Origin of the sequence: Mesorhizobium australafricanum (assembly GCF_033977265.1) — a bacterium.
Classification (GTDB): Bacteria; Pseudomonadota; Alphaproteobacteria; order Rhizobiales; family Rhizobiaceae; genus Mesorhizobium; species Mesorhizobium australafricanum.
On sequence record NZ_JAVIIT010000009.1, the window covers coordinates 167,322 to 252,500 of the forward strand.

The window sequence follows — 85,179 nt, forward strand, 5'->3', positions numbered from 1 at the left end:
CTGTTTGCGGCGACCGACATCTCCGCCTATGGCGGCTGGCGCAGCTTTGTTGCCAAGGCGCACGATACGCGACGACAACTGGAAAGCATGCCTCCAGCGGAATGATGGCGCTGTCGGATCCCGACTGCGGCCGGCAGAGCTCAAGCCCTGGCCCGGCTGGAAGATTCCGCAGGTCCGCCTCAGGCCAGCTCGAACCGCTCCACGGCGCGCATGATGCCGCGCAGCTCGGCAAGACCCTTGAGCCGCCCGATCAGCGAATAGCCGGGGTTGATCTTTGTCTTGCCGATATCGTCTGCGAGCAGATGACCATGGTCCGGCCGCATCGGGATGCGCCAGTCGCTCCGGCCCTCCTTCCGCCGCCGCGCCTCTTCCTTCATCAGCGCCAGGATGACCTCGGCCATGTCGGTCGAACCTTCCAGATGCTCCGCCTCGTAGAAGGAACCGTCCTTTTCACGCGTCACGTTGCGCAGATGCGCGAAATGAATCCGGGGCGCGAACTCCTCGATCATCGCGACCAGGTCGTTGTCGGCGCGCACGCCGTAGGAGCCGGTGCAGAAGGTCAGTCCGTTCGACGGGCTGTCGACCGTCCCCAGGATGAAACGGGCGTCATCGGCAGTGGAAACCACGCGCGGCAGGCCGTAGAGTGAGAAGGGCGGATCGTCGGGATGGATGCACATGCGCGCGCCGACTTCTTCCGCCGCGGGGATGATCTCCTTCAGGAACCAGGCGAGGTTGGCGCGCAGCTCAGCCGGGCCGATCGCCGCGTAATCGGCGAGCGCATCGCGCATCGTCTCGCGATTGTAGGTGCGCTCGGTGGCCGGCAGTCCGGCGATCAGGTTGCGTTCGATCTTGTCGATGTCCTCGGCGCTCAAAATCTTGAGCCGTGCTTCCGCTTCCTGGAGTCGCGCCGGGCTGTAGCTCGCCTCGGCATTCGGCCGCTTCAGCACGAAGACGTCATAGGCGGCGAAATCGAGGGCATCGAAGCGCAACGCATAGCCCGTGGTCGGCAGCCGGTACATCAGATCGGTGCGCGTCCAGTCGACCACGGGCATGAAATTGTAACAGATCGTCGAGATGCCGGCCTCGGCCAGCGCCCGGATCGTGTCCCTGTACCAGCCGGCGTAATGCTCCCGTTCAGGCGTTCCGGTCTTGATCGAGTTGTGGACGGGAATGCTTTCCACCACCGACCAAGTCAGGCCCGCCGCCTCGATGATGCGCTTGCGCTCGAGGATGGCCTCGAGCGGCCAGGCGCTGCCGTCATAGATGTTGTGCAGCGCCGTGACGATGCCTGCAGCACCCGCCTGTTTAATGTGATCGAGCGTGACCGGGTCGTTCGGACCGTACCAGCGCCAGCATTGTTCCATGACTGCCTCTCAAAGCATTGCGATGCGCTTCAATGCATGTCGCCCAATGTGCGCGGCGGCTTTGGGAACCGGCATGCATCAAAACAAAGACGTAAAGCGCGTCAGCCGAATCTCAGCGCGGCGCGCTGTGGTTGCGATCGACCATATTGTCGGATGACAATGGCCGTCAAATCAGGTGATTCCGGCGCCTCGCGACTTACCGCCGACAGGCGCCTCGTCCTTTATTGCAGGAGTTTGTCCATGAACGATTTCGACGGCAAGGTCGCGCTGGTGACGGGAACGACCGGCATCGGCGAGGCAACCGCGCGCCGTCTTGCCGAAGGCGGCGCCGCGATCATCGCGCTGGGCATCGATCAAGCCGCCAACGCGATGCTGCAGGCCGAGCTCAATCGCGCCGGCGCCGCCGCGCTCGTGCTCGTCACGGATGTTGCCGTGCCCGACCAGGTCGAGAGGGCGATCGCCGCCGGCGTCGCGAAATTCGGCGGGCTGGACGCCATCGTCAATTCGGCGGCCGTGCATCCCTACGGCACGGCGACGACGACGGATTTCGAGACCTGGAACCGGGCGATGTCCGTCAATGTCGGGTCGATCTACCTCACCGCCCGTTTCGGCATTCCCGAAATGATCAAGCGCGGCGGCGGCGCCATCGTCAACGTCGCCTCGGTGCAAGGCACTGCCTGCCAGGAGAATGTCGCCGCCTACGCCACCACCAAGGGCGCCATCCACACGCTGACGCGCTCGCTGGCGCTCGATTATGCCCGAAAGGGCATCCGCGTGAACTCCGTCAGCCCGGGATCCGTTCGCACCCCTATCCTCGAACGGGCCGCCCGCGCCGACGACCCCAACGCGGATGTCGAAGCAGCCTTCAGGCGCTTCGGCGAAGCGCACCCGATCGGCCGCATCGGCGAGCCGGAAGAAGTGGCGGAATTGATCGCCTTCCTCTGCTCATCCAAGGCAAGCTTCTGCACCGGCGCCGATTACAGAATAGACGGCGGCCTTTTGGCGGGTATTGGCGTGAGATAGTGCATCGATCGCGATGAAGCGGTGGCGAGGCTGGGAGTGCTCTCCCTTGTGGCGGCGCGCGTTAACCGTCTATCGTGCGGCGACAAGAGCTGCCGGCCGGGTATCACGGCGGCGGATAAAGCGACGAAGCAGATTTCAGGACGAATGAAGTAACGCATAGCCAATGGCCGACAAATCGCAATTCGGACTGTCCGCTGTCGATACCGTTCCGCTGCATGAGAAAGTCTATCTGGAGCTCGTGCGGGCGCTGATGTCGGGCCAGCTCCAGCCGGGCCAGAAGCTGACCTCGCGCAAGCTCGCCAAGGAGCTCGGCACCAGCGACATGCCGGTGCGCAGCGCCTTCATGCGGCTGCAGGCGCTCAGGGCGCTGAGCCCGATGCCGAACGGCAGCGTCGAGGTGCCGACCATATCGGCCGATCGGTTCCGGCAGCTGACCGACGTGCGCACGATCCTGGAAGGCACGGCCACCGAACTCGCCACCAAGCTCATCAACGGCAACAATCTGCGCGCCATTCGCCGCCACTGCACCGAGCTTACCCAGGCCGCCCGCAGCGGCGACATCGACGACTATCTGCGCAAGAACCACGACTTCAAATTCTCGATCTATCGCCACTGCGGCAACGAGCAGATGATCTTCCTGATCGAGACTGTCTGGATGCAGGTCGGACCTTTCCTCCGCAACCTGCGTATCGGCTTCGAGGACAACCTCGCCGGCATTCTCGGCATCGACTATCACGAGGAAGTCGTGGCGGCGATCGAGGCCCAGGACGGCGAGCGGGCCCGCGCGGCCATCGTGCGCGACATCGACGAGGGTGCCGCGCACATTCTTAAGCAGATCAAGTTCCCGGAACTGCGGAATTAGGAAGGCCTTCGAGATTGGCGAAAGCCTCTCAAACTCTTCATCCACGGGCGCAGCGACGCAAAGCGGAGCGCAGACCCGAGGATCCATTCCGTGACATTGGTCGAGGAATTCAGCGGAGCAGAATTCTGCACCCCTATGGTCTGCGCCGCGTCGCTTCGCTCCTTGCTCCGCCATAGGATGAAGACGGGATGGGCGTTGCCGCCAATTCCAACTCCCGGCTTGGCTTTCTCTTTGCTTGTCGCTATTTTGCGATCGCAGATCGCAGAAAGTGGACCTGAAATGCCGCCCGATATCCCAGCTAGTGACTTGAAAAAATGAGGAAAAGCTGTTCGGCAATAGCCGAAATGGCCTTCATGAACTCACAAGCTGAAAATTGGATATCGTAGCCAACTGGCTACAGCACCTCAAGAACAGGGGCTGGAAATTGAGCGATGCGATTGCGGACGTTTTGAATTGGCTTGAAAGCAGGAAGGACATCCAGAGCCTCAGGGCGGCGGTGTGCGACCTGAACGGCATCATGCGCGGCAAGCGCATTCCGGTCGAGCAGGCGCGCAAGGCCCTCGAAGGCAAGCTGCGCATGCCTTATTCGGCCATCGGCCTCGACATCTGGGGCGAGGACATCGAAGGCAACGCCCAGGTGTTCTCGACCGGCGACGCCGACGGGCTTTGCCACTGGACCGGGCGCGGCATACTGCCGGTCGACTGGACGGCCCACCCGACAGCACTTCTGCCGCTCTGGCTGGCGGACGACAGCGGCGCGCCCTATCTCGGCGATCCGCGCCGGGCGCTGGCCCGCATCCTCGACCGCTATGCCGCGCTTGGCCTGACGCCCGTCACCGCGACCGAACTCGAATTCTACCTCGTCGATCCGACGTCGCAGCGTCCGGTTGGCCCCGTCTCGCCGGTCACCGGCAGGCGCCTCGATTCCGACGCCGCACTCTCGATCGATGAGGTCGACGATTTCGAGGCCTTCATCCACGATATCTACGAAGCCTGCCGCATGCAGGACATTCCGGTCGACACCGCGATCGCCGAGAACGGCGTCGGCCAATTCGAGATCAACCTCAACCATGTGCCGGACGCCTTGCGCGCCGCGGACGATGCGGTTCTCTTCAAGCGCACCGTGAAGGGGATCGCCCGCAAGCATGGCTTCGCCGCCTGCTTCATGGCCAAGCCCTATGGCGAACGGGCCGGCAACGGTTTCCATGTCCATTTCAGCGTGCTCGACAAGGACGGCCACAACATCTTCGACGACGGCTCCGACCAAGGCTCCGGCACCATGCGCCATGCGGTTGGCGGCCTGCTGGCCGCGATGGCGCAAAGCACGCTGGTGTTCGCCCCGCATTTCAATTCCTACCGGCGGCTGCGGCCGCGTTCCTATGCACCGACCGCGGTCGCCTGGGGCTACGAAAACCGCATGGTGGCGATTCGCATTCCAGGCGGCCCGTCGGTCGCGCGCCGCATCGAGCATCGCGTCTCAGGCGCCGACGCAAATCCCTATCTGGTGCTGGCGGCGATTCTCGGCGCGGCGTTGATCGGCATAGAGCGGCAGCTCTCGCCCGGCGAGCCGACCGGAGGCGAGGGCCAGGGGCTGCCGCTTGCCAAGCTGCCGCCGGACTGGGCCTCGGCGATCGCCGCCTTCGAGACCGGTCCGCGTATTGCCGAGATCTTCCCGGCCGTGCTGCGTGACGCCTTCATCGCCTGCAAGCGCCAGGAGTTGAACACTTTCGCGCTGAATGTCAGCGACTTCGAGATCGAGACCTATCTCGAGAGCGTTTGAGGCCGGCCGGTCAGGAGCCCAGCGGGCGCACGTTGACCGGCACACAGGACAACTATCCAGTCGAACGGACGGCATCCGTCGAATAGATTCGCGTCGTGGCGCACAAACAAAAACGGCCCGCGCGAGGCGGGCCGTTTGTATCTGGTTGCGGGGACAGGATTTGGCTTCTTTGTCCCGCGGCGTCGGCTTCGCCTCCTTGCGGGCCCCTGATGGCAGCTCAAATCATCCGGCCACCCCAGCAAGATACAAAAACGCCCGCACGAGGCGGGCGTTTTTGTATCTGGTTGCGGGGACCCGCAACCCCTTTTGTCATAACACCGTCAAACTGCTGGCTTTGGTCAGGTTTGGCGATTTCGAGGATGCCGAACAACTCGCCGCGTAGCTCGGCATGCACCTCCCCGCGCTTTTCGCCGGGCGTGAGCACGATCTCTCCGATCAAAGAGCGCAACGCCTCGGCGGCTGGACGTCCGTCCTCGTGGTCGGCGAGCGCTTGCGTGAGCTGCTCCACGCGCTTGCGGTAGAGGTTGGCAATGTTCGGATGCAGGTCGGGCACCTCGGTAGGCGCCACCGCCAGACGCGCTGTCATCTCCGCCTTCTGCCTCTCCAGATCTTCCATTCTTGCCTTCATCGAAGGTTGGTAAAGGCCATCTTCGATCGCGGCCATGATGCCGGCGATGGCACGCTCGATCTTGTCTAGCGCCTTGCGGTCTTGTTCGCCTTGCGCGCGACGCTCCTGGTTGAGGCGGTTGGTCTCCTGGGCATAGGCTCTGATCGCCTCGGCCACGGCATCGGCCGAGACCAGCCTCTCCTTCAGGCCCGACAGGACGCGCTGCTCGATCTTATCGCGGGTGATGGTGCGGCCGTTGTTGCAGATGCCCCGGCGCTGGTGGTTGAGACAGGCGTAGCGGTCTCGCGTGAACAGGCCGTAGCGCCCGCCGCAGCAGCCGCAGATGAGCAGGCCGGAAAGCAGCGAGACCGGCCGCTTCATGGTGTGCAGCTTCCTGGCCCGGGCCTTGCGGGTGGCGATCGCCACCGCCTCGAAGTGGCTGGCGATGGATCTCTGTCTCTCCTTCACGGCCTGCCACAATTCGTCGTCGACGATCCTCAGATGCGGCACCTCGGTGCGGATCCATTTGGCTGGCGGGTTGGCCCGCGATACACGCTTGCCGGTGGCGGGATCCTTGACGAAGTGTAGGCGGTTCCAGACCAGCACACCGGTATAGAGCTCGTTGTTGATGACGCCGGTGCCCCGGATTACATGCCCGCGCACGCTGGTATCGCCCCAGTGTCGGCCGAGCGGACCAGGAACGTTCTCTTTATTAAGGTCGACGGCGATCGCCTTTGGGCTCTTGCCGGCAGCGAACTCGCGAAAGATGCGGCGCACGATGGCCGCTTCCTCCGGCACGATCTCGCGGTCGCCGCGGATGGGCTCACCTTCGCTATCGAGTTCTTTTATTACCCGGTAGCCGTAGCAGAGCCCACCCCCGGCCTTGCCCTTCTCCACCCTTCCCCGCAGACCACGATGGGTCTTGAGGGCGAGGTCCTTGAGAAAGAGGGCATTCATCGTGCCCTTGAGGCCGACATGCAGCTCGCTGATCTCGCCCTCGGCCAAGGTGACGATGGCAACGCCGGCGAATCTGAGATGCTTGAAGAGAGTGGCGACATCTGCCTGGTCGCGGCTGATGCGATCGAGCGCTTCGGCCAGCACCACTTCGAAGCGGCCGCGCTGGGCATCGCGCACCAAATGCTGGATACCCGGCCGCAGCACTGTGCTGGCACCGGAGATCGCCGCATCCTCAAAGGTTCCCGACACGCTCCAGCCCTCCCGCGCCGCCTGCTCGCGGCACAGCCTCAACTGATCCTCGATGGAGGCGTCCCGCTGGCTGTCGGAAGAATAGCGGGCATAGAGTGCGACACGGGTCATGGCGGCAGATCCTCTCTCCTATTCCCGAGGGGCTTCCTCCCCCTGCCCTCTCACTCTCGGCGGTTCGGACGATTGTCGTTGCCCGCGACTCTCGCCTCGAATGCCTCTCGCGCCAATTGCCGGCCGATCAGCCCAGCGATATCCAGCACCACCCGATCCAGCCTGACCGCGTGCATGAGTTCCGGGCGACCTTCGGAGCCAGCGAGGTCGCCGTTGTCGTTTGCTGGAACCAAAGCCTGTGGCCCGGCGCTGGTTTCCTCTGACATGGCGGTCGCTCCCAATGGTGGATCGACCTGCCATCAGAGTCCTCCGAGCGCCGAAGGAAAGCGCGAACTTCATGTCGTAGGGTCACAGCGTGCAATGACTTGTGCCGTGCGGTTTCGTCTCTCAATCGTCAAGGGTCGGGCTGCAGGCGACAAGTGGTGAGGGGGCGGGTCACAAGACCACGACATCTCCACGGCATTCCGCCGCGTCTTCCTCCTTTAGCGCAGCGACAAGCTTGACTGCGGACTCCCAATGCCTAGCAACGTCGCTCCGCGTCCTTTCCCGGCTCGGGCGACCAACCGGGAAGTCTCCCGCGATCGCCTTTAAGTCACGCAGCACGGAAGCTATGTGCGGCCAGGGGAAGTCGGTAGGATCACCAATATCTCGATCAGCGCCGACGATCATTTCCAACTTGGCGATGGCGCCGAGAAGCGACGTCGCCGCGACATCAGGGATAGAATCCTGGAACTTGAGGGCTTCTGTCATCGCAAAGACCTCAGCCTCGCGCGCAACCGCATACTCCCGAGGACCGCCTTGGGTGCGCGCCGCTCGCTCTTGAACTTGCGTCGGTGAATCTGCGGCCAATACCTGAATTCCGGGATTGACCAGCCGGCTCTCCAGCCGCTGCTGCACGCGACATAGAAGCATGGAGACGTACCTAGCCATTTGCCAATCGCTCACAAGCAGAAGCGCGGGATCGCGTGGGGCCGCCGGTCGCAATTCCGGGTCGTTGCGGCTTGCGGCGAGAACATTCGGCTTTTTCGCTGCCACAGCATGGTCTCCTTCCGTGCGGCAAGCTTCGCTCAGTGGGTCCAATACCCATGAAGGAGCCGGCCTTCCGAATGTGATTTGTAGAGAATACTCCGTGGTGAAATACTCTGCAAGGCGCTGGTGTCGGATTCATGGAGATCCGAGAAGCGTTCGCGCAAAACCTAAGAGCCCTGCGGCGGGCTAGAGGCCTGTCACAGGAAGAGCTTGCGCACCGGGCTGGGATCGATCGCACCTATATCAGCGCTTTGGAACGCAACGTGTACAACGCGAGCATCGACGTCGTTGACCGACTCGCTGAAGTGCTGGGTGTGGAAGTCGCAGAACTGCTGAAACGAACCTCAGCTGACCCGCAGAGATCGAAGTCTGAGCCTGACGAATAGAGAAGTTGATAAGGTTGTCGGACCCATGGCCATGCGTCAGCTAATTCCCCGTATTCTGCGGGAGAACGGCCTGACGCAGGAAGACGTTGGAAGCGCGCCCTGGATTCAGTTCATAGGAATGACTTGGCGGAAGCCGCTCGCTCGCGCGCCATTCACAGGCGCTGTAGCGTGCGAGCGGCGAGCGGCTGCTTCGCGCCTCATTCCGGCTATTGGTGGCGGCCAGGTACTGTCCCGAAAGCCGACGCTAGCCGCGGTCGCGCCGAGGCTCACTCTCAACCCAGAAAGGGTTAGCTGCTTGCTCGGCTACCCAGGAATTTGGCGTACTACTCAGCCAATCTGCCAGCCTCGCGCCGTGTCGTCGCGAAGCCTGCCAGACAGTTGAGGTACTCATCCGTCAAGTCGGATACTGAGAAGGCAGCGGTGTGCTAGCTGTGAGCTTTCAGGACGTTGTCCATTCGGCCCCGACCGAGAAAGCAGAGGTTGTCGAAGCTTGGCGATTCTCGGAGGACCGTTAGAACGTCCATAAGAATGCCCGTCTGACGCCGCTGGGTCGAGAGGAGATGGCCCGCGACGTTGTTGAGGGCCGCCTTTCCAGAGCCAATGCGGCGCGGACATCGGCCAAGGTGGTGGCGCGCTTGGTTCCGGGTCGAGGGCAGCAGCTCGCGCGAGGCCGCAGTCATTCTCGGTTCTCGATGGCTAACTTGCAACCTTTGTCGCAGCGCTGGCGATGAATTCGGCCACGGCTTCCAGCTGCGAAAGCATTGGCACGTTGACGACCGGCAGGTGTCACAGCTTTCCTACTCCGTTGTGCTGGCCTTTTTCCTGCGCCGGTTGGTGTGCGACTGCGCGACGGCCAGTTTCAACTCGGGTGTGATCTCCACAGGCGCATTCTCTGCCCCATGTGGGCTCTGCAGCCCCTCGACGTGAACGGTCGGGAATGGCAGTTCGATGCCCTGTTCCTTGAAGGCCTGGCGGAGGCGTAAAAAGAATCTCCCTTTCATAGCGAAGGCACCTCCCGGTCTGGTTGTGACCTTGACCCTCAATACGATGCCATACTCACCGAACTCCTGCACGCCCTGCATCTTGATCGGTTCGATCACCCAGTTTTTAAATTCGGGATCTTCCGCCAGCTCCAGGCCTATCCGCTTGATCAGCTTGCGAGCGAACTCGATGTCGGTGTCATAGCCGACGGTGATGTTGAATTTGTCGGTAACCCAGTCACGGCTCTGGTTCTGGACGGCTCCGAGTTCACCGAACGGTATTGTGAACAGCGGGCCACGATGGTGGCGCAGCTTCACCGACCGCAGCGAAAAGCTCTCCACCGTACCCCTGTAGCTGCCCGATGAAATGTATTCGCCGACACGGAATGCGTCGTCGAGCAGATAGAACACGCCTGAGATCACGTCCTTGACGATGGTTTGCGCGCCAAAACCCACGGCGACGCCAACGACGCCGGCGCCGGCGATCAGGGGGCCGATCTGGATACCGACCGAGGCGAGCATCATCAGCACCGCCATGACGACGATCACTGCCAGTAGAATGTTCTGGATGATGGGCAAGAGCGTGCGCAGCCGCGCCTGCTGAGGATCGACGACCGGCATCTCCTCGTCGCTGATCACCGCGTGCTGCGCTTCGATGCCCAGCTTTCTCTCGATCAAGGCCTTGATGATCGACCAGCCGAAGTCGGCGGCAAGCGCAATGACAATGACATTGATCAAGCCGCGCAATATGAGCGTGGTCGTCGTGTTGCTGTCCTGCATCGACTGCATGTCCAGACCCCAGGCACGCGCAAGAAGGTAAGCCGCCGCCAGGATCAAGATCATCCGGACTGCGCGATCGATGACAGCGATCGTGACCGCCGGGATCGTAGGCCGGCCGGAATCTTCCGAACCCGGCCGCAGGACGAAATTGACCCCGCGCTGCGTCAGCACGATTGCGAAAGGCAGGAAGAATGCGGCGAAGGTAAACCAGAACAATATGGGAAGGCCGGCGATGCGCAGCAGGAACAGGACGACGAAGTAAGCAGTCAAAAACCATGTCGCTGCCGTGTGACCGTGCCCATCGTTCCGCTTTGTTCTTGGCCGACGCCAAACGGCAATCAGAAAGAGCAGCAGCAGCACGAAATCGGCACCTACCGACAGCACCAGCATTCCGTCCTGATCAATGCCGAGACCCGGCAAGAGGATGAACGCCGCGGCGAAGAAGGCAAAGACGCCGAAGATCCTGGGTACCCAATAGAACCAATGGTCGGCCGTTTCGTTGGTGACAGGCAAAGCACGAACCTCGACGGCGTTCTCGACCTGCATGAAGGAGGGGACGAGCAGGGCTGCGAGGTACATGCGCACAGCCGCTGTGGCGACCGCAGCCATCAGAAAGGTCAGCACGATCTCGCGGATAAGCATTGGCCAGTCAAACAAGATGAACGCGCCGGCGCTGCCCAGCGCGAACGAGAGGATCAGCAGGCTGGAATAAAGCGTGCGGCCACCAATCTTCTTGGCCCGCCCAATGGGCGTATCCTTCGATTGTGCGATGATCCACAGACGGAACGGACGGGTGAGCTTGTACGTTGCCCAAGTGAGCGCCAGGCCGGCAGCGATAAAAATCGCGATCAGCAAAAGCATGCCGGCGGGCCTCTTGCCGGACATATCCTCCATGGTCTCTGCCCGCACGCGCGCGAACTGGCCTGGCAGCGAGGGCAAGGTCCCCACGATTCTTTCGATATGATGCTTGATCCGATCGAGCGTCGAGGATGCCATCGTATTCATCCGGCCCGGCGCGGCCACGGCATCGGACGATGCGCCGGACGGCGAAGCTCCTGCCGCGGCAGGCGTTCCGGTCGGCCCGGCGTCCTGCTTTCGTTGCTCGGCCACCCAGGCCTTCACCGATGGATCGTCGAGAAGATCGAATAGCTGTTTGACCTTTTCAGGCGGGACGGTCGCCGTCGCCTGCGCCTGTGCCGGACCAGCCAACAAGAGGGCGATCCCAAAGACCAGCGGCCTGGAAATCAGGATTAACATCGCCGTCAAATCCCCGAGACGCCGTGCCAGGCACGCCGGATTCCTGGCGCCCAATCGTCGAATCATGAGTGGCATCGTGCTGTAACCTTCCGGTCAAATCGGCGAGCAAGAACCCGTATGCTCGCGAGCACTCCGATCGCACCAATCACGAGTTTATCCGGTGCCCTTTTGCCACCGACCGATGAGACCATCAGACTGATCCGCGTTGCTGGCACGGTCGGTGCGATGCGAGTGCTGAAAAACTTCCGCGACATCGTCAGGACACCAACATGCCAAGCTTCCAGGGGTGCTGGCCATCGCGCCCAAGGCGCAATCATTCGATACCTTGGTCTATGGTTTCCTACGTGGGAGATTGACCAGGCTGCACGTGTGGCAGCCCGCGCCGACACCGGCTAGCAACGAGATGCTGGCCACGGTCAATGCTTCGCTTGCTCTGTCGGACCAAACGGCAACAGGCTTAGCTCCGAAAGGCATAGCCCTGCTTTCGCGCAAGAAGTCGATCAACCGCGAGGTCATTTCCCCGGTCGTTGGCCAGTGCTTCCAATACTTCCGTATGTATCCAACCATTCAGTCGTCTAATCGTCTGGAGACAACTCGTTCCGTATCACTCTGGCGCAGTGTCAAACATTGGAGAAGAATAATGAAGCTCATCGCACTTGCTGTCGCGTCTCTTGTTGTTTCTGCCGGAACCGCACTTGCCGGCAGCGATCACTACGGGTCGGAAAAGGCGACTCCTGCCGACAAGTTGCATACCTCCTCGATCGAGATGATCGACGGACATGCCAAGCATGAAGCCGGTCAAACGGTTCGAAAGCCGGTCACGCCTAACGACAAATATGGACAGGGTATTTGGGGGCGGTAGACCTAAGGCAGCTAAAGGACCGCTCGGTCTTTCTCTCAGATCGAGCGACTCAACGATAGAAGAGGCCTGGGCTTATAGGGCTCCGCGCCGTGCATTCGCCATTGCGTCCATAACCGACATCCTCCAGGCACAAAAATCGAACTGCTGCCAAATCGAGGCGGCAGTTACCATCGATGGCACGCGCCGGCCTCATGGCGATTTCGACCGTCTGTCCCAGCCCTTCATTGCGGGAACAATGGACCAAGGTATGGAACGCACGCTTCCTCGGCACGATGGCGCGCACCGCGCAAAGCCCGGCATGGTTGGATCTCTCTAACGCGACAGAAATGGAGAACCGGAAATGACACCGCGTCCAGCTCTTTCGAAGGCGCTGCACATCCTCCTGAGGCTCTGCGGCATTGACATGGCTGCGCCTCGGGCAAGGCGCAGCGGCAGCGCTGCCCAGTTTGCTCGCGCGAAGGCTCAGCGAGTTTACACACGCAACGGGGTCAGAATGTCCATCTCTCCCAGAGATCATCGGGACCGCGAGTAGATTCACTCCCATGTAGCGGAAGGTAGCCGGTCAAGGGGTGTTGGCCGACAGCCATACCATGGCGCCAAGAGCCAGCGACGCGATGAGCGGTGGACATTCGACCTATACACCCAAGACCGGGATCGGAGCGGTGCTTGGGAAAAACAAGGTGGCCCCGATCCTGGTCGGGAAAGCTCGGATCGCACGAGGTCCTAGCCGGTGCCGCACCGCTCATGTGATCGAGCACGCAGCCTAGGGCGGCCTCGTTAGGCTCGGAATTAGAAGCAGTGGTTGAGGCTTTGGTCGAACAGGATTGGTCATGAACTGGTGGATCGCTCCTCCTCTCTACATGGCTCTAGTGGGCGTCGCCGGAATTGTTGTCTGGTGCGTCATTCCGCGGAGTCTCCCCAACACAAGGCTGATCGTTCAGATTGCCTTCTTCCTTGCAATGTCGGTTCTCCTTCTGGACGGTGCCGTCGTCCCGTACGAGCTAACCCGGAGCGGAGAGACAACGGCCCGAGCGATACTCTTCGGGGTGGCGAAAGTGCTCTGGTGGGTTCATCTTGCGTGGGCGCTGATCGGTTTCGTCCGCATCTTTCTCGTCTTCGAGGGGAAGCCACGCGAGGCACGGCTCCTGCAGGATCTCGTCGTCGGCGTCGTTTATGTTGGAATGCTGCTGTCGGTCCTCGCTTTCGTCTTTGGCGTGCCCGTCGGAACCCTCATCGCCACCTCAGGTGTCTTTGCCATCGTCCTGGGACTGGCCCTGCAGAATACACTGAGCGACGTGTTTTCGGGCATCGCTCTAAACCTCGGGCGGCCCTATGTGCTTGGGGACTGGATCGTTTTGAGCGACGGCACCGAAGGCCGTGTTGTGGAAACCAGTTGGAGATCGACCCAGGTGCTCACCTGGGCACACAACGTCGTTGCGCTTCCGAATAGCTTTCTGGCCAAGCTTGGGCTGACCAATGTGAGCAGGCCAGACGAGAGCCACGGAATTGCTTTCACCATAAGAATCGCACCCACCAAAATGCCGGCCATCGTCGTGGACGTGATGCGAACGGCCCTGCTGAGCTGCAACTCCATCTTGAAGGTACCGCCGCCCTTGGTGGTTATTCGGGATTTGAACGCAGTGGCGATCGAGATCGATCTGCTTGTTCATGTCGAGAATATTGGCCGACGAATAGCCGCGCGGAACGAAGTCTTCGATCTTGTCTACCGCCACGCCAAGTCTACCGGCCTGCTGCTTGCGGCACCTCCCTCGTCGATCGCCGTGAGCAACCTGCCGACCGAAGAGACGGCGAGGCCACCAAGCGTCACCCCGATTGACCTCATAAGGGCCATACCGATTTTTTCGGCGCTGACGGACGACGAGCAGGAGGCCCTTGCCGCGACGACCTCGGTTCGCACCTACCGAAAGGGCGACATCATCGCACGACAGGGAGAGATGCTGCCGTCGCTCATGATCGTTCGAGCCGGTATCGTCGCCCGGCAACTGGGCGAGGGCGATGCCCGCATGCAGGATATCGGTCGCCTCGCGCCCGGCGACTTCTTCGGTGAGACAGGGCTGCTGGCCGGCATCGGCGAGACGTCGACATTGCGAGCGCTGACCCATGTCGTGGTCTACGAAATTGACCAGAAAAGCTTCGCTCCCTTGCTGCTCGCCCGGCCCGAAATGACCGAAGATCTCGCGGCGGCACTGGTGACCGGCATGTCAACTTCAGGCGAAAGCAGCGCTCTGGAGCAGCCACACGCGAGCTCGAGATCCACACTAGTCAAAGCCATTCAGACGGTCTTTCGCGACCTTCCGCTAAGCCGCCTTTTGGATATCGAGACTCAGGCCTCACAAGAGGGGAGGAAACGATGATCATCCCACGGAGCGAAACACGCAGTTTCAGGACAAGAATAATTGCTTTTCTCATGGATGGGTGCGGATGGCGCGCGACTCGGCGAAGGTTAAATCATCGCGAATGTCGAGACGATCTGGCTCATGGTGCAACTTGCAACCGCCTGCTACCGGACACGGAGGGCGCTGTTGCATATTTCCGTGGGGTGCCCATTTGCAAGCCGCTCGGCCTTTCACAAGGCAGGTTGATCGATCTGCTCGGCGTCGAGTTCCGACCGTGCTGCCGGCACTCGCAGGATCACGGTCGTGCCAGCCCCCAGGACGCTCTCGATTTCGACACTTCCGCCGCGCTCCGCGGCGAAATGCTTCACCATCGGCAAGCCTACACCGCCCAAGCCCTTGCCCTTCGTGGTGAAAAATGGCTCGAAGGCACGGGCAACGGTCCCAGGGGTCATTCCGATACCTCTATCGGCGATGCGAAGCTCGATAAAGGGTGGCACGGCCATGAACGGCGGCGGCGTCGATCGAGATCAAGCCGCCGCCCCGCATTGCGTCACGCGCGTTGAATATGAGATTCAGGATCGCATTCTGCAGACCCAGGCGATCGCATTTCGCGCGAAGCAGGCCGGATCCGACGCGGACCTCAGGCTGGATATGCGGCTCGCAGGCGCACCGGGCGAGGGCCTCGACCTCGGTCAGGCAAGCACTTACGTTGGTTTCCTGAACCTCGCCATGGCTCTGTTGAGCCCTGCTGATGGTCTCCCGGACAAGCGCGCCGGCTTGCAGCAAGGCTGTCTTGGCGCTGCCTATCACGGGCTCAAGCGCTGGCGCCACCGAGACGCCAGGATCCCGTGCGATGCGGCTTAGCGCGGATAACGCGATCTGGATAAGATTGCCCAGATCGTGAACGGTGCCAGCTGACGGCTGTTTTGTTTGCAGTTCGTACCGAGCGGCTTCGACGGATGAGTCACGAACATACTCGCCCGCTAGCTAGGTCGCCTTTTGTCTCTGCATGTAGCATCTCAGCTCCGTCTGTTCAGTAGCGGCCTCTGTCTTCAGGGACGCTATTTCGACGGGCCTTTGCCATCGATTGGATCGAGGGAGAGGGCCGACCATACTGCGGTATATATCGTTGGATTAAGCCGGTTCGATCGGTGTCTGGACTTTACTGAGTTGATCGTCCGCTTGTCCGATTCCTGGCCGACAATGCCCCGCAGTATTGGCCCATGCCGCCCGCTCCGCCCCTGACCGATTGATGCCTCGTGCGCTAGCCTTTGCCTGTCGTCGGCTAGGACTCCCCGTCTCCGAATGCATCCGCCCTAGACCTTCGCATCGGAAGACCGATGCCTCCGTAGAATAGTTTAGCAGGCAAGCTCGAAGCATTCTTCCGTGCAACTGGTCACGTTCCGGTCGCAAAGGAGAAGGAAGTGCGAAGGATTACGAGAATTCTGATGCTCGCCGCGGCGTTTGCCGCTTCGGGTGACGCCACGGCCCAACCCGCGGGCCAGCGGGTCAAGCCGACAATCGTGCTGGTGCATGGCGCTTTCGCCGAGTCGTCGAGCTGGAACGCGGTGATCGCCGATCTCAACAAGGACGGCTACACAGCCATCGCCGCGGCCAATCCTCTTCGCAGCATCGAGGGCGATGCAGCGGCGGTTTCAGCCGTCATCCGCTCGATCTCCGGACCGGTCGTGCTGGTCGGCCATTCCTATGGCGGGCCGGTCATCACCGAGGCAGCCAACGGAAAGAACAATGTGAAGGCTCTCGTCTACGTGGCCGGGTTTGCGCCCGAAACCGGCGAGTCCAGCCTCACGCTCTCGGCGAAGTTCCCAGGCAGTACGCTGGGCGCCGCTCTTCTTCCAGTGGCGCAAGCCGATGGAGGCCAGGACCTTTATATCCAGTCGGAAAAATTCCACGAGCAGTTCGCAGCCGACGTACCGTCGGCCGAAACCAGCCTGATGGCGGCGACCCAGCGTCCCGTCGCCAAAGCCGCTCTGGCGGAGCCATCCGGTACCGCTTCATGGAAGACGATTCCTTCGTACGCAATCTATGGCTCAGCCGATCGGAATATCCCGCCTGCGGTCATGAAGTTCATGGCCGAACGCGCGCATGCCGTGAAGACCGTGGTCGTCGAGGGTGCTTCCCACGCCGTGATGGTTTCGCATCCCGACGAGGTTGCCGCGCTCATCGAGGACGCTGCTTCAGCTCGGTGAAGAGCCCGTAACGCCTGGCATTCCGCAACGCAATTCAGAACGCAAGACAGGAGCTTGGACATGAAAATCGTCATCATAGGCGGCACAGGACTCATCGGTTCGAAGACCGTCGAGAGGCTGCGCAAGAAGGGTCATGAAGTGCTTGCTGCTTCACCGAACAGCGGCGTCAACACCGTCACGGGCGAAGGCCTGCCGGAAGCTCTCGCCGGGGCGCAGGTCGTCATTGATCTCGCAAATTCGCCTTCGTTCGAGGACAAGGCCGTTCTGGAGTTCTTCGAGACCTCCGGCCGGAACCTCCTCGCAGCAGGCAAGGCGGCCAGCGTCAAACATCACATCGCACTCTCGATCGTGGGCGCCGAGCGCCTCCCCGATAGCGGCTATCTGCGCGCCAAAATGGTGCAGGAAAAGCTGATCCAGGAGTCTGGTATTCCCTACACCATCGTTCATTCGACCCAATTTTTCGAATTCCTGGGGGGCATCGCCCAGTCGGCAACAGCTGGCGACATCGTAACCCTTCCATCAGCCTACTTTCAGCCGATCGCATCGGACGACGTCGCCGACATCATGACGGACGTAGCGCTCTCCGCCCCGATCAACGGCACCATCGAGATCGCCGGACCTGAGCCGATCCGCATGAGCGATCTCGTCGCGCGGTTCCTGAAGGCGACCAACGACCCACGCAAGGTGATCGGGGACCCCAACGCGCGCTATTTCGGTACGGAACTGGACGATACCTCGCTGCTCCCCGGGGACCATCCACGCATCGGAGCGATCCGTTTCGAGGACTGGTTCGCCCCCGCCCCGCTCACTCGACACTGATCCCCCGCGGCCGCGCATCGTCCGATGACGCGGGTCCAACTTCAACGCGAAAGAGCGAGCCGATGAAAGACGATTTTTCTTCCCCCGCCGGAGCATCGCGCCGAGACATCTTGTTAGGCGCAGTGGCCGCCACCGTGGCAACTGGCCTCTCCATAGCTGCGCCCGCGCAAGCAGGGCGGGCGAAAGACCTTCCCTCTCCCAGACCAGACAAAGGACTCAAGACCATGAGCACCATTACCACCAAGGACGGCACTGAGATCTACTACAAGGACTGGGGTCCGAAGGACGCTCAACCGATCGTCTTCCACCATGGCTGGCCGCTGAGCGCCGATGACTGGGACGCGCAGATGCTTTTCTTCGTCAGCCAGGGATATCGAACCATTGCCCATGACCGGCGCGGGCACGGCCGCTCCGCGCAGGTGAGCGACGGCCACGACATGGATCACTATGCCGCCGACGCGGCGGCCGTGATCGAACATCTTGGATTGAGGGGCGCCATCCATATCGGCCACTCGACCGGCGGCGGGGAAGCGGCACGCTACGTCGCCCGCCATGGCAAGGGACGCACCGCGAAGCTCGTCCTCATCGGCGCGGTGCCGCCGATCATGGTAAAGACGCCGGCCAATCCTGGCGGCCTTCCAATCGAGGCGTTCGACGGGCTGCGCAAGTCGCTCGCCGCCAATCGGGCACAGTTCTATGTCGATTTCCCGTCTGGCCCATTCTACGGTTTCAACCGGCTAGGCGTGAAAGCGATCCCGGGCGTTATCCAGAACTGGTGGCGGCAGGGCATGATGGGCAGCGCCAAGGCGCACTACGACGGCATCAAGGCCTTCTCGGAAACCGATTTCACCGACGACCTCAGGACCGTCGACGTGCCAACTCTCGTCATGCATGGCACGGATGATCAGATCGTGCCGTTCGCGGATTCCGCACCTTTGTCCGCAAAGCTTCTGAAGAACGGTACGCTCAAGGTCTACGAGAACCTGCCGCATGGCATGTGTACGACCCATGCCGAACTGGTGAACAACGACCTTCTCGCTTTCGTGAAGTCATAGGCTCACGCCGTACCGCCAGCGAGAGCCTGCCGCCGGCTTGTCCTCCCCTCCGGCCGGCGGCCCCCAATCACATCAAACCGCGACTGGAGCCAGACTGTGATCAAGACCATCCTCTGCAGTGCAGCAACCGTAACGATTCTCACAAGCGGGGCTCTTGCCCACGATACGATCGGCGAGCACGTCAAGCTCGTCTACGACCAGCCGCTGCCCAACGTACCAGGCAAGAGCATGCGTGCTGTATTGGTCGAGTACGAGCCCGGCGGCACGTCCTCGGCACATACGCATCCAAAGTCGGCCTTCATCTACGCGACCGTGCTTGAAGGCGCGATCCGCAGCAAGGTCAACGATGGGCCGGTCACGACCTATCACGCCGGCCAAGGCTTCTCCGAATTTCCGGGCGATCGTCACGGCGTCAGCGAGAACGCCAGCGCGACTGAGCCTGCCAAACTACTCGCCGTGTTCGTCGTCGATACCGACGAGAAGGAACTGACCACACCCTCCGACGAATGAAGGCCTCTGGATCGGTTCGATAATGGAGACGGCCGCCGCCGGAGCATTTGGCGGCACGGTCGATAGGATAAGGATGGCTGCGATGCTTATCGAAAAACTAGGCGATCTGAGGTCGCCAACGTCTTGTAAAGATGAAACCATGCTGCAGCATATTCGCCTGCAGCCTGGCGGATCACATCGCCCTGATCGAGTCCGGAATGCCGTTCGAAAGGGAAGGCGTCAGCCTGAAGAAGAAAAGAACTGCATCGGCGGGTCGACTTCAACCATGTAACGCGCAAGGGCTACGTCCCGGCGCTGATGCTGGATAACGCAGAAATCCTAACCGAGAACGTCGCCATTCGCGATTGGCTCGCCGCGAAGCACCCGGCTCTCGGCGTTCCGAGAAGCTTTGGCCGAATACGCGTTCTGGAAAGTCTGTCTTTCATCAATGCCCGCCAGGAGCAAAGCCATGTCCGCATTTGACAATAAGGTCGTCATCATCACCGGTGGAAGCTCAGGCATCGGTCGCGCAGCGGCACTTGGCTTTGCCCGGCAAGGCGCAAAGGTGATGGTAACCGGCCGCCGCGCGACACTGCTAAAGCAGACCGTCGCCGAGCACCCGAACATTGTCAGCCTCGTCGCCGACGCTGCGGAGCCCGAAGATGCCTCTCGCACCATCGCCAAGGCAATCGACACGTGGGGTCGCCTCGACGTGTTGGTGAACAATGCAGGCGCGGGTGCTCTTCTGTCCCTGCGTGAAGCTGCCGCTGAGCAGGTCGCGAGCATATTTGCCGTGAATGTCGTCGGCCCCAGCCTGCTGGCGGCGGCAGCACTTCCGCATTTGACGGCGACGAAGGGAGCGATCATCAACATTTCGAGCACGTTCGGTCATAGGCCCGCGGCTGGGCTCTCCCACTACGCCGCCAGCAAGGCGGCGCTGGAACATCTGACCCGCTGTTGGGCGCTCGAGCTCGCGCCTGAAGGTGTGCGCGTTAACGCCGTCGCTGCCGGGCCGACTGAATCCGGAGCGCTGACGGGCATGATGGGGCTCTCCCCGGAGCATGCTGCCGTCATTGAGGAAGCGGAGCGCGCGCAGATACCGCTCAAACGACGCGGCACGCCAGATGACGTGGCCAGGTGGATCGTCCAACTGGCCGATCCGGCGTGCGAGTGGGTGACCGGGCAGGTGATCGCCGTCGACGGAGGCCTGGGCCTCACATGACCCGCCTGCTTCAGATCCTGACGGCCTTGGTGGACCATGACTTCCGCCCGTTCCCCCGCTGCCCGAAACCCTGTTGGAGACCATAGAGATGGACGGCACCGGCAGTCGGATACTTGCAGGAGTTTTGGTTCCCGATACGCCTCTCGTGCAGCAGGCGCTCGATCATACGAGCCAGGAAAGCGAGCCCTATCTTTTTAATCACGTCGTCCGTTCCTGGTTGTTTGCGGAGCGTATCGGACAGCTTCGCAACATCGATCACGACGCGGAAGTCGTCGCCGTCGGTGTGCTCTTGCACGATCTTACGCTTAACCAGCGCTTCAACGGTCCGCGCCGGTTCGAAGTTGAAGGCGCCGATCTGGCTCGGGCCTTCGCGAGGCAAGCCGGCGTCGACGAGCACCGCGCCCAGTTGATCTGGGACAGCGTCGCTCTCAACTCGACGCCATCGATCGGTCTCTACAAGGAAGCGGAGGTGGCGCTCTGTACTGCCGGGATCTGCCTGGATGTCGTGGGTCTGCAATATGAGATCATTCCAGCCATGGAGATCGCCAGGATCGTCACGGAGTTTCCGCGGCTCGACATGAAGCGGCGCATGACCCAATGCTTCTGCCACATCGCCAAGACGAGGCCCGAAACGACCTACGACAATTTCATTCGGGATTTCGGTGAACGCTATGTCCCCGGATACCGAGCTTCTTCTTCCGTCGATCTCGTCGCGAATGCGCCCTTCGACGAATAAATGCAGCAGGCAAAACAAGTTCGCTTGAGCTATCGCCTGACGGGCCGCCAGAGCAATTCCGGGAAAAGTGTGAAGCGGTTGTCCGTCAGGAATTGCGCAAATCAAAGAGATAGCGCGTTTCGCCGTTTCCGTGAAAACGGTGAAACGATCTCGTAGTCGACGAGTTGCAATTCTGGCGCGCTAATATCCCACTGACGGTTGCCGCCGCTGTTCAGGCCACGGTCTCACGCAGCGGCACGGGCAGTGTCTCCCAGGCCCGGATCAGCTCACCGATGGAGGCTGCCTCCATCTTGCGCATGACGTTGCCGCGATGCAGCTTCACCGTCACTTCGCTGATGCCGAACTCGAAGGCAATCTGCTTGTTGAGGCGTCCGCGCGCAACGTGATGCAGGACCTCGCGCTCACGGGGCGTCAATGTCTGAAGGCGTTCGACATTTCGCTTGACCACCTCTGCCTTCGCCCGTCGCGAGGCGTCCATCGCAATGGCCGCGATTACGGCATCAAGCAATGTTTGGTCCCGTACCGGTTTGGTAAGAAAATCCACTGCGCCGGCCTTCATCGCCTGAACCGTCATCGGTATATCGCCGTGACCAGTGAGAAAGATGATTGGCTTCGGGTTGCCATTCTGGGCCAGATGATGCTGCAGATCGAGACCGCTCGCCCCTGGCATGCGCACGTCAAGGATCAGGCAGCCAGGTTTTTGTAATACGTCGGCTTGGAGCAATTCGCGTGTCGAGGCAAAGCAGACCGGCTGGAAACCTGCCGACAGAATTAACTCCGACAGTCCCTCCCGAACCGCTGCATCGTCATCGACAATGATCACGAGCGGCTGCTCCGCTTGGCCTTTGTGCGGTGACGGTGCCGATGTCGGTTGGAGCGGCTGGTCAACTCTCATCATTACCCTCCATTTCTCGATCGTTTAAGGCGTTGGCAATGGCAGCAAGCATGGCTTGACCGTCGAAAGGCTTGCGAAAAAAACCGCTGATGCCCTGAGCGCGAAACTGATCCGCTATCTCGTGGCGGCCGGTGATAAGGAACACTGGCAACTCCGGACGAGCCTTCTTCACAAGGTCGCGAAGTTCGAAGCCATCCGTGCCAGGCATTCCGATGTCGGTGATGAGCACGTCTACGCCCGACAGCCCGCGGTCGAGCAGCGATCCCGCCGACGAGAAGCACCAAGCGACATAACCCGCGGATTCCAGCAGGTCCTCCAGAGACTCGAGGACTCTCGGATCGTCGTCGACAACCGCCACGACAGGTCGCACCGTGCTCACACTCAGTTCCCTCCCGTTCGTCGAGAGTGGGTAATCGGTATCTCCAGTCGTTCCGCTATGCGCACGAGATCGGCGAGGGACGCCGCCATCATTTTCTGCATCACGTTCCTTCTATGGATCTGCAGCGTGACCTCGCTGATCCCCAACTCAGCCGCGGCCTGTTTGTTGAGTAGGCCACTCACGACGAGCGGCAGCACCTCGCGCTCGCGTGGCGTGAGCTCTAGATAGCGTTGCCTCAACATGGTGAGTTCGGCCCGCTCTGATCGCTTTTCGCGATCCTGGGCGATCGCCGTCTGGATTGCGGCCATGAGGTCCGCGTCGCAAAAAGGTTTTGTCAGGAAGTCCACGGCGCCGTGCTTGATCGCACGCACCGAGGATGGGATGTCGCCGTGCCCCGTTATGAATACGATCGGCGGATGATCGCCCTCGGCGATCTGCTTCTGCAGATCGAGGCCGTTGATGTCCGGCAATTCTACATCAAGGATGAGGCAGGCGGGGACGTCCGGCTTGTCCGCCAGGACATAGTCAATGGCCGATCCGAACGCGATGGCGCGCATGCCATGCGACTCCAGAAGCTCACCAAGCGCTTCCCGGATACGCACGTCGTCATCGACGATGAAGACCATGTGATTGTCGGTTGTCATGCTGCCGCTTTCATTTCAACGGGCATCGTGAAGACGAACGTCGTTCCGTGCGGCTCGTTCTTCTCCACCCACAACCGTCCGCCGTGCGACTCGACGATGGAACGGCAGATCGCGAGCCCCATGCCCATGCCGTGCTCTTTCGTCGTAAAGAACGGCTCGAATATTCGGTCAGGAAATTCTATGCCCGGGCCGCGATCGCTGATTTCGATCTGGATCGCGTCCCCTATCCGGCGCGCGCGAAGTGCAAGAACCCTGTCGCCCGCAACAGAGTCCATCGCATCCATGCCATTGCGGATGAGGTTCACCAAAACCTGCTGGATCTGCACCCGATCGAGCGCGACAATGGGAAGGTCGCTTTCGACATCGATGTCCATACGAACTCGACGCCGCACCGCCTCTTCAGCGATGAGGTCGCGCGCCTCCGCGATAACGCTGCCGAGCGTTGTGTCGGCCATCGCGTCCGCAGACCGCTTGAACAAGGCGCGGATGCGGCTGACGACATCCGCCGCCGAGTTGGCATCCCGGATAATGCGCTCCACCGTCTTCTGCGCCCGCTCGATATTTGGCGGTTTGGCCGTGAGCCAGCGCTGGCAGGCGTACGAGTTGGCGACAACAGCCGCCAGAGGCTGGTTCACCTCATGCGCGATTGAGGCCGAAAGCTCGGCAAGACTCGCCGCCTGGCTCGCACGTGCAAGTCTCTCTTGCGCCAGACGCAGCTCTTCATGCGCTCGAACTTCACCATCGATGTCCAGACAGACGACGTTCCACTGAACAATCGCACCTTCAGCGTTGCGCATCGGTGCCGCGCGCGTATCGACCCAGCAATATTCGCCATCGAAGCGCCGCAGACGGTGCCTCCGCGCATACGGTTCGCCAGTGGCCAAAGAATGGGCATAGTTCGCTTTGACGCCCGCCAGGTCGTCAGGATGAACGCCGTCGTCGAGTGTGCCGGCCAGGCGGGATTTTCCCTTGCCGTCCAATGACTCCAACTCATATCCGAGGAATTCGCGGAGCTGACGGCTGCGATATATCGGTTCGCCGTTCGGCGCGGCGCAATCGATCATTACCGGCAGTGTTTCAACCAGCTGCCACAGCGAACGTTCTCTCTCGCGCAGCGCCACCTGCGCGGTAACCAAATCGTGGATGTCGACACAAGCGCCGTACCACTGGACGATGCCGCCGGACTCGTCGCGAAGCGGCTCCGCGCGTGCGTCGGTCCACCGGTAGCCACCATCTGACCGCCGCTGTCGATAGGTCCTTGCGAAGGCGGTACCAGTCTCGAACGAGCGCGCGAGCGCCTGCTCTACCACCGGCCTGTCATCCGGATGGACATCCGCCAGGGATCGCGACCCGTCCGGCGCGGTCAAGTCTTCCAGGGTGATGCCAACCGTATCCATGAGCGGCTTGTTAATGTAGGACGGCGTTCCTTCGGGCGTTGTGCTCCAGATGAGAGCGGGCACGGCGTCGATTAACTGCCGCAGCTCCCGCTCCCGGTCGCGCAATGCCTCTTGCGCTCGCATCTCGTCTTCGATGTCGATTGAAGCCATATACCACTGCACGATCGCACCATCGGCATCCCGTAACGGTTGCGCGCGCGCTTCTATCCAGCGGTAGACGCCATCCTTCTCGCGACGACGAAACCGGTTCACGAAAGGCTGCCCGGTCGCAAAGCCCTTCGATGCTCTCCGGAACATTGTCGGAAAGTCTTCAGGGTGGGCCAGGTCCCGAGCCAGGGCATCGAAGTCCTCGATGTGCGTGGGTGGCGAACCGACCTTCTCCAGATATCGTTTGCTAGTGTAGGTGATCTTACCTGAAGGAGCGAAGCTCAGGATATTCACGGGCACGGCGTCAATCATCTGTTCCAGCTGGCGTTTGCTGCTTCGCAGTGCTTCTTCGGCCCGCACCTGATCATCGATGTCGTGTGACAACCCGTACCACTGTACGACGGATCCCTCCTCATTCCGCATCGGCTCTGCACGGCTCGACATCCAGCGGTAGACGCCATCCGCGCGACGCAGGCGAAAGTTCAGCGAGAAGCTCTCGCCGGTGATGACCGAATGGTTGAGCGCAGCTTCCAGCTTGGCCGCATCTTCGGGATGTACGACAGCCGCTATGGCAGCTGTCAGACCATTTCCTCCCTCACTCTGGTATTCTCCCACGTCGAGACCGAGAAACTCGACCATTTGCTTGCTGAAGAAGACCGGCTCGCCCGACGCAGACAGGCGCCAGAGGAAGCTCGGCACCATATCGACAAGTTGCGAGAGCTCGCGTTCGCGGAGACGCAGCGCTTCCTGGGCGCGCATCTCATCGTCGATATCGATGGAAATTGCATACCATTGTACGATCGCGCCGCTATGATCACGAAGCGGCTCCCAGCGACCATCCACCCAGCGGTAGGCGCCGTCCGCTCGACGCATGCGATACTTCATCGAGTGGGACTCGCCGGTAGCTAAGGAACGATGGAGCCTTTCCAAAAGGCGGGCAGCATCTTCCGGATGGACCAGAGACTGGATGGCTGCCGCCCTCCGGCTCATTCCCGGCCTGTCCAATTGCGCCACGTCGTTCAGTCCGAAGAAGTCGAGCAAGCGTTTATTGAAGAAAATCGGCTCACCTTCGGGTGTCAGACGCCTGATCTGGACCGGGACCATGTCGACGAGCTGAGAAAGTTCCCGCTCCCGGCCACGCAACGCCGCCACGGTCTTTTTGTAGACGTCATTGTCGAGTGCAATACCATACCATCCCACGATACGACCGCGGCTGTCGTGTGCTGGCCGCGCGGCTGCTCGAGCCCAGACATAGACGCCGCTCGCGCGCCGAAAGCGAAACTCGACATTGAAGTGATCGCCTGTCTGTAGGCAGTGGCGCCATGTGGCTGCGATCTGCTCATAGTCGTCCGGATGAAGCAGACGCTTCCAGGCGGTATGCCCCTCGTCCAAAGAAGCGTTCAGATATTCCAGCGTCACGCCAAGGGAGTTCTGGGCAAACGGATGCAGGTAGATCCATCTGCCGGCCGCGTCGAATGCCCATCCGTTCCCGAATATGCTCTCGACGACCTTCGCCGATCGAATTGGTTCAGCCTCGCTTTCTACCGACGGGTCAAACCCTGCCGAGGCGAGTGCCTCCCTATCCGTCACAAGATCGTCGATGTCGACACTCACACTGTAGCCTGGTTCTGACCGCGTCTCGTTCCAGCGATAACTACCGTCGGCTTGGAGTTGCCGGTGCCTCGTCACCTGAGGAACACCCGTCCAGAAGGCGCGGGCGGCAGCGTGAGCTGCGGCAGTCCGGTCATCCGGATGGACAAGGCTCAGCGAATGCGGAGCATCGGAAACGGCTTTGCTTTCGAGCGCGTCACTGATGACGTCAGCGAATTGTTCCTTGGCCGCGGACGGGACATCACCGTCAATCAACGCACCATACCATGCAACGATGCGACCTGTGCTGTCGCGCAGCGGCTGCCCCGAGCTCCTGCTCCAACCGTAAGCACCGCTAGCGCGCAATATGCGATGCTCCATATCGTAATGGTCACCTGTTTGCAGGCAGCGACGCCACATTGTGATGGCGGCGTCGTAATCGTCTGGATGGATTAGCCGCTTCCAACCGACCGTGCCCTTTTCCGAAGGCGAATTGAGTTCCTCCAGAGTTGTGCCGAGAAGCGTCAGCGCGCTGGACGTCACGTAGGTGAATTTGCCCGAGGCGTCTGTCGCCCACGCGTTGCCGACCACGCCTTCGATGATCCGAGCGGCTCGCAACGCTTCGGAGTCGATTCCCCCAATGGACTTAAACGCTGTCGTCATTGTCTTCTCCTCCCGGACAAAAGAAAGCCGGAGACCGTCAGCGCCTTGTGTAGCACTCATCCTTGGATCTGGGTGGCGATTTGGCTTGTGAGCTTAACCGGCTATGTCTTCGGCCGCACCTCATGGAAATCCATGAGCTGTGGCCGACCCTGCATTGCGGATAAGGCTGTTAGTGAAGGTTCAAGCAGTCAGGGTGAAGCGACGCTGACAGCAAGTAGCGAACTTGTCTTAGCGGTCGCCACTCGCCGGCAAAAGATGCCGTTCAGGACACGTCAGTCGTTTATTTCGATGTCCCGCAACCTATCCCGTGGTGTGGCTCGCCCTCTCCCTCGACACAATCGACCGCAAACACAGCCTCGATGTAGGTCGTCGATGCCGCGTGTAAGCGGCGGTCAGTAGGAGATAAACATGAGCCTAGCCGAAAACTCACACCCCGGCAGAAGGGGATCCGAAGAGCTGGTTCCGTCGCGCTACGCGGTACGGATCGGCGAGATCGACGTGCTGGTGGTCAGCGATGGGGTGCTACCGCTTCCAACCAACATGTTGGGATACAACGCCGACCCGGCCGTGCATGCGGCCTGGTTGAAGGAGATGTTCCTGCCGCCGGACGCTTTCGACTGGGCGCTGAACGCGGTCGTGGTGCGCAGCGGCGGGAAGACCATACTCATCGATGCTGGGCTAGGATTGGACCCGGAGTTGAACTTGCCGCGGGCCGGGCAGTTGATCAAGCGACTGGAGGCCGCCGGCATCGATCTTGGATCCGTGACCGACGTGGTGCTTACCCACATGCACATGGACCATGTTGGCGGGCTGCTCGTCGATGGGGTGAAAGAGCGGCTGCGTCCAGACCTGCGGATCCACGTGGCGGCCGCCGAGGTCAAGTTCTGGGAGTCGCCCGATTTCTCCCACGTCTCGATGCCGCCCGGGTTCCCGGACGCGCTTCGTGCAACCGCCAAGAGGTTCAGGAAAGAGTATGAGAGCAAGCTGCGGCTGTTCGATGATGAATACGAGGTGGCGCCGGGCGTGGTCGTCTCTCGAACGGGCGGCCACACTCCCGGGCACAGCATAGTCCGCGTCGCGTCCGGCAAAGACCGGCTGATGTTTGCTGGCGACGCCGTGTTCGCGGTCGGATTCGAACACCCCGACTGGTACACCGGCTTCGAGCACGATCCCGAGGAGGCAGCTCGCGTTCGGGCGCGACTTTTGCGGGAACTGGCGGAGACCGGAGAGCTGCTGGTGGCCACTCATATGCCGTTCCCGTCCGTGGGCCATGTAGCGGTTGACGGCGACGTCTTTCGTTGGGTGCCAGTCTTCTGGGATTACTGACCGCATGGTTAGGGCCTAACTAGGGCGCGTACTCACAGCGTTGGTGAGTTCGCGCCCTGGTTTTTCCGCAACCTCGGGCATTCGCATCACCTTTTGCAGCCCCCGTCGTCGCGCCGGCTTCCGCCATGACGCCGTGCGATCTGAACGTCTGCTTTTTGGCCTTCTACGCCAGAAATCGCCAATCCGCTTACGGCCTCAAATTGCCCGTCCGAAAGGCGCCCACATTCGGCGCTAGCGGGCTGAACCGGTTCCCATCAGTTGGCATCCAAGCGAGTCGGCAGAGCACCAGCCTCTTCCGAAATGTATGGGCGCTTTCCACCTACCGCCAATACAAACACAAAAACGAGGCGGGCTTAAGCCGGCTGTTCGTCACATGACGTGCTTGGATTGCGCGACCATGGTTCATGCGGTTTGTTCGCCCGGCTTTCGGCTGGCGAACACTACGGTACGTGGCTGGTGGACTTCAATTCGCGTACAGGACGGGCACGATTTCACCGGTAGTCATAAACACGATCGCGCCCCGTGGCGCAGAGACTGCCTGGAGGTAGCCCTGCAGTTGCTGCACATACACAACGCGGTGCAGGTGTGTGTCGCCATCGCTCTTCCAATCCAGAACCTCCAGCACTTTGCCATCCTCGATTGCGATCGCATCGACGCGGCCGGCGAGAAGTTTACCAGGCTCTATCTCGCCCCAGACAGACAATTCAGGCACAAGCACGGACAAGAGTCGCTGCACATAAGGCAGCCGGTAGGTCTGCAACGCGGTCGCTGCGAGTTCGCTTGGAACGGGGAGAGACCCCTCCTCGGAGTCGATGGCAAGAAGTTCGCTGAGAAGACGTCCAGCGCGTGCGGCAACGTCATCCTGGGGCGTTAGTTCGCCCGTCAGAAGTTCCTCCATAAGCTTATGAAGAACCAGCCCGCGAGTCCTGCCGGCGCCTATAGTCTCGATATATTCGAACGCGCCGTTCGGTTCGCTCGCCGAGGTCGCCACGAGGATTTCGGCACGGTCCGCGTCGTGGGCACTGGGATTGGTCCAGCGCAGTGAGGGCGAGGCTGCCTTAACGATGGCGGCTTGCCGTGCGAAAGTATCGGTGTCCTGAGGCAACGCGGCAGCGTCGAAATTGGGGAGCGTTCGCGGCTCCAGCTGGTTGAACTGCAATTCCTCAAGCAGATCGAATCTCAGGTTGAGAAGTTTCGACCATGCGCCTGGCTTGGCCGAGGAAAGATTGGGAACGACCAGCAGATCGCGGGCACGCGTAGAGGCGACATACCACATGCGTTGATGTTCCAGCGTCTGACGCTGCGCTTGCTCCTCGCGAGCAAGCTTGAGCGCCGAGGAACAGACGCCGCCGATGATCCAGTGCAGCGTGTTGTCGGATTGACGATGGACGAACCGCTCAGAGGGTCTTGCGCGCGTGCCCATGTTGATGGGGATCACCACCGGCCACTCAAGGCCTTTGGCGCTGTGAATGGTCACAATCTCGATCGCGTCTTTCGATGCGTCGATCCGGCCCTCCTGCCGCGAGGCTCGACGATCCCAATCGAGCTGCAGATGACGGACGAAGGATCGGAGCCCCCGGACGTCAAATGGCCGCGCGAGTTCAACAATGCGATCAAGATTGGCGAGAGAGCGCGCAGCACGGTTGTTGCCGCTGCGTGCAGACAATGCGACGCGCAGTTGAAGCTGCTCGATGGCCTCGGCCAACAAAATGCGCGGGGTCGTGACGTTCACCCTTGCTCGGAGTTTTTGCAGGATATCGAGGATTGAACTGACGATGGGATGGGACACCAGACCCGGCGGTGTTGTGATGTCAAAGAGGCCAGTCGGTGCAGCGGCAGGTCCGGCCTGATGGACCTCTTCGGCGATGTCGAGCAGCTCTTCATCGGTTAGACCGACCATGGGTCCACGCATGAAAGCACCGAAGGCAAGCCGGTCGCGCGAATCCGCCAGAGTGCGCAGCAGCGCTAGAACGTCCTGGGTCTCTTGCTGGAGTAACAGCGTCTTGCCAGCTTGCGACGCGACAGCAAGCCCGAGCGCCTCCAGTGCCCGTTCATAGCGCCAAAGGTCGGTGCCGGTTGGCGCAAGCAGGGCAATGTCGCCCGCTTCAAGTAGGCGGCGGCTACCATCGTGCTCGTCTTCGATCTCGATTGCACCGACCAGTTCGGAACATATCCGCGCAACGATCGCCGCCTCGTCGTCGCGCTGCTCGGGCATACTCGCCGATCGACCGTCGCCAATGGTCACATGGGACGCGGAAGGCAGTCCATGGATGGCGCCTTTGCGCGTTGCGCTGAGTGCGCCATAACTTGGCTGACCGTCAGCATCAAGGACGGGTTGGAACGCGGCGTTCACGTACTCAATGATGCCTGGCTGGCAGCGAAAGTTGGCCCCGATATGGACAACGCGGTCGTCCCCCAGGCGTGCAATCGTCCGCTTCGCCTGATTGTAGCTGTCGATGTCCGCACCACGAAACGCGTAGATGGATTGCTTGGGATCGCCGACGACGAACAGCGCACCGTCGCGAAGATCGGCATCCTGCCAGCGATCGGGCATGGCGCGGGCCGCGATCGAAAAGAGGATGCTGGCCTGGATCGGGTCAGTGTCCTGAAATTCATCGACCAGGATATGCGCAAAGCGTCGACCGACTGCCTCGCGCACGGCATCGTTCTTGGTCACAAGGGCTTGGGCACGCTGCAGAAGGTCGTCGAAGTCGAGGACAGCCGCGTCTCCCTTGCGCTCGACATAGAGGTCCCTGACGGGATCGAGCGCACGTGACATCTGATCGACCATGGCATCGCCGATCTGGCCGAGGAGCTCTGCGAATTGCGTCTCACAGTTATGGGAATGGGCCTCGGCCTGTTGAGCGAGTTCTGGTCCTTTGTCCTTGCCATAGGCCGATTTCCAATAGCCGAGATTGCGCTGTTTTTTGAAAGCGAACTCGTTCCATTTCATCGAGGCAGTACGCGGCGGGTCGGCAAGTCCCCATAGCCGAGCAAAGGTCGGCTCTTTCTCGAAGCAGCTCTCGTAGAATGCGGCGAGGGTTTCGAATTCTGCGACCAAGGCCCCGGTGCGGCCTTCTTTAGGATAGTCTGCTTGCCAGCGTCGGAACGCACGGACGCTCTCGACAAAATCGATATCCTTGCGCAGTGAGAAGTTGATCGAAGCCGTGCCGGCCCCTGGATGCTCCAGCTTGAGCTTGGCAAGGTCGAAGCTATCCTTGACGACCTTCAACGGTTCGAACTTGGAGAGGACCGCGACCGGATCCTCGCCCTCCCTAGTTTGTATTGAGAGACGCTCGAACAGCCATTTGGAGATGACGCTCTCGAACATCGCGTCAGCCGCAGGTCCATCCATCATTCGCGATCCGGGATCGAGTCCCGTTTCGACGGAATAGGCCATGATAATCTGCTGGCACAACGCGTGAATCGTGCACGCGGTTAGCTCGTCGAGGGCATCAATTGCCGACTTGAGGCTGCTCTTTTTTTCGTCGAGCAGCTCAAGGGTTACAGCGTCGCGCAACACCTTCGGGATTTCTCCTCCCAGCAGTTGGGTTGCGTATTCGCGAATGCGCAGCGACAGCTCGCTGGCAGCCAGTTCGGTAAACGTAATCGCGGCGATGCTGCGCGGCGGCGCACCGTACAACATTAGCATGACGACGCGGCCGGCAATAAGTGACGTTTTGCCGGTGCCCGCAGCCGCTTCGACCAGCAGTGTCCTGTCGAGTTCCGTGAGAACGCGACGGCGCTCAAGGGCGTCGCTCAGCATCACAGCTCCCTCCAAAGGGGCGCAAGCTTGTGCTGTGCGGCGTTGAAACCTTCATCCTTGCGCCCTTCGTAACGATCAAGCGCCGCAGGCAGCGCGATCCTGAGTTGGTTGTAGCCTGCGAACGCATCTGGTCCCGGATGGGCGATCCCAGCTCTGAGCCCTTCGACAGCGATGTCGATGAAGCGTAGCAGCTTCTCTTCCGCTTGTTCGAGCACATCGCCTTCAAGGCGCGCCGGAGGTTCCATGGTGTCGAGGTAGACCAGGCGGGAGATGATCGTACTCACCTCGGGGATGAGCTGCTTGATCGCGACGGCGTAGAGTACGCGCTGAACTTCAGCTCCACCGCCGAGGACGACGTCGCGCAGATCGCGCGGCGTCTTGCCGGTCTTGTAGTCGGACATCCGGACACCACGGCGGTCCGGTTTCACGTCGACACGGTCGATGCGGCCTTTCAGGGGGGTCCCGAAACGGCCGATCAAGACCTGTTGGTTTTCACGCCAGGGAACTGAATTTTTTGCCTGCGACTCAGGCGTGCCGAACGGCACCTCGCTAAAGCTCTGCGTACCAGGACCGAAGCGGTCATCGACCGTCAGCCCGCGGCGAGCCCGTCGCCGCGCCTCTTCGATCGTGTCCAACCAAAGCAAGCTCGGCGGCACTGCCCGGGTTAGCGGCCAGTCCCTCGCGACGCTTTTGACCGCAGCCTCAAGCGCGCTATCAATTTCTTCTGGCGTTGCGCTGACAAGACTGGGCATGCGCTCGACCGCAAGGCGCAGCAATTCATGCACGAGCTCACCGAAGGTCATCGCATCGAGTTGCAGCGGCTGAACCGCAAGCTCAGGCGCGGTCATCCCTAACACTCTTAGCCATACATAACCCAAGGGATCACGCAAAAGCCGCCGGAGCGAGGTAGCAGAATGCGGCAAGCTCAGAGCGCGGAGAATGGCCGGATGGTGCTCTCGGAACCCGCCGTCATGTGGCGTTGTCTCAAGCCTGCGCGTCCAGTCCGCCCAGCAAGAAATAACGCTTTGTATGCGCGGCAAGGCGAGCGCATCATCAGTACGAGCCAGTAGACGATCACCTTCGCTAAACGCATGCTCCGGCGTTCGCGTCCGCGAAAGCAGACGCTCGGCAACCCGATGCTGTAGCAATCCGCTTTTGGCAAGGAACGCGCCTTCCGCCGATCGCCTGCTGCGCGACAGCGTAACCTTCGAATTTGGGTGGCCGGTCAAGATCTCAAAGGTCAGCCGATCGTGCTCGAGCCGGGGCAGGTCCACCAACTCACGCTCGTTAAGCACATGCTCGGGCAGTAGCGGGTCCGCATTGTCGCCACGCGGCCAGCTTCTGCTCGAAAGCCCAAGCAGACGCATATACTTTCGTGGCGCTCCAACCAGGTCCGCCGCCCGCCCCCAGACCACATTGTTGGCAGGGTCACTCTCGTCTGCAATGCGCAACGACGTTAGGGTCATCTCCATTGCTGCGGCCGGGGCCAAACGAAGCGCCTCCTGCCAGAGCCCAAGGCTGCTGCCGCGCAGGAGCGACTTTCCGAGTTTGACCGCAGCTTTTGCGCCGCCCACTAGGTCGTAGAGCACTGGCATTACGGTCGTTGCGATTGGGGTTCCCTCGTTATGCGAGAGTGTCTCTAGACTGCGCGCCCAGTGCTCCGGCTCGAAAAGTCCCGCCTCGGTGGGGATTCCTTTCATCCAATCAGCCGGAAGCGCCTCCGATAGGTAAGGAGATAGCAGCGACAGACGACGAATACGATCCTGCGACAAGCCGTTGATCATAACATCAGCGAGCGCCGCGCAGGTCTGGCCGGCGCGCGTGCTCAGGGCTGAAACGCCGCCAGCGAAATGGATCGGGAGATCAGCGTCCGCCGCCAGCACCAGCATGTGATCATCCCACACGCTCAAGTCAGCACTTGCGATCGCGATGTCACTGGCTTGCGTTACACCATCGCTCAACAACGCACGCGCCCAGCGAAGCGCTTCAACCACCTCCGCGCGAGGGTCGGCGCAAACCTCACAGATCAGATGTTCAGGAGACTGCAGAGGCGTCGCCAGAATCTTACCAGGAAACCAGGTCCGATCGCGCGTGCCCGGCGCGTCCCACGTAACTTCGACGACCGAGCTGAGCGCTTCGATGAGCGGTCGCCAGAGCGGGTCGACGGAAACAAGCCGGTGGAGATGGAGAGGGCCGACGACAGCGCGCGCATGAACGATGCGCGCAAGCGCTCGATCGCGCAGGTCCCCGGGCAACAGCGCGCCGATTGGAAGATGCTCGCGCAGAAAGCTTTCGATGTGACCAAGGTCGCGCAGCCGGGCGCTCGGATTGAGCGGACCGCCAAGGCGAATGTCAGCGGCCCATACCCGATCCAGACTAGCGAGGACGGCCCTCGCCATGCCAGGTCTTGCCTTGACCATTTCGAGTTCTTCAAAAGTGGTCTCTGCGAGTGCTTGTGAGACGATTGGCACAAGGGTTGCGTGATCGGCTGGACGGCTGAAACCACCCGCGAGGCGAGCCGCCAGCAGCGGGACAGTGGTGACGTCGAGGCCGTGGTCACCCGCTTGAGCGGCTGCAACACGCTGCATGCGAAAGGCTAAAGTGCCCTCGACGACGACGGTGTGACGTTCCATGGCGGCAAGGACATTTGTTGCAGAGCTGCAAGCCGGACTTCCGACGGTGGTTCTGGCGCATCCTAGATCAGAGACTCTGAACTGCAAGGCTGCCGCGTACAAAAGTAATGACAACCTCTATTGTTGCCTGGCAACGCGGTTGCGGGATCGTCCTCGGTAGCAAGCTTCGGCTCTATGATGCGACAGAGATGGCTAGCTTACCATTTCGGAGCGGCAGTTGGTTGGCGGTTCCGTCAAACAGCGGACCGACAGCTTGCGGCCCCCATACAGTCGTTCCGCGAGGTCTGGGCCAACCTGGAACCGATGCGTCGTGACATCAACACAACGCCGCTGAGAATTGCGAGCCCGAGCAGGTAATACCCCGCAATGTGCTAATTCCTAAATAACATCAATCGCTTGATCTTAAACCAGACATTGCACCAGGGTGCCGCAATGTGCGGGAGACAGCGAAAAGTCCAACAAAAACAACCAACCGCCCAAAGCACAATGTGCTGCCTTTTATCTTGCCATCTTAATCGGTTGTGCTTTAAATGATCTTTTCGATATCGCCGTTCCGCTCATTTGGTGCGATAATACACGATTGTTCTCTCTGCTACGATACCGCCTTCTGGCGTCGAGTTCCGATGCGCCGTGCAATCTTCCGCGCTCTGCGACGGGGTTAGTCGGCTGCACGAAAGCATCGCTCGAACCGTCGTGGGTGCGCTTTTCCATCGGACTGACGGAGCAGCGTCACAGGCAATCCGACGCGGTCCGGCCGTCTCGCGATCGGTGCGGCCGCAGGCAATGTATGGCCTGCCCCGTCTGCAAGCGGAATGTTCAAGGCGGCACACTCGGTCTGCAACAATGTATCCGGCCTCGGTGCATTGGATGCCCTGCCAAGATGGAGATTCGTGCGCCCGGCTCCTAACAAGATACACGAACTCGAAAGGGCCGCTGCCTCCCGACAGGTTTGTCGAACGCCGACCAACCGCTGGGCCATCTCTATGTAAATCCTCCCGCAGACTTCATGCGGCCGAGAAGATGCCGGGGCGCGCCCGCTCGACCAAACTCGTTACCCCTTCGAGGCCATCACGGCTTCGTCGGGACGCCCGTTCGACGTCACGGCCCAGGCGATCCGGGCCAGTTGTTGGCGAGCCCAACGACAACCCATTGCGCTTGGCGCGCGCTTTAGTAGCGCTTGCAGCCAAGCGCCGAGTTGAGCGTCCAGGCGCGCGAGATACGGCGGTGCCGATCGCGCGCCATGGATCAACAGCACGCGCATGTAGGCGCTACCGCGCTTGCTGATCTCGTCAGGCGCGGCTTGCTGCCGGTCGTGATCTGGCGCGGAACAAGCCCCAGCCAGGCAACGAAGTCACGCCCCTTCGCGAAGGCCGACGCGTCATCGACCGCTGCCGCCAGCGCGGTTGCGTTGACAGCGCCAATGCCTGGCACACTGCGCAGAAGACGGGCTCGTTCATCGCTTTTGGCGAGCGTCTCAAACTCCTGATCGGGTTGCTTCATCCGATGATCGAGCGCGTGCAGTTCGTCGACCATGTCATGAACGAGTTGCTGCATCCGGGCGGTTAGGACCGTGTTGTTCGGCGGGTTCTAGCGAAGCCACAGGTGCAGGTTTGGCCGACCCTTCGCGATGACGATGCCGCGATCGAACAGCACGTCGCCCAGTTGGTTGATCAGGGCCGCCCCAGGTGCTGACCAGCCGCTCGCGCGCACGATGCAAAGTCTACACATCGAGTTGCTCTCTCCCGACTTGATCGGCACGAAGCGCATGGTCGGTCGTGTCGCCGCCTCGGCGATTGCCTCCGCATCGCGATCGTCGATCTTGTGCGACTTCACGTAGGGTTTCATATGCTCTGGCGGCATCAGCCGACGCGCCTCAGATCGGCACGGTCCAGAGCTTCCGCCGCCTCGACTATGTTGCGCTGAGTGCCCATCACGGCACACAAATGCCAGGTCTCATGCCAGACCGCCGATAAATCCACCGCGTCCAGTTCGCGATGCAGCCAGGGCGATAGCGGCCTTGCTTCGTGACCACGCGTCGAATGCGTTTCCCTTAAGGCTCGAGCGCGGTTGCGATTGGCGCTAGTCCAGGGGGGACCGGCAACACTCTCTCTCACAGCGGCCGAAGAAACGCCGTGGAATGTTTCTGCAAGGAAGTCCGACAAGCCCCTACGGCCAACCAATGGAAGGCGCCTCTGGTGGCAAGATAGCAACCTTGCACTGACGGCGAGCGCTCCCAGTACCGTCAGGGATAGGTTTTCTTCAGGAACCGAAGATCGCCAAGCGCGACCTTGAGGACGCCAGCCGCCGGGATGGCGTCGTCGTGCTTTGCGGGATTTACCGCCCCGCCGATCGCCCGCAGCTTTCCGGGATGCGACGGGTCTAGGGTCAGGAGCGGTTCAACAAGCGGCACGAGCTGGCCAAGATTCTTGAGGCTGTAGTCGTTGAGCGACGCGGTTGCGTCGCCCCTCGCCCGACGCTGGCGCTGTCTTGGTCGCTGCTCCTCCTGGCGCGCATCCAAACGCGCAGGAGCGGGCTCGAGCAGAAGCTCGCGCGGCTCTAGGAGATTCCCCCGCAGGCGCCGATCACATGGAAACGACGCGCTACGTGAAGCAGGTGATCGAAGAGGCTATGCGTCTTTACCCGCCGGTCGGAATGCAGGCGCGCAATGTCCGAAGAGCCGACACTCTCGGCCGCGAGATCCTGCCTAACGACGTGCTGTTCCTCCCAATCTACGCAGTCCATCGGCATCAGATGTGGTGGGAGCGCCCGAATGAATTTGACCCGGACAGGTTTTCACCCGAGGCCATGCACGCTCGCGATCGCTATCTTTATCTTCCTTTCGGCGCGGGACCGCGCGTTTGCGTCGGCGCGAACTTCGCAATGATGCAGGCCCACATCATCCTAGCCACTCTTCTCGCGCGCTACCGCTTCGAGCTGGGACCAAATTCGTTGCCAATGCCGACCATGTCCATGACGGTCCGCCCCGACACTGGCGTGCGGCTGGCGGTGAAGCGGATCTGACGCGAAGGAACCCTCTCCCGCCAGACGAGGCTACCGCGTCTCGTCCGATCGTCCTCGACCAAGTACGTAACGCACCCAGTAGCGGCTGCGTAGGTCGGCCACGTGGCTGCTAACGATTTCGAGCTGTTGTCCAACCATTTTTGCCCAGCAGCTCTATCAGGTCCCCAGCCTAGGCAAGCGTTGGTGACGGCAGTATTGCTCTGCCTCGCCCCCGTCCACATCCACATCCACATCCACATCCACATCCAAGATAGCTGGACACTGCCAACAAAGCGGTACTAGGGTTTTCAGAACTCGCCATCCAGCAATTTTTAAGGGCAGCCACGGTGAGTAATGGAGCGGTGCAACGCAGGCTGGCGGCCATCGTAGTCGCCGACGTGGTCGGCTTTTCCCGAATGATGGAGTCCGACGAAGTCGGCACTCTGCAGGCCCTCAAACACCGACGAAAGAGCGTGCTCGAGCCCGTAGTTCGGTCTCACAGTGGACGAGTTGTCAAGTTAATGGGGGACGGCGTTCTCATTGAGTTCGCCAGCGCCGTGAACGCGGTGGCAGGTTCGCTCGAATTGCAGCAGAAGATGACGGAGGCGAACGCGGGGCTGCAGGAGATACATCAAATAGTCCTCAGAATTGGCATCAATCTGGGCGACGTGATCGGCGAAGGTTCAGACATCTATGGCGATGGCGTTAACATCGCGGCACGACTTGAGAGCCAAGCCCGTCCCGGTGGCATATGCATGTCGGAGAAAGTTTACAACGAGGTTCGAGGCAAGGTCGCCGTCACGGCGGAAGACCTCGGCCATTTGCAGCTCAAGAACATAGATGCCCCTATCAGAGCCTATTCGGTAGCGCTCGCCGGCGCATCGCATGAGGTCACTCCACGGATCAACAAAGAAGTCACGTCGATTGCGATTATGCCTTTCGCCAACATGTCGCGAAATCCGGATCAAGATTATCTTGCTGACGGCATCACAGAGGACATCATAACCGAATTGAGCCGGTTCAAGGACCTAGCAGTCGTAGCTCGGAACACGGCGTCTACGTATAAGGGCAGTTCCGTTGACGTGGCCGAGATGGGCCGTAAGTGGGGAGCGGATTTCGTCGTGGAGGGAAGTATCCGGCTGGCGGGTCCGCGCATACGTGCAACGGTCCAACTAGTTGACACTCAAACCGGTGCCCACGTGTTTGCGGAAAAGTTTGATCGTGAGATGACGGACATATTCGCGGTGCAAGACGAAATCGTAGAGTGCATCACGGGGCGGCTGTTTTTCAGTTTGCGAGATGCTGCTGGGGCCAAACGCGAGAAAAGTCCCACAACGAGCGTTTCGGCCTATACGTCTTGGCTGAAGTCTCATGCTGCTTGGCGCAACGGCGATGAGCGGCTTGCCCGCGAACACATGCATGAGGCGATCCAGATTGACCCTCACTATGCGCCGGCCCTAGCCGCTCTCGCCTTGCTATATGCCTATTGGCGGTTCAGCGAACCGAGCTTGGGGACCGATGCTCAGCGCGACCGGCAAGCGCAGCAATTTGCGAGGCAAGCAATTGCAGCGGACAAGAACAATCCGTACGTGCTGACAAGCGTTGCGGCATGCTTCGCGATGTCCGCGCAGATCGGTGAGGCAATGCGCTACTCCGAAATGGCAATGACGATGAGCCCTCGGGATGTCAATGTTTTGCTCGCTCGAGGCTGGATCGTATCCTTTGCGGGTCGGCACCAGGAAGGGTTGGAACTGGCCAAGCGAGCATGCAAACTTGAGCCGCTTCTACCTCCTGCGTTCGTATCCAGTCTAGGTGACTGCTACTATTTGGCTCGGGAGTTGGATGCCGCTCTTGCCGCCTACAGAACGCTGATCGATGCACCCTACTTCTTCAAACTCAACGAAGCGTGTTGCCTAGCTCAGCTAGGAAGGATCGACGAAGCTCGGCACATAGGTCAGGAAGCACCCGAGGGTTTTGATACGATTGTGCACGCGCGCATCTGCGCAACGATGTGTGCTCTTGATGAGGATAAGGCGTTCGTTCTTGAAGGCTACCGGCTAGTGGGAGTGCCTGTCTGATGGTGTCAAACCAGTCGATTCATTCGAGCCCCATTTGAGCGTGAGGTGTCAGATGTCCATCCGCGAACAGTTGCAGAGCGTCTATGACGCCTACGCCACCGCTTATCGAACGAAACATCCCGCGGGTTGCGCGGCTGTGTTCACCGACGATGGCGAAGTCTTCTCGCCCTATGCTCCTCCAGCGAGGGGCCGAGCGGCCATCGAGGCCCTCCACTCAGAATGGGTGAACATTGGTGACAACAAGGAATTGCGCATTCTAGATGTGGGCTCTTCAGGCGACCTCGCTTGGTGTCTTGCCGCCTACTCGGATACGCTGGAGGCGGGGACCTCACTGAACGTGTTTCAGCGCCAAGCCGATGGCCAATGGCTGATCCGGGCTTGCAGCCTAAACCAGTCGCGAGACGAGACGGAATGACCCGCTAAGACCGCGGCCTCGGCCCCAAAGCGGCTAATCCACCAGCCAGAAAGGCTGGCCTGGGTTGTCCCTCGCTGCGCTGGAGTACCGGGAGCCCCTACGACCCGGCATTTGCACCCCTTCAAGGCAGCACGCGCCTTCACTTATTCCCGCAGGCCCGCCTTGCGCAAGTTCTCGCGAAAGTGTTCCAAGTCACCGGGATTTTTGTAAGGCGTCATTTGGGGGCCGGTTCTCGAAACGATTGTGGCTGATGGATCTATTTGCTTGATCCGCTCCACGCCCTCCTTCGCTTCGATCATATTCCCCCAATGCAGCATGACTGGCTGCCAAATAGAGCCAGCGGTACACTGTGTCGATTGTCATTAGGCTACGCAAAGCCGTGACTGCTTCATGGTATTGTCGGGAGTCGTAGTAAATCTGGCCGAGCTGTACGACGTACCACTCGGGATGGCGATCGCACCATAGCCGTTTGAGGTAGATTAGCCAATTTGCATATGCGCCGGGCCTGATGGACCGCACGCTTTCAGAGGATCATCACCGAAACCGGCAGGAACCAGGAGATAGGCTGCGGGTTTGCTTGGATGCCGACATGATCGGCGTAGCCATTCACCACAGGAGAACACAATGACCCTTCCGAGCAAAACCGCGGCAGTTACCGCTGTGTTGATCATGTTGGGCTCGCCCGCGCTGGCGGAGTCGAGCGGAACACCTGTGCCCGCAGTAAAGGCTCAGGATTATGGTCCCGAACAGTCGCCGGAAAGGACCGGACAAACGCAAGACTCTATGCGTGAAATGATGCGCCAGATGATGGGTGAGATGCTTCAGGAAAGAATGCGGGAGGATCGCGGTCCCCGAGCGGAGTGGCACGTTGGTGGCCGCTGGCATAGGGACTCCAGAATGGGCCCCCCCGAAGGGCGGCGGATGACCGGAGGTCGCAGCGGTATGGGAGCCAGGATGATGCATGGCGCAAAGATGCGAATAATGTTTGCCATTGTGGACGCCGACGGCGATGGTGCTCTTTCTCAGAGCGAGGTTCAGGATTTCATCGGACGGATATTCAACGCCGTCGACGAGAACGGCGATGACAGCGTTGACATGGAGGAAATCCAATCCTTCTTCCATGGAGCCGGCAAAGATGAGGCGGAGTAGCCTCGGGTGGCTCACGCCAGCCGGCACGATTGTGTTCCTCGGTCCTTGGTCGGCATCGTCACCGTTGCGCGGTCGCAGAAAACGTCCCCCTCCTTTATAGCCCCCAGCATCAAGGCGTGGCTGTCCACTGTCCCGCTGTCGAGGGCGTGGGACAGTGGGACGGCTTGTCGTCGTGGACGGATCAGCTGCTTGTCTTCTTTAGGGTGTGTTCTTAGGCGAGGAAAGCGAGCGCGATACAACTCGGCAAAGATTGCAAACTGCCAGCAAGCGTTCCGTGAGCGCGTCGCAGTGGCCTCAGCCATGGACCTCATAGAAGGATCCCAAGAAGGCTACGGGGCACCTTGGGCGGCATTGGCGCCGTCGCGGTACGGGACCAATATCTGATTGGCCGACCTCCAGCGGCCATATCTTCGGATATGGTGGGAACACACACCCGTTGGAACCGCGGATTTGCTGGGTAAGGCGTTGGAACACACCCGTTGGAGGACCGTTGGAAGCGGTTGGAAAATTGCGCTGATGACGGTCTAAGGTTTCGCTTCCTGGTTGCCCGTGATGCAGCGAAGGTCGCGTTTTGATCCCCTCTCTGCCCTTCGTTCGCAGTAGTTCTACGGCAAGCCCTGACCCTCCGCCGCCCTTCAAACCACCGGCTCGGAACGTCCTGATTGGGTGGGAAGCCTTTCATTCGCGTGGACGGCATCTACGGCATATGCACGCCAAAAGCGGGCGTTCCGTACATCAGGTTCGGCCCACCACTCCTAACCGGCGTCACATCCGTAGGTGACCCCCCGTAAGATTAGGAGTACCTTATGTATTGGCGCGTTCCAGGTCCCAGGGCAGCAGCCAACTCCAAGAGCGGGAGCTGCGCTTGTTGCGACGCGCCGGCAAAACCTTCGCTCGCTAAGGAGGAGGAAATGCGCATCCATTCAAGCAGTGTGTTTTTGGCAGCTATCGCCGTCGCTTGTGCATCCGCCGCGGCTGCGGCCGATAAAAGCGATAAGCAGTTGATTGAGAATGCTATTTCGGCGGCACCGAAGGCTGTTGGCAAAGACGCCGCCGTGGTGAATTGGGAGATGAAGACGTTGAGGAAGGGTACGAACGGCTTCACTTGCATCCCGGACGATCCTAGTACTCCCACCGACGACCCGATGTGCACAGACAAGAACGGCATGGAGTGGATGAACGCGTATATGTCCAAGAAAGAGCCGCCGAAGGGCAAGGTCGCTTTCGCCTATATGCTGAAGGGTGGCAGTGCCGCCAGCAATACCGACCCCTTTGCAACCAAGCCCCCGGAAGGCGCCGACTGGCTGCATGACGGTCCGCATGTCATGGTCATGAACGCACCCGACATTATGGCCTTGTATCCCCACGAACCAGTCGTGAACCAGCCATATGTCATGTTCCCCGACACGCCCTATGCGCACCTGATGATTCCGGTCAAATAGTCTGCAATGGGGCCGACTGCAGAAAGTCTGCTTTCGGGATGATTGGACTGGACGCTGACTCTTGTATCACGGAAGCAGCGTGGAGATTGTCAGTGGTAGTAGATGCCGCCGTCGACATGGCGCGCCTGCCCGGTGACGAAGGCCGAAAGGTCCGAAGCGAAGTCTGCGGCTGACATAGGGCGGGAAGCTGTCACCTAGTTCGGGGTCGATGGAACACCTTTGCGAGAAGATGGACGCCGTTGCGCCCAAGCCTGGCAAGCGCGGACCCTATAGAAAGCGAGAGGCAGAATGAACCAAGCTAGGGTCGTTGCAGTCGGCACATGGTATTATGTTGGCCTCATACCTCATACCTCACCGTGTCGAAATCCATTCCTTCCCGGCTCGATTCTCAGCTTCGCGCTTTGCCGAAGATGGTGAGAACACCGGAGAGTACGACGAGAGCCTGCCCGTCCCAGAGACTTTAGATGGCTACCTTTATGAGTGCCGTCCGTTCTTTTCCGGCGAGCATCTTTCAATAGAAGCAGTTAAGGCTTGGGTTGCAGCTCAGCCATGGGCTCCCGTCGCATGGAATGAGCCTGAAGAAATTTCGAACTGAGACACTACCCCTGGAGGATTTAACTTTAATATATTAGTGAATTGGAATATAGTTCGGACGTAGCCCATGTCAGCATTGACAACAGTGAAACTCCGTCGTGACGGCCGGATTCGCAGCGCGCTCGGCCGCCAGTGGCAGACATCGCGGCAGCCGATGAGGGCACTTCACCAATGGCTGGGATCACAATTCGATCGGCTCATTCCGGCGATGAAGTGGTTGGGTAGGACTTCCTAAGGGAAAGCAGACAGCGTGAGGAGGAAACTATGAAATACATGATAAATTGGAACGAGCGGCCACAAGGGTCGGCGATTGAATACGAGAACGTCCAAAAGCGCATCCTGGAAATCTTCCAGCATTGGGAAATACCCAGCGAGGCCAAGGTGCATGCTTTCGTCGTGCGGGTGGGCGAATGGGGCGGTAGCTTGCTGCTCGAGGCAGATGACCCGCTGGTAGTCCACAAAGCGTGTTCGACCTTCCCGGCGTTCCAATTCGACGTCCGTCAGGTCGTCGACATTCAGGACGCAGTCCGTGTCGAGATGGAAGCTATCAAATGGCGCGATGAGCTTCCTTCGTGAGCGGCAGCCGCCGCGATGCGGTCTTGAACCTTGCCTGATCCCCGGAGCCGCCGTCGCGCGTCCCGGTAAGCGCTGGCGCGCGCAGTCCGCAAGGGCTTGAGCGGAGCGTCCCTAGAGGACGAGCACGGCTGCGCTAGGGAAAGAGCCGCGTCGGAGGCGGAGCGCGTTAGGCGGCCTGATCCTTGGTGAGTCCAGAGCGCCTTCTTTGGTCGGCCGCTCAGGGGAAACGCCGCTCCAGGGGGCAACCTCTGGCCGCCCGATAGATGAGCGTTCTGACCTCTGCTACAATCCAAACTTTAGAGTTGGGGGCGTCAATGGTTGAAGTGTTCCGCGGAGGGAGCGGTAAACTCGAACATGAAGGGGCCGCGCTCGGTAAATCCATGCGCAGGCAAATCACCGCGAGGCATTGGGGTATTGGCTTGGGTTCTTGAAGGGCGTGATGGCCAGTGAGCGGGTCGAGCGAGCGGAGATGCCGCCCCTCAGGGTCGAAGCTGAGCAGCTCCTGTCCCTTCTTCACGACGATGATGCTGCCGAGCTCATCCGCGATCTGGATATGTGGAGTAACGCTCCCGTCATCGTGTCGTGGCTTTTGACGCGCCTCTTCGAGGTGCGGAGGGTGATGCAACGGTCTATCGCATTATGCGGGGATAGACACAATTGCGTGCCAACGCCCTTCGAACTGCCTAGAACCGGAGCTAGTGGCGTCCGTCTGGTGAGCGTAGCTAATTCGATTGCGCCTCCGGCGCTGTGTCTCGCGTGAAGAGAACTAAGCCTGCGTTAGACCTCCGAAATGACATTCGGAAGCCGCTCGAAACTTGCTGATTCACGGTATCTTCCTCGCCACCTCCTTTCGCGATTTAAGCGCAGCTGCTCACCCGGCCTCATCGGGCGATGGCTACCTCTCCTTCGCCAGTTCACAAACCCGGCGCAGGGCAATCAACGCCGTCAATATCGCCGCTCGCATAGAGCAGCTTGCGGAGCCGGGGGGATAATGGTGTCAGGGACGGTTACGACCATTGAAGCGTCGCGCTCGCCATGAACGCAGATCAGGCGTATAGTCACGGATCGCTGGCTGGGACCTGACGGAGCCAGTGACTGAGAGCGGAAGACTCCCACCTTTAGCATGGCGCCCCTCTAAGCCCCATGGTTCGGCGCGCTCATCCGATTGCCCGCTTTAGCCGGCCTTTCCTTGCGCGATTCCGGCTGCGCCACCTTTATTTAACCGAGGAGAAATCAGCTTTTTTCACTGGAGGAGATCATCATGCATTACCTTCCGCGACGCGAATTCATCGTTCAAGGCAGCGCAGCCCTCGCCGGGCTGGCGATCTTCCACTCACGGTTTGCCCAGGCCTTTCCAAGCCGCCCGGGTGAGACCGTGATCCCGTGGGTTGATCAGCCGCGGCCCAATCCCGTTCCGGCAGTCATCCAGAGCCAGCTTGTCTGGGAGGATTTGGATTCCTGGGTGACGCCTAATGAGAAGTTCTTCAGTATCGCGCATTTTGATCGGCCAACCATTGATGCGAATGCCTGGAAGCTGGAAATCGATGGGTTGGTGAAGAAGCCTCTGAGCCTGTCGCTTGCCGACCTCAAAGCGCGGCCGCGCCAGGAGGTGGTTTTCACGGTGGAATGCTCCGGCAATCATGGTTTTCCATTTTTTACCGGCGGCATTGGCAACGCCCGCTGGGCAGGCACACCGCTCGCCGCCATTCTTGAAGAGGCGGGCGTGAAAGAAGACGGCATCGAAGTTGTTTTTTGGGGCACCGATGTCGGCGACATCGCTCTCAAGGACAATAATCGCGACGTCAAGATGCATCAGAATTTCGCCCGCAGCATGTCGCTCGGCGATGCGACGAACCCCAACAACATCCTCTGCTACGAGATGAATGGTGCCGCACTGCCAGCACCCAACGGTTTCCCCGTACGGCTCATCGCGCCCGGCTGGTACGGCATCGCCAACGTCAAGTGGCTAAAGCGCATTGAGATACGCAACACGCGCTTCATGAGTCTGCTTATGGCGCGAGACTACGTCACCATCCGTGAGGAAGAGCATAATGGCGAGACGGTCTGGGCTGAGACCTCGGTCGGCCGCGCGTTACTGAAGTCCGCGCCTGCCAGAGTCACGCGCAGCGATGCCGGATACCGGATCAGCGGTGCGGCCTGGGGTGCGCCAATCGCCAAGGTCGAAGTTCAGATTGATGATGGCCCGTGGACCGCGGCGACGATCGACCATGGTGAGGAAGCTGAATTCGCGTGGAAGATCTGGTATCTTGACTGGAAAGACGCGTCAAAGGGCGAGCACACGGTCACCTCGCGCGCCACTGATACAGCAGGCAAGGTCCAGCCCGCGATGGACGATCCGGTTATCGCTAAGAAACACACCTACTGGGAAAGCAACGGCCAGGTCACGCGCCACGTCAGCATTGCTTGAGAAGGCTACCGGCGGCGGCTCTACCAAACCGGCGAGGATCGAGGTGACCTCATTCCAAATTTGGGGTCACTTCGTCATTGCGGTCGAGCAAGCCTATTCGCGGGCGCATTCATTGATTCGGACAGTCCGCTGTGAGGCGCATAGCCGCTAGGCAGCCTTGGGACCGGAAGCGGACCGCCAGCTCCTGGCAGCGAGATCTATAAAGTGTCGTTCTGCGCGAGCAGCATCCTAGCCCGACGTTCGGACGGTTCTACTCGACGCGGCTACAAAAAGGGACGACCCTGCTTCCCAATTGCGGTATAGTTTACGGCAAAGCCTCTGCCGCCTGGGAGAAGGCAACGTGGATATCGAGGCATGGCTGGTAGACCTCGGCCTGGGTAAGTACGCACCGGTTTTCCGCGACAACGATGTTGACCTGGAGGTTCTTTCCAAGCTGAACGCCGAGGATCTGACCGCGCTCGGGGTCACGTCGATCGGCCATCGGCGCAAGTTGCTCAGCGCCATCGCGTCCCTCGGCGACGGCAGAAGCCTGCCCCGGACGGCTTCGCAATCACCAGCGGCCTCGGATTCCCGCGCAGAGCGGCGGCAACTTTCGGTCATGTTCGTGGACCTCGCCGGCTCGACCGAGCTGTCGCAGCGGCTCGACCCGGAGGACACGCGCGAAGTCATCCTCGCCTACCAGCAGGCGGTATCGCGCGAGATCGCCCGCTACGACGGGAGGGTCGCCAAGCTGATGGGCGATGGGGTGCTCGCCTATTTCGGCTGGCCGCAAGCGCACGAGGATGATCCCGAGCGCGCTGTGCGCGCGGGTCTCGCCGCCGCGTCCGCGACCGCCAGGCTAGCCAGCCCCGGCGGAACGCCGCTGGCCGCGCGTGTCGGCATCGCCACGGGACTGGTCGTCGTCGGAGACATGATCGGAGAAGGTGCGGCGCAAGAGGAGGCGGTCGTTGGCGACACGCCCAACCTTGCAGCTCGACTACAGGCGCTGGCCGAGCCCGCCCGCAAAAAAAGCCTAGGCCGTGCCCCATACGCGAACGAGCGAGTTCTAGCCCGCCTACGCGCTTGAGGTAGGTCTGGACTGATCTCTTCATCGAGCAGCCGCCGGATGCGCACGCCTGCGGTCTTCACCGGATGGGTACGTATCGACCGCATTCTAAAACAAACGAGTGTTTCCGGTCATATTCTCTTCCAGAGCAGTTCGAAACTCTCGCTCGAAGGCCTGCTGAAGCATGGACGAGACCTGAGCCCTGTTTCGGGTCATGTAGATGTGGCACTGAAGCTGAGGGTTGAAAGGACGTATCATCAATTTGCCTGACCATCGGGCGGCCGAGAACGGGTCTACGATCGACACACCCAGGCCCTGTGCGACCAGGGCGCAGGCCGTATCGGCGAATGGTGTTTCGAAACGGTAGCCTACGGCAACGCCGGCGTCGTCCAGGGCGCGCTCGATGTCCTGCCTCGTACGGTCCTCACGCCCAAGCGCGATGAATTCCTGCCCTTCCAGCTGGGATGCGAGAATCGCGCCTTCATTGGCGAACGCATGATCGAGCGGCGCCACACAGACGCATCCCGTCTGGAAAATCAGATCGCAGGCGATCGCGGGATCCACCACCGGCATCTGAACGAGGCCGAGGTCGATCTCTCTGTTTGCCGTCAATTCCGCGATCCGCAGCGAGGCCGCGGGGAAGATGCTCATGCGGGCCTTCGGGTGATGTCCGGCGAATGCCTTCAGGAAACGGGGCAGGACAATACTCGCAAGCGCCGGATAGACGCCGATCATCAGTCGTCCGGCTTCCAACTGCTGAATATCGCCGGCCAGGCGCCGTATTCGCGCCATTCCCTTGACGATGCGCCCGACCTCTTCGTTGAGGAGCATCGCTTCCGCCGTCGGAACGAGACGCCCCGCCCGACGAATGAAGAGCGGGATTTTCAAGGCATGCTCCAGGTTCGAGATATGCGCGCTGACCGAAGGCTGAGCGATGTGCAGGAGCTCGCTCGCGCCTGTGACTGTTCCCGCTTCCATCACCGCTCGGAAAGCTTCGAGTTGCTTGTAATTCATGAGCAGTCCCTAAAGGTTCGCATCGGACGAATCCTATAGGAAAAACCTATGCGCCGCGAAACATTTCATATTGGAATCTTTTGCCAGTTTCCTCTCTAGTCGAGCGCAACAACCCATCACTGCCGGCCCCGAAAAAGCATCCGAAGCCTTCGTCTTATCGGATGAGGATATTTGTTTTTCCTATCGTCGGCGGTGAGGTTTGCGGGCGCTTCATAATAAGAGAGGGAACCTTACATGATCGGAAAAATCATCATGGCGGCGGCGATATCGCTGGCCGGCCTTTGTTCGTCTGGTGAAGCCTGGGCGCAGGACGCGCTTCATATCCGCATCGCAACCGAAGGCGCCTATGCACCGTGGAACTACACGCTCCCGGACGGCACGCTTGCCGGTTACGAAATCGATCTTGCCAAGGAATTGTGCAAGCGCATGAAGGCGCAATGCGAGATCGTCGCGCAGAACTGGGACGGGATGCTGCCGGCGCTGAACGCCGGAAAATTCGATGCCATCATCGCCTCCATGGGGGTGACGCCCGAGAGGGCGCAAGTGGCCGCGTTCTCGGATCCCTATTCCACCGCGCCCAACGCTTTCCTGGCGATGAAGGGCAGCGGCTTGGCCGAGGCCCTGCCCTGGCACGACAAGTTCGACCTTCGCGACAATGCGGCGGGATCGAAGGACGCTAAGGAGATCATCGAAAAGCTCGACACGGCGCTCAAGGGGAAAGTCCTCGGCATCCAGGGGTCAACGACCGCCGGCAAGTTCGTCGACGAGTATCTGAAGGGCGCGGTCACGGTCAGATCCTATAAGACGCAGGACGAAGCCAATCTCGATGTCCTGGCGGGCCGGATCGATCTGACGATGGCAAACATCACCGTTCTCGCCGAGGCACTGAAACGACCTGACATGGCCGAGGCGGAACTAGTCGGGCCGACATTCCTCCTGGCCAGCGGAACATGCGTGGCCTTCCGCAAGAGCGACACGGCATTGAAGGACGCATTCAATGCCGCGATCCACGCCGTCAACGCCGACGGTTTCAACAAGGCGCTGACGGAAAAATGGTTCGGCGTCGACATCTCCGCGAAGAACTGAGAACGAACCCCCGATGAGGGCTTCCGATTTCGTTCTGGGCTTCGGCGCCGCCGGCTGGGGGGAGGCGCTGCTTCAAGCCGCGATGATGACCTTGGCGGTAGCCTTGACCGGCTACGCCTTCGGCCTTCTGGCCGGCAGCTGCGGCGCATGGGCAAAGATCAAGGGAGGCATCCTTCCACGCTTGGTTGCGGATGCCTACACCACGGTGCTTCGCGGCATACCCGACATCCTCGTCATCTATCTCTTCTATTTCGGCTCAAGCGCGGTGCTCACCCCGCTGGCCGCTCTGTTCGGCTTTTCGGGTTTCTTCAGCCTGCCGGGCTTCATGGCCGGTGCGTTGGCGATCGGGCTGGTGTCCGGGGCCTATCAGGCCGAAGTCATGCGAGGCGCCTATCGCGCGGTCTCACCGGGTGAGATCGAGGCGGCAATCGCCTGCGGCATGTCCCCTATGACGACGTTCCGCCGCATCGTCGCGCCGCTGGTGCTGCGTCATGCGCTGCCAGGCCTCGGCAATGTGTGGCAGCTGGTGCTGAAGGAATCCGCGCTGGTCTCGGTCACCGGGCTGGTGGAAATCCTGCGGCAGGCGCAGATCGGCGCCGGATCGACCGGCCAGCCATTCACCTTCTTCTTCGCCGCCGCCGTCCTCTATCTCGCCATTTCGTCGTCTTCGACATGGCTTCTGCGCCGGGCCGAGGGCCGGCTTGCAGTTGGCGTGAGGCGGACCTGATGGATATCCCGTTCCTCTACCAGACGCTGCTGAAGCTCCTGACCGGTGTGCCGCTGACATTGCAGCTCGCGGTCTCCTCCGTGGCTGTCGGCGCCATTCTGGCCATCATTCTCGCCCTGGCGCGGCTGTCAGGTTTGCGGCTCCTGGCCCGGCCTGCATCCTTCTACGTCTTCGTCTTCCGCTCTACGCCGCTGCTTGTGCAGATCTTCCTGATCTATCATGGTCTTGGCCAGTTCCATGCGGTGCGAACCAGCTTTCTGTGGCCCGTTCTACGCGAGCCCTATTGGTGCGCGCTCATCGCCTTGACCTTGAACACGGCTGCCTATTCCAGCGAGATCGTTCGAGGCGCGTTGCTGTCGGTTCCTCCCGGTCAGGTCGAGGCGGCACGGGCATGCGGCATGTCGAGTTTCACACTGTACCGCCGCATCGTATTCCCGCTCGCCTTGCGTCACGCGTTGCCGGGATACGGAAACGAGTTCATCCTGATGATAAAGTCGACGGCGCTGGCCTCCATCATCACCCTGATGGAGGTGACCGGCTTGGCGGCAGAGCTTATTTCGGAATCCTTCCGTGCCATCGAAATCCTGATCGTGGCGGCTGCCATCTATCTCTTCATCAATTTTGTCATCACGCGGCTCGTGCAATGGGCTGAATACGCGCTGAGCGCCGAGCTGCGGCCGCCACCGGCGCCTGGCAAAGGAGCAGCCCTGTGACCGAACAGACCAGACCGGCCGTGCGCCTGACGGATCTGCGCAAGAGCTTCGGCGCCTTCGAGGTGCTGAAAGGAATCTCGCTCGAGGCGATGGAAGGTGACGTGATCTCGATCCTCGGCTCCTCGGGGTCGGGCAAGTCGACCATGCTGCGCTGTATCAACATGCTTGAAACGCCCGATAGCGGGCAAATCCAGGTCGGCGGAGAGACCATCCGGCTGAAGCAGGCAGGCGGCAGGACGCGGCCGGCCGACAGGCACCAGTTGCAGCGCATTCGCGCGCGCATCGGCATGGTGTTTCAGAACTTTAATCTTTGGTCTCACAGGACGATCCTCGAAAACCTAATCGAGGCACCGATGCATGTTCAGAAACGGTCCCGCGCCGATTGTGTCGAGGAAGCCGAAGCGCTTCTGGAAAAGGTCGGCATCGCCGACAAGCGCAATCATTATCCGGCCCATTTGTCCGGCGGTCAGCAGCAGCGTGCGGCAATCGCCCGTGCGCTGGCCCAGCACCCGAAGGTCATGCTTTTCGACGAACCGACCTCGGCGCTCGACCCGGAACTGGTCGGCGAGGTCTTGCGCGTCATGCGCGCGCTCGCTGAGGAAGGAAGGACGATGCTCGTCATTACCCACGAAATGGGCTTCGCCAGGGACGTCTCCAGCAAAGTCTTGTTTCTGCACAAAGGCGCGGTCGATGTGGAAGGCACTCCACACGATATGTTCACCTCCGCCCCGTCGGACCGCTTCCGGCAATTTCTGTCCGGCGGCAATGGCCGGATTTGAGCCGACCGCATTTCCCGCGCATGCGATATTCACATCCCGACATCTGAGAAGGAACCAACACCATGGCCACACAGACCACCGTGTCCGAGATCGTCATCGTCGGAGGCGGCATCTACGGTGCGAGCCTCGCCTACGAACTGGCGCAGGCCGGCAGGACCGTTACGCTGCTGGAGGCCGACGACATCGCCGCGGGGGCTTCGGGCGGCTCCGGTGAACGAGGCGTGCGCGCGAACGGCCGCGATTTGCGCGAACTGCCGATGGCGACTGTCGGCTTTCCGCTCTGGGCGCAGTATCAGCGACAATTCGAGGGCGGCGTCGGCTACCGCCGGACTGGCGGTCTTCATCTCTTCAATATCCCGCATGGCGCGCACGAGCATGAAGTGTGCGGCAGCATGGAAGCGATGGCAATGGTGCAGAACGCGCTCGGCGTTCCTTCCCAACTTCTGGACCGCGATGAAACGCTGCAGCGCGAGCCTGAGTTGGCTGGCGATCTGATCGGTTCCGTCTATTGCCCGGACGACGGCGTATGCGATCACACCTTCGCCACCCAGGCATTCGCCAAGGAGGCGCGAAAGGCCGGGGTAACGTTGCGCATCGGCGCGCGTGCCCTCGAAATCCTCCACACCAATGGGAGAGTAACGGGGGTGAGGCTGGCGAGCGGCGACGTCGTGCCTGTCGGCGAAAAGCTCATTCTCCTCGCCAACAAGGGCGTGCTGGCCCTGCTGAAACCCGTTCTGCAGCCACAGGAAATCATGCCCGTCACCACGCAGATCCCGCAAATGATGTTCATCACCAACCCGAACGGCAAAAAGATCAATCATCTTCTGGGGCATGCCCATCGCAAGCTATCCGTGAAGCAGATTCCAGATGGGACCTTGATGCTTTCGGGCGGCCACAGCGTCGCCCATACGCCTCAGGGGCGTTGGAAAGGATCGCTGAGCTCGATAGCGCTAGGCTTGACCGATGCCATCGCGACCCTGCCCTTTATCGATGAGTCGTCGTTCCTGAAGGTCGATGCTTCTCGCGTCGAAACTTGTGCGGCCGACGGCATCCCGATTGTCGATACGCCCGCTGCCTTACACAACACCATCTATGGATTTGCCTGGACTGGCCACGGCTTCGCCATCGCGCTTGGTTTCGCCAGATATCTTGCCGACTGGATCATCAGCGGGGAAAAACCGCATGCCCTCGAAGTTTTCTCGGGGAGGCGGTTTCATGGGTCGCTTTCCAGCCGCTGATCCAGCTTCCGATCAGTGGTTGCTTCGGGCTGGCAACGGTCATGCGGCCGGCGGTTCCGAAAGGAACCGCCATTTTTTGCCCCTTCCCCGTATCGGAGGAACAGTTTGTGCTGACCTGCAAAAAGTTTCCGGCGTGTGCCAACGGTTGGAACCGTTCGGTAACGGCGCCCAGAAAAACAGGCACTTAGCCTTAAAGGCGGGTTAAACCGCCCTACCCAGCAGGCGCAACGCCTCGAAGGCTGCAGTAAGGATGACGGCAACTATCGTCGGAGCCCAACGCAAGGCTGCGAAACTCATTGGCCCAGCAAGTCCAGCGCCCTTTTCGCTGCGATGAGGTCGACGACCGGATATCTGGTTTCAAACGCGTCGATCACGGATCGTAGTCGCGTCTCGGCATCATTGACGCGACCTTGTCGCGCGAGAACTGGTGCTAGTTGCGTTGTGGCGCGAAGCTCGAAGAATCTCGCTTGCTGCCGACGGGCGGTAGCAATCGCTGTTTCGAATAGGCGCGCGGCACCAGCTAGGTCACCTCTGCCCGCGGCGATTTGGCCACGAAGGCGAATACATTCTGCTAGATAGCTCGCCTCGTCCGTGTCGAAAACGAGGGTATCGACATCATCAAGGATTTGCGATGCGTCTTCTATGCGACCGGCGCGCAGGAGAAGATCACAAAGTTCGCATGCTTTCTCAGGGGTATGAAATACGACGCCGTGCCCACGCCAAAGAACCATGCTCTCTCGGACGTCATCGACACCGGCGTCCAGTTCTCCTAGATGCGAGCGGGCATGGCCACGCCACCTGATGCCGCTGCTTCGACGCGCCGTGTAGCCATGACGCTCGCAAATCTCGACGATCTTCCTAGCGTTATCGAGTACTTCCTCGTATTGACCGAGCAGCGCGCACAATTGGCACTGCACGAGAAGATGCCACGCGAGATCGAAAGGCTTATCGAGCTGGTCAAAATTGCGCATCAGGCGCTCTTTCTCTTCCACTGCGGCATCAAAGAAACCCAATATGATCAGCGATTCGCTGAAATATGCTTGGGCAGAGACACGTTGATCCGCACCCGCGAACGAAATACGATGACTTGGGTCAACCCGATCAACCAGATCTAAGGCCTTGCGCAAGGCCTCCGCTGCCAGCGGCTCTTCTCCCCGGTTGGAATGAGCGATCCCCTTTGTTGCCCAAAGACCACTCAGATGGGCCGTTGGAAGGAGATCGGCACAGTTTGCTAGCTGCTCTTCGGCTATGGTCAGGTAATCCTGATTGCGCCCAGCGGCATAAAAAAATGGAGCGAGTGAAAGCGCAACGTCACATTGCAATTCGACTGATGCAGTCTTCGCGGCTGCAAGACGTGCATCTTCAAGCGTCTTCCCAAGGCGCTCAGAACGATACCCTTCTGCCTGCATCAAGGCATTGGCCATCGCAAGGTGGAGACGTGTCACCCGTTCGGCGCCGCCGGCGACGTCGCCAAGTCTCCTGCTGCAGTCAATAGCACTGGCAAAGTGCGACACGGCTTCCCGGGTAGCCGCTCTGGCCAGAGCGGCCCCTCCCGCCTTTTGCCAGTAGTCGAGTGCGCCCCCCCAATCCCCCGCTTCCTGAAGATGGTGCGCGAGGAGTTCGGGTTGCGCTTCAGTGATCTCGGGCCACTTTTCCTCCAATCCGTCAGCGACTCGCTTATGCAGCTCCTGGCGTTTAGTGCGCAGCAGCGTGCCATACGCAGCGTCCTGAACGAGCGCATGCTTGAAGAGATATGTGGCCAGCGGCCGCGTCCCGCGGCAGAACACCAGACCGGCGCCCACGAGTCGATCCAGTGCGCCGTTTAGCTCGACGGCATTTCGCTGTGCTACCGCTGCCAGCAATTCGTAGGAGAACTCCCGTCCGAGAACCGCGCCGATTTGTGCGACCTCCTTAACGGCTGAGCCGAGGCGATCGAGCCGCGCCATCAACGAGGCATGCAGCGTGGCGGGAACGTTCAACGCCGTCGCGCCAGCTCTTGAGAGCACTGCCGTGGCGTTCCCGCTCTCCAACACCGCCTTAGTCAGTTCCTCGACGAACAGTGGCACCCCATCCGTGCGCTCGATGATCTCCGCGACCACGTCGCTCGGCAGTTCTCCGGTGCCGACGACCCGCTTGACCAGCGCGGCGCCTTCACGACGGTCGAGCCGACTGAGGACCAGAACCGTGACGTGCGCCTGCCCGGTCCACGGCGGTTGAAACTCGGGGCGAAACGTGAGGAGAAGCAGCACTGGCAGGTGCGGCACCCGCTCGATCACCAAGTCGAGCAGCTCGCGCGAGCTGGGGTCGATCCAGTGCACATCCTCGAAGAGCATCAGCACCGGACCTTGTCGCGCCAAATCTTTGAGCTGCCGGATAAGTGCATCGAAAATTTTCTCTTTCTTACGCTGGGGCGTCAGTTGGAGAGGCGGGAAGCGGCCTTCCGTTGGCAACGACAATAGCTCGGCCAGCAGCGCCCCGTCCTCCGGCAAAGCCGGGGCAAGCAGAGCCGCAAGCTTATCCAGCTTCCTCTCAGGCGGGTCGTCGCGCTCCAACCCGGCGGCACGTTCTAGCTGCGCAATGGTCGGGTGGAGCGCGCTGTCTTGATGGTGCGGTGAACAGAAATAGCGCAAGCGGGTGTGTGCCTCATTCTGGATCAGCTCCTGCAAGGTGACGATGAGGCGCGACTTTCCGATGCCGGGCTCGCCTGAGAGCAGCACCACGCCACCTTCACCACTTTTTGCGCGATGCCAGTGGCGCTGCAGAAGGTCGACCTCCTCCTCACGCCCGACCAGCGGCGTAGGCGTCGCCCCATGCAGCGCTTCGAACCGGCTCTCAATGCTACTCTCGCCAACCGCTTGATAGGCGTGGATCGGCTCCGGAAAACCTTTCACTTCCAGGTCACCAAGGTCGCGGTATTCGAAGAGATCGCCGAGGAGCTGCCGCGTTTGCGGCCCGATCACGACCGCGTCGGGCTCGGCAAGAGCTTGCAGGCGGGCGGCGAGGTTTGGCGTCTCGCCCACGACGCCTCGCTCTTGCCCCTCACCGGCCGTGATCAGATCGCCAACGACGACCTGGCCGGTAGCGATGCCGACGCGAACCCGCAATGGCTCGGACAGCTGGAGCCGCCTGACACTGTCGATCAGAGCGAGGCCGGCGCGCGCCGCCTGTTCCGCATCGTTTTCGTGTGCCTGCGGGTAGCCGAAATACACCAACACCCCATCGCCCATGTACTTGGCAACAAAGCCGCCGAATCGGGCGATCGTATCGGCCGCGCAGCGATGGTACGCCCCGATGATCTCACGCAGATCCTCTGGATCGAGACGTGACGCGAGCGCCGTCGAACCAACGAGATCAATGAACATGACCGTCAGTTGCCGGCGTTCGGCAACCGGCTCCGAAGCGCCAGGTTGAAATTTGATCTCGACAGTGCTCGGGTGGGGGCGGTCTGTGGGCGGCCCGAGCTCTGCGATCGCCTTGAGGAGCCGCTTGCGATGGCCGAGTAGAATACCGAGTTGCTGGAGGTCGGCGTCAGTCAACTCGGGCAGAACTTCCCCATCGATCGCGTTGTCGCGAAATGCCTGCTCGTAGTGCTCCAGCCCGAGACGTCGCAACCAAACGGCAATGTCCACGACAGTTCCCCCAAGGCCGTACCTCAACACGCGATACTAACTCAAATGCCGGGAATTTCGAAGAAGGTTGGCTTGGAGAGCCCTGCTCGCCGTTGCGCGTCGTGATGACAGCTTATGGCCGCAAGGCAGACGAACGCTCCGTTAATCAAGCGGCTGCATTGGATTAAATCTGCGCGTTCAGTCGGATACTACGCGGCCGGAAATAGGTGCCTTCACTCAATGGGTCCCTCGGACTGTTCTCTCCTTTGTTCCGGCAGCATTTTCGAAATGCACATCATCATCAATGGAGGATTTGGCGCGCCGAGGACGAAGATGAGAACAGCTGGAGCATCAGCCCAGTCACTCCGAAATGATCGCCCACAGCTGCGTCGCCCCCATCGCAAGCATGAGGATGACGCTTACTCCCATGAACAGCGCGGTAGGTATCTGCTTCAGGTGAGCGCCGAAGCGGCTGCCTGAGAAAGTCGTCGACTGCATCATCCAGCATCGCCCTTAAGTCATCCATGGCGGCTTTGGCTGCCAAGACCCCATAAACTGTGATTGCGACCACAATCGTCGCGAGTGCAAACCTGGCGGCTAGTCCCGCAGATTGCGCGTACGCCGGTATCGCGAACATGGTCGTGATACTGGCGAAAAAAGTGATCGCATATGTCTGCGTCAGATGGGCAAGTCGCGCAGCCGCTGCCGCCAGGTATTGATCGGCGCATTCCCGGTGTCCGCATCGTCGTCATCTGACTACGGAAAACTCGTCCTTTTCCCAGCCGGGAGCGCCGTAGACCGCCTCGTATTCGTCTTGGCGGCCCGGTGTTCTAAATGAATTGCGAAATATCGCCCCGCAGCTTGTCAGGTCCCTTGGAAAGGCCTTGCACAAAAAATCGCCTTGCACCCACTCAGTCCCGACGCGCGTCGTCTCGCCAACGATTTCGCGGACGGCCCCCTCGCTCGAGGTCGTGAGCTGCATGGGCCGAAAGTCGGGATATACCGTCTTTCCGCGGATCTCGTGTCCGAATATGGAAGATCTTATTTCCGCACCGGTAAGCCGGTTCTTCGGATCCATGCCCCATGAAAGCGGAAGATCGTGCATGCCTGATCGGGTCAAGCCAACCAAAATGCGTTCAATACCGGCGGTGTTCTTGAACACCATGTAGTCTTGGGTAGCTAACAGGTTTGGTTCGTCTCCAATTAACTTAGCAACAGTCACCTTAAGCTGTTCCACAGCCGAGGCAGCCTTCTCGATGCGCCCCAGGTGCGCATATGCGGAAGCAAGGATCTGCAGGGCAAAGAGTTTGGTCCAAGGTTCGGCCGATGCAAGGTCCATCGACTCGATCTCGCGAACCGCATCCTCGAATTTTTCCTGGCCGAACGCGGCTAACCCGGCCTGATAGTGCCGGTAGTCCATGGACGAGTTCGGGTCGACGCGCGCGGCCGCATTGAGATAGGTCAGCGCGTCCTTCGGCCTGCCGTTGAAATTCAACGCATTGGCGAGCGAGAGATAGTTCTGAGAATCACTGGGATCGAGCGCTACCGACTTCAAGAGAACGGAGACCGCTTCGTCCGAGTTGCGCTCGCGGACCATCAACTCCGCGACGAGTTGATAATAACCTGGCGAAGGATGCTTGGCCGCCGCCTCGAGGGCTTCGTACATCTTATTACGAGCCTCGAAATGCGAAAGACCCATCATCACGGCGCGGTTGAGGCCCGCCTCCCAATACAACAGGGCGAGCTTCGCATACGCAGCGCCAAAATTCGGGTCGAGTTGCACGGCGTGCTTCAGATTTTGCACCGCGGCGGCAAATGCATCTGCCGTGTTGTCGCGATTGGAAATGTCCAATGACCGCAGGTAAGCATCATAGGCGGCCGGATTGCTTGTCCCGCCCGCTCGGCCCGCCTGTGGTCCGTTGACGAGACGAAGCTCGAGCGCGCCTGCGATCCTGCCGACTACTTTGTCCTGCAGCGCGAACACGTCAGCCCACTGGCCATCGAAGCGCTCCGCCCAGAAGTGCCCACCAGTCGAGCCATCAATGAGCTGCGCGTTAATGCGCAAGTCGTCGCCGACGCGGCGAATCGATCCCTCAAGGAGGTACCGAACCCCCAACGCTGCAGCGATCTCCGCGGGGATCGTTTCCTTGCCTTTGTAAGCGGAGGCTGCGTTGCGCGAGATGACGAATAGGCCGGGCACACGCGCCAACTCAGTTGTCAGGTCCTCAGTGAACCCATTTGCAAGGTACTCCTGCTCCTTGTCGTCGTTCAGGTTGTCGAATGGAAGCACAACAATGGAAGGTCGGGCGTCGACAGCTGCATCGGCCGCCGACTCGTCCGGCTGGGTAATTGGCTTCGAGATCCACCACCAACCGGACGCAAGACAGAGGGCAAATATCAAAGCTCCCGCAACCGCCGGGATGTGCCATGAGCGCGGTCGGTGGGGGGCGATGGTTTGATCTGCAGGTTTCGTCGCTGGCGCAGGCTTGGCTAGCGCCGGCTTGCCCACTTCCAGCGAATAGGCTCTGACCGGCTCCGCGATGTTCTTCAGTTGGGTGGGGCCGAGATCGGTGACGGCGACTTCCAGCCGCCCCTTCACCTGGCGGTAGGCGTCCTCAGACAGACAGATCGAGCCCGGCGCAGCGACGCCCTGCAAGCGCGCGGCGATGTTGACACCGTCGCCCATCAGGTCGCCGTCGCTCTCCTCGACGACATCGCCCACATGAATGCCGATCCGGAAAACGATGCGGCGATCCTCTGCCACGCCGGCGTTACGCTCGACCATGGCATTCTGGACTTCGATGGCGCAGCGCACTGCGTCGACGATGCTGCGGAACTCCACGATCGCGCCGTCGCCGGTGCGTTTGACGACGCGACCGTGATGGACTGCAATTGTCGGATCGATCAGGTCGCTTCGCAGGCTTCGCAGCCGTGCCAGGATGCGATCTTCGTCTGCGCCGGCGAGCCGGCTATAGCCGACCACATCCGAACAAAGGATCGCGGCCAGTTTTCGCGTCTCGCTCACAACGCGAGCCCCCAGCAAGATGGCAGATTAGCACAAATTCGCGACCAGAGTAGCCGTGTTCAGTTAGCGTAGGGCAACCCAGGCATTGCGAACCGGATCCCCATTGTTCCCCTCCGGCCCAATCAAGACCTTGGACATGTCGAGCCCAAGTGTCTGTAATTGGCGCAACAGCGACCTAGTTGCCGCAAGTTCTGCTTTCGGGAAGCAGCAAAGCTGACCTCTACGGCTGAGATCAGGCGCGATCCAGACGCTCCCTTCGCCTCGCAATGCAAAAAACCGCCCCGATTGATCAGATCGGGACGGTTATTGATTTATGAAGAAATTGGTTGCGGGGACCTGCGCGCCGAGTGGCGCAGCCTTGATGAACGGATTGCCGCCTTCGATGCTGAGGTCGTGCGGATGGCGCGTGACGACGAAGCGGCCCGTCGCCTGTCGACGATCCCCCGGTATCGGGGTCATCAACGCCACCGCTCTAACGGCCGCGGCCGGCGACGCGGCAAGCTTCGGGTGCGGTCGTGACCTTGCCGCCTGGCTCGGCCTCACACCCCGGCAGGCGACCACCGGAGGCAAGCCCCGGCTGCTCGGCATATCCAAGCGCGGCAACCGCTACCTGCGAGCAAACCTGATCCATGGCGCTCGCGCGATACTGCCATGATCCGCTCGCTGATTCGGCTCGCATGGGCATGGCTGCTGTTGCAGGTCGAAAAGGCCAAGGGCCGCTGATCGCCAAACCCCTTCGGGGAGCCGGTAGTGGGCCAGTTTGAAATTCAACCAGCCTCAGAAGCGGTCATTCAGCCAAGCCCCGTAATGTGCTATGATTCGCTTCATGGGTAAGAGGGCGAAGCTTAAGGCAAAGCAGGCGGTTGAAGTTCCGATAGACGGCGAGCTTGAAGCGGAAGCCGCCTACTACGCCCGCAAGGTCGGCATTACCCGAGACGAAGCCGCTAAGCTCATCCGCGAAGCCAATCCGCCGAAGTTCTCGATAGTGCCGAAGGGCAAGAGCAAATAGAGGAGCGCCGGTTGCCAATCGGCCAGCTACGGGGCCGGCAAGCCGGCGCTCGACGGCGCAGGTGTGGCCACGCCAGCCATGAAACTAGCGCGATCTTGTTAGGCGGCTAGAGCGTGTAAATTCTGGTCCAGCTCTCCATCGCCGCAATCTGCCTCGCAATGCTCGTCAGCGTTACCGGCGGGGCGATCTGATCGCGACGGCGGCGAGCTTGGTGATGTCGCTCCTGGCGCTCTACGTGCTTACGCACTGGCAATGAAAGCCCAGCTTCGTCCGTATGGATGATGCCGGTCATATTAGCAGGAGCGTATATCTATCGTCAGCCGGTGCTCTCTTTAGCGAAGTCCCAAGCAATCCCGCCGGTTAGGCCCGGTGGCTATCCATAGCACTCCCTCCTCGAAAGCAACAAAGGCTGCCGGGCCGCTCCCGTGAAGAGATAGAGTGGCAATAGGAAGGGAACCAACGCGCGTTCGTCGGCGCCGCTGTCCTACGCCGCCCGTGCCTCGATCTCCCGACCCTGAGCTTGACCTCATTCGACCAGTGGCCGCCAGGAAGCCTCAAGGCGTCGTTGTGGCGGGCTCGGGTGGGACATCAGCGCGATATACGCCCTGTGGACGGCCTGCTGCCTGTCTGGCGACATGGCGAACTGACGGACCGTCATGCCGCACCCGAAGGCCAGGACCGCGGTGTGCCGTTTCTCGCCCCGTAGGCGGCCCGGGCGGGCCGTATTCCCAATCGTTGGGCAGGCGATAGGTGCCGACGCCTTCGACCTCGATCTCCGTCATGCCCGCGCCTCCTTGTGGTGAGTAGCGCGGATCACAATAAGTCCCGCCAGATCGGCAAGGCGGCCGATTAACCTATTCGGTGGAATGCAGGGCATGCCAACTTGCTTGTGCTGTGAACTTGCGCGATTCTGATCCGTGGGGGTGGTGGCTTGGGGAAGCACCACGATGACATTTGTTGATTATTATGAGCTGTTGGAAATCAGCCCGAAGGCGACGTTTGAAACTATAGAGCGAATATTCCGCTACTTCGCTAAACGCTACCACCCGGACAATCGGGAGACTGGCGACGAACGGCGCTTTAGTGACCTCGTAGAGGCGCACAACACGCTCAAAGACCCTGTCACCCGCGCCCAGTACGACGTTCAACATCGAGAACAGCTAGGCCTTCGCCACGGCTTGGCTGAGGAGGCTAGTGACCCCAAAGTTGTTGAGAAGGACACGATCGTCCAGGCCAAAGTGCTTTCTTTGCTTTGTACGAAGCGCCGACAAGACGTCAACAATCCTGGCATAGGAGACGAGGAGCTAGAACGCCTGTCGGGTTGTCCTCGCGAGCACCTCGAGTTTCATCTGTGGTATCTCAAGGCGAAGGGCTTTATCGGCAGGACCGAAAACGGGACGTTTGCTATCACCGTAGACGGGATTGACCGCGCTTTTTCAGAAAGGCAGGACCGTAGGTCGGTCGCTACGAGACTGCTGGAAAACCCCGGAGCCCGCTAATACGCGTGACGGGTAGCCCTTGTACATCGCCGGATCGGCGCCCTCATGCTCGCCAGCGCGGTCTGGCGTTACAGGCAGCGCGATTGATCGGCATGGCGGCAAGCCTCATCATGGCCGGGCTCGCGGCCTGGGTGCCGATGCTAGCGGCTGGGCCAGATTACGCGAGGTGGCTTGCCGGTTCGTTCGGACCCGCTTCCGATGCTTGGTCGCCATCGCGCGACCAATATACAAGCCCGAGAACCAGCACGAAATAGGCGGCCTGCAGCAGCACCAGAGCGACGATGGTCCACGCGACCGCAATCCATAGCGAGCCCGTAGCGCCATATATCGAGATCGCCACGGCGCCTAACGTCATGAACATTCCCACCCGAAACTGTGGAAAATACATCCCTAACCCATTCCCTAGCGTCATCCCTCGGGGGCTGTATTTCATTATTTTAGCAAGTACGCAACTGCGGCCAATTGACGGTTCAGGACAGGGGCGTCCAACCACCTTTGCGCTGATCTGGCGTCATCGCATGGTTGGTGAACTGTAGGTTTCGGTCGTCGCGGCCGGCAGTGCGGCATTCGTGACAATAGATGATTTTCAGTAGATCCCAATGTGGGCAGGGCTGATCCGGCCCAAACCGCTTCACCAGTTCGGCGACGTCCAGGGTGGCCTTGCGCTTACATGTAAGGCAGTCGACCGACATACCGGTGCCAGCCTCAAGTTTGCGGCCGAGCGTGCCTTCGGAAAACGGGAACTTCATTGTCATTGGCGATCCTCGTTGAAGGGGTCGCCGCACCGGGGAGGATTATATTCCTGCAGCGGTTTCTGCCAAGAGGCGGGGCCTGCAATTTGCGAATGCCATGTTCGACCGAGGTCCGATGTCTCACCGCATATGGTCCCAGCCGGGAACAAACCGAACTTTGCCTCATTACCGATGGGCCTTGTGGCGGCAATCGTTGCAACCCGAATGGTGAGGCAGGGGCAGTACCAATCCCCACAGATTTGAACAACGAGTACCTAACCTTCGAATGTCCACGGTGTAGGCACCCGATCATCCGGAAAGGCTTATGGTTTAAGACCATAGCGACTTTCAGGTGCCCGAGTTGCAACCAGACTTTGCGGCTTGGATATCCAGACAAACTGCGTATCTTTGCGAACCATAAGCGCCCGGCTTGTCAGGCAGCTACCTAGAGGGGGGTAGCGGTGGTTGCCGCGACGATGGCTTTTTCGCAGGAATGGTTTGGATGGATACTGGCACTCGGCAGGGCGGTTGGAGAGATACCAAACCCTGATCACTGGCTTCACGGATCGATTGCCAAGGGCTTCCGCGATCACTTCTGGTCTGGCTTTGAGATCGTCGCCCAAGTGCCATCTGGCTGGCACTCATTGCCTTCATGGACGGCGCCAGTGTTGAAGAATTTTTGTTCGAAGACACAACCGGACGCGCCCGCCTTGCTGGTCTCCCATACAAACGAGGGCGTGCACAACATGACCCCCTCTCCCGCGCGAATCGTTGCTCCAGGGGAATAGCTCGTCGATCCCAGCCAGCATCGCGGCTGCTCTGGAGCAACATGCTCTTGGGCGAATGCCGCGTGCGAGACCATAAGAAACGTTGCTGTCACAAGCATCATGCGCATTAGGTCACCCCTCTCGAAAATCCTGCATTGTCGCGTTCCGTAGAATATGCTCGCCGCGAAGGAATTTCACCCGGCCGGTAATGTCGACTGGCTCTTGTCGGCTATTTTCGCCACGAGCGCCGCCTCGTCTGCCGCCCCAGACTGGAAAGCCTTCACTAACAGAGATGCGAGCCATTCCCTTTCATCGGCGGTGGCATTAGGAGGCAGCATCTTCCGCAACACCCGCTCCAACATTTCGATGTCTTCCGGTTCGAGAATACCCGCACACTGCCAACGCATGAACGCCCCCCGGAACCGTCGCGGCCCGACCCGTTTATCTAGGGTGCCACAGGATATCACGGGTCGGGCCACCCCACTGCTTGTGAAGTGGGGGACGGTTAATCAGCCTTATGTATGTCCTCAGCCGGCTTTTCGGGATTCGTTCTGATCTAGCCGCTCAAGCTCCGCTGATATCTCGTCCGGATCGATCACGCCGCGCGGTTAAGGCACATGACCTTGGCCGCGACCCGTTCGCGCTCTTCCTTGCTGACAATTCGGTGATTGGCGTCCGGAGAGAAAGTGGCGACGGGAACACGGCGCCGAGGCGCGGCGTTTGAAACCAAGAAGGGACGGCCCCATCCTTGACGCTGTTGGCCTTCCGAACAAACTAAGGTCGCGCATCGGACGGGCAATCATTGGAGGACCCAGATGCGAACATTTATCATCATGGCAGCGTTTTCGCTGCTCGGCCCCGCGTCGGCAGCCGATCACCTTTTTACCGCCACGGAGGCAGGCGGTTTGACGACCGACAGCCAACCATTCCAGAACGGCATAAACAATAAGGCTCCCACAGCCGAGGACGTGCCCGGCGGGGGCAGTCCGTTGTCGGGCGAAGACCATACCGTCCCGGCAACTGACACACAGACGGGTGCCGCGACCCGGGACATGCCGGCCGCCACGCAGGGCAAGACGGCCCCATCAGCCAACGCCCACTGAGAATCGCGTCGTTTCGTGACAGGCCAATTGGCTGCCCTCAGATCGCGCCCGTTGCCAAAGGCCGTAAAAGGAAAACCCGCTCCGGCACGCCAGCCGGAGCGGGCTCACAGAGGATCGGAGCGGGAGGGGACCGCGCTCCGTCTAGAAATCTCAATATACCACTACACGCGACGCGTGCACATAAACTAATGGTCGTCGATCTCGGCGGTTTGGCCGTCGAATTTCAACCGGTCGAACACGGTCGCGAGGAGATCAAGCCCGCCGGCTCGAAAATTCCTGCATCCTTGGCTCTTGTCGTATTGGCATCTCGCGCCTCTCCTATTCCTCGCGAAAGTTTGTAAGCGAAACTTAGCCGACCGATTGTTGGATGAGGACAGCGTAGCCAAGTCCGATGAGCAGGAGGATCACAAATCCCGCGATCAGGATGCTGACTGAAGTCCATATTCGCCTCGATTTTTGGCTCCTGCTCATCCGCTTCTCCATTGAAAGAGCCCGCCTGCCATGGTGCCAGACGGGCTCTTTATCGAGTGTGAAGCCTTGCATTTGCAGAAGGCGTCCCACCCGACTCGACGCGCTTAGCAGGAGCGCGCCGACTGCTTAATCAACCTCACCCATAGCCCGATGTTCCATTAGCGAATCGCTTGACTAAGCTGCTCCAGACCCATGGTATGGTGAAGGGCAGTTTTCAACATCGGCGACGAAGGTCGCTATCACCGCGAAGGTGCGAGGGCGAGATCGGCATGGGCTTGTCTCCTCGCTATTCCTCGCAAAAGTCCTGCAACGATGCGTGGCGCAGATCCTCCTCGCCCCGCAGGTGCTTTACACGGCCGATCAGGCCCGGCTTAACCGCTTCATGCCCTTTGGCGCGGTCCCTACGTGCTCCTGGACGCGCTCCCACAGCCGTTCGCGCATCTCCCGGTTCAAGGTAATGAAAGCCGATCCGATATAGCGGCCGGTGCCGCGCTCGGCCATCAGCGCAAAGGCTGGCTTGCCCGGCTCACGCTCGACGCCGAGCAGCTCGTACTCCTCAATGGTGTAGCACTTGGCCTTCAGACATGAGGTCGAGTTGCCGCTGCGATAGACGCTATCCTTGCGCTTCGAAACCATACCTTCGACCCCGGTCTGATCGACCAGGAGGATCGACCGTGCATCGCCGGGCTGAACTGAATGCGTATCCCGGCCGGAATCATCGCCTCAAGGATCTCTCGCCGATCGATCAGTGGCATGTCTCGCAAGTCGTGTCCGTTCAGATGCAGGAGATCGAAGGCGACGAAATAGAGGTCGTGCTGGCGCCGGGTTATTGCCTTGCGCAACTCGCCGAAATCCGAAACCCTTGCCGTGCCTGTCCGCGCGGTAGGTGGCCGTGACGAGATGCAGGCGGGCCCGGCAGGGGTCGTCTTCCGCGCTTCATCGAATTAGCCCCTCCGAAGCTTTAATTCGCCAGAGCGTGAATTTTGGAGCGCGGCGGTCGGCGGCCTTGAGGCCGGATCGATTACAGAACGCCCCCCGGTCGACCGCCTCGGCCCTTGCGACGGCGAAGGCCAGACCCGTGAAGAGCACGTGCCCGTACATCAAAGGTTGAAGGCGCTTCGCCTTATGGCGATCTCGTTGGAGCAACCGATCTGAGCGACGGTAGCCATCAGCACCACCGCGTTTCGAGTACACAGTGTCATGCGTTTTGAATCTCTGACCATTGGCGAGAGGCGTGTCGAGCTTCACCAACTCGTGCGCCTTCGCCTTCGGATCATGCGGCGGCTCGATGAGGTCGATCGCTCGGCAGATCTGGTCCTGAAGGCAGCGGCCGAGGTGATCGAAGCTGTATCGGTCGAGCCTGACCGGCCGATCAGGAGACTGCCAAAGGCCGACTGGACGTTGGGGCTCTGAAGCCATCAGCCAGCCCTTCCTGATGCCAGGGCTGTGAGCGTGACGGCCGCGGCTGTCGCGTGACCACCTCTGCCGCCGGGTTAATCGATATATTCCTCCCACACGTCAAAGTTTAATGCGCGCGCGTCGGTGGTTGTGGTAGGAACGAACTGCTGGAGTAGGTCTCTCGGGAGGAGTCCTTGGAAGCTCGCCGAAACGTCGGCGGCGCTGCTCGCTAGGGGTGCGGCCACCGCTCAATCCACCACCACCGCTAATGTCAAGCCGATCCGAACGTCGCTCTGACGTTCCTCTCAGGCGCCAGGCACTTCCCCCGAAGCCGCCGATCCGTCCCTGCAGCAACATGTAGCCGAGCACTCATCGCACACCGGCCTTTGCTTTGGCGTCGTGACCTGTCACGCGTGACGTCACGTGACGCGATAGCAAACCGGTGGCATTTGCCAGGCCTGTCGCTCGCTTTTTCAACGGCTTAGGGCGTCTATCCTTTGCCGAATAGGTGATTGATCTCATGCCGCGTCACCTCCGGGCCGTGCGCCCGGGTAGGTCTGGCGAAGAATTTCAGTGTGAACCGCCGCCCAAAATTGGCCGATCTGCTCGTCTTGCTGGCTTTCGGGAATGTCGGAGCGGTGATGCGCCCTCTGGTGCGCCGCGGCGATTGCGTGCCCATCCAAACGAAAAAAGCCGCCCCGATTGATCAGATCGGGACGGTTATTGATTTATGATGAAATTGGTTGCGGGGACCCGCAATCGCGCCGGGCACCTGTCCCGCTTCGACTGATGAGCTGCTATTTTGCACCTGTGATTCGGTCCTGGGCGATCAGATCGGTGATCGCTTCGATGACCTCACCGGCCGCCGCCCCCGTCGCCGACCGATCATTGACGATGATCGAGATGCGAAACGGAACGTCGAACTCGATGGGCCTGAGTGCCAGTCCGAACTCTGAATAGAAGTCTGCAGTGAACGGATCGACGACAGCCAGCGAAGAGCCACCTCTGATCAGTGCACAAGCAAGGAACGACTGGAAAATGTCGGCGACAGTGTTGGCCGCGGTCGCCTCGAGCAACCTGGCGCCGTCACGGCTGCGCCGGAAATAGAGCTCGCCCAACGACACAAACGGATAACGGCAAAAATCCTCCAGCCGGACCAGCTCGCTATCGGCAAGCGGATGGTTCTGGTCCATGACACAGACGCTGTTGCGCTCGAAGGTAGCGACGCATTTGGCATCGAGGAAGGAAACGCCGGCATCCACGACGCCGACGTCGGTCAGGCGCGAGGCGACGGAGGAGACGATCTCCGTCGAGCTGCGCACCGCGATGGTGGTCCTGGCCTCCGGAAATCGCGCCCGAAGCTGCTGAATAGCTTCCGGCACGACCTTGAAGGACATCGCCGCCAGCGTGCCGATGCGCACGACGCCGCGCTTCAGTTCCCTGATCTCCTGCGCCGCCATGATCAGGTTGCGCGCGCCGTGAAAGGTCTTGCCGACCTCGCCGTAGAACAGCAGCCCCTGCTCGGTCGGAACCAGCCGGCCGTGCGAGCGATCAAACAGGCTGAGGCCGGTGTCGATCTCCAACTCCTGCAGCAGCCGGCTGACGCTTGGTTGCGAGACGTTGAGCGCGATCGCCGCGCCCGACACCGAGCCGGCCACCATCGTTGCCTCGAAGGCCTCCAATTGACGAACGCTGAGCCCGGAAAAACGCATCTCTTCCTCCCGGTATAGGATTAGCACATACCAGACAAAAATCTTGATCTTTGATTTCGCCGCGCTTCGGGCCCTAGCTGCAAGCCTGGCAGAAACGGGCGGAGCCGTCGTGAAGCGAGCAAATCTCATCTTCATCTGTGCCGACCAGATGCGCTATGACGCGCTCTCGGTCACCGGCAATCGCGTCGCCCATACTCGCAACATCGACCGCATCGCCGCGCGCGGCGCGACTTTCCATCGCCACTATACCCCCAACCAGATCTGTTCGCCGAGCCGCGCGACCATGGCTACGGGGCTTTATCCACGCCACCACGGGCTGTGGCGCAACGGCGTGGCGCTCGACGAGCGGCTGCCTAGCCTGTGGCATGCGCTGTCGCTTGCCGGATACGCCACCAAGGGCGTCGGCAAGCTACACTTCCAGCCGCTGCTCGCGCCCGCCGAACGCGACATGCCGGAATCGCTTGCCTACTGGGAAAGGCCCGGCAGCGAGGACTGGCACGGTCCCTATTTCGGCTTCGACAGTGTCGACCTCGTGATGGGCGAAGCCAACGAATCCATCCGCGCCGGGCACTATGCCGCCTGGGTAAAGCACAACCATCCCGAAGTGATGGACCTCTACGAGCCAGACGCCAGCCCCGACAGCCGCGCACTGGATCTGAACGAAGTCTGGAAAAGCGCGGTGCCGCCGGAGCTGCACTACAGCAGTTGGATCGCTGACCGGACCATCGACTTCATCGAGCACCGGGGCAAGCAGGCGGACCCGTTCGGGCTGTTCGTGTCGTTTCCGGACCCGCATCATCCCTTCGCCCCTCCCCGGCCCTATTGCGACCTGTTCCGACCGGAGCGGATGCCCAAGCCAACCATCCGGGCGGGCGAGCTGGAGCGCATGCCGGCCTATCTCGGCGAAGGCGACGATCCGACGAAAGTGCCCTACATCGCCAGCGGCGAGCAGCCGCGCGAGCAAGGTTTCCTCCTGCGCACCGACGACATCTCCGACGAAACACTGGCCACCGCGATCGCCCACACGCATGGCATGATCCAGATGATCGACGACGCCGTTGGTCGGGTGGTCGCGGCCCTGGACGCCGCCGGCGTCCTCGACGACACCTATGTGCTCTTCACCGCCGACCATGGCGAGCTGCTCGGCGACCACGGCCTGCTGCGCAAGGGACCGCCGCCATACCGGCAATTGCTACAGGTGCCGCTGGTTCTCAGCGGTCCAGGCATTCGTGCCGGAACAAGCCTCGATGCGCTTACCAGTCATCTCGACCTGTTCGCGACCATCGCATCGCTGCTCGGATTACCGGCACCGCTGACCGACGGCACCGATCTCAAGCCGCTGATCGACGGCCGGATCGCCGGTGTCCGCGACTTCCTGTTCGCCGAGTACCATCCGCGACGGGACGCCAGCCTCTATAACCAGTCCGTTATTTCCAAGGAGTGGCGGTTCACCCGCTATCCCAACCAGCGGGCGTGGGGGGAGCTGTTCGATCTCAGCGAAGATCCCTGGGAGCACTGGAATCTGTTTCCGGAGCCAGCATTCAGCGCGCAGGTTCGCACGCTGAACACGGTTCTCGACCGGCGGCTACCGCCACAGCCGCTGATAGTCAACGAAGTCCTTGGCGCCTACTGAACAATGGGAGAATGACATGAACGGAAGAAGCGTCTTCTCGAGCCTGGACAGCATGAATCGCCGCAGCTTCATCAAGACGGCCGCCGCGGCTGCCTTCGCCTCGGCGGCATTTCCCCATGCCGGCCGTGCCGAGGCGCCACGCAAGGGTGGCGCGCTACGCCTTGGCCTCAACGGCGGCAGCTCCGCCGACACGCTCGACCCGACGCAGCTGATCGGCACCTTTTCCATCAACGTCTCGCGGCAGGTCTATAACACGCTGGTGGAGATCGGCGACGACGGCAAGCCGGCGCCAGAGCTCGCGGCTAGCTGGGAAGCCAGCGATGGCAACAAGCGCTGGATCCTCAATCTGAGGCCGGGCGTGCAGTTTCACAATGGCAAGACGTTCGATGCCGAGGACGTGAAATACTCACTGGGCCTGCATATCGGTGATAAGACGAAATCAAAAGCCAAGGGGCTGGTCGCCGACGTCGCGGAAGTGCGGGCCGCATCGCCAACGCAGGTCGAGATCCTGCTCAAGTCGCCTAACCCCGACATGGACTATGTTCTGTCTGACCTGCATTTCGCCATTGTGCCGGCGGGCTTCACCGACTGGGCGAAAGCCATCGGGACCGGCCCGTTCAAGCTTACCGCCTTCCAACCCGGCGTACGGGCGACAGCGGCGCGCAACGAGACCTATTGGCGCAGTGATCGCGGCCATGTCGAAACGGTCGAGACGCTGGTAATCAACGATGCCACAGCCCGCGTCTCGGCGCTGCAGGGCGGCTCGGTCCACATCGTCAACGGCATCGACTACAAGATCGCCCCGCTCCTCAAGAAGGACCCGCGAGCCTATCTGGTGGTCACCGAAGGCAAGCAGCATTTCTCGCTGCCGATGGACGCTACCAAGGAGCCGTTCAACAACCCCGACGTCGTCCTGGCGCTGAAGCACGCAATCGACCGCGAGCAGATGGTGAAGCTCCTGATGGCCGGGTACGGACGGGTCGGCAACGACCACCCGATCGCCGCGAGTGATCCAAGCTTCAATCCGAACATCGCGCAGCGCGGCTTCGATCCTGACAAGGCCCGTTTCCACCTCAAGAAGGCAGGCAAGAGCGATCTTACGCTCGAGCTGCACGCCGCGCCCGTCGCGTTCGAGCAGGCGGTCAACACGGCCGAACTGTTCGCTCAATCGGCCAAGACCGCCGGCATCACCATCAACGTCAAGCGCGAGCCCGACGACGGCTACTGGAGCGACGTGTGGATGAAGAAGCCCTGGGTCGCTTCCTTCTGGGCTGGACGGCCCTCGGCCAGCATGATGTTCGCTTCCGTCTATGCGTCTGGCGCGCCGTGGAACGAGACGCATTGGAAGAACGACAGCTTCGACAGTAAGCTCGCAGAGTCACGCTCGTTCGCCGATCCGGCCAAACGCCGCGAGGTCTATTTTGAGCTGCAGCAATTGATCCACGACGACTGCCCAACCATCATCCCGGCATTCGCCAGTTGGATCGATGCGGCGGGCAAGGAGGTAAAGGGATTCGTCGCCAACCCCAACTTCCTGCTCAGCGATCATCGCGTGGCCGAACGCGTCTGGCTGGCCACATGAGCGAACCTGCCCTGCTCGCGAATACCGGCACGAATCCTTCGTCCTGCAATTCATTTCTTGAACGGACGAAGAGCCGATTCCCTGCCGTCCAAACGCAAAAACCGCCCCGGTCAGACCGGGACGGTTATTGATTTATGATAAAATTCGTTGCGGGGACTGGATTCAAGCCCGCAGGCATTCCTTATAGAAAACCCTTTCAACAAAGAATTCAGTGACAGCCCTGTATGGCAACCTGACGCCACATCTGCCGGTCATCGTTGCCCCACGACTTCCATCAACTCAATCCGATTACCAAACGGAGCGGACACATACGTCCGGCTGAACGCGTCGCCGAGACTCCACCCGCATTGCACAATTGCGGGCCGCCTGCACAATAGGCGCATGTCCGCCGGTTCGTTGACCATCCTTGTTATCGACGAGAACCGCATCCGGGCCTCGATCATCGAGGCCGGATTGCGGGATGCCGGCCATCGCCAGGTCACGGTGGTCCATGATGTGGCGGGCATTGCCCGGCGCATCGCCGAGATCGAGCCGGACGTCATCGTCATCGATCTGGAAAATCCCAACCGCGACATGCTGGAGAACATGTTCCAGCTGTCGCGCGCGGTGAAGCGGCCGATCGCCATGTTCGTCGACCGCTCCGACCAGGCCTCGATCGAGGCCGCCGTCGATGCGGGCGTGTCCGCCTATGTCGTCGACGGGCTGAAGAAGGAACGCATCAAGCCGATCCTCGACATGGCGATCAGCCGCTTCAACGCCTTCTCGCGCATGGCGCGCGAATTGGAGGAGGCGCGCAGCGAGCTGGAGAACCGCAAGGTCATCGACCGGGCCAAGGGCATATTGATGAAGTCGCGGGGCTTGAGCGAGGAGGCGGCCTACACGCTTCTGCGCAAGACCGCCATGAACCAGAACCGCAAGATCGCCGAGATCGCCCAAAGCCTGGTGACCGCGGCGGGATTGCTGGGACCGCTGGAGGGCGAATGAGCATGGCGCACGAAATCACCGTCGGCTTCATGCCGCTCTTCGACAGCGCGGTCCTGGTCGCGGCCGCCGAGATGGGCTTTGCCGCGCGCGAGGGCATCGAGCTCAAGCTGCAGCGTGAGACCTCCTGGGCCAACATCCGTGACCGCATCGCCATCGGCCATTTCGATGTCGCGCATATGCTCGGGCCGATGCCGCTCGCCTGCAGCCTCGGGCTGACTCCGCTTGCCTCGGAGACCATCGTGCCGTTCTCGCTCGGCCTCGGCGGTAATTGCGTCACCGTCTCCAACACTGTTTGGGAGGGCATGGCTGCGCAAGGTGCTGCGCCCGATCTCGATCCGGGGCGTGCGGGGGCAGCGCTTGGCGCGCTGATCCGCGAGCGGGCGGGTGCTGGCCGCGAGCCGCTGCGCTTCGCGGTCGTGCATCCGCATTCTGGGCACAATTATGAGCTGCGCTACTGGCTTGCCGCCTGCGGCATCGATCCCGATCGCGACATCGAGATCGTCATCGTGCCGCCGCCCTTCATGGCCGATGCGCTGGCTGCCGGCCGCATCGACGGCTATTGCGTCGGCGAGCCCTGGAACAGCGCCGCCGTCGCGGCCGGCACCGGCTGCATCGTCACCGTCAAGGCGCTGCTCTGGCGCAACAGTCCGGAAAAGGTGATCGGCGCGCGTAAGGTGTGGGCGCAGGAGAACCCGGAGGCGCTTGCAGCACTTCTCAGGGCGTTGCATCACGCCGCCCGCTGGTGCCAGGACCCGGCGAACCGCGGCGAATTGGCCGCGCTGATGGCAAGGCCCACTTTCCTTGGCCAGCCTGAGGCGATTCAGATGCCGGCCCTCACCGGACGCCTTCAACTGGGCGGCGGCGTGGAGCGGAGCGTCGAGGATTTCTTCCTGCCCTTCGACAAGGCGGCGAACTTTCCCTGGAAGAGCCACGCGCTGTGGTTCTACACGCAGATGGTGCGCTGGGAACAATTGCCGCACACACCGCAGAACCTCGCCATCGCCCGCGACTGCTATCGGCCCGACCTCTACCGCTCGGCGCTGAAGCCGCTCGGCGTGGCGCTGCCCGGCGCCAATGCCAAGGTCGAGGGCGCGCTGAAGGTTGCGACGCCGGTCGGCTCGGCGGGGGCGAGCCTAGCGCTGGGTCCCGACGGATTTTTCGACGGCCAGATCTTCGATCCGGACCGGATCGACGCCTACATCGCCGGTCAGAAACGGGCCTGATCATTCGCGCGCCAGTCTTGTGCGATGCACAAAATTTGTGCGGCATGTCCATGCCATTGATCAATGTTTGACCGCGTTGCAGCTTGGCTCCGCCGCAGGCCGATTGCGCTAGCATAATGATTTTAAATGAAATTCTGATCTCTCGCAAAACTGGCACGCTTCGTGCTTTGAAATAACCGAGCCCGTTCGCGGGCAACAGAACAGGCGTCCAATGGCGGGCGCCACAGGCAAAGCTGCCGCTCAGGTCACCACGCGATCCCGGATGTACGGACGCGAGAGGCCTGGACGGCAGCTTTTTTGTTTTGGACCGGAGACGACGATGGCGAAACGGATCGGACCTTCGCTCAAGGATTTCACCCGCCGCGATTTCCTGGCGAGCAGTGTCCTGACGGCGGCGCTGTTCATCGCCGCGCTGCTCTTGTTTCCCGCCAGTCACGAACCCGAAGGCACAGGTCCGCAAGTGACCGCGCAAGTCCCGCCGCGCTGACCACGATCAACACAACACGCGGCGCCTGCCATGCCGCAAACCGGAGCCGACCATGACCGCAAAACTCCCAGCCGCGCCCAGCCAGGACAGTGCTCCCCGGCAGGCGCTCGTCATGTCCACCATCGCCTTCACCGTCTGCTTCGCGGTGTGGACGATCTTTTCCATCATCGGCGTGCGCATCAAGCAGGAGCTTGGGCTGAACGAAACCGAGTTCGGCCTGCTGGTCGGCACGCCGATCCTCACCGGCTCGCTGGTGCGCATGATGCTCGGCGTCTGGACCGACCGCTATGGCGGCCGCCTGGTCTACACCATGACCATGCTCGCGGCGGCGGTGGCGACCTTCCTGCTCGCCTTCGCGCATAGCTATGGGCAGATGCTGGTTGCCGCGCTCGGCGTCGGGCTCGCCGGCGGCTCCTTTGCTGTCGGCGTCGCCTATGTCTCGCGCTTTTTCCCGGCCGGAAAACAAGGCACCGCGCTCGGCATCTTCGGCGTCGGCAATGTCGGCGCCGCGGTCACCAAGTTCCTGGCGCCTTTCGTGCTTCTTTCCTGGGGCTGGCAGTCCGTCGCGCTGATCTGGGCGGCGGCACTGGTCGTCATGGCTATCGTGTTCTGGTTCACCACCGGCGACGATCCGGTTATCCGCGAGCGCCGCGCCGGCAAGGCGACGCCGGTAAGAAGTTTCTGGCAGGAATTCGCGCCGCTGAAGAACCTGCGGGTCTGGCGCTTCGCCTTCTATTACTTCTTCTCCTTCGGCGCGTTCGTGGCGCTGTCGCTCTGGCTGCCGCGCTATCTGATCGGCGTCTACGGCTTTGGCATCGCCACCGCCGGCATGATCGGCGCCGCCTATTCGATCCCGGCGAGCATCTTCCGCGCCTATGGCGGCGTGCTTTCCGACCGCATCGGCGCCCGCACCGTGCTCTACTGGACCTTCAGCGTCTGTGCCGTCGCGACGCTCGTTCTGTCTCTCCCCTCGGCAGACTACGTCGTGCGCGGCATCAGCGGGCCGATTCCCTTCCACTTCGAGATCGGCCCGCTCGCCTTTATCTGCGTCGCCTGCGTGCTTGGCTTCTTCATGAGCCTCGGCAAGGCGGCCGTCTATAAGCACATCCCAGCCTATTATCCGCAGAACGTCGGCGCGGTCGGAGGCGTGGTCGGCATGATCGGCGGCCTCGGCGGCTTCATCCTGCCGATCGCCTTCGGCGCGCTGAACGACCTCACCGGCGTCTGGTCGAGCTGCTTCGTGCTGCTCTTCGTGATCGTCTTGTCCTGCCTTGTCTGGATGTACTTCAGCATCCGCCGGATGGAGCGCCGGGCGGCCGTCAAGACATCGTCCCTTTCCTACGCCGCCGAATAAACCGGAGAGCGATATGAGCGAAAAACTCGTCATCATCGGCAACGGCATGGCGCCGGGCAGGATGCTGGAGCACCTGCTGGAGGAAGCGCCCGACCGCTACAGCGTCACCATCTTCAACGCCGAGCCGCGTGTGAACTACGACCGCATCATGCTGTCGCCGGTGCTGTCGGGCGAGAAGGCGTTCGAGGAAATCGTCATCCATGGCGATGGCTGGTACATCAAGCACGGCATCACCCTCTACAAGGGCCACCGGATCGTCGCCATCGACAGAGAGGCGAAGACCGTCACTTCGGATCACGGCGTGACCGAAAGCTACGACAGTCTCGTCATCGCCACCGGCTCGGTGCCCTTCATCATTCCGGTGCCGGGCAAGGATCTGCCCGGTGTGCTCACCTATCGCGATCTCGACGACGTCAATGCGATGCTGCTTGCGGCGCAATCGCGCGCCAAGGCGATCGTCATCGGCGGCGGCCTGCTCGGTCTCGAAGCCGCCGCTGGGCTGAAGGAGCGCGGCATGGACGTCACCGTGCTTCACGTCATGCCGACGCTGATGGAGCGCCAGCTCGACCCGGCCGCCGGCTATCTGCTGCAGAAGGCCGTCGAGGCGCGCGGCATCAAGGTCGTGACGAAGGCCAACACCAAGGCCATTTTCGGCAATGGCAAGGTCGAGGGCGTCGAGCTCATGGACGGCACGATCATTCCGGCGACGTTGGTGGTGATGGCGGTTGGCATCCGCCCCAGCGCTGTCCTGGCCAGGGAGGCCGGGCTGGAGGTCAATCGCGGCATCGTCGTCGACGACCGCATGCGGACGTCCGATCCCGCCATCATGGCGCTCGGCGAATGCGCCGAGGTCGGCGGTCATGTCTACGGGCTGGTTGCGCCTCTCTACGAGATGGCGCGTGTGGCCGCAGCCAAACTGACGGACAGCGAGGACAGGCGCTTCGTCCACTCGGACACGCCGACCAAGCTCAAGGTCACCGGCATCGATCTCTATTCGCTTGGCGACTTCGCCGACGGCGACGACCGCGAGGAGATCATCCTGCGCGACGCATCCGCCGGCATCTACAAGCGCGTCGTGCTGCAGGACAACCGCATCATCGGCACGGTGCTGTTCGGTGAGACGGCCGACGGCGCCTGGTTCAACGACCTCAAGAAGAAGGCGACCGACATCTCGGAGATGCGCGACACGCTGATCTTCGGCCAGGCGTTTCAAGGAGGCGTTTCCTCGGACCCTTTGGCGGCCGTTGCGGCACTGGCGGATGATGCGGAAATCTGCGGCTGCAACGGCGTCTGCAAGGGCAAGATCACCGGCGCGATCACCGGCAAGGGCCTGACCGGCCTCGACGACGTGCGGGCCCACACCAAGGCCTCGGCCTCGTGCGGCTCGTGCACCGGCCTCGTCGAACAGCTGCTGAAGCTCACGCTGGGCGAAGCCTACAACCCGGCGGCGGTGCAGCCGATGTGCGGCTGCACGAGCCTCGGCCATGACGATGTGCGGCGCCTGATCAAGGCGAAGGGCCTGAAGACGATCCCCGCCGTCATGCAGGAGCTCGAATGGAAGACCTCCTGCGGCTGCGCCAAGTGCCGGCCGGCGCTCAACTATTATCTGATCTGCGACTGGCCGGATCAATATGCCGACGACTATCAGTCGCGCTTCATCAACGAGCGCGTGCACGCCAACATCCAGAAGGACGGCACCTATTCGGTGGTGCCGCGCATGTGGGGCGGGGTGACCAGCGCCGGCGAATTGCGCGCCATCGCCGACGTGGTCGACAAGTTCCGCATCCCGACCGTCAAGGTGACCGGCGGCCAGCGCATCGACATGCTGGGCATCCGCAAGGAAGATCTGCCGGCGGTGTGGGCCGATCTCGGCAAGGCCGGCTTCGTCTCCGGCCATGCCTACGCCAAGGGCCTGCGCACGGTAAAGACCTGCGTCGGCACCGACTGGTGCCGCTTCGGCACGCAGGACTCGACCGGTCTCGGCATCCGCATCGAGAAGTTCATGTGGGGCTCCTGGACGCCGGCCAAGGTGAAGATGGCGGTGTCGGGATGCCCGCGCAACTGCGCGGAAGCGACCTGCAAGGATGTCGGCGTGGTGTGCGTCGACTCAGGCTACGAGATCCATTTCGCGGGTGCGGCCGGCCTCGATATCAAGGGCACCGAAGTGCTCGGCCTGGTAAAGACCGAGGACGAGGCGCTGGAGGTGGTCGTGGCGCTCGTCCAGATGTATCGCGAGCAGGCCCGCTACCTGGAGCGCATCTACAAATGGGCCAAGCGCATCGGCACGGCCGAGATCAAGCGGCAGATCCTGGACGACGCCGAGAAGCGCAAGGTCTATTACCAGCGCTTCGTCTTTTCCCAGAAATTCGCCCAGGTGGATCCGTGGTCGGAGCGGGTCTCCGGCAAGGACAAGCATGAGTTCCGACCGATGGCCTCGGTCGGGTTCGCTGAGGCGGCGGAGTGAGTCGACAGGAAAGAGACGGCATGAACTGGATCGCAATCGGCACCATCGCCGACATCCCGCCGCGCGGTGCGCGTTGTGTGGCCACCCCACAGGGCAAGATCGCTGTCTTCCGTACCGCGGACGATCAGGTCTTTGCCATCGAGGACCATTGCCCGCACAAGGGCGGGCCGTTGAGCCAAGGCATCGTCCACGGGGCGGCGGTGACCTGCCCGCTGCACAATTGGGTGATCTCGCTGGAGACCGGCAAGGCGCTCGGCGCAGACGAAGGTTCGGTGAGGACGCTTCCCGTCAAGGTCGAGGGCGAGCGGCTGTTCATCGCGCTCGAAGCGCTGGCCTCGAAAGCGGCCTGAGGCATGGAGGAAGCGCGCGAGGTGAGGACCACCTGCCCCTATTGCGGCGTGGGCTGCGGCGTGCTGGCCGAGGTCGCCGCGGACGGCACGACGACCGTCCGCGGCGATTCCGACCATCCGGCCAATTTCGGCAAGCTGTGCTCGAAGGGGGCGGCGCTCGGCGAGACGCTCGGCCTCGAAGGCCGTCTGCTTCAGCCGGAGATCGGCGGCAGGCGGGCCGGTTGGGATGAAGCGCTCGACCTCGTCGCCGAGAAATTCTCGCGGGCCATTGCCGAGCATGGACCGGACTCGGTTGCCTTCTACGTCTCCGGCCAGTTGCTCACCGAGGACTATTACGTCGCCAACAAGCTGATGAAAGGCTTCATCGGCTCGGCCAATATAGACACCAATTCGCGGCTCTGCATGGCGTCGTCCGTCGCCGGACACCGCCGCGCCTTCGGCGAGGACATCGTTCCGGGCGTCTATGAGGACTTCGAGTGCGCGGATCTCATCGTGCTCACCGGCTCCAACACCGCCTGGTGCCATCCGGTGCTCTACCAGCGCATGCTCGCGGGGCGCAGGGAACGCGGTACGAAGATCGTCGTCATCGATCCGCGCCGCACCGCGACCGCCGACGAATGCGACCTGCATCTGGCGCTCGATCCCGGCACCGATGTGCTGCTGTTCAACGGGCTGCTCGCGCATCTGGTTCAGGCCGGAAAGATCGATGCCGATTTCATCCGCGGGAGTACCTCGGGCTTCGACGCCGCGGCCGCGCTGGCCAGTGCCGACGCGCCGTCGATCACCCGTGTCGCGAAGGCATGTGGACTGGCGGGCGCCGACGTCGAGACCTTCTATCATATCTTCGCCGATATCGAGCGGACGGTCACAGTCTACAGCCAGGGCGTCAACCAATCGGCGCATGGCACCGACAAGGTCAACGCGATCATCAACTGCCATCTCGCCACCGGCCGCATCGGCAAGCCCGGCATGGGGCCGTTCTCGGTCACGGGCCAGCCGAACGCCATGGGCGGTCGCGAGGTGGGCGGGCTGGCCAACCAGCTCGCCGCCCATATGGATTTCGCCGGCGAGGCCAACATCGATCGTGTGTCCCGCTTCTGGAATGCGCCGAACATCGCGCGGCGCGGCGGCCTGAAGGCGGTGGACATGTTCCAGGCGGTCGCCGACGGCCGCATCAAGTCGCTGTGGGTGATGGGCACCAACCCCGCCGTCTCCATGCCGGATGCTTCGCGCGTGCGTGCCGCGCTCGCCAAATGCGATTTCGTCGTCGTCTCGGATTTGACCAGGACCGACACCACGCGCTATGCCGACGTGCTGATGCCGGCCGCCGGCTGGGGTGAGAAGGACGGCACGGTCACCAATTCGGAAAGGCGTATCTCGCGCCAGCGGCCATTCCTGCCGCCGCCAGGAGAGGCGAAAGCCGACTGGTGCATCATCTGCGACGTCGCCGCCCGCATGGGCTTTGGCGAGGCCTTCGGCTATCAGTCGCCAGCCGAAATCTTCCGCGAGCATGCCGCGCTTTCCGCCTTCGAGAACAGAGGCGAGCGCCTGTTCGATCTCGGCGGCTTGGCTGATCTCACCGATGAAGACTATTCCGCCCTCGCGCCGCGTCATTGGCCCGCGTCGGAGCGAGGCGAGCAGCAGATGAGATTGTTCGGCGACGGCCGTTTTCCGACGCCGGACGGCCGCGCCCGCTTCGTGCCCGTCCGGCAGGAGGCGACTGCCTTCACTGTCGGCACGGGCTATCCGCTTGCTCTCAACACCGGCAGGCTGCGCGACCAGTGGCACACCATGACGCGCACCGGAAACGTGCCGCGCCTGATGGCGAACGCACCGGAGCCCGCGGTCGATCTCCATCCGGCCGATGCGGCCGCGCACCATCTCAGGGATGGCGACCTCGCCCGGCTTTCAACCCGCTTCGGCTTCGTTCGAGCGAGAGTGCGGGTGTCGGATGCACAGCGGCGCGGCCAGGCCTTCATGCCTATGCATTGGAGCGGGCAGTTCGCAGCCAGGGCTTCCGCCGGCCTACTGTCGTCACCGATCATCGATCCGCATTCCGGCCAACCGGAGCTCAAGCATGTTCCGGTCAGGATCTTGCGGGAAGAGACCGGCTGGGCAGGCGTCCTCGTCACCCGCCGCGATATCAGGCCGACGGGCTTTGTCCATTGGAGCCGGCACGCGGTCGAGGGCGGCTGGGTCTACGAGCTGACCGGAGCCGAACCGCCGGACCAGGGCATTCTGCTCTCGCGCAACCAGCTCGGAGTTCAGCGGCAGGATCAGTTGCTCGAATACACCGATCGCCGCGGGCTCGCCTATCGCGCGGCGGTCATCGACGATGGCGGCGCCATGGCTGAAGCCCTGCTCGTCGCCGCTCCAGACCAACTGCCGGCGCGCGATTGGCTGGTGTCGTTGCTCGCCACGCGCCAGAAGCTCTCGACGGCGGATCGCCATGCGCTTCTGTCCGGCCGCTCGCCCGTGCCGATGCCAGCCATCGGGCGGGTAGTGTGCGCGTGCTTCCATATCGGCGCCAACCAGCTTGCCTCGGCAGTGGCTTCCGGATGCGACAGCCTAGAAGCGATCGGCTCGACGCTGCGCGCGGGCACCAATTGCGGTTCGTGCCGCTCCGAGATTCGGGCGATCATCGGAAAAGGCAGGCCGCAGGCCGCGGAGTGAAATTTTTCTCGGGGCGGGGATAGCGCATGACCACCGGCACACGTGTCAGATCCCGCCCTTCAGCGTCACCAGGAACAGCAATCGCAACGCGCCGAGACCGCGCCGTCGTTGATCGCAGCACCAATGCAGCTCTCGAGCTAGCGGCGGGATGTGCTCGGGGCGTTGTGGTATCGGGAGAGAGGGCGGAGACTTCGAAGCGCCGGACGTGACGTAATCCTGCTGGATAAAAGAACCGAGACCCCACTTGAGATGCGCCGCCTCTGTCGCCAGTTGATTAGCGCACCCAATGTGCCTCAAACCGGTTGAGAAATGCGGTGTAGTAAACCTCAATTGCAAAAATTCGAAGACCCAACACGGGCGAGTTCACCGACGCCGATACCATATATGCGGCACGAACGAGATCAATGATCAATTGAATGAATGCCTCTCTGGCGCGCCGCTGCGATGCGTGGCCTTCCAAAACGCAAAAACCGCCCGATTGTTCAGATCGAGGCGGTTATTGATTTATGACAAAATTGGTTGCGGGGACAGGATTTGAACCTGTGACCTTCAGGTTATGAGCCTGACGAGCTACCGGGCTGCTCCACCCCGCGTCAACGATAGAGGTAAGTGTTAGCTTACCGGATTCAAGGGAGCCGCCAAATGAAAGGGCCGCTTGCGCGGCCCGATATCCCGTTTGGCGGGCCTTTATGCATGTCGCTCAAAAGTGTTAGCGGTTTTGAGCCGACGACATGCATCACAAAAATCGTAATGAGAAGATTTGTCTCTATCCGGATCTTTTGATCCGGATGTGAGATGAACGTGCGCTTGGCAGACCTGGCAGCGACCTACTCTCCCGCGTCTTGAGACGAAGTACCATCAGCGCTGGAGCGTTTCACGGCCGAGTTCGGAATGGGATCGGGTGCAGCCGCTCCGCCATAACCACCAGGTCGGCAAAACGCACGTTCAAATCGAGAAGCTTTTAGAGCGAACAGCGATGAGCGAGTAGCCAATAGGGGGTACCTAGTTTCTGCTTTCTCGGAGCTGTTCGCTGGTCTTTGTTGTGCCTTTGGACGTTCTTTCAGCCTGGCGCCTTCGAAGCGAAGCTTCGCAAGGTCGACCGACCGTCGGCGCCGTTGCGCCGCACCCACGTAGCGCCGCCCGAAGGGCGGAACAAGCGTGAGTGAGAATGGCGACAATCCTTCGGATTGCGCCTTGATGGATATTAGGAATGAGAACGATCAAGCCTATCGAACTATTAGTACCGGTAAGCTTCAAGCGTTGCCGCTCTTCCACACCCGGCCTATCAACGTGGTCGTCTTCCACGGTTCTCAGGGAATACTCGTTTCAAGGTGGGTTTCCCGCTTAGATGCCTTCAGCGGTTATCCCGTCCGGATATAGCTACCCTGCAATGCGGCTGGCGCCACAACAGGTCCACCAGAGATCCGTCCATCCCGGTCCTCTCGTACTAGGGACAGATCCTTTCAATATTCCTACACCCACGGCAGATAGGGACCGAACTGTCTCACGACGTTCTGAACCCAACTCACGTACCGCTTTAAATGGCGAACAGCCATACCCTTGGGACCTGCTCCAGCCCCAGGATGCGATGAGTCGACATCGAGGTGCCAAACAACCCCGTCGATATGGACTCTTGGGGGTCATCAGCCTGTTATCCCCGGCGTACCTTTTATCCGTTGAGCGATGGCCCTTCCACGCGGGACCACCGGATCACTATGACCGACTTTCGTCTCTGCTCGACTTGTCAGTCTCGCAGTCAGGCAGGCTTATGCCATTGCACTCAGCGAACGATTTCCGACCGTTCTGAGCCCACCATCGCGCGCCTCCGTTACTCTTTAGGAGGCGACCGCCCCAGTCAAACTACCCACCATACATTGTCCCGGACCCGGATAACGGGCCGCGGTTAGACATCCATAGTAATAAGGGTGGTATTTCAAGGGTGGCTCCACCTGAGCTGGCGCCCAGGTTTCAAAGCCTACCACCTATCCTACACATGCCACTACGAATGCCAATGTAAAGCTATAGTAAAGGTGCACGGGGTCTTTCCGTCTAACCGCAGGAACCCCGCATCTTCACGGGGAATTCAATTTCACTGAGTCTATGCTGGAGACAGCGGGGAAGTCGTTACGCCATTCGTGCAGGTCGGAACTTACCCGACAAGGAATTTCGCTACCTTAGGACCGTTATAGTTACGGCCGCCGTTTACTGGGGCTTCGATTCAGAGCTTGCACCCCTCCTCTTAACCTTCCAGCACCGGGCAGGCGTCAGACCCTATACGTCGCCTTGCGGCTTCGCAGAGCCCTGTGTTTTTGATAAACAGTCGCTACCCCCTGGTCTGTGCCACCCTCCTCTGCTTGCGCAGAAAAGGGTCACGCTTCTTCCGAAGTTACGCGTGCAATTTGCCGAGTTCCTTCAGCATAGTTCTCTCAAGCGCCTTGGTATACTCTACCTGACCACCAGTGTCGGTTTCGGGTACGGTCTATAAGGAGGAGCTATTTCCTGGAACCACTCCGCTGCCCGTTCAATCCGATAAGATTGGACAACTTGTGTGATCCGTCACTACCTCCAGGCCCACGAATATTAACGTGGTTCCCATCGACTACGCGTTTCCGCCTCGTCTTAGGGGCCGGCTAACCCTGCTCAGATTAACTTTAAGCAGGAACCCTTGGTCTTTCGGCGGGGGAGTCTCTCACTCCCCTTACGTTACTCATGTCAGCATTCGCACTTCTGATACCTCCACCGCCCCTCACGGGTACGGCTTCATCAGCTTACAGAACGCTCCGCTACCGCTCGTGATTGCTCACGAACCCTAAGCTTCGGTGTATGGCTTTAGCCCCGTTACATTTTCGGCGCAAAGACCCTTATTTAGACCAGTGAGCTGTTACGCTTTCTTTAAATGATGGCTGCTTCTAAGCCAACATCCTGGTTGTTTTGGGATCCTCACATCCTTTCCCACTTAGCCATAACTTGGGGACCTTAGCTGTAGGTCAGGGTTGTTTCCCTTTTCACGACGGACGTTAGCACCCGCCGTGTGTCTGCCGACTAGTACTCCCAGGTATTCGGAGTTTGGTTAGGTTTGGTAATCCGGTGAGGACCCCTAGCCCATCCAGTGCTCTACCCCCTGGGGTATTCGGTCGACGCTCTACCTAAATAGATTTCGCGGAGAACCAGCTATTTCCGAGTTTGATTGGCCTTTCACCCCTAGCCACAAGTCATCCCGAACTATTGCAACAGTTATGGGTTCGGTCCTCCAGTAAGTGTTACCTTACCTTCAACCTGCTCATGGCTAGATCACTCGGTTTCGGGTCTAATGCGACGAACTGAACGCCCTGTTCAGACTCGCTTTCGCTGCGCCTACACCTATCGGTTTAAGCTTGCTCGTCACACTAAGTCGCTGACCCATTATACAAAAGGTACGTGGTCACCCTTGCGGGCTCCCACTGTTTGTAGGCAATCGGTTTCAGGTACTCTTTCACTCCCCTTGTCGGGGTGCTTTTCACCTTTCCCTCACGGTACTAGTTCGCTATCGGTCATGCACGAGTACTTAGGCTTGGAAGGTGGTCCTCCCAATTTCAGACAGGATTTCACGTGTCCCGCCTTACTCAAGGACGATTGATCGCATTACGCGTACGGGGCTGTCACCCACTATGGCCCTACTTTCCAGAAGGTTCCGCTTGTCTCTCAATCGCCACTGGCCTGGTCCGGGTTCGCTCGCCACTACTTCCGGAGTCTCGGTTGATGTCCTTTCCTACGGGTACTTAGATGTTTCAGTTCCCCGCGTTCGCCACTTTATCCCTATGTATTCAGGATAAGTTACCTATTAGCGATACTTGGAAACCACAGATGCAGGTCACCCTGCATCTCTGATTTTCCAAGTACCTTAGGTGGGTTTCCCCATTCGGAAATCTACGGATCAAAGGGTATTCGCACCTCCCCGTAGCTTATCGCAGCGTATCACGTCCTTCATCGCCTGTGCATGCCAAGGCATCCACCAATTGCCCTTAAGACACTTGATCGTTCTCATTGCCAATACCCATCGCGCGATCCCAAAGGGATCGTCGCTTCAACCACCCTCTTGCGAGGTTAGCAAAGCGCGATCCGAAGGATCGTCGCTCCAGCAACACCCTGTGCGGGGTCTTACTGAATGGAATTGGCACAAAAAGACCAGCTTCTCGAGATCGGTTCGAGGGCGCGGTTAGGCAAACCCATCATATGCAAGGGATTGAGCGTCCCTTGCGACAAATCAC

65 protein-coding genes, 1 tRNA gene, 2 rRNA genes and 5 pseudogenes (1 of these 73 cut by a window edge) are annotated in these 85,179 nt (G+C 60.8%); 44 read left to right on the top strand and 29 right to left on the bottom strand.

The window, feature by feature from the left end; all coding sequences use genetic code 11:
* A protein-coding gene (atzF, locus tag RFM98_RS19130) for an allophanate hydrolase (RefSeq protein WP_320310337.1) crosses the window boundary here: on the top strand, positions 1-105 show its final stretch. The gene continues 1,728 nt to the left of window position 1, outside the view; 105 of the gene's 1,833 nt are visible here — the last part of the coding sequence; its start codon lies off the left edge, out of view; its stop codon occupies positions 103-105.
* A 74-nt stretch (positions 106-179) separates the two neighbouring features.
* Here the strand turns inward: atzF and uxuA are convergent, their stop codons facing one another.
* A complete protein-coding gene (gene uxuA, locus RFM98_RS19135) occupies positions 180-1,364 on the bottom strand; it encodes a mannonate dehydratase (protein ID WP_320310338.1) in 1,185 nt (394 codons plus the stop codon).
* 240 nt (positions 1,365-1,604) lie between these two features.
* Here uxuA and RFM98_RS19140 point away from each other — a divergent pair, with 240 nt between their 5' ends.
* From RFM98_RS19140 to RFM98_RS19150, 3 genes are all read left to right on the top strand, one after another.
* Positions 1,605-2,387 (top strand): SDR family NAD(P)-dependent oxidoreductase, encoded by a 783-nt coding sequence (locus tag RFM98_RS19140; RefSeq protein WP_320310339.1) that lies wholly within the window; start codon positions 1,605-1,607, stop codon positions 2,385-2,387.
* A 163-nt stretch (positions 2,388-2,550) separates the two neighbouring features.
* Positions 2,551-3,249 (top strand): GntR family transcriptional regulator, encoded by a 699-nt coding sequence (locus tag RFM98_RS19145; RefSeq protein WP_320310340.1) that lies wholly within the window; start codon positions 2,551-2,553, stop codon positions 3,247-3,249.
* A 424-nt stretch (positions 3,250-3,673) separates the two neighbouring features.
* Positions 3,674-5,029 (top strand): glutamine synthetase family protein, encoded by a 1,356-nt coding sequence (locus RFM98_RS19150; protein WP_320310341.1) that lies wholly within the window; start codon positions 3,674-3,676, stop codon positions 5,027-5,029.
* Positions 5,030-5,246: 217 nt separating this feature from the next.
* Here RFM98_RS19150 and RFM98_RS19155 read toward each other — a convergent pair whose 3' ends face one another.
* The 3 genes from RFM98_RS19155 to RFM98_RS19165 form a co-directional block, all read right to left on the bottom strand.
* A complete protein-coding gene (locus RFM98_RS19155; RefSeq protein WP_320310342.1) occupies positions 5,247-6,953 on the bottom strand; it encodes a recombinase family protein in 1,707 nt (568 codons plus the stop codon).
* 50 nt (positions 6,954-7,003) lie between these two features.
* Positions 7,004-7,219 (bottom strand): hypothetical protein, encoded by a 216-nt coding sequence (locus RFM98_RS19160; RefSeq protein ID WP_320310343.1) that lies wholly within the window; start codon positions 7,217-7,219, stop codon positions 7,004-7,006.
* A gap of 169 nt (positions 7,220-7,388) precedes the next feature.
* A complete protein-coding gene (locus RFM98_RS19165) occupies positions 7,389-7,988 on the bottom strand; it encodes a hypothetical protein (protein WP_320310344.1) in 600 nt (199 codons plus the stop codon).
* 131 nt (positions 7,989-8,119) lie between these two features.
* Here RFM98_RS19165 and RFM98_RS19170 point away from each other — a divergent pair, with 131 nt between their 5' ends.
* Together RFM98_RS19170 and RFM98_RS19175 are read left to right on the top strand one after the other, a co-directional pair.
* Positions 8,120-8,368 carry a helix-turn-helix domain-containing protein gene (locus RFM98_RS19170; protein ID WP_320310345.1) on the top strand — a complete coding sequence of 83 codons (249 nt, stop codon included), beginning with the start codon at positions 8,120-8,122 and terminating at the stop codon, positions 8,366-8,368.
* A 536-nt stretch (positions 8,369-8,904) separates the two neighbouring features.
* Positions 8,905-9,009 (top strand): annotated as a pseudogene (locus tag RFM98_RS19175) (IS481 family transposase); the annotation flags it as partial.
* Between the two features lie 156 nt (positions 9,010-9,165).
* Here RFM98_RS19175 and RFM98_RS19180 read toward each other — a convergent pair.
* Complete coding sequence (locus RFM98_RS19180) at positions 9,166-11,385, bottom strand: mechanosensitive ion channel family protein (RefSeq protein ID WP_320310346.1); 2,220 nt, start codon at positions 11,383-11,385, stop codon at positions 9,166-9,168.
* A 403-nt stretch (positions 11,386-11,788) separates the two neighbouring features.
* On the opposite strand from RFM98_RS19180, the gene RFM98_RS19185 reads away from it, so the two are divergent.
* Both RFM98_RS19185 and RFM98_RS19190 read left to right on the top strand, forming a co-directional pair.
* Positions 11,789-12,247 carry a DUF680 domain-containing protein gene (locus RFM98_RS19185; protein ID WP_320310347.1) on the top strand — a complete coding sequence of 153 codons (459 nt, stop codon included), beginning with the start codon at positions 11,789-11,791 and terminating at the stop codon, positions 12,245-12,247.
* Between the two features lie 830 nt (positions 12,248-13,077).
* The gene (locus tag RFM98_RS19190) at positions 13,078-14,622 is read left to right on the top strand and encodes a mechanosensitive ion channel family protein (protein ID WP_320310348.1); all 1,545 of its coding nucleotides are present in this window, start codon (positions 13,078-13,080) and stop codon (positions 14,620-14,622) included.
* A gap of 212 nt (positions 14,623-14,834) precedes the next feature.
* Here RFM98_RS19190 and RFM98_RS19195 read toward each other — a convergent pair whose 3' ends face one another.
* On the bottom strand, positions 14,835-15,107 hold the full coding sequence (locus tag RFM98_RS19195) for an ATP-binding protein (protein ID WP_320310349.1): 273 nt from the start codon (positions 15,105-15,107) through the stop codon (positions 14,835-14,837).
* On the opposite strand from RFM98_RS19195, the gene RFM98_RS19200 reads away from it, so the two are divergent.
* The 8 genes from RFM98_RS19200 to RFM98_RS19230 all read left to right on the top strand — a co-directional run bounded on the left by RFM98_RS19200 (position 15,106) and on the right by RFM98_RS19230 (position 21,135).
* Positions 15,106-15,468: a hypothetical protein gene (locus RFM98_RS19200; protein WP_320310350.1), complete on the top strand. Its 363-nt coding sequence runs from the start codon at positions 15,106-15,108 to the stop codon at positions 15,466-15,468. The two genes, RFM98_RS19195 and RFM98_RS19200, sit on opposite strands and share 2 nt — an antisense overlap.
* 584 nt (positions 15,469-16,052) lie before the next feature.
* Positions 16,053-16,814, top strand: a complete 762-nt coding sequence (locus tag RFM98_RS19205; RefSeq protein ID WP_320310430.1) for an alpha/beta fold hydrolase — start codon at positions 16,053-16,055, stop codon at positions 16,812-16,814.
* A 60-nt stretch (positions 16,815-16,874) separates the two neighbouring features.
* Complete coding sequence (locus RFM98_RS19210) at positions 16,875-17,633, top strand: SDR family oxidoreductase (protein ID WP_320310351.1); 759 nt, start codon at positions 16,875-16,877, stop codon at positions 17,631-17,633.
* Positions 17,634-17,857: 224 nt separating this feature from the next.
* A complete protein-coding gene (locus RFM98_RS19215; protein WP_430682324.1) occupies positions 17,858-18,688 on the top strand; it encodes an alpha/beta fold hydrolase in 831 nt (276 codons plus the stop codon).
* Positions 18,689-18,784: 96 nt separating this feature from the next.
* Positions 18,785-19,198, top strand: coding sequence for a cupin domain-containing protein (locus RFM98_RS19220; protein WP_320310353.1), 414 nt, complete (start codon positions 18,785-18,787; stop codon positions 19,196-19,198).
* Positions 19,199-19,495: 297 nt separating this feature from the next.
* Complete coding sequence (locus tag RFM98_RS31395; protein ID WP_430682325.1) at positions 19,496-19,660, top strand: glutathione S-transferase family protein; 165 nt, start codon at positions 19,496-19,498, stop codon at positions 19,658-19,660.
* On the top strand, positions 19,647-20,399 hold the full coding sequence (locus RFM98_RS19225; protein ID WP_320310354.1) for an SDR family NAD(P)-dependent oxidoreductase: 753 nt from the start codon (positions 19,647-19,649) through the stop codon (positions 20,397-20,399). Before RFM98_RS31395 ends, RFM98_RS19225 begins: the two co-directional genes overlap by 14 nt.
* Positions 20,400-20,487: 88 nt before the next feature.
* Positions 20,488-21,135 carry an HD domain-containing protein gene (locus RFM98_RS19230; RefSeq protein ID WP_320310355.1) on the top strand — a complete coding sequence of 216 codons (648 nt, stop codon included), beginning with the start codon at positions 20,488-20,490 and terminating at the stop codon, positions 21,133-21,135.
* A 211-nt stretch (positions 21,136-21,346) separates the two neighbouring features.
* Here the strand turns inward: RFM98_RS19230 and RFM98_RS19235 are convergent, their stop codons facing one another.
* From RFM98_RS19235 to RFM98_RS19250, 4 genes are read right to left on the bottom strand one after another with little or no spacing between them, the layout of a single operon-like run.
* Complete coding sequence (locus tag RFM98_RS19235) at positions 21,347-22,030, bottom strand: response regulator transcription factor (protein ID WP_320310356.1); 684 nt, start codon at positions 22,028-22,030, stop codon at positions 21,347-21,349.
* Complete coding sequence (locus tag RFM98_RS19240) at positions 22,020-22,409, bottom strand: response regulator transcription factor (RefSeq protein WP_320310357.1); 390 nt, start codon at positions 22,407-22,409, stop codon at positions 22,020-22,022. Before RFM98_RS19240 ends, RFM98_RS19235 begins: the two co-directional genes overlap by 11 nt.
* A gap of 2 nt (positions 22,410-22,411) precedes the next feature.
* Positions 22,412-23,053 carry a response regulator transcription factor gene (locus RFM98_RS19245; RefSeq protein WP_320310358.1) on the bottom strand — a complete coding sequence of 214 codons (642 nt, stop codon included), beginning with the start codon at positions 23,051-23,053 and terminating at the stop codon, positions 22,412-22,414.
* On the bottom strand, positions 23,050-26,850 hold the full coding sequence (locus RFM98_RS19250; RefSeq protein ID WP_320310359.1) for a PAS domain-containing protein: 3,801 nt from the start codon (positions 26,848-26,850) through the stop codon (positions 23,050-23,052). The genes RFM98_RS19245 and RFM98_RS19250 overlap by 4 nt, the downstream gene beginning before the upstream one ends.
* A 408-nt stretch (positions 26,851-27,258) precedes the next feature.
* Between RFM98_RS19250 and RFM98_RS19255 the strand changes: the two genes are divergently transcribed.
* A complete protein-coding gene (locus tag RFM98_RS19255) occupies positions 27,259-28,176 on the top strand; it encodes an MBL fold metallo-hydrolase (protein WP_320310360.1) in 918 nt (305 codons plus the stop codon).
* A gap of 463 nt (positions 28,177-28,639) precedes the next feature.
* Here RFM98_RS19255 and RFM98_RS19260 read toward each other — a convergent pair whose 3' ends face one another.
* The 5 genes and pseudogenes from RFM98_RS19260 to RFM98_RS19280 all read right to left on the bottom strand — a co-directional run bounded on the left by RFM98_RS19260 (position 28,640) and on the right by RFM98_RS19280 (position 37,093).
* Positions 28,640-31,942 (bottom strand): UvrD-helicase domain-containing protein, encoded by a 3,303-nt coding sequence (locus tag RFM98_RS19260; RefSeq protein ID WP_320310361.1) that lies wholly within the window; start codon positions 31,940-31,942, stop codon positions 28,640-28,642.
* Positions 31,942-34,575: a PD-(D/E)XK nuclease family protein gene (locus tag RFM98_RS19265; RefSeq protein WP_320310362.1), complete on the bottom strand. Its 2,634-nt coding sequence runs from the start codon at positions 34,573-34,575 to the stop codon at positions 31,942-31,944. The genes RFM98_RS19260 and RFM98_RS19265 overlap by 1 nt, the downstream gene beginning before the upstream one ends.
* A gap of 1,245 nt (positions 34,576-35,820) precedes the next feature.
* Positions 35,821-36,108 carry a transposase gene (locus RFM98_RS19270; protein ID WP_320310363.1) on the bottom strand — a complete coding sequence of 96 codons (288 nt, stop codon included), beginning with the start codon at positions 36,106-36,108 and terminating at the stop codon, positions 35,821-35,823.
* Between the two features lie 203 nt (positions 36,109-36,311).
* Positions 36,312-36,441 (bottom strand): annotated as a pseudogene (locus RFM98_RS31400) (IS110 family transposase); the annotation flags it as partial.
* Positions 36,442-36,817: 376 nt separating this feature from the next.
* Positions 36,818-37,093 carry a hypothetical protein gene (locus tag RFM98_RS19280; protein ID WP_320310433.1) on the bottom strand — a complete coding sequence of 92 codons (276 nt, stop codon included), beginning with the start codon at positions 37,091-37,093 and terminating at the stop codon, positions 36,818-36,820.
* Between RFM98_RS19280 and RFM98_RS19285 the strand changes: the two genes are divergently transcribed.
* The 8 genes and pseudogenes from RFM98_RS19285 to RFM98_RS19320 all read left to right on the top strand — a co-directional run.
* Complete coding sequence (locus RFM98_RS19285; protein WP_320310365.1) at positions 37,063-37,596, top strand: cytochrome P450; 534 nt, start codon at positions 37,063-37,065, stop codon at positions 37,594-37,596. The genes RFM98_RS19280 and RFM98_RS19285 overlap by 31 nt on opposite strands.
* Positions 37,597-37,922: 326 nt before the next feature.
* Positions 37,923-39,653 (top strand): adenylate/guanylate cyclase domain-containing protein, encoded by a 1,731-nt coding sequence (locus RFM98_RS19290; RefSeq protein WP_320310366.1) that lies wholly within the window; start codon positions 37,923-37,925, stop codon positions 39,651-39,653.
* A 52-nt stretch (positions 39,654-39,705) separates the two neighbouring features.
* Entirely contained in the window at positions 39,706-40,068 is a 363-nt protein-coding gene (locus tag RFM98_RS19295; RefSeq protein ID WP_320310367.1) for a YybH family protein, read from the top strand.
* A gap of 624 nt (positions 40,069-40,692) precedes the next feature.
* Entirely contained in the window at positions 40,693-41,217 is a 525-nt protein-coding gene (locus RFM98_RS19300; protein WP_320310368.1) for an EF-hand domain-containing protein, read from the top strand.
* A gap of 911 nt (positions 41,218-42,128) precedes the next feature.
* A complete protein-coding gene (locus RFM98_RS19305) occupies positions 42,129-42,659 on the top strand; it encodes a hypothetical protein (protein ID WP_320310369.1) in 531 nt (176 codons plus the stop codon).
* An 858-nt stretch (positions 42,660-43,517) separates the two neighbouring features.
* Complete coding sequence (locus tag RFM98_RS19310; RefSeq protein WP_320310370.1) at positions 43,518-43,829, top strand: DUF3303 domain-containing protein; 312 nt, start codon at positions 43,518-43,520, stop codon at positions 43,827-43,829.
* Between the two features lie 1,261 nt (positions 43,830-45,090).
* A complete protein-coding gene (locus tag RFM98_RS19315; protein WP_320310371.1) occupies positions 45,091-46,257 on the top strand; it encodes a sulfite oxidase in 1,167 nt (388 codons plus the stop codon).
* 340 nt (positions 46,258-46,597) lie between these two features.
* Positions 46,598-47,254: pseudogene (locus RFM98_RS19320) on the top strand (adenylate/guanylate cyclase domain-containing protein); the annotation flags it as partial.
* A gap of 156 nt (positions 47,255-47,410) precedes the next feature.
* On the opposite strand, the gene RFM98_RS19325 reads toward RFM98_RS19320, so the two are convergent.
* On the bottom strand, positions 47,411-48,316 hold the full coding sequence (locus RFM98_RS19325) for a LysR substrate-binding domain-containing protein (protein ID WP_320310372.1): 906 nt from the start codon (positions 48,314-48,316) through the stop codon (positions 47,411-47,413).
* 234 nt (positions 48,317-48,550) lie between these two features.
* On the opposite strand from RFM98_RS19325, the gene RFM98_RS19330 reads away from it, so the two are divergent.
* The 5 genes from RFM98_RS19330 to RFM98_RS19350 all read left to right on the top strand — a co-directional run bounded on the left by RFM98_RS19330 (position 48,551) and on the right by RFM98_RS19350 (position 52,859).
* Complete coding sequence (locus tag RFM98_RS19330; RefSeq protein ID WP_320310373.1) at positions 48,551-49,402, top strand: transporter substrate-binding domain-containing protein; 852 nt, start codon at positions 48,551-48,553, stop codon at positions 49,400-49,402.
* A 13-nt stretch (positions 49,403-49,415) separates the two neighbouring features.
* Complete coding sequence (locus RFM98_RS19335; RefSeq protein ID WP_320310374.1) at positions 49,416-50,129, top strand: ABC transporter permease; 714 nt, start codon at positions 49,416-49,418, stop codon at positions 50,127-50,129.
* Positions 50,129-50,842, top strand: a complete 714-nt coding sequence (locus RFM98_RS19340) for an ABC transporter permease (protein ID WP_320310375.1) — start codon at positions 50,129-50,131, stop codon at positions 50,840-50,842. The genes RFM98_RS19335 and RFM98_RS19340 overlap by 1 nt, the downstream gene beginning before the upstream one ends.
* On the top strand, positions 50,839-51,621 hold the full coding sequence (locus tag RFM98_RS19345) for an ABC transporter ATP-binding protein (protein ID WP_320310376.1): 783 nt from the start codon (positions 50,839-50,841) through the stop codon (positions 51,619-51,621). The genes RFM98_RS19340 and RFM98_RS19345 overlap by 4 nt, the downstream gene beginning before the upstream one ends.
* 80 nt (positions 51,622-51,701) lie before the next feature.
* Positions 51,702-52,859 carry an NAD(P)/FAD-dependent oxidoreductase gene (locus RFM98_RS19350; RefSeq protein ID WP_320310377.1) on the top strand — a complete coding sequence of 386 codons (1,158 nt, stop codon included), beginning with the start codon at positions 51,702-51,704 and terminating at the stop codon, positions 52,857-52,859.
* Positions 52,860-53,152: 293 nt separating this feature from the next.
* Here RFM98_RS19350 and RFM98_RS19355 read toward each other — a convergent pair whose 3' ends face one another.
* From RFM98_RS19355 to RFM98_RS19365, 3 genes and pseudogenes are all read right to left on the bottom strand, one after another.
* The gene (locus RFM98_RS19355; protein ID WP_320310378.1) at positions 53,153-56,488 is read right to left on the bottom strand and encodes an adenylate/guanylate cyclase domain-containing protein; all 3,336 of its coding nucleotides are present in this window, start codon (positions 56,486-56,488) and stop codon (positions 53,153-53,155) included.
* A gap of 339 nt (positions 56,489-56,827) precedes the next feature.
* Positions 56,828-56,968 carry a hypothetical protein gene (locus RFM98_RS19360; RefSeq protein ID WP_320310379.1) on the bottom strand — a complete coding sequence of 47 codons (141 nt, stop codon included), beginning with the start codon at positions 56,966-56,968 and terminating at the stop codon, positions 56,828-56,830.
* A 1,942-nt stretch (positions 56,969-58,910) separates the two neighbouring features.
* A pseudogene (locus RFM98_RS19365) lies at positions 58,911-59,492 on the bottom strand (adenylate/guanylate cyclase domain-containing protein); the annotation flags it as partial.
* 345 nt (positions 59,493-59,837) lie between these two features.
* On the opposite strand from RFM98_RS19365, the pseudogene RFM98_RS19370 reads away from it, so the two are divergent.
* The 3 genes and pseudogenes from RFM98_RS19370 to RFM98_RS19380 all read left to right on the top strand — a co-directional run.
* Positions 59,838-60,141: pseudogene (locus RFM98_RS19370) on the top strand (transposase); the annotation flags it as partial.
* A gap of 165 nt (positions 60,142-60,306) precedes the next feature.
* Positions 60,307-60,501, top strand: a complete 195-nt coding sequence (locus RFM98_RS19375; RefSeq protein ID WP_320310380.1) for a hypothetical protein — start codon at positions 60,307-60,309, stop codon at positions 60,499-60,501.
* A 947-nt stretch (positions 60,502-61,448) separates the two neighbouring features.
* Positions 61,449-62,000: a J domain-containing protein gene (locus RFM98_RS19380; RefSeq protein WP_320310381.1), complete on the top strand. Its 552-nt coding sequence runs from the start codon at positions 61,449-61,451 to the stop codon at positions 61,998-62,000.
* Between the two features lie 157 nt (positions 62,001-62,157).
* On the opposite strand, the gene RFM98_RS19385 is transcribed toward RFM98_RS19380, so the two are convergent.
* The 3 genes from RFM98_RS19385 to RFM98_RS19395 form a co-directional block, all read right to left on the bottom strand.
* Entirely contained in the window at positions 62,158-62,355 is a 198-nt protein-coding gene (locus RFM98_RS19385) for an exopolysaccharide production repressor protein (RefSeq protein ID WP_320310382.1), read from the bottom strand.
* A 115-nt stretch (positions 62,356-62,470) separates the two neighbouring features.
* The gene (locus RFM98_RS19390) at positions 62,471-62,755 is read right to left on the bottom strand and encodes a hypothetical protein (RefSeq protein ID WP_320310383.1); all 285 of its coding nucleotides are present in this window, start codon (positions 62,753-62,755) and stop codon (positions 62,471-62,473) included.
* Positions 62,756-63,692: 937 nt separating this feature from the next.
* Complete coding sequence (locus RFM98_RS19395; RefSeq protein WP_320310384.1) at positions 63,693-63,905, bottom strand: hypothetical protein; 213 nt, start codon at positions 63,903-63,905, stop codon at positions 63,693-63,695.
* Between the two features lie 408 nt (positions 63,906-64,313).
* On the opposite strand from RFM98_RS19395, the gene RFM98_RS19400 reads away from it, so the two are divergent.
* Positions 64,314-64,601 carry a hypothetical protein gene (locus RFM98_RS19400; protein WP_320310385.1) on the top strand — a complete coding sequence of 96 codons (288 nt, stop codon included), beginning with the start codon at positions 64,314-64,316 and terminating at the stop codon, positions 64,599-64,601.
* A gap of 831 nt (positions 64,602-65,432) precedes the next feature.
* Here RFM98_RS19400 and RFM98_RS19405 read toward each other — a convergent pair.
* The 3 genes from RFM98_RS19405 to RFM98_RS19420 form a co-directional block, all read right to left on the bottom strand.
* On the bottom strand, positions 65,433-65,708 hold the full coding sequence (locus tag RFM98_RS19405) for a hypothetical protein (protein WP_320310386.1): 276 nt from the start codon (positions 65,706-65,708) through the stop codon (positions 65,433-65,435).
* Positions 65,651-65,914, bottom strand: coding sequence for an ATP-dependent DNA ligase (locus tag RFM98_RS19410; RefSeq protein ID WP_347349896.1), 264 nt, complete (start codon positions 65,912-65,914; stop codon positions 65,651-65,653). The genes RFM98_RS19405 and RFM98_RS19410 overlap by 58 nt, the downstream gene beginning before the upstream one ends.
* A 94-nt stretch (positions 65,915-66,008) precedes the next feature.
* Complete coding sequence (locus RFM98_RS19420) at positions 66,009-66,491, bottom strand: hypothetical protein (protein WP_320310387.1); 483 nt, start codon at positions 66,489-66,491, stop codon at positions 66,009-66,011.
* A gap of 572 nt (positions 66,492-67,063) precedes the next feature.
* Here RFM98_RS19420 and RFM98_RS19425 point away from each other — a divergent pair.
* Positions 67,064-67,204, top strand: a complete 141-nt coding sequence (locus RFM98_RS19425) for a hypothetical protein (RefSeq protein ID WP_320310388.1) — start codon at positions 67,064-67,066, stop codon at positions 67,202-67,204.
* 63 nt (positions 67,205-67,267) lie between these two features.
* Here RFM98_RS19425 and RFM98_RS19430 read toward each other — a convergent pair whose 3' ends face one another.
* Positions 67,268-68,182, bottom strand: a complete 915-nt coding sequence (locus RFM98_RS19430; protein ID WP_320310389.1) for a LysR substrate-binding domain-containing protein — start codon at positions 68,180-68,182, stop codon at positions 67,268-67,270.
* A 43-nt stretch (positions 68,183-68,225) separates the two neighbouring features.
* Between RFM98_RS19430 and RFM98_RS19435 the strand changes: the two genes are divergently transcribed.
* The 9 genes from RFM98_RS19435 (at position 68,226) to RFM98_RS19475 (ending at position 80,932) form a co-directional block, all read left to right on the top strand.
* Positions 68,226-69,815: a sulfatase family protein gene (locus RFM98_RS19435; RefSeq protein ID WP_320310390.1), complete on the top strand. Its 1,590-nt coding sequence runs from the start codon at positions 68,226-68,228 to the stop codon at positions 69,813-69,815.
* A gap of 16 nt (positions 69,816-69,831) precedes the next feature.
* Positions 69,832-71,397 (top strand): ABC transporter substrate-binding protein, encoded by a 1,566-nt coding sequence (locus tag RFM98_RS19440; RefSeq protein WP_320310391.1) that lies wholly within the window; start codon positions 69,832-69,834, stop codon positions 71,395-71,397.
* Between the two features lie 381 nt (positions 71,398-71,778).
* Complete coding sequence (locus tag RFM98_RS19445) at positions 71,779-72,381, top strand: ANTAR domain-containing response regulator (RefSeq protein WP_320310392.1); 603 nt, start codon at positions 71,779-71,781, stop codon at positions 72,379-72,381.
* Positions 72,378-73,604, top strand: coding sequence for a CmpA/NrtA family ABC transporter substrate-binding protein (locus tag RFM98_RS19450; RefSeq protein ID WP_320310393.1), 1,227 nt, complete (start codon positions 72,378-72,380; stop codon positions 73,602-73,604). Before RFM98_RS19445 ends, RFM98_RS19450 begins: the two co-directional genes overlap by 4 nt.
* 319 nt (positions 73,605-73,923) lie before the next feature.
* Complete coding sequence (locus RFM98_RS19455; RefSeq protein WP_320310394.1) at positions 73,924-74,091, top strand: hypothetical protein; 168 nt, start codon at positions 73,924-73,926, stop codon at positions 74,089-74,091.
* Between the two features lie 52 nt (positions 74,092-74,143).
* The gene (locus RFM98_RS19460; RefSeq protein ID WP_320310395.1) at positions 74,144-75,445 is read left to right on the top strand and encodes an MFS transporter; all 1,302 of its coding nucleotides are present in this window, start codon (positions 74,144-74,146) and stop codon (positions 75,443-75,445) included.
* A gap of 13 nt (positions 75,446-75,458) precedes the next feature.
* On the top strand, positions 75,459-77,909 hold the full coding sequence (gene nirB / locus RFM98_RS19465; RefSeq protein WP_320310396.1) for a nitrite reductase large subunit NirB: 2,451 nt from the start codon (positions 75,459-75,461) through the stop codon (positions 77,907-77,909).
* 20 nt (positions 77,910-77,929) lie between these two features.
* Positions 77,930-78,259 carry a nitrite reductase small subunit NirD gene (nirD, locus tag RFM98_RS19470; protein ID WP_320310397.1) on the top strand — a complete coding sequence of 110 codons (330 nt, stop codon included), beginning with the start codon at positions 77,930-77,932 and terminating at the stop codon, positions 78,257-78,259.
* Between the two features lie 3 nt (positions 78,260-78,262).
* Positions 78,263-80,932, top strand: coding sequence for a nitrate reductase (locus RFM98_RS19475; protein WP_320310398.1), 2,670 nt, complete (start codon positions 78,263-78,265; stop codon positions 80,930-80,932).
* Positions 80,933-81,448: 516 nt separating this feature from the next.
* On the opposite strand, the gene RFM98_RS19480 is transcribed toward RFM98_RS19475, so the two are convergent.
* The 3 genes from RFM98_RS19480 to RFM98_RS19490 form a co-directional block, all read right to left on the bottom strand.
* Positions 81,449-81,525, bottom strand: a tRNA-Met gene (locus RFM98_RS19480).
* Between the two features lie 221 nt (positions 81,526-81,746).
* Positions 81,747-81,861, bottom strand: a 5S ribosomal RNA gene (gene rrf, locus RFM98_RS19485).
* A gap of 287 nt (positions 81,862-82,148) precedes the next feature.
* Positions 82,149-84,948, bottom strand: a 23S ribosomal RNA gene (locus RFM98_RS19490).
* Between the last annotated feature and the right edge of the window lie 231 nt (positions 84,949-85,179).

Bases quoted from the DNA above. Each gene is read 5' to 3' on its own strand.
- uxuA (WP_320310338.1), bottom strand. From the start codon at position 1,364: ATGGAACAATGCTGGCGCTGGTACGGTCCGAACGACCCGGTCACGCTC.
- RFM98_RS19140 (WP_320310339.1), top strand. From the start codon at position 1,605: ATGAACGATTTCGACGGCAAGGTCGCGCTGGTGACGGGAACGACCGGC.
- RFM98_RS19145 (WP_320310340.1), top strand. From the start codon at position 2,551: ATGGCCGACAAATCGCAATTCGGACTGTCCGCTGTCGATACCGTTCCG.
- RFM98_RS19155 (WP_320310342.1), bottom strand. From the start codon at position 6,953: ATGACCCGTGTCGCACTCTATGCCCGCTATTCTTCCGACAGCCAGCGG.
- RFM98_RS19160 (WP_320310343.1), bottom strand. From the start codon at position 7,219: ATGTCAGAGGAAACCAGCGCCGGGCCACAGGCTTTGGTTCCAGCAAAC.
- RFM98_RS19170 (WP_320310345.1), top strand. From the start codon at position 8,120: ATGGAGATCCGAGAAGCGTTCGCGCAAAACCTAAGAGCCCTGCGGCGG.
- RFM98_RS19180 (WP_320310346.1), bottom strand. From the start codon at position 11,385: ATGTTAATCCTGATTTCCAGGCCGCTGGTCTTTGGGATCGCCCTCTTG.
- RFM98_RS19185 (WP_320310347.1), top strand. From the start codon at position 11,789: ATGCTGGCCACGGTCAATGCTTCGCTTGCTCTGTCGGACCAAACGGCA.
- RFM98_RS19190 (WP_320310348.1), top strand. From the start codon at position 13,078: ATGAACTGGTGGATCGCTCCTCCTCTCTACATGGCTCTAGTGGGCGTC.
- RFM98_RS19200 (WP_320310350.1), top strand. From the start codon at position 15,106: ATGAACGGCGGCGGCGTCGATCGAGATCAAGCCGCCGCCCCGCATTGC.
- RFM98_RS19195 (WP_320310349.1), bottom strand. From the start codon at position 15,107: ATGGCCGTGCCACCCTTTATCGAGCTTCGCATCGCCGATAGAGGTATC.
- RFM98_RS19205 (WP_320310430.1), top strand. From the start codon at position 16,053: ATGCTCGCCGCGGCGTTTGCCGCTTCGGGTGACGCCACGGCCCAACCC.
- RFM98_RS19210 (WP_320310351.1), top strand. From the start codon at position 16,875: ATGAAAATCGTCATCATAGGCGGCACAGGACTCATCGGTTCGAAGACC.
- RFM98_RS19215 (WP_430682324.1), top strand. From the start codon at position 17,858: ATGAGCACCATTACCACCAAGGACGGCACTGAGATCTACTACAAGGAC.
- RFM98_RS31395 (WP_430682325.1), top strand. From the start codon at position 19,496: ATGCTGGATAACGCAGAAATCCTAACCGAGAACGTCGCCATTCGCGAT.
- RFM98_RS19225 (WP_320310354.1), top strand. From the start codon at position 19,647: ATGTCCGCATTTGACAATAAGGTCGTCATCATCACCGGTGGAAGCTCA.
- RFM98_RS19230 (WP_320310355.1), top strand. From the start codon at position 20,488: ATGGACGGCACCGGCAGTCGGATACTTGCAGGAGTTTTGGTTCCCGAT.
- RFM98_RS19235 (WP_320310356.1), bottom strand. From the start codon at position 22,030: ATGAGAGTTGACCAGCCGCTCCAACCGACATCGGCACCGTCACCGCAC.
- RFM98_RS19245 (WP_320310358.1), bottom strand. From the start codon at position 23,053: ATGACAACCGACAATCACATGGTCTTCATCGTCGATGACGACGTGCGT.
- RFM98_RS19250 (WP_320310359.1), bottom strand. From the start codon at position 26,850: ATGACGACAGCGTTTAAGTCCATTGGGGGAATCGACTCCGAAGCGTTG.
- RFM98_RS19255 (WP_320310360.1), top strand. From the start codon at position 27,259: ATGAGCCTAGCCGAAAACTCACACCCCGGCAGAAGGGGATCCGAAGAG.
- RFM98_RS19260 (WP_320310361.1), bottom strand. From the start codon at position 31,942: ATGCTGAGCGACGCCCTTGAGCGCCGTCGCGTTCTCACGGAACTCGAC.
- RFM98_RS19265 (WP_320310362.1), bottom strand. From the start codon at position 34,575: ATGGAACGTCACACCGTCGTCGTCGAGGGCACTTTAGCCTTTCGCATG.
- RFM98_RS19270 (WP_320310363.1), bottom strand. From the start codon at position 36,108: ATGGTCGACGAACTGCACGCGCTCGATCATCGGATGAAGCAACCCGAT.
- RFM98_RS19295 (WP_320310367.1), top strand. From the start codon at position 39,706: ATGTCCATCCGCGAACAGTTGCAGAGCGTCTATGACGCCTACGCCACC.
- RFM98_RS19300 (WP_320310368.1), top strand. From the start codon at position 40,693: ATGACCCTTCCGAGCAAAACCGCGGCAGTTACCGCTGTGTTGATCATG.
- RFM98_RS19305 (WP_320310369.1), top strand. From the start codon at position 42,129: ATGCGCATCCATTCAAGCAGTGTGTTTTTGGCAGCTATCGCCGTCGCT.
- RFM98_RS19310 (WP_320310370.1), top strand. From the start codon at position 43,518: ATGAAATACATGATAAATTGGAACGAGCGGCCACAAGGGTCGGCGATT.
- RFM98_RS19315 (WP_320310371.1), top strand. From the start codon at position 45,091: ATGCATTACCTTCCGCGACGCGAATTCATCGTTCAAGGCAGCGCAGCC.
- RFM98_RS19325 (WP_320310372.1), bottom strand. From the start codon at position 48,316: ATGAATTACAAGCAACTCGAAGCTTTCCGAGCGGTGATGGAAGCGGGA.
- RFM98_RS19330 (WP_320310373.1), top strand. From the start codon at position 48,551: ATGATCGGAAAAATCATCATGGCGGCGGCGATATCGCTGGCCGGCCTT.
- RFM98_RS19335 (WP_320310374.1), top strand. From the start codon at position 49,416: ATGAGGGCTTCCGATTTCGTTCTGGGCTTCGGCGCCGCCGGCTGGGGG.
- RFM98_RS19340 (WP_320310375.1), top strand. From the start codon at position 50,129: ATGGATATCCCGTTCCTCTACCAGACGCTGCTGAAGCTCCTGACCGGT.
- RFM98_RS19360 (WP_320310379.1), bottom strand. From the start codon at position 56,968: ATGATGCAGTCGACGACTTTCTCAGGCAGCCGCTTCGGCGCTCACCTG.
- RFM98_RS19375 (WP_320310380.1), top strand. From the start codon at position 60,307: ATGATTCGCTTCATGGGTAAGAGGGCGAAGCTTAAGGCAAAGCAGGCG.
- RFM98_RS19380 (WP_320310381.1), top strand. From the start codon at position 61,449: ATGACATTTGTTGATTATTATGAGCTGTTGGAAATCAGCCCGAAGGCG.
- RFM98_RS19385 (WP_320310382.1), bottom strand. From the start codon at position 62,355: ATGACGTTAGGCGCCGTGGCGATCTCGATATATGGCGCTACGGGCTCG.
- RFM98_RS19390 (WP_320310383.1), bottom strand. From the start codon at position 62,755: ATGACAATGAAGTTCCCGTTTTCCGAAGGCACGCTCGGCCGCAAACTT.
- RFM98_RS19395 (WP_320310384.1), bottom strand. From the start codon at position 63,905: ATGCGTTGGCAGTGTGCGGGTATTCTCGAACCGGAAGACATCGAAATG.
- RFM98_RS19400 (WP_320310385.1), top strand. From the start codon at position 64,314: ATGCGAACATTTATCATCATGGCAGCGTTTTCGCTGCTCGGCCCCGCG.
- RFM98_RS19405 (WP_320310386.1), bottom strand. From the start codon at position 65,708: ATGGTTTCGAAGCGCAAGGATAGCGTCTATCGCAGCGGCAACTCGACC.
- RFM98_RS19420 (WP_320310387.1), bottom strand. From the start codon at position 66,491: ATGGCTTCAGAGCCCCAACGTCCAGTCGGCCTTTGGCAGTCTCCTGAT.
- RFM98_RS19430 (WP_320310389.1), bottom strand. From the start codon at position 68,182: ATGCGTTTTTCCGGGCTCAGCGTTCGTCAATTGGAGGCCTTCGAGGCA.
- RFM98_RS19440 (WP_320310391.1), top strand. From the start codon at position 69,832: ATGAACGGAAGAAGCGTCTTCTCGAGCCTGGACAGCATGAATCGCCGC.
- RFM98_RS19445 (WP_320310392.1), top strand. From the start codon at position 71,779: ATGTCCGCCGGTTCGTTGACCATCCTTGTTATCGACGAGAACCGCATC.
- RFM98_RS19450 (WP_320310393.1), top strand. From the start codon at position 72,378: ATGAGCATGGCGCACGAAATCACCGTCGGCTTCATGCCGCTCTTCGAC.
- RFM98_RS19455 (WP_320310394.1), top strand. From the start codon at position 73,924: ATGGCGAAACGGATCGGACCTTCGCTCAAGGATTTCACCCGCCGCGAT.
- RFM98_RS19460 (WP_320310395.1), top strand. From the start codon at position 74,144: ATGACCGCAAAACTCCCAGCCGCGCCCAGCCAGGACAGTGCTCCCCGG.
- nirB (WP_320310396.1), top strand. From the start codon at position 75,459: ATGAGCGAAAAACTCGTCATCATCGGCAACGGCATGGCGCCGGGCAGG.
- nirD (WP_320310397.1), top strand. From the start codon at position 77,930: ATGAACTGGATCGCAATCGGCACCATCGCCGACATCCCGCCGCGCGGT.
- RFM98_RS19475 (WP_320310398.1), top strand. From the start codon at position 78,263: ATGGAGGAAGCGCGCGAGGTGAGGACCACCTGCCCCTATTGCGGCGTG.